The 89,077-nt window shown below is 34.3% G+C and carries 64 protein-coding genes and 1 tRNA gene (1 of these 65 only partly in view); 18 read left to right on the forward strand and 47 right to left on the reverse strand.

Going from position 1 to position 89,077, the window contains the following annotated elements; genetic code table 11:
- The 9 genes from BUA99_RS04010 to aspS all read right to left on the reverse strand — a co-directional run.
- Window positions 1-290, reverse strand: partial view of an NADH-quinone oxidoreductase subunit G gene (locus BUA99_RS04010; protein ID WP_072988537.1) — the 5' end (the start) only. It extends 760 nt beyond the left edge of the window; 290 of the gene's 1,050 nt are visible here — the first part of the coding sequence; it begins with the start codon at window positions 288-290; its stop codon lies beyond the left edge, outside the window.
- 53 nt (window positions 291-343) lie between these two features.
- On the reverse strand, window positions 344-1,711 hold the full coding sequence (gene nuoF, locus BUA99_RS04015; RefSeq protein WP_072988539.1) for an NADH-quinone oxidoreductase subunit NuoF: 1,368 nt from the start codon (window positions 1,709-1,711) through the stop codon (window positions 344-346).
- A gap of 1 nt (window position 1,712) precedes the next feature.
- The gene (locus BUA99_RS04020; protein ID WP_072988541.1) at window positions 1,713-2,243 is read right to left on the reverse strand and encodes a complex I 24 kDa subunit family protein; all 531 of its coding nucleotides are present in this window, start codon (window positions 2,241-2,243) and stop codon (window positions 1,713-1,715) included.
- 116 nt (window positions 2,244-2,359) lie between these two features.
- Window positions 2,360-3,598 (reverse strand): NADH-quinone oxidoreductase subunit D, encoded by a 1,239-nt coding sequence (locus BUA99_RS04025; protein WP_072988544.1) that lies wholly within the window; start codon window positions 3,596-3,598, stop codon window positions 2,360-2,362.
- 35 nt (window positions 3,599-3,633) lie between these two features.
- Window positions 3,634-4,155: an NADH-quinone oxidoreductase subunit C gene (locus BUA99_RS04030; protein ID WP_072988546.1), complete on the reverse strand. Its 522-nt coding sequence runs from the start codon at window positions 4,153-4,155 to the stop codon at window positions 3,634-3,636.
- Window positions 4,156-4,704, reverse strand: a complete 549-nt coding sequence (locus tag BUA99_RS04035) for an NADH-quinone oxidoreductase subunit B (RefSeq protein ID WP_072988550.1) — start codon at window positions 4,702-4,704, stop codon at window positions 4,156-4,158. It abuts the gene before it with no gap.
- Between the two features lie 112 nt (window positions 4,705-4,816).
- On the reverse strand, window positions 4,817-5,182 hold the full coding sequence (locus BUA99_RS04040; protein WP_072988553.1) for an NADH-quinone oxidoreductase subunit A: 366 nt from the start codon (window positions 5,180-5,182) through the stop codon (window positions 4,817-4,819).
- 208 nt (window positions 5,183-5,390) lie between these two features.
- Window positions 5,391-5,585, reverse strand: coding sequence for a cold-shock protein (locus BUA99_RS04045; protein WP_007137066.1), 195 nt, complete (start codon window positions 5,583-5,585; stop codon window positions 5,391-5,393).
- A gap of 131 nt (window positions 5,586-5,716) precedes the next feature.
- Window positions 5,717-7,462 (reverse strand): aspartate--tRNA ligase, encoded by a 1,746-nt coding sequence (gene aspS / locus BUA99_RS04050; protein WP_072988555.1) that lies wholly within the window; start codon window positions 7,460-7,462, stop codon window positions 5,717-5,719.
- Between the two features lie 226 nt (window positions 7,463-7,688).
- Between aspS and BUA99_RS04055 the strand changes: the two genes are divergently transcribed.
- The 4 genes from BUA99_RS04055 (at window position 7,689) to BUA99_RS04070 (ending at window position 21,269) form a co-directional block, all read left to right on the forward strand.
- Window positions 7,689-8,033 (forward strand): toxin-antitoxin system YwqK family antitoxin, encoded by a 345-nt coding sequence (locus BUA99_RS04055; RefSeq protein WP_072988764.1) that lies wholly within the window; start codon window positions 7,689-7,691, stop codon window positions 8,031-8,033.
- Window positions 8,034-9,449: 1,416 nt separating this feature from the next.
- On the forward strand, window positions 9,450-19,457 hold the full coding sequence (locus BUA99_RS04060; RefSeq protein ID WP_072988558.1) for a PKD-like domain-containing protein: 10,008 nt from the start codon (window positions 9,450-9,452) through the stop codon (window positions 19,455-19,457).
- A gap of 5 nt (window positions 19,458-19,462) precedes the next feature.
- Entirely contained in the window at window positions 19,463-20,467 is a 1,005-nt protein-coding gene (locus tag BUA99_RS04065; protein ID WP_072988561.1) for a PorP/SprF family type IX secretion system membrane protein, read from the forward strand.
- Window positions 20,468-21,059: 592 nt separating this feature from the next.
- Window positions 21,060-21,269 carry a hypothetical protein gene (locus BUA99_RS04070; protein WP_072988565.1) on the forward strand — a complete coding sequence of 70 codons (210 nt, stop codon included), beginning with the start codon at window positions 21,060-21,062 and terminating at the stop codon, window positions 21,267-21,269.
- Between the two features lie 457 nt (window positions 21,270-21,726).
- Here BUA99_RS04070 and BUA99_RS04075 read toward each other — a convergent pair.
- A tRNA-Leu gene (locus BUA99_RS04075) sits at window positions 21,727-21,806 on the reverse strand.
- Between the two features lie 287 nt (window positions 21,807-22,093).
- Between BUA99_RS04075 and BUA99_RS04080 the strand changes: the two genes are divergently transcribed.
- From BUA99_RS04080 to bioB, 7 genes are all read left to right on the forward strand, one after another.
- Window positions 22,094-23,035: a ribose-phosphate pyrophosphokinase gene (locus BUA99_RS04080; RefSeq protein ID WP_072988568.1), complete on the forward strand. Its 942-nt coding sequence runs from the start codon at window positions 22,094-22,096 to the stop codon at window positions 23,033-23,035.
- A gap of 125 nt (window positions 23,036-23,160) precedes the next feature.
- Entirely contained in the window at window positions 23,161-23,772 is a 612-nt protein-coding gene (locus BUA99_RS04085) for a 50S ribosomal protein L25/general stress protein Ctc (protein ID WP_072988570.1), read from the forward strand.
- 814 nt (window positions 23,773-24,586) lie between these two features.
- Window positions 24,587-25,258 (forward strand): aminoacyl-tRNA hydrolase, encoded by a 672-nt coding sequence (gene pth, locus BUA99_RS04090; protein WP_072988573.1) that lies wholly within the window; start codon window positions 24,587-24,589, stop codon window positions 25,256-25,258.
- A gap of 125 nt (window positions 25,259-25,383) precedes the next feature.
- Window positions 25,384-27,423 (forward strand): M43 family zinc metalloprotease, encoded by a 2,040-nt coding sequence (locus BUA99_RS04095; protein WP_072988575.1) that lies wholly within the window; start codon window positions 25,384-25,386, stop codon window positions 27,421-27,423.
- A gap of 96 nt (window positions 27,424-27,519) precedes the next feature.
- The gene (locus BUA99_RS04100) at window positions 27,520-28,446 is read left to right on the forward strand and encodes a bifunctional riboflavin kinase/FAD synthetase (protein WP_072988766.1); all 927 of its coding nucleotides are present in this window, start codon (window positions 27,520-27,522) and stop codon (window positions 28,444-28,446) included.
- 97 nt (window positions 28,447-28,543) lie between these two features.
- Window positions 28,544-28,999: a hypothetical protein gene (locus BUA99_RS04105; protein WP_072988578.1), complete on the forward strand. Its 456-nt coding sequence runs from the start codon at window positions 28,544-28,546 to the stop codon at window positions 28,997-28,999.
- 402 nt (window positions 29,000-29,401) lie between these two features.
- Window positions 29,402-30,493 (forward strand): biotin synthase BioB, encoded by a 1,092-nt coding sequence (gene bioB / locus BUA99_RS04110; RefSeq protein ID WP_072988579.1) that lies wholly within the window; start codon window positions 29,402-29,404, stop codon window positions 30,491-30,493.
- Between the two features lie 114 nt (window positions 30,494-30,607).
- On the opposite strand, the gene BUA99_RS04115 is transcribed toward bioB, so the two are convergent.
- Window positions 30,608-34,465 (reverse strand): T9SS sorting signal type C domain-containing protein, encoded by a 3,858-nt coding sequence (locus tag BUA99_RS04115; RefSeq protein WP_234972900.1) that lies wholly within the window; start codon window positions 34,463-34,465, stop codon window positions 30,608-30,610.
- Between the two features lie 206 nt (window positions 34,466-34,671).
- The gene (locus tag BUA99_RS14805; protein ID WP_084673474.1) at window positions 34,672-39,243 is read right to left on the reverse strand and encodes a T9SS sorting signal type C domain-containing protein; all 4,572 of its coding nucleotides are present in this window, start codon (window positions 39,241-39,243) and stop codon (window positions 34,672-34,674) included.
- 299 nt (window positions 39,244-39,542) lie between these two features.
- On the opposite strand from BUA99_RS14805, the gene BUA99_RS04125 reads away from it, so the two are divergent.
- Window positions 39,543-40,013, forward strand: coding sequence for a regulatory protein RecX (locus tag BUA99_RS04125; RefSeq protein ID WP_072988582.1), 471 nt, complete (start codon window positions 39,543-39,545; stop codon window positions 40,011-40,013).
- Window positions 40,014-40,016: 3 nt separating this feature from the next.
- Here the strand turns inward: BUA99_RS04125 and BUA99_RS04130 are convergent, their stop codons facing one another.
- The 16 genes from BUA99_RS04130 to BUA99_RS04200 form a co-directional block, all read right to left on the reverse strand.
- Entirely contained in the window at window positions 40,017-41,189 is a 1,173-nt protein-coding gene (locus tag BUA99_RS04130) for a beta-ketoacyl synthase N-terminal-like domain-containing protein (RefSeq protein WP_072988584.1), read from the reverse strand.
- Window positions 41,190-41,289: 100 nt separating this feature from the next.
- Complete coding sequence (gene bioA / locus BUA99_RS04135; protein WP_072988587.1) at window positions 41,290-42,561, reverse strand: adenosylmethionine--8-amino-7-oxononanoate transaminase; 1,272 nt, start codon at window positions 42,559-42,561, stop codon at window positions 41,290-41,292.
- A gap of 64 nt (window positions 42,562-42,625) precedes the next feature.
- Window positions 42,626-42,985: a Uma2 family endonuclease gene (locus BUA99_RS04140; protein ID WP_234972902.1), complete on the reverse strand. Its 360-nt coding sequence runs from the start codon at window positions 42,983-42,985 to the stop codon at window positions 42,626-42,628.
- 265 nt (window positions 42,986-43,250) lie between these two features.
- A complete protein-coding gene (gene bioD, locus BUA99_RS04145; protein WP_072988589.1) occupies window positions 43,251-43,868 on the reverse strand; it encodes a dethiobiotin synthase in 618 nt (205 codons plus the stop codon).
- 54 nt (window positions 43,869-43,922) lie between these two features.
- The gene (locus tag BUA99_RS04150) at window positions 43,923-44,537 is read right to left on the reverse strand and encodes a hypothetical protein (protein ID WP_072988591.1); all 615 of its coding nucleotides are present in this window, start codon (window positions 44,535-44,537) and stop codon (window positions 43,923-43,925) included.
- The gene (locus BUA99_RS04155; protein WP_072988594.1) at window positions 44,527-45,036 is read right to left on the reverse strand and encodes an RNA polymerase sigma factor; all 510 of its coding nucleotides are present in this window, start codon (window positions 45,034-45,036) and stop codon (window positions 44,527-44,529) included. Before BUA99_RS04155 ends, BUA99_RS04150 begins: the two co-directional genes overlap by 11 nt.
- A gap of 7 nt (window positions 45,037-45,043) precedes the next feature.
- A complete protein-coding gene (locus BUA99_RS04160; RefSeq protein WP_072988596.1) occupies window positions 45,044-45,907 on the reverse strand; it encodes a TraB/GumN family protein in 864 nt (287 codons plus the stop codon).
- Window positions 45,908-45,969: 62 nt separating this feature from the next.
- Window positions 45,970-46,164, reverse strand: a complete 195-nt coding sequence (locus BUA99_RS14920) for a hypothetical protein (protein WP_143151710.1) — start codon at window positions 46,162-46,164, stop codon at window positions 45,970-45,972.
- Window positions 46,165-46,344: 180 nt separating this feature from the next.
- Window positions 46,345-47,484, reverse strand: a complete 1,140-nt coding sequence (locus BUA99_RS04165) for an aminotransferase class I/II-fold pyridoxal phosphate-dependent enzyme (RefSeq protein ID WP_072988599.1) — start codon at window positions 47,482-47,484, stop codon at window positions 46,345-46,347.
- Window positions 47,485-47,746: 262 nt separating this feature from the next.
- Entirely contained in the window at window positions 47,747-48,028 is a 282-nt protein-coding gene (locus BUA99_RS04170; protein WP_072988602.1) for a F0F1 ATP synthase subunit delta/epsilon, read from the reverse strand.
- A gap of 79 nt (window positions 48,029-48,107) precedes the next feature.
- Window positions 48,108-49,619: a F0F1 ATP synthase subunit beta gene (atpD, locus tag BUA99_RS04175; RefSeq protein ID WP_072988604.1), complete on the reverse strand. Its 1,512-nt coding sequence runs from the start codon at window positions 49,617-49,619 to the stop codon at window positions 48,108-48,110.
- Window positions 49,620-49,879: 260 nt separating this feature from the next.
- Window positions 49,880-51,424 carry an SGNH/GDSL hydrolase family protein gene (locus BUA99_RS04180; protein WP_072988607.1) on the reverse strand — a complete coding sequence of 515 codons (1,545 nt, stop codon included), beginning with the start codon at window positions 51,422-51,424 and terminating at the stop codon, window positions 49,880-49,882.
- Window positions 51,425-51,456: 32 nt separating this feature from the next.
- Window positions 51,457-54,297, reverse strand: coding sequence for a TonB-dependent receptor (locus BUA99_RS04185; RefSeq protein ID WP_072988609.1), 2,841 nt, complete (start codon window positions 54,295-54,297; stop codon window positions 51,457-51,459).
- A 603-nt stretch (window positions 54,298-54,900) separates the two neighbouring features.
- Entirely contained in the window at window positions 54,901-56,748 is a 1,848-nt protein-coding gene (gene glmS, locus BUA99_RS04190; RefSeq protein WP_072988611.1) for a glutamine--fructose-6-phosphate transaminase (isomerizing), read from the reverse strand.
- Window positions 56,749-56,757: 9 nt separating this feature from the next.
- A complete protein-coding gene (locus tag BUA99_RS04195; protein ID WP_072988614.1) occupies window positions 56,758-58,419 on the reverse strand; it encodes a BamH family beta-barrel-assembly machinery protein in 1,662 nt (553 codons plus the stop codon).
- A 20-nt stretch (window positions 58,420-58,439) separates the two neighbouring features.
- Entirely contained in the window at window positions 58,440-59,246 is an 807-nt protein-coding gene (locus tag BUA99_RS04200) for a glycogen/starch synthase (protein WP_072988616.1), read from the reverse strand.
- Window positions 59,247-59,354: 108 nt separating this feature from the next.
- Between BUA99_RS04200 and panC the strand changes: the two genes are divergently transcribed.
- The 4 genes from panC (at window position 59,355) to BUA99_RS04220 (ending at window position 64,253) form a co-directional block, all read left to right on the forward strand.
- Window positions 59,355-60,203: a pantoate--beta-alanine ligase gene (panC, locus tag BUA99_RS04205; protein ID WP_072988618.1), complete on the forward strand. Its 849-nt coding sequence runs from the start codon at window positions 59,355-59,357 to the stop codon at window positions 60,201-60,203.
- 14 nt (window positions 60,204-60,217) lie between these two features.
- Window positions 60,218-60,568, forward strand: a complete 351-nt coding sequence (gene panD, locus BUA99_RS04210) for an aspartate 1-decarboxylase (RefSeq protein WP_072988621.1) — start codon at window positions 60,218-60,220, stop codon at window positions 60,566-60,568.
- An 80-nt stretch (window positions 60,569-60,648) separates the two neighbouring features.
- Complete coding sequence (gene radA / locus BUA99_RS04215) at window positions 60,649-62,010, forward strand: DNA repair protein RadA (RefSeq protein ID WP_072988624.1); 1,362 nt, start codon at window positions 60,649-60,651, stop codon at window positions 62,008-62,010.
- Between the two features lie 281 nt (window positions 62,011-62,291).
- The gene (locus BUA99_RS04220; RefSeq protein WP_072988627.1) at window positions 62,292-64,253 is read left to right on the forward strand and encodes a transglycosylase domain-containing protein; all 1,962 of its coding nucleotides are present in this window, start codon (window positions 62,292-62,294) and stop codon (window positions 64,251-64,253) included.
- Between the two features lie 628 nt (window positions 64,254-64,881).
- On the opposite strand, the gene BUA99_RS04225 is transcribed toward BUA99_RS04220, so the two are convergent.
- The 7 genes from BUA99_RS04225 to BUA99_RS04255 form a co-directional block, all read right to left on the reverse strand.
- A complete protein-coding gene (locus tag BUA99_RS04225; RefSeq protein WP_317045028.1) occupies window positions 64,882-65,373 on the reverse strand; it encodes a DUF2237 family protein in 492 nt (163 codons plus the stop codon).
- Between the two features lie 882 nt (window positions 65,374-66,255).
- Window positions 66,256-66,816, reverse strand: a complete 561-nt coding sequence (locus BUA99_RS04230) for an REP-associated tyrosine transposase (protein ID WP_072988629.1) — start codon at window positions 66,814-66,816, stop codon at window positions 66,256-66,258.
- 265 nt (window positions 66,817-67,081) lie between these two features.
- A complete protein-coding gene (locus tag BUA99_RS04235; RefSeq protein WP_072988631.1) occupies window positions 67,082-67,339 on the reverse strand; it encodes an FUSC family protein in 258 nt (85 codons plus the stop codon).
- A 167-nt stretch (window positions 67,340-67,506) separates the two neighbouring features.
- Window positions 67,507-71,262 (reverse strand): class I SAM-dependent DNA methyltransferase, encoded by a 3,756-nt coding sequence (locus BUA99_RS04240; protein WP_072988633.1) that lies wholly within the window; start codon window positions 71,260-71,262, stop codon window positions 67,507-67,509.
- A 1,122-nt stretch (window positions 71,263-72,384) separates the two neighbouring features.
- The gene (locus BUA99_RS04245) at window positions 72,385-73,422 is read right to left on the reverse strand and encodes an aldo/keto reductase (protein WP_072988635.1); all 1,038 of its coding nucleotides are present in this window, start codon (window positions 73,420-73,422) and stop codon (window positions 72,385-72,387) included.
- A 154-nt stretch (window positions 73,423-73,576) separates the two neighbouring features.
- Window positions 73,577-74,518, reverse strand: a complete 942-nt coding sequence (locus tag BUA99_RS04250) for an OmpA family protein (RefSeq protein ID WP_072988776.1) — start codon at window positions 74,516-74,518, stop codon at window positions 73,577-73,579.
- Window positions 74,519-74,659: 141 nt separating this feature from the next.
- Window positions 74,660-75,421, reverse strand: coding sequence for an exodeoxyribonuclease III (locus BUA99_RS04255; RefSeq protein WP_072988638.1), 762 nt, complete (start codon window positions 75,419-75,421; stop codon window positions 74,660-74,662).
- A 113-nt stretch (window positions 75,422-75,534) separates the two neighbouring features.
- Between BUA99_RS04255 and BUA99_RS04260 the strand changes: the two genes are divergently transcribed.
- A complete protein-coding gene (locus BUA99_RS04260; RefSeq protein ID WP_072988640.1) occupies window positions 75,535-77,337 on the forward strand; it encodes a GNAT family N-acyltransferase in 1,803 nt (600 codons plus the stop codon).
- A 52-nt stretch (window positions 77,338-77,389) separates the two neighbouring features.
- Here BUA99_RS04260 and BUA99_RS04265 read toward each other — a convergent pair whose 3' ends face one another.
- Entirely contained in the window at window positions 77,390-77,671 is a 282-nt protein-coding gene (locus BUA99_RS04265) for a TM2 domain-containing protein (RefSeq protein ID WP_072988642.1), read from the reverse strand.
- Window positions 77,672-77,719: 48 nt separating this feature from the next.
- Window positions 77,720-78,670 (reverse strand): 2-hydroxyacid dehydrogenase, encoded by a 951-nt coding sequence (locus BUA99_RS04270; RefSeq protein ID WP_072988644.1) that lies wholly within the window; start codon window positions 78,668-78,670, stop codon window positions 77,720-77,722.
- Between the two features lie 140 nt (window positions 78,671-78,810).
- Between BUA99_RS04270 and nhaA the strand changes: the two genes are divergently transcribed.
- The gene (nhaA, locus tag BUA99_RS04275) at window positions 78,811-79,974 is read left to right on the forward strand and encodes a Na+/H+ antiporter NhaA (protein ID WP_072988646.1); all 1,164 of its coding nucleotides are present in this window, start codon (window positions 78,811-78,813) and stop codon (window positions 79,972-79,974) included.
- 124 nt (window positions 79,975-80,098) lie between these two features.
- On the opposite strand, the gene proC is transcribed toward nhaA, so the two are convergent.
- The 10 genes from proC to BUA99_RS04325 all read right to left on the reverse strand — a co-directional run bounded on the left by proC (window position 80,099) and on the right by BUA99_RS04325 (window position 88,808).
- Window positions 80,099-80,875 (reverse strand): pyrroline-5-carboxylate reductase, encoded by a 777-nt coding sequence (proC, locus tag BUA99_RS04280; RefSeq protein WP_072988648.1) that lies wholly within the window; start codon window positions 80,873-80,875, stop codon window positions 80,099-80,101.
- 247 nt (window positions 80,876-81,122) lie between these two features.
- Window positions 81,123-82,475 (reverse strand): magnesium transporter, encoded by a 1,353-nt coding sequence (mgtE, locus tag BUA99_RS04285; protein ID WP_072988651.1) that lies wholly within the window; start codon window positions 82,473-82,475, stop codon window positions 81,123-81,125.
- Window positions 82,465-83,244 (reverse strand): 16S rRNA (adenine(1518)-N(6)/adenine(1519)-N(6))-dimethyltransferase RsmA, encoded by a 780-nt coding sequence (gene rsmA / locus BUA99_RS04290; protein ID WP_072988654.1) that lies wholly within the window; start codon window positions 83,242-83,244, stop codon window positions 82,465-82,467. The genes mgtE and rsmA overlap by 11 nt, the downstream gene beginning before the upstream one ends.
- A 210-nt stretch (window positions 83,245-83,454) precedes the next feature.
- Window positions 83,455-83,766, reverse strand: a complete 312-nt coding sequence (locus BUA99_RS04295; protein ID WP_072988657.1) for a DUF4286 family protein — start codon at window positions 83,764-83,766, stop codon at window positions 83,455-83,457.
- Window positions 83,767-83,813: 47 nt separating this feature from the next.
- Window positions 83,814-85,592, reverse strand: coding sequence for a tetratricopeptide repeat protein (locus BUA99_RS04300; RefSeq protein ID WP_072988659.1), 1,779 nt, complete (start codon window positions 85,590-85,592; stop codon window positions 83,814-83,816).
- 79 nt (window positions 85,593-85,671) lie between these two features.
- Window positions 85,672-86,943 carry a serine--tRNA ligase gene (gene serS, locus BUA99_RS04305; RefSeq protein ID WP_072988662.1) on the reverse strand — a complete coding sequence of 424 codons (1,272 nt, stop codon included), beginning with the start codon at window positions 86,941-86,943 and terminating at the stop codon, window positions 85,672-85,674.
- A gap of 228 nt (window positions 86,944-87,171) precedes the next feature.
- On the reverse strand, window positions 87,172-87,711 hold the full coding sequence (locus BUA99_RS04310; RefSeq protein ID WP_072988665.1) for a DMP19 family protein: 540 nt from the start codon (window positions 87,709-87,711) through the stop codon (window positions 87,172-87,174).
- Window positions 87,712-87,855: 144 nt separating this feature from the next.
- On the reverse strand, window positions 87,856-88,026 hold the full coding sequence (locus tag BUA99_RS15210; protein WP_200778637.1) for a hypothetical protein: 171 nt from the start codon (window positions 88,024-88,026) through the stop codon (window positions 87,856-87,858).
- 37 nt (window positions 88,027-88,063) lie between these two features.
- The gene (locus BUA99_RS04320; RefSeq protein WP_072988670.1) at window positions 88,064-88,447 is read right to left on the reverse strand and encodes a hypothetical protein; all 384 of its coding nucleotides are present in this window, start codon (window positions 88,445-88,447) and stop codon (window positions 88,064-88,066) included.
- A gap of 43 nt (window positions 88,448-88,490) precedes the next feature.
- Complete coding sequence (locus BUA99_RS04325; protein ID WP_072988673.1) at window positions 88,491-88,808, reverse strand: hypothetical protein; 318 nt, start codon at window positions 88,806-88,808, stop codon at window positions 88,491-88,493.
- Window positions 88,809-89,077 lie beyond the last annotated feature (269 nt).

Below are 89,077 nucleotides of genomic sequence, written 5' to 3' on the forward strand. Positions count from 1 at the left end.
ACTGATTTTCTAGCTTCTTGTACACGTGGCGAAGATTTACTGTTTACTTCCATTCCATCCATACAACCGGTTACACAAGAGGCCATTAATTTTGGCATTGGTCTAGGATCAGCTTCGCTTCCTTTTGCAACTTCTACTAAACAGCAACGGCATTTTCCGCCACTACCTTTTAGTTTAGAATAATAACACATGGCTGGCGGAACTACTTCTCCACCTATCATACGTGCCGCTTGCAGGATTGTGGTTCCTGGTTCTACTTCTATCGACTGACCGTCTATTGTTACTTTCATTATTTACTAATGTTTAACTCCATGGGAGTATCTTAATTCTGAAATCAAAAATCTTACACCAATTCTTTAGCAACTAAGTGCTTTACTTTCTCAAAAGGCTCAGCAACAAAGTGATCTCTATTTTTTATTTTTTCTGGAAAACGAATATGGTACTCGAATTCATCTCTAAAATGACGAATTGCCGCTGCTACTGGCCAAGCTGCTGCATCACCGAGAGGACAAATCGTGTTACCTTCAATTTTACTTTGAATACTCAAAAGCAAATCAATATCCTCTTCACGACCGTAACCATTTTCAATTCTATTTAACACTTTCTCCATCCATCCAGTTCCTTCGCGACAAGGGGAACATTGCCCACAGCTTTCGTGATGATAAAAACGAGAGAAATTCCAGGTGTTGCGAACAATACATGCGGTATCATTGTAAACGATAAATCCACCTGAACCTAACATCGAACCAGTTGCAAAACCTCCATCACTTAGTGATTCATAAGTCATCAAACGATCTTCACCATTTGCAGTTTTAAAAATTAAATGAGCTGGTAAAACAGGAACAGAACTTCCTCCTGGAACAAAGGCCTTCAATGGTCGATCTGAACTCATTCCTCCTAAATACTCATCAGAATTCATAAATTCATACACACTTAAACCCATTTCAATTTCATACACACCTGGATTTTTAATATGTCCAGAAGCAGAAATTAATTTAGTACCAGTTGATCTACCAATACCAATTTTTGCATAGTCAGCACCGGAATTATTTACAATCCATGGTACAGCAGCAATTGTTTCGACATTATTTACAACAGTAGGATTTGACCACAATCCTGAGATTGCAGGAAATGGTGGCTTGATTCTAGGATTACCTCTTTTACCTTCTAGTGATTCAATTAAGGCTGTTTCTTCGCCACAAATGTAAGCGCCTGCACCACAATGAACATATAAATCTAAGTCATAACCTGAACCTAATATATTTTTACCCAAAAATCCAGCTGCTTTGGCTTCATTGATGGCTTTTTCTAATATTTTATAAATCCACATATACTCGCCACGAATGTAAATATAAGATAGATTTGCACCCAATGCATAACTCGATGTTATCATACCCTCGATCAACAAATGCGGGATAAATTCCATTAAATAGCGATCCTTGAAAGTTCCTGGTTCTGACTCATCGGCATTGCACACTAAATGTCTTGGCTTTCCTGATTTTTTATCAATGAAGCTCCATTTCATTCCAGCAGGAAAACCCGCACCACCACGACCACGCAATCCCGAAGTTTTTACTTCTTCAACTACTTCGTCTGGCGTCAAGGTTTTTAATGCTTTCTCAACTGAGGCATATCCACCATTGGCACGGTAAACATCGTACGTTTTTATGCCGGGGATATTAATTTTATCTAATAATATTTTTTGTGACATATTATTTATCGTGTAATATTATAATATCATTTTTACAATCTTCGATCAACTGATCTACTTTTTCTTTAGTTAAATGTTCTTTGTAAAAATCACCTAACTGCATTATAGGAGCATACCCACACGCACCTAAGCATTCTACTCCTCTAACTTCAAAGAGTCCGTCAACTGTTGGTTCACCAACTTTGACACCTAATTTTTCGCAAGTGTAATCCATCAAATCTTCTACCCCATTTAAGCAACAAGGCGAAGTCTGACAAAACTCAAACATATATTTACCTATAGGTCTTTGATTGTACATCGTATAAAACGAAACCACTTCATAAACCTCAATTGGTTTGATCTGAATAATCTCCGCAACTTTATCCATTAATTCAATACTCAACCAATTCTCGTGTGCGTCTTGAACTTCGTGCAAAACAGGCAATAGTGCTGATTTCCTTTTATCTTCAGGATAATAACTGATTAGTTCATTGATTCTATTCATCAACGTTTCAGTTATATTTATTTCTTGTTTGTGATGTGTTCTTTCCATTTTTATTGTTTTTGCCACAAGGGCGCAAAGTCAAAAAGTTTTTATTGTTTTACAGCTATTTTAACCTGAAATTAACCTCGCATAATCGCGATATACTTCTGAAATCTTTCCTCCTTTTAAGCGTCTAATTCTCCTGCAATGACGTTCAAACTTGATAGTATAACAATAGCGTCAGAGAGTAACGCTCCTTCAATCATTTCAGGATAGGCTTGGTAATAAATAAAGCAAGGTCTACGAAAATGCAATCGATACGGAGTACGGCTACCATCAGTTACTAAATAAAAACCTAATTCTCCATTTCCTCCTTCAACAGGATGATAAATTTCAGCAACTGGTATAGGAACTTCTCCCATTACAATTTTAAAGTGGTAGATTAGAGATTCCATATTGGTATACACATCTTCTTTTGGCGGAAGGTAATAATCAGGTACATCAGCATGAAACTCATTGCCCTCTGGCATTTTAGCAAGCGCCTGTCGAATGATACTTAAACTCTCCCAAACCTCAGCATTACGAACACAAAAACGATCATAAGTATCACCGGATTTGCCAACAGGAACAATGAAATCAAAATCCTCATAAGAAGAATAGGGCTGCGCTACTCGAACATCGTAATCAACACCCGTAGCTCTTAAATTTGGACCAGTAAAACCATAATTCATTGCTTTTTCCGCAGTAATCGGACCTACATTTACTGTTCTATCAATAAAAATTCTATTTCGAACAAATAAATTTTCAAATTCTTGCCATGCTGGCGGAAACTCTTCTAAAAAAACATCTAGCTTCCTGAAAGCTTCGGGAGACCAATCTCTTTCAAAACCACCAATTCGACCCATATTTGTAGTCAAACGAGCGCCACAAATTTCCTCGTAAATTTCGTATATTTTCTCTCTGAACTGGAATACATATAAAAAACCCGTGTAAGCTCCAGTATCTACTCCCAAAATTGAATTGCAAATAATATGATCTGTAATTCGAGCGAGTTCCATTACAATGACTCTTAAATATTGTGCCCTTTTAGGAACTTCAATATCTAATAATTTTTCTAAAGTCATCCACCATCCCATATTATTAATAGGTGAAGAACAATAGTTCATTCTATCAGTAAGTGGAGTGATTTGGTAAAAGGGACGATTTTCAGCTATTTTTTCAAAGGCTCTATGAATGTAACCAATAGTTGGTTCCGCCTCTAAAATTCGCTCACCATCCATCAACAAGATATTTTGAAAAATACCATGTGTTGCAGGGTGAGTTGGACCTAAATTTAAGATCGAAAGCTCGCTTCCATCTTCATTTAGCTGCTCTTTTATTCTTTTAGCATAGCGATGCTCTGGTGGTAATAATAGTTCTGACATTTATTTAATGTGAAAAATTATAGATATAAACTTTTTTAATAATTATCAGTTGTTCTTCCAAAGAAACGATCATCTTTATCAGTTCTTCCACTGTCTTCCATTGGGAATTCTTTTCGCATTGGAAATGAAATCATTTCGTCCATATTCAAAATACGTTTTAATTGCGGATGTCCAATAAAATCAATACCATAAAAATCATATGCTTCTCTTTCCATCCAATTTGAACTTCGGAAAATATTTGATATCGTTTTAATTTTTGGATTTTCGCCGTCAATATAAACTTTGATTTTTATTCTTTTATTTTCGTACCAGTTGTGCATATGATATACCACTGCAAACTGCCTGCTAAATTCGTTGTCTGGATAATGGATTGCGCAAAGGTCAGTTAAAAAATGAAATCGTAAATCAGGATCATTTTTCAAAAAAAGTATTAATGCAGTTATTGAATCAGTAGTAGATTCAAATGAAAAAATATCTTTTTCTTGATTGTAATTAAATACATTTATTCCAAATGCTTCATTTACCTTCTCTTGAATTTGTATTGCTTCTAAAGCCATTTATTTAATATTATAAGATGCCAATAGTTCTTGATACTCAGGAGAACTTCTTCTTCTTACAGATTCAGTTCTAACTAATTCTTGTAATTTCATCACTCCGTCTATTATTTGTTCCGGACGGGGTGGACAACCAGGAACGTAAACATCAACAGGAATAACTTTATCAATTCCTTGCAATGTAGAATACGTGTCAAAAATTCCACCAGAACTAGCACAAGCACCAACGGCAATTACCCAGCGAGGCTCAGTCATTTGCTCATAAACCTGACGTAAAATTGGCGCCATCTTTTTTGAAATAGTTCCCATCACCATCAGCATATCTGCTTGACGTGGAGAAAAACTTACTCGTTCAGAACCAAAACGTGCTAAATCGTAATGTGATGCCATTGTTGCCATAAACTCAATTCCGCAACAAGATGTTGCAAAAGGCAATGGCCATAGTGAATTAGCTCTAGCCATACCTACAACATCATTCAGTTTTGTAGCGAAAAAACCTTCACCCACAACACCTTCAGGAGGGGCAACCATATTTATTTTTGAATCGCTCATGATTTTATTAGATTTTAGATAGTTGGATTAAAAATCCAACTATTTTATTTCAGTCTTCTGTTTACGTTTATTGTGTGGAAATGAAATTATTTATAGGAAACTGCACAACGCTTTATTCCCATTCTAACGCTTTCTTTTTGATGATATAGAAAAAACCAATCAAAAGCAATGACATAAAAATTATCATTTTAAACATTCCTTCTATTCCTAACTCTTTGAAATTAACTGCCCAAGGATATAGAAAAATTACTTCAATATCAAATAGAACAAACAAAATTGCAACAAGGAAATACTTAACCGAAAATGGAATTCTAGCATTTCCTACAGATTCAATTCCACATTCAAAGTTTTTACCTTTAGCCTCAGAGATCCGTTTTGGACCCAATTTCCCTGAAACCAAAATAGTTCCAACAACAAACCCGACAGCTAATAGAAACTGCATTAAAATCGGTATGTAATTTAATTGATCAGATTGCATAATGCATGTTTTTTTTTAATTACAATAGTTAGCAAAGATAGGTTTCATGTATTGAAAACACAAGTTTAAAACAATTATAAGTTTGTGCCAAAATACTATTACCAACTAATTTTTAATGATTATAAATAATTCGTTATAATTATAAAAAAAAACGCTTCGATTAAATCGAAACGTTTTTAACATTCTTTAACAAAAATAAATTTTCTGTTTAGATAACCGCTACTTTCGCAGCAACTTTTCCTTTTCTTCCTTCTTCTTCTTCATAGCTTACTCTATCACCTTCGCGCAACTCTTCCGCGTTGATTCCTGATGCATGAACAAAAATGTCTTTTCCTGTTTCTTCGTCTGTAATGAATCCGTAACCTTTAGATTCATTGAAAAATTTAACTGTACCTGTACGCATTGTAATTGTAATAATAATTTATAATGAGGCAAATGTAATATTTAATACAATACGAAATACGAACTTGCGTTTTTATTTTGTAAAATTATTGATATTCAACGTTTTCTAACAAATTTAATCGACCAAAGGACCTAAACTAGTTTGATATGAAGCTCTTTCAATTGTGTATCATCAATTTTAGATGGTGCGTCAATCATAACATCTCTTCCTGAATTGTTTTTAGGGAATGCAATAAAATCACGTATCGTTTCTTGTCCGCCTAATATGGCTACCAATCTATCTAATCCAAAAGCTAATCCACCATGCGGTGGCGCTCCAAACTGAAAAGCATCCATTAAGAAACCAAACTGTTCTTTAGCTTCCTCTGATGTGAAACCTAAATATTTAAACATCAATTGCTGCGTGGCTTTATCGTGAATACGAATGGAACCTCCCCCTATTTCATTACCATTTAAAACCATGTCATAGGCATTTGCACGCACTTTCCCAGGATCTGTCTCAAGCAGTGCCATGTCCTCTGGTTTCGGAGAAGTAAAAGGATGATGCATTGCGTGGTAACGACCGCTTTCTTCGTCTAATTCCAATAAAGGGAAATCTACGACCCATAGTGGTGCAAATTCTCCTGGATTTCTTAGTCCTAAGCGCGCAGCCAATTCCATTCTCAACGCAGAAAGTTGCGTTCTCGTTTTATGAGCTGGACCAGAAACTACAAAGATCATATCACCCACTTTTGCTCCAGTAATTTTTGCCCAATGAGCCAAATCCTGCTGATCGTAAAATTTATCAACAGATGATTTATAAGTACCATCGTCATTGCATTTTACATATACCATCCCGCTGGCTCCAACTTGCGGGCGTTTCATCCAATCTATCAAACCATCAATTTCTTTACGAGTGTAGATTCCTGCACCCGGAACTGCAATTCCAACAACTAATTCTGCTGCGTTAAACACCGGAAAATCTTTATGTTGTGCAAATTCATTCAGTTCACCAAATTCCATCCCAAAACGAATATCCGGCTTATCATTCCCGTATGTTTTCATCGCATAATCATAAGTAATACGCGGGAATTTCTCAACATCTACACCTTTGATCTCTTTTAGTAAATGTCTTGTCAGACCTTCAAAAACATTTAGAATATCTTCTTGTTCAACAAATGCCATTTCACAATCAATTTGTGTAAACTCCGGTTGTCTATCGGCACGTAGATCCTCATCCCTGAAACATTTTACGATTTGGAAATATTTATCCATTCCGCCTACCATCAACAATTGTTTAAAAGTTTGAGGCGATTGTGGCAAAGCATAAAACTGTCCTTCATTCATGCGAGAAGGAACCACAAAATCTCTGGCACCTTCAGGAGTTGACTTAATTAAATACGGAGTTTCAACTTCACAAAAATCTAAATCTGAAAGATACTTACGCACTTCCATTGTCACTTTGTGACGAAATAGCAAATTATTTTTGACTGGATTTCTCCTTATATCAAGGTAACGATACTTCATCCTAATATCTTCTCCCCCATCTGTTTCGTCCTCGATTGTAAATGGAGGCGTGAGCGAGGCATTCAAAATCGTCAATTCGCTTACTAAAATTTCAATATCACCTGTAGTCATATTTTTGTTTTTAGCCTCGCGCTCAATAACAGTTCCCTTTACTTGAATAACATATTCTCGACCCAATGTTTTTGCCAATTCAAAGACTGATTTTTCAGAGCGACCTTCGTCAAAAATCAATTGCGTTACTCCATAACGGTCGCGTAAATCGACCCAATTCATAAATCCTTTATCACGGGATTTTTGGACCCAACCTGCAAGCGTTACTTCTGTATTAATATTTGAGACATTTAACTCACCGCAATTATGACTTCTGTACATTTTATTTATTTTAAATTATTGTCCTATAGAAAACGGTTGCAAATTTAGGACTAATTATCAATAATGACTTGAGAAATGGGAAATTTTAGTATCAGAATCACATTGATCTTTAAAATTCCAATGTTAAATTTTATTCCAATGTTACTAAATTGTTAAGTTAAAGTTTTTTTATTGTAAATTACTTTCTATGTTTGATACGCTAACACAAACTTTAACACCAAAATACATGAAAAAATATATAATTTTAAGCGCTATTCTATTCTCATCAGTATCATTTGCACAAGAAAGCAAGCCACAGTTAGATGCTGTAGGTGAATTAGTAAAAGCAACCTACTATTTTGAAAATGGAAAAATACAGCAAGAAGGTTTCTTTAAAAACGGAAAACTTGACGGAGTATGGACCTCGTATGATAATAAAGGAAATAAACAAGCAGTCGCCACCTACAACGATGGTGAGAAAACTGGAAAATGGTTTTTCTGGAGTGATACCACCATAACAGAAGTAGATTATTCAAATAGTAGAATAGCATCCGTAAAAAAAGGAAAACACGACGCCTTAGTGAACAACTAATAAATTACTTAAATTTTTATAAAGCCTTTGCTAAGCAGAGGCTTTTTTTGTGGCGTGATTTGCCGATGTAAATAAAACAAGAGAATCATATTTTCTCATACCACTACATAAAACAGATCCATTAATCTTTGCATTCAATGTTAAAGGTGCATAGGCTATTTAAAAGGTTCAACGCAGCGCAAATCTTGTTATTACAGTTTATACCACCTCGACTGCTCGATTTGACAATAGGCACGACAGTAAATTTACCAACCAATTTGTGCCAAATAGTTATCACACAAGCAGCTGTTGCAATTTAAAGGATTGTATTTTGAAATACAATGCGCCACTGTGACTTAGCTAAAACCCTAACCGCTTTACAAAATTTCTAACTTTCAGGTATTAATTTCTGCTTGAAACTAATATTGGTGTGTAATTAAACAGAACGTTTGTTTTAAATGTACAAACACAAATTATAAACCTAAATTTTGTTAAAAACGGTCATTCTCAAATACAAAAGTTAAATTTTTCCCTTTTTGATAAAATCCTTTAATATGAAACTATTTTAATTATGCGACTAACAGGTTTTTAAGTACAGCAAAAAATAAGATATATGACATTTCAAACGAGTTGGGAACAATTATTGTACTTTTTTAATAAAATAATTATTGTAAAGACTAAAAACAAATTACTAAAACTAATAATGGATTAATACAACATGGAATATCCATAATCGATTAGAAAGTCTTATCCTTAGAAAAGATTATTCTATTAAGTTCTGAAACAAATTTAGAAAGCGAAGAGGTGCGTAGAGTGTAATTTAAAGACGAAAAATACCCGTTGGTATAATTAGTTTTTGATGGTGATTTTTCATCAGTTCGAGTATTTTTCGATAGAAAAATATATCGAGAACAAGAAAAATTTCATTAAAAACGGTTCTCAATACATTTTTTACTCCGTTTTACTCCACAAAAAACACTCGAACTGACGTTTTGAATAATTACACTTAACGAGTTAAAAATATAAGTTTAGACTAGAAATATAAATCAGGAAAATGTTAACCTTAATTTTTAATTTATTTTTTAATTCAAAAATTTCTCTCTGATTATGCAAACGAAATCCCCACAAAAAGTTAAGCTAAATCACTTAATTGCTAAAGATTTTATATTGATTTGAATTCAAAATAGATCTGAGTAAGTAGCACACATGCCATTCATTTTAGCAAATAACCCATTTCTCTAGCGTGACTAATTTTTTGAATTTGTCAGTTTAAGAACTTATTAACTTGATTAACTACATAAAATATCAAATAAAGTACGTTATTACTGATTAATGTCATAAACTTTTTCGAATGCCAGAAAATAGTGTTAATTTTCATCTTTCTATCTAAAAGGTACTTTTTCATGACGAATTTAAAAGCCTTGAATTATCATTTTCATGAAAAAAAGTTTTTGCTTAACAATACTGATATTTAGTGTCTACTTCCAAAATTTTATTTGTTATTCAAATGAAATAATTAACCCCTTAATTAAAGTAGAAACGGCTGTAGTTTCCAGTTTTTCGACATCTCCCGCGGCAGATAGTAATGGTACCATTACTATCTGCCAAGGACAAAAGGTAACCTATACAAACACATCCGCAGGAAATGGGTCTAGCCTCACTTTTGCTTGGTCTTTTCCGGGAGGTGATACAGATTCAGCCGCTACTGAAGGCCCGCACACGATAACATATAACATTGCGGGAAGCTATACTGCTACTTTAATAGTGAATGGCGCTAGTAGTAGTGTGAATGTGGTAGTTACCAGTCCAACAAGTACGGCAGTAATTGCATTAGTTGAAGGGAACGCTTGGGGAACTTCAACATTTAACGGAAAAACGTACTTTACCTATTGTTCGGGCAACTCAAGTGCTCCTGGAGGTTTATTTTCCTTTGTAACCAATTCTACAAATACATCCGCCCAAACCCAACATTTATTTGATTGGGGAGATCTTCAAAGTGATAGTTACACTGGAAAAAATTTATCAGATCCCTTTCACGATTATGAAACTTCAGGAACGTTTCAATTAACTTATACCCTAGTAAATCCCGGAGGATGTTCCATAACAAAAACCTATGATATTTATATTGGTGCCAGTCCAACAGCGACCATAAACTCAGGTGGAATTCCCGTATTGTGTTCGCCAGGAAGTGTCACTTATAATATTTTTGCAGGGGCTCAAAATAGTCCTAATACACAATATACTATTCAGGTAAACGACGGAAGTAATCCAGTAGTATTTAACCATCCGCCACCTGCAACTTACACACACAACTATACTATAACTTCGTGTGGTGTGAATTCAAACATAAATGGAACATCTTATCCAAATTCGTTTCAGGCTTCTATAACCGCATCCAATCCTTGTGGAACCAGTACTTCTGCTATTGGTCCAATTAATATACAAACTCCACCAGATGCTGATTTTACGAGAACACCAAACAACAATTCCATTTGTATAGGAACTTTAGTAACATTTAATAACACAACAACGGGTGGTTTAAATATTGGACCAGCACCTAATTACACATGTACAAGTACTTATAAAAAATATTGGACAATAACAGGTCCGTCAGGAAATATCGCGGTTACTTCTGATGGATTATTAGTACCAAATTCATTTATATCTGCTGTAAGTAATTTTGGATTCAATACTAATAAACCTAATAATTCAGGAGCATGGACAAATACTGCATCTGATCAATTAAATATTACTTTTAATACTCCAGGAAATTATACAATAACTCTATATACAGGTTCTAACTCATGCGGTATTACGTCTGAGTCGCAAACAATTTGCGTCAATCCTGAGGTAATTGCAGATTTTACATTAGACCCTGCATCCGGTTGCGCACCTGTAACCGTAGTTTTAGATAATTTATCAAGTTTGCCAAGTTGTTCAAATACAAACTCGTACAGATGGCAAATTACTCCTTCTAATCCAGAAAATTGTCCAAGTGCAACAGCACCAGGTTGGAGTTTTACCACAGGGAATTCCACTTCATTTGAGCCAGTTATTGACTTTACTAGTCCGGGTGTTTATACGGTTCAATTGACCACATCGCTTCAAAATGCAGTGGCGGGTTTACTTTGTGAACCCGACGTAAAATCGCAGACTATCACAATAAAAGGAAAACCATCAACCACTTTAACTTCGGAAACAATTTGCGAGGGTACTACTATAACTTTAAACCCAACGGTATTTAATTGCTATGCAACACAAGAAGTAGCTTATACTTGGGATTTTGGAAGTACCCCGCCCACTTCCATTTCTAGTACTACCGCGAGTAACCTCACCGTTACATTTGCAACGGCAGGAACCTATAATTATAGCTTAACTTTAACTAATGAATGTGGAAGTAGTGTGTTTTTAAGCAGCATAACAGTTAATCCTTCGGTACAAATTTCGGCTTCTGGTCCCGTGGCCACTTGTTTAAATACAAGTGTACAATTAACAGGTGCAATTAGTGGTGGCGCAACTACTGGTTTATGGACGGCTTCTGTAACAGGAGGTATTTTTAATCCTAATAATACTGCTTTGTCGCCTACTTATACACCTCCTTTAAATTATACAGGTGCTATACAATTTACGCTTACATCAGCAAAACCCGAAGGTCCTTGCGCATCAAAATCAATTACATTTCCTGTAAATTTTAATGCACAAGCAACTGTTGACGCAGGAAATTATCCTGTGCTTTGCCAAAACGCATCACTTCAGCTAAATGGAATAATTGGTGGGGCTGCTTCATCTGCTACGTGGTCATCTTCGATAGGAGGTACATTTTCAAATATAAATAGTGTAACGAGTACTTTTACACCCCCTGTAGGGTTTACAGGACCAGTAGAGTTAACGCTAACTACTAATAATCCCGATGGCCCATGTAATGCCGAAGTAGACATTGCTACATTTACAGTAATTGAAACCCCAACAATGAACCCTGTAAATGATTTTGTTGTGTGTCATAATACAGCGATACCACAAATTATTTTTACCGGTACTAATAGTACAAATTACTCATGGACAAATAACAATTCACTCACTGGATTAAGCGCTTCAGGAACAAATCCAATTGCTTTTACTCCAACAAATATTGGCTCAACCCCACTAGTTAGTACAATAATAGTCACTCCGTTCAACACTAGTAATGGTGTGTCTTGTGCGGGTATTCCGATTAGTTTTACCATTACAGTAAATCCATTAGGCAATGTAAACCTGCCATCTTCTCAAGTGGTGTGTAATGGCGCGCCTACTACTGCTATTGCTTTCACAACGCCAAACACAGTTGGCACCACTACCTATAATTGGTCAAGTAGCAATCCAAATATCGGATTAACACCTACCACAGGTTCAGGTAATATAGCGTCTTTTAATGCGATCAATAATGGTACAGTACCATTAGTAACTACTATCACAGTAACCCCTACTTTTTCAAATGATGGAAGCAGTTGTCCCGGTGCGACAAAAACATTTACCATTACTGTGAATCCAACCGGGCAAGTAAAACAACCTGTTGATGAAACATTTTGTAACGGCGCTGCGGTAATACCAACGGCTTTTGCTACTTTAAACACGGGCGGAACTACTACCTACGCTTGGACAAACAACACAACAGGTTTTGGTTTAGCGGCTAGTGGGACAGGTAATTTGCCTACTTTTACAGCAATAAACACAACAAACACACCCATAATTGCCACTATCACAGTAACCCCCACTTTTACAAATGGAACTGTATCATGTGCAGGCCTTACTAAAACATTCGCAATTACAATAAACCCTTCCGGAAAACTAGATGCATCTACGCCGCAAGTGGTTTGTAATGGAACAAGCACTGCAGCCATTAACTTTACAACTATAAATACTGTTGGAACCACTAGTTATGCTTGGACAAATAGTGCAACAAGTATTGGTTTAGTTGCTTCTGGTTCTGGAGACATTGCTTCTTTCAACGTTGTAAATACAACCAGCGCACCAGTAATTGCTACAATTACAGTAACGCCTACTTATACAAACAATGGCGTTAGCTGCACGGGTTCACCAATAACTTTTACCATCACGGTAAACCCTACTGGTCAAGTTACTGAACCTTTGGCACAAACATTTTGTAATGGAGCAACTACTCCTTCTATACAGTTAAATACCACTAATACGGGCGGTACTACTACGTATGCTTGGACAAATAACAATACCACTATTGGTTTAGGAACTAGTGGAACAGGTAATATTCCGTCATTTCTTGCTTCAAATACTACCAATGTTCCTATAGTTGCTACTATTACAGTAATACCTACTTATACAAATGGAACTGTATCTTGTGCCGGTCCTTCAAAAACGTTTACCATTACCATCAATCCGTTAGGGCAAGTACAGCCAATCACTTCGCAAGAGGTTTGTAATGGAACACTCATTTCAACGATTAACTTTACTACTACCAACACCGGTGGCACTACTACAACTTATGCTTGGACAAATAGTACCCCAAGTATTGGTTTATCTGCAACAGGTTCAGGAAATATAGCTTCTTTCAACGCCTTAAATACTACCTCTTCGCCCATAATAGCTACTATCACCGTAACGCCAATTTATATCAATAATAGCGTTAGTTGTGCAGGAATAGCAGAAACGTTTACCATTACCGTAAATCCGAGCCCTGTAGTAAGTTTTTCTCCAATAAATCAAGTACTTTGTTCGGGTGACACGTCTGCTTTGGTTACTTTAAGCAGTGCCACAACTGGGTCAACCTTTTCGTGGGTAACAACACAGCCAGCAGGCATATCAGAATCGATTGTGCCTTCAGGAAGTACGACCATCCCCGCGCAAACTTTTACCAACACTACTAAAGCACCGATAACAGTTACTTATGTAGCAACAGCTTCTTCAAGTGGCAGTTCGAATTGTCCAGGTAGTCCCTATAATTACACCATTACAGTAAACCCAAGACCTAGTATTACTGAAAGTTTTACTGATGCTATTTGTAGCGGAGAAAGTTTTTTTATAACTCCAACTGATTCCACTTTAAATAGTATTCCCACAGGTACAACCTACTCCTGGTCGGCTCCAGTGGTTACTGGCAGCATAACTGGCAGTGTTGCAGCAACAGCTCAAACTACAATTACAGGTACTTTAACTAACCCTACCAATACGGTTCAAACGGCAACGTACACGGTAACACCAACAAGTACTGGTTGTGTGGGCGCGTCCTTTACGGTGGTAATCAGTGTGAACCCAAAACCGGTTATACCAGCACAAACAACTGCTATTTGTTCTGAAACGGCATTTACAATAACCCCTACAAATGCAGGCGCTATGATTGTTCCAACGGGTACAACTTATACTTGGACAGTTGCTGCAAACACAAATATTACGGGTCAAAGTGCATCAACGGCAACAGGAATAACCAGCATTAGCCAAACATTGACCAACACTACCAATACGGTTCAAACATTAACATACACAGTAACTCCTACTTCGGGAGCTGCAGGAAATTGTGCAGGAACTCCTTTTACAGTAACGGTAACGGTAAACCCAAAACCTAGAGTTGCAGACTATGCAGTCTCAAGTTGTAGTGGCAGCTTATTTGTAGGAACGCCATCAAGTACTTCGCCAAATAGCATTCCAACAAATACTACTTATAATTGGACAGTTACAAATCCAACAGGAATAACAGGAGCTAGTAATCAATCAACCGGGCTTGCTAGCATTGGACAAACACTAACGAATTTAACAGACACTGCAATAAATGTGGTGTATAATGTAACTGCATCATCGGGAATTGCGCCAAACAATTGTACATCTACTTTTGCGGTTACGGTTACGGTAAATCCTACACCAACGACTTTAAATTTAGCAAACTTAACCTATTGTAATGGCGTTTCAACTTCTGAGATTGTGTTTACAAACAATGTTTTAGGAACTACATATTCGTGGACAAATTCCAATATTGCGATCGGATTAGCCGCTTTAGGAACTGGAAATGTTCCTGTGTTTACCGCTACAAATGCTGGAGCAGCCCCAATAACATCTACTATATCTGTGATTGCTACAGCAAACGGATGTTCAAGAACAGCGGAAACATTTACTATCACTGTAAATCCGAGTCCGATAGTACGTTTTTCTCTACTAAATCAAGTACTTTGTTCGGGTGATACTTCGGCTTTGGTTACTTTAAGTAGTACTACATCGGGGGTTGCTTTCTCATGGACGGCAGTTCAACCTATTGGAATTACAGGAGTTATTACTTCTGGAACAGGAACTATTCCTACGCAAACGCTTGTGAACACAACTAATGCGCCAATAACAGTTACTTATAAAGCAACTGCAGCTACTAGTGGCGCTTCAGCTTGTGTAGGTGTAACTTATAATTATACGATTACTGTAAATCCAAGACCTAGTATTACTGAAAGTTTTACCGATGCTATTTGTAGTGGAACTTCATTTACAGTAACTCCATCAAATTCTACTTTAAATAGTATTCCAACGGGAACTACCTATTCATGGAGTGCTCCAGTTGTGACAGGTGGAGTAACAGGTGGAGCTGCAGCAACAGCTCAAACGACAATTACAGGAGTTTTAAATAATCCAACTAACACAGTTCAAACAGCAACTTATACGGTTACACCAAAATATGGTGATTGTGCTGGAGCTTCTTTTACAGTTTTAATTAACGTAAATCCAAAGCCAATTATAACTAACCAAACTGCAACAATATGTAGTGAAGCTGCTTTTACAATAAACCCTATAAATTCAGGCGCTACGATTGTACCTTCTGGAACGACTTACACCTGGACAGTTGGTTTAAATCCTAATATTACAGGAGCTAGTGCTTCTTCAGATTCTGGTATAACTACTATTAGTCAAACATTAGTAAATGCTACTAATACAGCACAAATTATTGATTATACTGTAACCCCTGTTTCTGGTGATACAGGAAATTGTGCAGGATCTACTTTTACAATTACTATAACAGTAAATCCAAAACCTCTTGTAGTTGATAGTACACCAGCTATTTGTTCAGGAACTTTGTTTTCAGGAACTCCAACAAACGGAGCTGGTTCTATTGTTCCAGCAGGAACAACGTATACTTGGACAACACCTTTAAGTAATCCTTTAGGTGCAATAACGGGAGGCTCTGCTCAAACAACTGGTGTAAGTACTATTGGTCAAATACTTACCAATACAACTACAGCACCCGCTACTTTAGAATATACTGTTACACCTACTTCAGGTACTTGTGCTGGCACGCCGTTTACTATAACAGTAACTGTGAATCCAACACCAACCACTTTAGGTTTAACCAATCAGACCTATTGTAGTGGAGTTGCAACTTCTGAAACCATATTTACAAACAATGTTTTAGGAACTAGTTATTCGTGGACAAACTCCAATACTGCGATCGGATTAGCCGCCTTAGGAACTGGAAATATTTCTGTATTTACCGCTACAAATGCTGGAACAGCCCCGATTACATCTACTATATCTGTGATTGCTAAGGCAAACGGATGTTCTAGAATAGCAGAAACGTTTACCATTACCGTAAATCCAAGTCCTGTAGTTGCTTTTTCACCTGTTGCTCAAATTCTTTGTTCAGGAGACACTTCAGCTTTGGTTACTTTAAGTAGTACTACCGTTGGAGCTACGTTTACTTGGACGGCTTCACAGCCTGTAGGAATTACTGGAGTAATTACCTCAGGAACAGGAACTATTCCTGTGCAAACGCTTGTAAATACGACTAATGCACCAATAACAATTACTTATGTTGCAATTGCAACTACTAGTGGTGCTTCAGCTTGTGCAGGTATTACTTCTAATTATACGATTACTATAAATCCAAGACCTAGTATTGATAATCAACCTGTAATTGTTATATGTAGTGAAGAAAATTTTATAGTGTCCCCACAGAATAGTGTACCAGATAATGGTACATTAGTTCCTGTTGGTACAACTTATAATTGGACTATAAGCAACAATCCAAATATAACAGGAGCAAGTGCTGGGTCTGGGACAGAAATAAGTCAAACTTTAATTAATCCAAGTAATACTATACAAAGTATTATATATACTGTAACACCAATCGCGGGCATTTGTACAGGCGATCCTTTTACAATTACAGTAAATGTTTTTCCAAAACCAGATATTTTATTTAGTATTCCTAATCAAACAATTTGTAACGAATACTCAACTACTCAAGTCGATTTAATGTCTACATTAACTGGAAATATTACATTCACATGGAATGCAACAATTCCTTTAGGAATTTCTGGAGCTACAATTTCTGGAACAGGTGTAATACCATCGCAAATATTAACTAATACAACAAATGCACCTTTAACTATAATGTATTCTGCAATTGCAACATTTAACAACAATGGTTCATCTTGTGTTGGGACAGTTTATTCATATTCAATTACGGTAAATCCTACTTTATCCTCATCCGGTAATTTATCTAATTATAACGGCTATAACATCAGTGTGTTTGGTGCTGCTGATGGGGCAATCAATCTTACTACAATGGGTGGGTCTGGTGTTTATACTTATAGCTGGACAGGTCCAAATGGATATACCTCAGTAAATGAGGACCTATCTGATCTGGTTGCAGGCGCTTATACTGTAACTATTAATGATAGATATTGTGCACCTCTTGTGTTCACTTTTATACTTACACAACCACCTGAATTATTAATCCAAGAAGATTTAAGCTTAACAATAAATTTAGAATGCTATGGAAATTCAAATGGAGCTGTTGGTGTATCAATTACCCAAGAATCTGTTTCTCCTTATGATTTTGAATTATATGATAGTTTAGGAAATCTTGCCGGTTCACTGATCAATTCTACAAATTTAAATCCCCAGTTTACAGGTTTAATTGCTGGAATATATTCTTTAAAAGTGATTGATACTAATGGCGGATTCAAGATTTTAGCTGGATTGAAAGTTTCGCAACCAAGTGAAATTATAATAACTGCCACTACAACTCCTATAACTTGTTATGGCGGAAATGATGCCTCAATAACTTTAATAGTTACGGGCGGCGTAGGCCCTTATTTAGTCACTTGGAATAATTTAGCAACGGGTTTATTTCAAAACAACTTAGCTACAGGAAATTACACTATCACTGTTACAGATCTTAATAGGTGCATCAAAACGATTACCGTAAATATTCCTGAAGCGCCAATTTTTACAATTAACCCTTTAGTTGTCAACGTTTCTTGTTTTGGAGCTAATGATGGAAGTATAAATTTAAATTTAATTGGAGGCATCTCTCCATTAACATTAACTTGGGCAGATGGGAGTACTGCAGGGTTGATACGAAATAATTTACCTCCTGGAACATATGCAGTCACTATTTCAGATGGAACACCTTGTCAAATTAGAAGGAGTTTTATCATTGTTGAGCCACAACTTTTAGCGTTAGATGCAAATGTAACTAATGCTTTAGATTGTAATAATGCTAATAGTGGAGCTATTAATTTATTAGTTTCCGGAGGAACTCCTCCTTTTTCTTACGTTTGGTCTAATGGATCAGTAACAGAGGATTTGATCGCTGTTCCTGCAAGTAATTATGTAGTTACCGTTACAGATGCCAGAAATTGTAAAGCTTCTGGAAACTATTCTATAGTACGTCCATCAGCTATAGTCTTGAAAGTTGAAACAATAACCGACTTTAATTGTGAAACTAAAACTGTTAAGCAATCATTTGTTGCAAAGGCCTCGGGAGGAGTTCCGCCTTTTCAGTACGTGTGGTCAAGTGGTTCTACAAGTGGTTCTAATAATGAAATCATGAATACTTCTCAAAATGGTTTGGTTATACTAAATGCATTAGATTCTCGCGGCTGTAGTTCGACTTATACTTTTGACGTAAAGATCCCTGAGTTAGGCAATCCGTCATTTACAACAAGATCAAAAGGTTATGATACTTATAGCTTTTATTCAATTGAAGATCCAATTCAATTCTCCAATACTGCTAGTGGAGATTTTATAAATGTCGCTTGGGATTTTGGAGATGGGACGTTTTCAAATGAAAAAAATCCAATTCACATTTATAAGAAAGAAGGGACTTATGTTATAACTCAAACAGTCACTTATCCCTTTGGATGTGTATACGTTCATATAATTACCTTAGAACTACAAAAAGGATATATTTTGATCCCTCCAACGGCATTTACTCCCAATAATGATGGTATCAATGACTATTTTGCTCCTGTGTTTTTAGGATTAAATGATATACATTTTGATGTTTATGATACATGGGGCAGTTTAATTTATTCTGAATCAGGGGAAAACATTAGAGGCTGGGATGGTAAAATCAATGATAAAGAAGGTGAAAATGGTAATTACTATTTCATAATCACTGCGAAAACCTTCTATGGAACAACAATTAATGATCGTGGAGCATTAGTACTTATAAATTAAAAAAAATGAAGTTTAAAATTCTATTTACGATACTTTCTTGTCTCTTTATCGGTGAAGTAAAAGCGCAAGACCCGATATTTACACAATATTTCCTCATACCAGAAACGTTAAATCCTGGTTTTTCAGGTTTTTTAGAAACAACTTACGCCGGGATTATTAATCGATCTCAATGGCCAGATTTAGATTTAAAAATCGATACTGATTATGCTTTTTTTAATACTTGGAACGAAAAAATGAATAGTGGTATAGGCTTTAGTGTCTTAAATCATCGAGAAAACAATACCAAATATAGTTTTACTCAATTCAACGTAAATTATGCCTATAAAGTTGCGCTTAATGATGAATGGTATTTTAGACCAGCCATAGAAATTGGTTATGGTACTAAGTCATTTGGCTTTGATAATCTATTATTAGCGGATCAAATTAATATTGGTTCTGGGGCTATTAATCCGGTTAGTGGAGATCCATTAATTTTGAACGACCGCTTTAAGTTTTTTGATTTTACGGCAGGAATGGTAATTAATAATGAAAATTCATGGTTTGGGCTTTCTTTAAGACACATCAATAAACCGAATATTTCGTTAGTTGCAGATAAGAACCTGCCCCTAAATATGTTTTTTTCCGCCAATACAGGATATGAATTTTTAGTTGCGGACTATTTAGACGTGGTTTTATTTCCTTATGAAACTAAATTTCTAGTCACAGCAAATTATATGAATCAAGGGGAATACAACCGATTGGATTTTGGAACTTCAATTATGTTTAAGACCGTCTTTTTCGGTGTTTCTGCTGCTACAAACCCTTGGTCTAAAACAGACAATAGTCGGTTAGTTAATTCAATGAATATTTATGCTGGATTACAATATGAACATTTAAGATTTGGTATTTCTCATGACTTTAGCACATCAAAAATTGGTAAAACTGGTGGGATTTATGAATTGTCATTGACCTATCAATTTGATCTAGATATCAAATGTTTTGGTTGTCCAAATTACACTACAAAATACTAAATGTTAAAGCTCAATAAATAGTAGAGACCATTTGATTTATGAAAATAATCGGATATGCTTAATCAGTCATCGCAAAAACTTAAAGATAAAGTCGTAATGCATGAGCTAAGTAATAAGAACTCTACTATTTGTTAAATCGTTTAGTCAAAGATATTTAATTTCAAAAAATTGTTTTTTAATAAATTTTAATTTCTTTGATAATAGTTTTCTTTTTCTAAAGATTATTTTTTTTGCATTTTTATAAATTTCTTTTTAGCATAACTGTCTGCAATAAAATATGATTATAGTAGCAAATAAGTTCTACATCACCACTGATCTAAATATGGGGATTGTAAGTTTTTCGAAGCAAGCTGCACTAATCCAATTTAGCTTTACCCATAAGAATTATAAGAAAAGAGTTTAATAACTAATTACAGCTCTTAATTTTTATAACGTTGGCAGACCTTATAATGCGCAACAAGAAGAACTATCTCTATTTACTATCGGCTATTTAAAAATGAAAAAGGAAAAGCGTACATTACTACATTTATGGATGTTGAATGAGAAATTCTTTGGCTACTGAACAAATTACGATGACAAGGAAGAAAACTCAGTGGAAACTTGTGACTTTAAATTTGGTAGAAAATTAACCTATAAACTTTACGAATTAGAAACTAACGAATTAGAACAAGAATTAATTAAGGAATTACAAAATGTGGTAGTCAGTTTTGCTTCAGAGTTCGATTTATCTTTAATCAATAAGTCTTCAATTAATGAGATAATGGATTATTACTATAAGAAAAAAAATAGTCCCTTCCCTTAACTTTTAATTTTATCAAACCTATAGCAGTTTATATTTCTAGTTTTACAGTAATAGCGATTTCTATACTTACTGCAAATTCCAGCTATGTTGACCATCCCTTTCCAATTAATAGTGAGCACCTGATTCCAATTCAAAATTTAATAGCGATGTACGAATATTGTAAAAAAATACTCTATCTGTTTAAAAAAAAGTCTGAAATTTTAAACAAAATAAGATATCATAAAAAAACTCATGCTATAAAAAGCTAGAATTCAACATGAAATTACCTAAATATTCTTTTTTTGCGATTAGTATCAATACTAAAAATAGCTTTAAAAACTAAATTTACGATATCAGTATAATATTTAATTCAAATCAAATGAATTATTTAAAAAAGATTAAATAAAAACTTGGTCACCTATTCAGCCACCCTTAGAAAGCAAAAACCTCTTAATCAGTCGATTAAGAGGTTTTTAAGTACCCGGAGCCGGAGTCGAACCGGCACGGTTTCCCACAGGTGTTTGAGACCAGCGCGTCTACCAATTCCGCCATCCGGGCTTAGCAGACAAAGACAGCAACAGCTATCCCAACGCAATAAAGAGATTTCTAGTGGTAGCTAAAAATCTTTTCCTTTAACACGCTGCAAATGTAAAAAATAATATTAAATGTTCAACTAAAAATACTTAATTATTTCCTTTCAGAGTTGAATAAATTTTATAAATTTGCACCTCGTTAAAAACACAACACACAACTAACTACATTCGAGGTAAATACAAACCTATAGTTATTGATCATTGATTTAGCTAAACGGTTTGCAAAGCAGCGAAATAAAAAACAACAACTAAATGTCACACCTAGAACCAGAAGCGAAGATTTTTGCGTGTTCACAAAGTGTCTATCTTGCTGAAAAAATAGCAAAACAATACGGGATTCCTTTGGGAAAAATCACGACATCTCATTATAGCGATGGTGAATTTCAACCTTCTTACGAAGAGTCTATTCGAGGTTTACGAGTATTTATTGTTTGCTCCACTTTTCCATCAGCAGATAATTTAATGGAATTATTGCTAATGATTGATGCTGCAAAACGCGCTTCAGCCAGACATATAACAGCAGTTATTCCTTATTTTGGTTGGGCAAGACAAGATAGAAAGGACAAACCAAGAGTTCCAATAGGAGCTAAATTAGTAGCTAATTTACTAGATGCTGCTGGAGCTACAAGGGTAATGACAATGGATTTGCATGCAGACCAAATTCAAGGTTTCTTTGAAAAACCAGTAGATCATCTTTTTGCATCCACTATATTTTTACCATACGTAAAAAGCTTAGGATTAGAAAATTTGACAATTGCTTCTCCAGATATGGGCGGTTCTAAAAGAGCTTATGCCTACTCTAAATTTTTAGAATCAGATGTGGTAATTTGTTATAAACAAAGAAAAGAAGCTAATATTATCGACACCATGGAATTGATTGGGGATGTAAAAGGTAAAAATGTAGTCTTAGTTGATGACATGATTGATACCGGCGGCACCTTAGCGAAAGCCGCAGATTTAATGATTGAAAAAGGAGCCTTGAGCGTGAGAGCGATTTGCACGCACGCAATTTTATCAGGAGACGCTTACGAAAAAATAGAAAATTCTAAACTATTAGAATTGATTGTTACCGATTCTATTCCTTTGAGGAAAGAATCTAAGAAAATACGAGTATTGAGTTGTGCACCATTATTTGCAGATGTAATGCACATGGTACATCACAATAACTCTATAAGTGGGAAGTTTATAATGTAAATTTGGCGGTTTGCTTTTTGCTTTTAGCTTACAGCATTTCTCGATTTAATTATAATAAACAAGCTTAAAGCCAAGTGCCAAAAGCTAATAGCAAGTATAATATTAATAACTATAATAAATTTACAATGAAATCGATTACAATTAAAGGATCAGAAAGAGAAAGCGTGGGCAAAGTTGCGACTAAAGCCTTACGTAATGCTGGATTGGTTCCTTGCGTATTATACGGAGGAAATCAGGCAGTTCATTTCTCAGCAGAAGTTATGGCATTTAAAAACTTGGTTTACACTCCAAACGCGCACACAGTTGACATCGAACTTGCAAATGGAAAATCATTTCACGCAATTTTGCAAGACATTCAGGTTCACCCAGTGTCTGACAAAATTTTACACATTGACTTCTTCCAATTATTTGACGACAAAGAAATCACTATGGAAGTTCCTGTGAAAATTGTTGGAAAATCAAAAGGAGTTATGGCAGGTGGAGATTTACGTTTGAACACTCGTAAACTTAAAGTAAAAGCGTTACCGAAAAATCTTCCTGATTTTATCGAAGCTGATATTACTCCATTAGACATGGGTAATAAACTATATGTTACTAAAGTTGCTTCGCCTGATTACAAAATCATGCACCCAGACAACACAGTAATTGCTCAAGTTAAGATATCTCGTGCCGCTATGAAGGCAGCGCAAGAAGCTGCAAAAGCAGCAAAAGCTCCAGTAAAAGGAAAGAAAAAATAATATTTTTTCAAGCATATTCAAAAGCATCAGTTCTACAACTGATGCTTTTTTTATTTCTTGTTTTTTAGGAGCAGTTGATTTGTTTTCATAACACCATTTCTCCCGCTTTCCATTGCAATCTTTTTATTCGCTAAAAGGCTCATAAAAAGGATTTCCACTACAATCGCGGCTAGTTTAGACGTCTTAACTTTTAATGATTATGCTATCACTTTGTCATTCCCAGGAACAAGGAATCTCTGCCATACGTCATTATAGCTACTATAAAGTTCTGATTACACACAAGTTATTACCAACATCCCCCACATTGTCATTCCGAGGAACGAGGAATATCTACAATATTTGCCTATTTTTTGTTAGTTAGTAGTTATGGGAATAGATTTTATTGCCAAAACAATTTAAATTATAAATAGCTATTTATATCGAATCAGGAGCAGTTGATTTGTTTTCATAACACCATTTCTCCCGCTTTCCATTGCAATCTTTTTATTCGCTAAAAGGCTCATAAAAAGGATTTCCACTACAATCGCGGCTAGTTTAAACGTCTAAACTTTTAATGATTATGCCATCACTTTGTCATTCCCAGGAACAAGGAATCTCTGCCATACGTCACTATAGCTACTATAAAGTTATTATTAAACGAAAGTTATTACAAACATCCCCTATATTGTCATTCCGAGGAACTAGGAATCTCTACAATATTTGCCTATCAGTTTTACATTAACTACAAAAATTTTACTATTTCCAAGATAACACTACAACTGAAAATATCTAAATATCTACGCTACAGAATTATGAATTAGTTTACTTTTGCAAGATGATAAAATGGATTCAAAAACTATTTTCACCTGTAAAAACAGAAGATAATATACCAAATATAAAACCGGAGATTCAAGAAAACCAAAATAATATAGCAAGCGTGAGTAAGAAATTTTTAATAGTAGGACTTGGTAACATTGGAGCTGAATATGTAAATACAAGACACAATATTGGTTTTAAAATTGTCGATTTTTTAGCTAGAAAGGAAGGAATTTCGTTTGAAACTGTAAAACTTGGTGCGCTAGCCGAATATAAATTTAAAGGCAGAACCTTTCTACTTCTCAAACCCAATACCTATATGAACTTAAGCGGCAAAGCAGTTCAATACTGGATGGAAAAAGAAAAAATTCCATTAGAAAATATTTTTGTGATTACTGATGATTTAAATCTTTCTTTTGGCAGTATCCGCATTAGACTTAAAGGAAGTGACGGTGGACACAACGGCTTAAAAAACATTAATCTAGTACTGAACACTCAAACTTATGCACGGTTTCGTTTTGGTATAAGTGATGAATTTAAAAAAGGAAAACAAGTAAATTACGTACTTGGCGATTGGGACGATAATGAAAAAGCAGCGCTTCCAGAACGTTTAGAAACAGCATCAGAAATTATAAAATCCTTTGGAACAGCAGGTTTAGAAAATACCATGACTTCGTTTAATGGGAAATAGACAATTAAGCACTTTCATCACTGAAACAGCCTATTATCTTAAATCTTTTGTTTAATTCTAAAAATTCAACTTACGCTAAATTCACTACATTTGAGAAATTTCTTGACTTTAAAAATGACGCTTTTATGAAAATCGCTACTTTAATTTTTTTTTTCACAGTTCTTCTTACCTATAGTCAGCAAAGCATGTCCTTAAAAAGCAGTGAAATAAACCCGAAAAATGGTTATTCTAGATGCTCTACTAAAGAGTATGAGGACTATTTACTTAAAAAAAATCCAAAAAGATTAAGCGCTGTTCAATTTGAAAATTGGATTGCACCAATTATAGCGACTGAAAAACAAAAGAATAAAAACAACAAAACGAAGCAAACTCAAGTTGTATATAACATTCCTGTGGTGATTCATGTTATCCATAATGGCGCTCCAATTAACACAATAGCATCGCATACATCAGAAAACATTTCTTACGCACAAGCGTTATCTCAAGTTACAGTAATGAATCAAGATTTTAGGAGAATGGCTGGTACTCCCGGAAATGGTTCAACAGGTTATAATTTAGGAGTAGATTGCGAGATAAACTTTGTATTAGCAAAACAAGATCCAAATGGATTACTAACCAATGGTGTTGATCGCGTAAACATGGGGCAAACCGCTTGGTCAATTGAGAATGTAGATGACATAGTAAAACCTCAAACACAATGGGATCCTACAAAATATTTGAATATGTGGGTTGTAAATTTAGTTGATAAAACTATCCTTGGTTATGCTCAATTTCCATCAGGTTCAACTTTACCTGGCATAGGATCTAACGGAGGACAGGCAAAAACTGATGGTGTAGTCGCTAGTTACGATGCCTTTGGGACTACTACGGTTAATGACGGATCGTTTACCCTAAATTCGAATTATAATTTAGGGCGTACCATGACCCATGAGGTAGGACATTGGCTGGGATTAAGGCATATATGGGGCGACGACGATGAATGCACGCCTGCTAACAGCACAACTGGTGATTATGTTGCGGACACACCTGATTCAAACATAGCGAATTATGATTGTGTAACTATTTCGCATTGTACTGGAAATGATATGATCGAAAATTATATGGACTATACTAATGATGCTTGTATGAATACGTTTACCGCGGGACAAAAAGCACGTATGATTGCCGTAATGACAAATTCCGAAAGAAGAAAAGAATTATCTAGCTCTAATGGCAGCACACCCGGAGTCGTATATGCTCTCGACGCAAAAATTACAAACGTTGCGATTTCTGTTGATGGTTGTAATAAAACATTTCTCCCATTCATAACGATTGAAAACAGAGGAACAACAACTTTAACTACTGTTTCAATAAATTACAAGCTTGACAACGAGTCTGCAAAAACCTATTTATGGACAGGTAATTTATCCCAATACGCAACAACAGATATACATTTATCCTCGATAGTGTCAACGGACGGACCACATAATTTCACTGCATCAATTAACACTATAAATAGTCTAAACGACTTGAATACAACTAATAATACTTTCTCTAAGGAATTTATACAGGCTTTAAAATATGACGTGGCAACTACAACAGTGAGTTTGGCACTACAATGTGATAGGGACGGCTCAGAAACTACCTATGAACTAAAAGACAGCAGAGGAAATATAATTTACAATGGAGGCCCGTTCACTGACATTACATCATCAACATCCCTAAATCCTGTAATTAATGATACTTTCAAATTAATAGATGGTGAATGCTACACCTTTACCATCTATGATTCATACGGCGACGGAATAGCAACTAATGGCGGAAAAGGGAGTTATACATTAAAAGATGAAAATAACATAATTATAACATCTGGAGGCGTATTCACAGATACTGAATCTAGATCATTAGTGATTACTACAATAGCCTTACAAAACTTTGAAGACACGAAGGGAATAAATGCTTATCCCAATCCAGCTACAGAAGTTTTGAATCTAAAAGTTTCGAAAAGTTTCGGATTACCAAATAGCGTTACGATCATCGATATATTAGGAAAAATAGTCTCTACAAAAATTATTTCAACTCCAGCAGACTTGTCTATAAACACTTCTTTCTTAACAAATGGAATTTACTTCATCACAATTCAGAAAGAAAACGAAAAGAAAACACTTCGATTTATTAAAAAATAAAATTATAACATAAGTAAAAAAGGATTGATATTTTCAATCCTTTTTTACTTATGTCAAATGGTTATCTTAAATTTGCGTCACCATAAAACAATTGCTTTGAAGATTTTTCATTCTATTACCGATTTTCGTTCGACAAAAAAAACAATTATCACATTAGGCACATTTGATGGAGTTCACATTGGACATAAAAAAATACTTGATAAAGTACTACAAAATGCTAGTGGTGGAGAATATGAAAGTTTAGTTCTTACTTTTTTCCCGCATCCTCGAATGGTGCTGCAAGGCGACTCTGATATTAAATTACTGAATACAATAGATGAAAAAATCGAATTACTTGAAAAAATTGGTCTTGACAATTTAGTAATACACCCTTTCGATCAAGTATTTTCAAGATTAACCGCCGAAGAATTTGTTGATAATATCCTTGTAAAACGCCTTCATGTTCACAAAATTATAATTGGTTACGATCACCGCTTTGGTCGAAACCGCACTGCGAATATTGATGATCTTATCGCTTTTGGAAAACAATATAATTTTGAGGTCGAACAAATATCAGTTCAGGAAATAAATGAAATTTCTGTTAGCTCTACAAAAATTAGAAACGCGCTACTTGAAGGAAATATGACATTGGCAAATGACTATTTAGGATATAGTTACTTTTTAACTGGAACTGTAGTTCAGGGAAAACAATTAGGTAGAACAATTGGTTTTCCTACTGCTAATTTACAAATTAAAGAAAATTATAAATTAATTCCGCTTAACGGAGTTTATATAGTATCCAGTATTTTTGGCAAAAAAAAGTTTTTCGGAATGATGAATATTGGATTTAATCCAACAGTTTCTGGACAAGAAAAATCGATTGAGATTAATTATTTTGATTTTGACGCTGATTTATACAACCAAAAAATAAGTGTAAACATTTTACATAGACTTCGCTGCGAACAAAAATTTGAATCAGTTGATTTACTAAAAGAGCAACTTCAAAAAGATAAAATTGAAACATTGCGCTACTTAAAGCTCTAAACACCTCTTTTTTATTAGATATTTTCAATTTTTTTTGTACATTCACTTTAAGTACGTTGCGAATCAAAAATTATTTTGACTCTTAAAAAAAATTAACATGAAAATACCCAAAGAATTAATAAATGGATTCATCATCTTTCTTGGAATAGGAGCTTTTTTCTTAGTGATTAATGGACTAGGTTTAGCAGGTAATTATCTTTTGCGATTTTTTAATATAACTTTTATATTTTATGGAACACTGAGAACATTACGTTACAATTTACGTGAAGGTAATAACTCATTACCATCAAATGCAGCTTCTGCGATATTAACTTCGTTTTCAGGCGTAATTTTGAGTGTTATCGGTTTAATAATTTACATCAGCATTCAGGGTGGCGACGCATATATAGAATCGCTATCAAGAAACTTCCTTTTTGGTGGAACTCCATCAGTAATAAGGTATGCATTTTCATTATTATTGGAAGGCTTTGTGTCAGCTGGACTTGTTTCGTTTTTATTGATATTATATTGGGAAACAAAATATAAATCAGACAAACATGGTGCTAAAAAATAAAAATCTATCATTATAGACAGCAAGTGTAGCTCGTGAGTTTTAATAATAATTTCAAAATTAAAATAATAACAATCCCACATTTATTGTCTTTTTTGTTTTGGTTTAATCTCTATATCGCGCAAAAGTTTAACAGCTAGCGAAATATGCCACACTATTTCTTCTTTCACAAAATAGTGTGGCTATAAAAAATTAATTAAAATTTTTACTTAGTTAATGGTTTTTGTTTTAATCAACAATTCATCATTTCTATGATAAATGACATTCACAGCATCACTCCAAAGCTTAAATTTAATTAGTCGAAAATTAAGTTGAAAAAATAAATAATAAAATTCCAATTTGCTTACCGTCTTACTACTATTTTGGAACTAATTAATTACTTTTACGGCTCATAAATTTACATAAATGAGTATTACAAAACATAACTGGACAAAGGAAGAGATCATCGAAATATATAATAAACCTATGATGGATTTGCTATACGAAGCAGCTTCAATACATAGAGAACATCATGATCCGAATGTGGTGCAAGTTTCTACTTTACTTTCGATAAAAACAGGTGGTTGTCCGGAAGATTGTGGATATTGTCCGCAGGCTGCAAGATATCACACTGAAATAGAAGGGAATGATTTAATGTCAGTAAGTCAAGTAAAAGCGCAAGCATTACGAGCGAAATCAACTGGTTCATCACGTGTGTGTATGGGTGCAGCTTGGAGAAATGTAAAAGACGGACCCGAATTTGACCAAGTTTTAGAAATGGTACGCACCATCAACAAACTGGATATGGAAGTGTGCTGTACTCTTGGCATGATTACTGAAAATCAAGCGCATCGTCTAGCTGAAGCAGGCTTATACGCTTACAATCACAATCTAGATACCTCTGAAGAATATTATAAGGAAGTTATTTCTACACGTGGATTTGAAGATCGTTTACAAACTATCGAGAATGTTCGTAAAACGAATGTAACTGTTTGTAGTGGTGGCATTATAGGAATGGGCGAAAGTATTGAAGATCGAGCAGGAATGTTAGTTGCTTTGTCTACTTTGAACCCACAACCAGAATCTGTTCCTATAAATGCTCTTGTGGCTGTTGAAGGAACACCGCTTGAGGAAGAAAAACCAGTTGAAATTTGGGAAATGATCAGAATGGTTGCGACTACAAGAATCATTATGCCTGAAACGCAAGTTAGATTATCTGCTGGAAGAATGAATATGAGCCGTGAAGGTCAGGCGATGTGCTTTTTTGCAGGTGCCAATTCTATTTTTGCTGGAGATAAGTTACTAACTACACCAAACCCAGATGTAAACGAAGACATGAAAATGTTTGAAATGTTAGGTTTAAATCCTCAGAAACCTTTTACAAAAGTTTCACAGCCTGCAACCGTAGAAGCAGCTGATTCTCAATTTTCTCCACTAGGTGAAAAACCCAAATGGACTAGACCAGAACATAAAATTGAAAGAAATTTAGAAGCTTCTACAAAAAACAAATCATTGTAATTTCATTTTTTAGTCTCTAATTTAGCTTTAAATCTAATTTATATCGCTCCTAGTATAATCGCTAGGAGCTTTTTTTTAGACTCTAACTTATAAATTTTAAATGACTATCCTATTTTACTGCACTACAACTTTCTTTACAATACTTTCTCCGTTTACTAGAACAATTGTAATTATTAAAACTTCATTACTTCTAAATGATCTAGCTACTCGAAATTCAGTATTTCCAATTTTAGTTTTATTGTAAAGCTTTTTACCGGATATACTAAAGATTTGAACTTTCTCAATACTTAAATTAGTTGAATTTATCTTTACTTGGTTGTCATTAGCAACTACAAAAATACTATTATCAATAGTATTAAAATCAGTCATATTTAAGTTTTTAGCAGAATAACGCAATACAAAACGGTCATTAAAAATTCCAATTTTTGTATTAAAAGTGTAATTTGAATTCTTTAGATTTATAGTAATTTTTTCTAATTTATCCTCAAGAAATACAGACTGATTTGAAAGTATACCATCAACTTGATCAATAGCGATGGTGAAAATTCCCGCGATAGCACTAGAATACCCCAATGGAATTGTGTCATTATTATCAAAAGGAAATGCTCTCCCTTGAATTATTAAACGCCTTTCTTGAAGAATACTGTAAAAATCTATAAATTTATTTCCGTTGAAACTATCGCCATCAAAAGCTGAGTCATAATCATCTGTGGCATTTTTAGTATACCCTATCAATATTTGTTTAAAAGCTCCTTCTTCATTGGATAAATTCAACCAAATCCTATGCTTTTCAACGGCTCTGCTTTTTAAATTTAGTTTTGATGAAGTTCTAAAAAAAGACGAATTTTGACTAATAATTCGCATACTGTTATTAAATATAATGGACCCAGTGTTACTCTTACTAGATGTAAAAAATGCTTGACCAGATGCAATATTTCCATTTGGTTTGTTTATATTCACTCCTGAACTTATGGCTGCACTTGTACCAACACCTCCTAAAAGGTTATACACTGCATAATCATCAGAGGTATAAACATTGTTTGTAATTGGCGTATTATGTGTCCAAAAATAAATTGTGCCGTGTAAGACTCCAGCATTTGCTTGTAAGAACACATCTGCATTAATCGCTGACGGATAAGGATTACCAACAAGATTCGATGTTCCATTTCCCGCCTTTGGAACTATTATCTCTCCGTTATATGGGATACCTTCAAAACTTACCTCGTATATTGAAGAAGTTGTATTTGAAAAATTTTGAGGCCCTCGAATAATATATCCCTTTCCTATTTGCATTTTGTTAGTGGGGGTTTCTCCCGTCCAAAAATTATTCACAGCATTAAAAGAATAGAATTTATCAAAAGGAGTATCGGGAGATAGGTCAATCAATCGTTGATTTAAAACTGGCGAAGACCAATAACTGTAATCTGTTTGAATTATTGGTGTTGTTTTTCTTTTTGCAATTACAACTCCTGTATTAATAACGGAATCATCTTGTTGATAAAGGGAAGCGTTATTTTGAAGAACAATTGCGCCGTTTCCTGCATATTCCATATCTAAATCTAAGGTAAAGCCATCTTTTACAGTTACTTTTTTTCCTGTCGCTATAGTACAAGAACATGATTTAGTATTAGTCTCTATTGTGTAATCCTCATTGAAAATAAGTGATTTTCCTAAATCTGGAAATCCATTACTCCACTGAACTCCATTCCATAAAGAGCTACTTGTACAAATTTTCAATCTTGCAATACGATGCTTTGTAACCCCTAAAACTGAATTAAAAGTTCCGCCTATAATTAATTTAGCATCGGGAGTAAAACACATGGTAAATAATGTACCATTTAAGCCCGCTGAAAAGGTTATATCTCTATTCCCATCAGGCATTAGTCGCAAAAAACGTTGTGCTATGGCTCCTTTATAGGTTCCAGAGAATGTCCCTCCAATTAGTAAGCGGTTGTCTGGTTGCACTAAAATTGTTCGAACCTCACCATTACTAAAGCCAGTACCAGCATTAAAACTAGTATCAATATTTCCTACGGAATCAATTCTGATAATTCTTTTATTGGCACTACCCTTAAAATTTAAAAAATTCCCACCCACAATGATACTATTATCGGACTGAAGTGCCAAGGCGTACACATTTTTATCAAAACCTATTCCTGTTGAAAAAGTAACATCTAAACTACCATCAGGATTTAAGCGAACTATTTTATTATAAAGCGTTCCATTAAAGTTTGAGAAACGACCTCCTATTAGAATTTTGCCATCATTTTGAACTAAAACAGTTTCAACAGTTCCATCGAAACCACTGCCGGTATTGAAACTGGAATCAATCAAACCTGTAGCAAGCAATCGCACAATTCTATTGACTACAGTACCATTAAAAGTGATAAAACTACCGCCAGCAATTAGCTTTCCATCGGATTGAAGTGCGAGAGTATTCACAGTACCGCTCAATCCAATGCTGTTTATAAAACTGGAATCCAAAGCACCATTAGGCATAATCCGGCAAATGCGATTAGCAGCTACACCGTTATACGTAGAAAAACTGCCACCAATAATAATTCTGCCATCTGCTTGCACAACCGCAGTCCGTATGGTGGCACTAGCTCCAGAACCTGCTACATTAAATGTAGTGTCAGATGAGCCATCGTTTAAAAGTCGCGCGATCCTCGTAGCATTAGATCCATTGAACTTAGCAAAATTTCCAAAAGCCATTATCTTATTATTTGGCACAACTATCACTTTTAAAACGGAATTGTCAAAGCCAACACCTGATGTGAGATATCCAACATCTAATGTGCCTTCCTGATCAATTCTAGCGAGCTTCCCTTTGGTTTGAGAATCAAAAGCTACAAAAGAACCACCAATATACCATAGATTATCATCGGACAATGATGCTGTGATGACCGTTGACGATGGCCCTGCGCCAATATCAAACTCAGGAATGAAAAGTCCATTACTATTTAATAAAAATAAGCGGGTAACCTTATCAACATTATAAGTCCCTGTAAAAGAACCTCCCACTAAAATTTCTCTATTTCCACTAATTTTGATAACCGAGACATAGCCGTTGCTTAATCCAATGCCTGTTATAAAACTATTGTCAATATTTCCATTATCGTCGAGCCTAATTATACGATTTGCAACAGCTCCTTTATAATTTAAAAAATCTCCGCCAACGAGAATTTTACCATCATCCTGAAGAGCAATCGTTCTAACATCGTCATCAAATCCAGTTCCAATACTAAATGTCGTATCTATGCCACCATTCGTATTTAACCGAGCAATACGGTTTTGAGAACTTCCATTATAATTCGTAAATGTTCCACCAATGATTACTTTTCCATCAGCTTGCGTTTGAACGTTGTTTATAAAACCACTAGATATTACAGCAGTAATAAACGAAGAGTCTAAACTCCCGTTTGGTAAAATTCTAGCAATTCTATTTACAGGCATTCCATTATACATTGTAAAACTACCGGCAATGATCGTTTTTCCATCGCTTTGAACTACTATCGAATAGATAACTCCATTCGTAGCAGCAACTGTTGTATTAAAAGTCGTATCTCGAGTGCCATCTTGATTTAAACGAATCAATCGTCCCACTGGAGTTGAATTATACGAGGTAATAGATCCTCCAAGAACTATCTTACCATCGGCTTGAATAAAAGAGGAATACACATTACCTATAAAACCTAATCCTACTACAAAAGAAGTATCTAAAGAACCATCTGGCATTAACCTACATATTTTAGGAGCTGCAATACCGTTAAAAGTCATAAAATCACCAGCTACAATTAGCTTTCCGTCTATTTGTAAGGAAGCGGTCCGAACATCGCCGTTAAAACCATCTCCTAAGGTTCCATCATCAAAAGTATTGAAGGTTTCATCAACAAATCCTTGTTGAGAATATGCAGGATTAATTGATAAAGAGCTAAATGCAATTATGAAATAAAGTATTTTTGTGTTCAAGTCTATATAGTGTAAGAATTAATACTAATAACTTAATTATCAGCGGGCTAATAATTTTTACTAAAAATAAAAACATATTACAATTTACACAATACCCACATTTAGTGATATTTACATAAAAAATTAAAATTTTATGAAGATAAAAAAATCCCATTCTGCTATTGAACAGAATGAGATTTTATGTCTTTGAAATTTTCTTTTTAATCTTAAAAAGCAACCTTTTTAGACATCACCTGACCAGAAGTTAATGTAACCTTTACTATTCCCACTTGTTTAAATAAACTAATAGTTGAAGAGCGAAACTCTAAATCATTAATATTAGACTTATCAAATACTTTCTTCCCTTGTAAATCAAAAATAGTGATGCGTTTAATTACTTCAACTGCTGACTTTATTTTTAATTCATTTCTATCTTTAGCAATAATAAGTGCTGCCTCAATCTTATCAAAATCAGTTGTGGCAAGCGTAGCAGTTGTGTAACGCAGTACAAAACGATCATTGAAAGTTCCTGTAACTGTTGAAAAAGTATAAGGCGCTACTTTTAGATCATGAATAATATTTAAGATTTTGTCTTCTATAAATATATCTTTAGATTTTAAATCTCCATCCACTTCATCAATACTTATAGAAAATTCACCTATTAATGATGAAACATAACCTAGAGGTACTGTATCATTTTCATTAAATGGTAGCGCTCTTCCTTGAATAGTAAGTGCGTTGTTATCTAGTACACTGTAAAAATTAATATATTGATTTGCGCTAAAAGTGTAACCATCGTAGGACGAATCATATTCATTAGTAGCTCCTGTAATATATCCCACTAACAATTGCTTGAATGCTCCACCAGAATTAGTCAAGTTTAACCAAATCCTATTTTTTTCTATTCCAGATGTGCTTTTAGAATTTGATTTTGAAGTTCTAAAAAACTGAGAATTATTTAGTTTTGTATCATTGAGGCCAATTCGCATTTGATTATTAAAAATAATATTAGTTCCACTTGGAATCCCTTGTAGACTAGTTGCAAAAAATCCTTGACCCGCAGCAATTTCACCACTTGGGCGAGTTCCGTTTACCTGATTACTAAGTGCGCGCGTTCCTACTCCTGTTCCCACACCACCCGTTAAATTATAAGTAGCGTAATCATCAGATGAATAAGCAAAGGTTCCAGATCCAGGATTAGATACGCTAGTTCCTATTTCTGTTTTACGGGTCCAGAAATATAATGTGCCAAATAGCGCCGTTTTATTATCAACTAAAAACTTATCAGCATAAATTGCAGATGGATACGGATTTCCTACTAGATACGATCTATTGCCAACGATTCCGCTTGCAGCTGTTATATTTCCATTGTTAGGAACGCCTTCAAATTTTGCTACTAGTGTTCCTGGTGTAGGTGGTATTCCGCTAATAGGACCTCTGATGATGTAACCTTTACCAAGCTCCATTACCGTTGACGCTGATGCTGATTGCCAAAATGAAGACGTAGTATTATTTGTAAAAGAATAAAAAATACTACCTGCAAGACTGGAAGGTTGATATGAAATTCCCCCGCTCCCTGCAAGCTTTATTGGTGCTACGGGAGTAGACCAATAAGTATAGTCTGATACCCGTACAGTGGGTGCAGTTTCTCTTATATAAATGATATTACCTGAATTAACAACATTGTTATTTTGAACTAAGCTTGCGTTATTTTCAAAGGTCAAAGTACCATTTACCATTAGTCTATCTAACAGTTTAAGCGTAATTCCCGTAGCAACGCTTGCATTTACTCCTGTATTTACGGTACAATTACAAAGTTCCACATCGGCGGTAATAGGAGTATTTGAACTAATAAGACCCAACTTATCGAGCGTTGGTGGTGATGACCACGTAGATCCATTCCACGTTGTACTGATAACAGGATTTAGTACAACGTTAGCTGATGCTGACGAAGTACAGGTGCCATTAGAAACTGTAAATGTATAGGTTGTTCCCGCTGTCAAACCTCCAATAGTGGTGGTTACTGCAGTGCCTGTTAATCCTGTTAGTCCAGCAGTATTTGGACTAGCAGTAATGATCCAATTTTCCGTAGGTAAACCACTTAAATTTACGCTTCCAGTTGCAGTAACGCAGTTGGGTTGTATGGTTGCAGTTACAGTGGGCATAGGAATAGCTGCATTTACTTTAACCAAAACTACATACGACGTATTGCTACTATTACATGAAGTAACAACTCGTCTAAACCACGTGTCCTGGGTTATAGCTCCAGTCGTATAATCACGACTAGTACTTGTTCCAGATGCATTTACAAAGCCCGTAGTTGCGCTTGTAGTGCTGCTTTGCCATTGATAAATGTAAATGTCAGTCCCTCCAGCAGGTGTAGAACCATTAATAGTGACAGTCGCACCGCTGCAAATAGCTTGAACATAACTTGCTAAAATATACAATCTCTTACCTGTTCCAATGCATGGATCTCCAAAAACTGCGTTTGTTGCTGGAATTGTTGCTGTACTATTCCCTAAAAAAGCTGTTTCAGCTACAGTTTGGCTTGTGGCTGCATGGCAAGTACCCAATGTAAAATTTGGCGCAGTCCCATCTGGAGTTCCATAACTGGCAAAATTTACTGTTGCAAAATAAGTCCCCGCAGGTGCGCTTAATGTAGCGTTACCATTTTCATTAACTGTGGCACTTCTTGGCCCCGAAGCTCCATTAGTATAAGATAAATTATTGTTGATGATTGAACTATTTACTGTAACGGTTGCTGAAACACATGCTGTTGTATTACAAGCTCCTTCATATCTCACAAAATAAGTTGTTGTGGTGCCCGGAGAAACGGTAATTGTATTTCCTGAGGCAATTAATGTACCACCGCAGGATGCGGTAAACCATCTTGCTGTTGCTCCTATTCCTAAACTTCCCCCACTAACTGTTAGTGATGTCGAGCCACCAGCACATATAGTGGTTGTTCCTGTTACGGATGTAGGAGCAGTTGAAGGTGAGTTAACGGTTACTGTCGCACTACCCGTTATATTTGTTAAGCAAGTGGGAAAATCTGTTTCATTACCCACACTTATTAAATTATATACAAAAACACCAGGCGCGTTAGTAGAAGCTTTAATATAATTTATTGATGCATTTGCGCCTACAAATACAACTAAATTACTTCCACCGTTGATGTTGTACGTAACTCTAACTCCGTAATTTTGGGGATTGATAAAGGTAATGGGAACTTCTGCTGGTCCGACGCAAACAGAAGTAGTCCCAGAAATAGATGCAGAGGTGGGTAACGGTCTAACTTGTACGTTAACTGATGAATTACTAAAACTCTGTCCACAACCATTAGCGGCGAATACAATAAGATTACCAGAAGTAGCGGTCGCACTAAACGCAATAGAAACGGATAATCCATTAGAACTTTGTGTAATTGTCCAGCCAGTTCCTGTGGTACTCCAATTATAGTTGACAGCGTTTGGAACAGCTGCAATACTAAAACCAGCTGTAGTATTTGTACATTGAGTAGAGGAACCTATTATAGAGGAAGGTGCATTAGGTCTTGCACCACTAGTTGTTACCGTTACCGCACTAGTAAAAAACTCGCAAGTGCCGGCTGTTAGCGTGCTTGGTTTAAAAACTCTCCTGAAATACCGCACATTATTTGGATTTCCAGCCACGACAGTTACTGCTGGAACATTATAATTTTGTACTGTGGCACCTGAGATATCTGTGAAGTTAATGTTATCGGTTGAAGATTGCCATTGATAAACCGTAGTAGGATTAGGATTACAGCTAATTAAATTTGAACCAATCAAAGTAGTGGCAGTATTCGAGCAAACAGTCACATTTTGAGGACTACTAATATTGTTTCCCGTGCCATCGAATGGCAGTAAACTAAAGCCTAAAACATTCTGCCCTGCATTCTCATAATAATCTAAAACAATCTCACTATTTGCATTTAAATTTACTAAATTGTTACAATACGTTGTATTGCTTTGCTCCACCCAACGGTCAAAAACCCTAACACCGTCTATATATACTCGTACTCCGTCATCGCCGTTTACGTTCATGACATAGCAACCTGCAGGCCTAGTGGACCTCATTCGATAACGAACTGCAAAAGTTTGTGTGTTAATTTCAGCACGATTAACTCCATTACTTAAAACAGGAAAACAAGTATTATCTCCTCCAAAGTTTTCATTAATCGATTCGGTTGCAACATTATAATAACCAACGTAATTAGCAGAACTAAAAGGATTGCTGGTGGCAAGTGCTGTTGGCGAAGCGCCTCCTGGAGGAGCGGTTCCAGTCCAATTGTAAACGTGTCCGACCCAATTACCAGTTCCAAAAGTGGTTTGATCATCTTGAGTATTACCGATCGTATTTAATTTTAAAGTGATAGGGCCAGTGTTACCCCCAGAGTTAATGCACGGACTACTTCTTGAAAATAAAATTTTAATTTGTCCACTAAATGTAGCAGTATACGTTATTGAAGCTGAGTTAGAACCAGAGTTGAAGCCTCCTAATAAAAAAGCATCTGTCGCAGCGTTGAATAAAGTTAAATTTTCTATTTCCCCGCCATTATTGATATTGCCAACAGAAAAAGTATAATTAAAACCACTGACAACGTTTACTAAAGCGTATTGACCAGCCCCTACATTTGCCGAATTAAGTGTGGTTGTTGAGCCGTCAATACAAAAAGTATATGTACCAACCGATTTTGCAGTTGATGGATAATCACACTGTGCAAAAGACAAAAAAAAAGTAAAAAATAGAACAAGTAGGAAAAGTAATTTTTTATTCATTGGGGCGAATTTTATATATTGTAATCTTAAATATTTTTAACCTGAAAAGATTGAAATATAGAAAACTGTGCAATATAGTTTAGCGTTTTAAATGAAATAAAATCTATCCGATTAAAAGCATAAAAAGTCGTTAAAATACATCGTTGTGTCTACTCATTTTTTTATAATCTGGTTAAATAATTATTTGATTTCAATCAACATTCACAGTGTAAGAAAGCTATTAGAAAATCGGGATAAAAGCGCTATCATTTTGTGGTTACAAAATTTTTCTTTTCTTTGTTTATAAATTAATCTCAAGCATGAAAGAAGTATTTTCAGTTAAGGAAGCAGTTCATAAAATAGAACATTATTGTGCGTATCAAGAACGCTGTCATGAGGAGGTCGTTCAAAAGTTGCGCAGTATGAAAATGGATGCAGATGAAATTGACGTGATTATAGTTAAGCTTTTAAGCGATAATTTCCTTAATGAGGAGCGTTTCGCCTGCAGTTTTGCAAGAGGAAAACACCGAATGAAGCAATGGGGAAAAATCAGAATTATTAATGAACTAAAATTCAAGAAAATAAATCAAAGATTAATAACTACCGCACTACAAGAAATTAGCGAAGAAGAATATTTATTAACTTTTCATACGCTGGCTGAGCGAAATTGGGAATCTATAAGAGAAACTAATACGCTAAAAAAAAGGAAGAAATTTTGCGATTATTTGCTGCGAAAAGGTTTCGAAAGTAATTTGGTTTACGAAAAAGTAAAGGAATTAGAATCAAAATAGATCTTAAAGAGATAACAAAATACTCACGGCATTCCCTCCAAAACCAACTGCATTAATCAATACTTTTTGAATAGGTTTAGTTTGGATTTGCGCTACTGCAAAAGGAACGCTGATAAAAGTATTATTTTGCATCATCATAATTGCAAGTTCCATACTCAACATTCCTGATGCACCAAAAGTATGTCCTATCTTCCACTTATTTGTGGTCAACAAGGGAAGGCTTTCGCCGAAAATTTTTTGGATTGCTTTGTACTCTGATAAATCGCCTTTTACCGTTCCTGGGGCGTGCATCACTATTGCATCAACTTCAGATAAATTAGTATTTTGTAATGCCATATTCATTGATTTTTGGAAGCAGGTCGCCTCTGCAGAAATAGAAATATTGTGTTCTAAAATTTCAGTTGCATAGCCTATTCCCTCAATGTACGCTAGAGCATTTTCCCTTTTCCCAATTTCTAAACAACAAACACTCGCGCCTTCACCCAGGATCATAGTTGATTGCTTTTTTTCTAGATCAAATGCTCGATTTGGCCATTCTATACTTTGGACTCCATTGTTTTCTGCATTAGCATAAATTTTCAAAGCTCGCATTTGGGCAATTGTAAAATCAGTAAGTGGCGCTTCGCTGCCACCAACTAAAAATTTATCAGCCATGCCGGCCTTTAACCAAGCCACTCCGTTTAAAACAGCATGTAAAGCAGTAGAACAAGTTATAGAATGTGATATTTCAGGTCCTGAACTTTGTAAATCGTGGGCAACCCACGAGGAAATATTTCCTAGCGTAGTTGTAGGTGAAGCAAGGGTTTGTGCTTTTCCAGTTTCTAAATACTCTTTGTGATGTTTTTCAAAAAGATCAGTAGCTCCGCGAGAAGAACCTATGTTTATTCCAAAAATAGCATTAGGATTCCAACCGGCAGTTTCTACTGCTTTTCGAGCAGCTGCCATTGCATACAAAACGGAAATATCCAGTGATTTATATTTGTTATCTGATTCACGTAAATTAACAATAACCTGCTTTGAATCATTGTCTAATGTCGCGACAAAGGTGTCTTTATGATCAAAACGTTGATTTGAAAAACAATGGTTGCCACTTAAGTAATTTTTCCAAATAATTTCTGGAGAATTACCTAGAGGTGAAATGGAGGAAATGGCAGTAATCGAAATAATTTTTGACAAGGAACTATTTTTTAAATACAAATTTTGCTAATTGTAGCACATTCTAACTTTTAGAATAAAAAAAAGAATTCAATTAGTAGATTTTAATTTTTTTACAAATTTAAACTTTTTCTAAAGCATCCTCAATCACATCATATATTTTATGCAATTGTTCATTTGTGATAATGTAAGGAGGCAAAATATAAACAATATTTCCCACGGGACGCAGAATGACACCATTAGCAATAAAAAAATTATAGAGTTTATTGCGCAAAGTTCCGTAGTAACTTTCGTTACTTTCGGTCTTAATCTCTAATGCAAAAATAACTCCCAATACTCTTGTTGTTGTCACTCGCGAATGATTTTCAATCTTTTTTTGGAATGCTAAGTGTTTTTCATTCACTCGAGTAAGGTTCTCTTGCATTTCATTTGTTTGCAATAATTCTAAACTCGCTAACGCAGCTGCGCAACCTGTAGGATTTGCTGTAAATGTATGTCCGTGAAATAGTGCCTTATTAATATCATCATCATAAAAAGCATCAAATAAATCCTGAGTAAAAGTGGTAATTGCCATAGGAATTGTTCCACCAGTTAACGCTTTTGATAAACACATCATATCTGGTTTTTGAACTAAATAATCTGTTGCAAAAGTTTTTCCAGTTTTCCCAAAGCCCGTCATCACTTCATCAGCAATGGTAAGAATATTGTTTTCTTTACATATTAGCATCAAAATATCCAGCGTTTCTGGCTCGTACATTACCATTCCTGCAGCTCCTTGTACTAAAGGTTCGTATATAAATGCTGCACAAGGATTACTTTTGATGACCACTTTTAATGCAGTATAGCTCTCTTCTTCATGACCTTTTGTAGGAACTGGAATCCGCACCACATCAATGAACATTCCCTCAAAGGCTTGGGTGTAAAATGAAATTCCACTTGCTGCCATTGCCGCAAATGTATCGCCATGGAAAGCATTTTCAAAAGCAATTATAGTTGTTCTCTTCTCGCCTTTATTAAAAAAATATTGTAAACCAACTTTAATAGCTACTTCAACCGCCGTAGATCCATTATCTGAAAAAAATAATTTTTGTTGGTTTTTTGGCAAGATCTCCATCAGCTTTTCAGCCAAAACAATTGCTGGTTCATGAGTGAATCCACCAAATAAAACGTGTTCTAAAGTCGTCAACTGTTTGTAAATTGCATCAGCAATAAATACATTTGAATGTCCAAAAGGATTTACCCACCAAGAGGCAATTGCGTCAATATATTCTTTATTATTTTCATCCCAGAGTAAAGCATCTTTCCCTTTTTTGATGGCAATGGGCAAAGCGGCTGTTTTATGTTGGGTATATGGATGCCAAAGATATTGGCGGTCTCTTTCAATTAAATTCATTAAGCAAAGATAAGAAAAGAAGTTCGAGCTATAAACTTCGTATTGAAAGAAGGAACAAGAAAATTTAATTGAAAATGTCCTCTAATTTAAAATCAAGTTGAGTAAAAAGTGGACTCTCCATTCTATCATCTTCAATTAAAGGATGTTGACCCACAAAAACTCCCTCTTTTAAAAAATAAATAAATATCGCTTTGTTTTCTGGATTTACGATCCAATATTCTAAAACGCCAGCTATCTGTTCCAAATCGTATTTATAATGCATTTCCTTTTTAGAATTTCCGGGCAAAAGTAGTCCAATCATCAGTTCAGGAGCACTAATTGCACCTTGCGCATCTAACTTAGTTTCATCGCAAATCACGTACAAGTGGGGTTGAACAACTGTGTTAATATCAGCATCGTTTTTTAGATTTTTTGTGTTTACCAAGCGCACATCGAAAGGTGCTGCAAAAACAGTACAAGGTTGGTTTTTGAATTTATTCTATAAAATTCCATGTATGTTGCCTACAACTTTTTGGTGTTACATACTCAGAGCTGGACTCATTTTGAATATTTTACCTTTAAAAAGTTCCAATAGTTCTTGAAACATCCAAATTAAATAATCAACGTAAGAATATTTTTTCGATAAATCTAATTGACTGATATTGGTAATAAAAAATGCTTTTTTACAAATTTAACGAAAATAACTATTGTTACAACTTCAACAACTTTTCTTGAAATAATGCCGCATATTCGGAAACTACATTCTTATCAAAATAAGGTTCGTCTTCAATACGACCAATAAAATTGATTCCCGTTTTAGAAAGAATAATAGACTCCGTTGCTTTATTCTCATTTCCATTAAAAACAATTCCAGCAATTTTAATATTTCGATTTTGTAACGCTTCAATAGTTAGCAATGTATGGTTGATACTTCCCAAATAATGTCTGGAAACCACAATTACTTTATAATCTGGTTGGATTAAATCAATTACACAATCCTCAGCATTTAGTGGGACAAAAAGTCCTCCAGCACCTTCAACAACTAAATGGTTTTGTGTTACCGGTTCTACAATCTTTTTTAAATCAACAACAATATTATCTATTGTTGCAGCATAATGTGGACTGGCCGGAGTCTTTAACGCATAACTATTTTTAAAAAACATTGATTTATTATTAGACACATAGCGTTTTACTTTATGTGTATCTGAATTATCCAAATCCCCAGCCTGAATTGGTTTCCAATAATCAGCTTTTAAAGATTCGGTAATAATTGCTGAAGCAATAGTTTTTCCTACATCAGTTCCAATTCCCGTTATAAATAGTTTCATAATTTTTTATTAGAACACAAAAATAAAAAACCCATCGTTAAGATGGGTCGTTTATTATTCTTCTTTTAATTCATCTAGCAATTTGCGTATTTGTTTAGCATATTTCCCATAAAATTTATTTACCCACACTTCAAGTATAATTCCCATAAAAATCATACTAAAAAATACAATTGAGAAAACTGCCACTAATTGATAATTAGTTATTTCAGTAAACTGAAATCCGGGAACGTTCGATAGTGTGTAATACAAGAAACCTATTAACGACAAAATTAAAAAAGGAGTTAAAGCAAACCCGAATGTTTTATATAATTCCATGTTCAATCTAATATCAAAATAGGTTTCATACAAACTATCTTTTGTTTTTAAAGTTACGTTGTTCAACCTCTTATAAAATAAATATAATTTCACTAGGTAATAAACGCTTATTGCTACAAAAAGGCTAAAAAAGAGATAAAATAAGACGATAAATTTTTGCGGAAAATCATATAATAAAGGAATAAATCCAGCAAAAACGATTCCAATAATTTGATAAAAAAACTCCTTTTTTAAATTTTTCTTGATTTTGTCCAAAGGCGTATTAGCCTCTTGTATTTTTTGGACATTAGTAGGAAGAGTGATTTCATCTGTCCTCTCATTATTCCATTGATTTTGTATATCGTTAAAATCCATATCCTTGATTTTTTATAATTTCTTTTAATTTTTCTTTCGCTCTGTTTAATTTCACTCTTGCATTCCCTTCAGAGATCCCAAGATTCTCCCCTATTTCTTTATGAGAGAATCCCTCCAATTGATAAATGATTACTGCCTTCTCAATTTTGCCTAATTTTTGAACGGCTTTGTAAAAATGATCTAATTGGCTCTCTTTAATGTGGGAATCGCACTCTTCCTCTTTAATGTTTTCTGAAGGGATTTCATACTTGTCAACTTTCCGTTTCTCTTTCTTTAGATAAACAATAGCAGTATTAATTGCTACTCGGTACATCCATGTTGAAAACTGACTTTCGTTACGGAAGGAATCATACGATTTCCACAGCTGACAGATAATCTCCTGAAACAAATCTTGTTGATCGTCAGGATTATCCATATACATTTTAGAAACTTTATATAAAATCCCTTTGTGCTTTTCAGTCCGATTTAAAAATTCTTTTTCTTTTTCTTTTTCTTTCAAAACAAAACTATTTCATTACTGGATTTACACTATATCCTGCTTTCCTTAGTAAATTTATTACTCCAAATTCACCAGCTAAATGTGCCGCACCAACCGCTATAAATGAAGATTCATTTAAAAGCATTTCAGGTAAGGCTTTGACCCAATTTATATTTCTATTATCAAGCATTTCTGCTCTAGTTTTTACACTCATTAATTTTTCAGTAGTGCTGTTTTTATAAAGCGTTTCAATATTTTCATTCTTGTATTCGTTTACTAATGCCTTGTTTAATTCACTGTTAGATTCAGCTAATGAAGCAATCATCTCGTCTGTTGTGTAAGCATTCTCAATAATAGAAAATTGATTTTTAACTGTTTCAAGACCGGAGACTTCCATCTTTCGTTCTTTTGCTTTAGCGATAAACTCCATTTCATAAAATTTAAGTTCATTACAATTAAAGCTTTTTATGGAAATTAAACTCATAACCGTTGTCAACCTATAACCATTCACTTGCTGTACTGTCATCCCAGTATTCTTTTTCAAAATTTCATCTAACTTTGATAATTGTGAGCTATTTAATGTTTTATCTAAGGTTAGCTTTCCCATAGCCAAATCTTGCATACTAGCTATTTCGTTTGGATCAGCCATATTAATTTCTAAAATTAATTTATTTGAATTTTCTAAAGCTTTTTTAACTTTCTCTGTTAAAAAAAAGTCAGACGCGCAGATCACATGTACAGTTCCGTAGAGGTATGACTTATTAGCTAAACCATTTCCCGATATTTCCCATAATAATGAATTTTTAAGTGGAGCTTGAATTTCTTGAGCTTGAATGGATACGCTAAATAAGGCGATAACTACTAATAATACTAATTTGAAAAAATTTTTCATGATTTTGTTTGATTAACTTGTTGATTGATTTTTGATTTTAGATGATTGAAACTTCGCTAGGATTATTTTATTACTCTTTTTCGTAGCCAGGAAGCAACAGAAGCAATAAATAAACACGCCATGATGACTACTAATGTGAAATCTGTTTTGCCAAAGATAAAATGATTGACTAATGAAAAGCTTAGACCTAATGAGGTCAGAAAAATAAAAACATAATTAAAGATGTTTTCTTTTGATGCAGGGGATTGTGGTTTCATAATGATTTAATTTATTTGATTACCTCTCGTAAGTAAGAAAAGAATTAAAACGTTACAAATAAATTTGAATTATTTATTAAAAGCTGATAAAGAGTCAGTTTAGTACTCTGTATATTTAAAGAAAGAATGTAATAGTAAGAATCTATAAGGTTTTTGAAAGCTTGTATTTATAACAAAAATCTAAAAAACTGAATTTGCTAACAATCGTAAAATCTGGTTAATCTCTTCTTTTGAATTAAAACTATGCAAGCAAAAACGTAAACGCTCTTGACCTTCTGGTACTGTAGGAGAAAGTATAGCTTTAACATCAAAACCGTTATTTTGTAACTCACTAGCAATTGCTTTTACCTTATGATTTCCGGGAATAATTGCACTTTGTATTGCTGATTTACTGCGGACAAATAGTTGTTTTAATCCTAATAAAGTAAGTTGCTGATTGAAGTGAATGATGTTTTGTTTTAATTCATCAATACTATTTAAATCTTTTTCTAAATATTGATAAGCAATTAAAATTGTAGCAACAGCATGTGGTGAAAGTCCAGTAGTATAAATAAAACTTCTTGCAAAATTAATAAGATAGGTTTTTAATTCTTCCGAGCCTAAAATTGCAGCACCATGACAACCTAATCCTTTACCGAAAGTCATGATTCGAGCAAAAACGTGATCTTGCAAACCTAACATCTGAACCAATCCTTCGCCTTTAGATCCAAAAACTCCTAAAGCATGCGCTTCATCAACAATTAAATAGCAATTGTATTTTTCTGATAATTGTACTAATTCTTCCATGTTAGGACAATCACCATCCATAGAAAAAACAGACTCCGTTACGATGTAAATCACAGAATTATCATTTCGTAAAATAAATTTCTCTAAATCTTCAAAATCATTATGTACAAACTTAAATGATTTTGCATTTGACATCTTTATTCCGTCACGGATAGAAGCGTGACACAATTCGTCATATAAAATAACATCGTTCCGTTGCGGTACCGAACTGAAAAATCCAATATTGGCATCATAACCAGAATTAAAAATTAAAGCTGCTTCTGAATGATGAAATTGAGCAATATAGTCCTCTGTGATTTTATAGAGAGGATGGTTTCCTGAGAGTAATCGCGAACCAGTTGCACCGTTATTTTTGGCATCTGTTTCAACTAAGTACTGATGTGTATTGGTGAAAATAATTTCCGACTTTGATAAACCAAGATAATCATTGGAAGAAAAATCTATGTGCTTGTTCGGTAGAGATAATTTTCGCAGTGAATTAGATGCTCTGCGTTGCAGCAACTTATCAGATAATGATTGGGGAAATAGTCTCATAGATTACAAAAATACTAAAGTTATAGAGAACGGATTGTATAATAATGTAAAGTAGTTTTTCGTGAACCAATATTCGTGGGAAATCAATGAGATAAAAATAGACTAAATAATATGACTTAAGTATTTCAGTATTAAAGATAAAATCCAGCACAGACTTCGGGCAACCCTCCGCCGTAAGATATTATAAATAATCTTTAATAAAATTAAGTAAAAAAAAGCCTAACGTTTCCGCTAGGCTTATCATTTTTATTTAATAAATTATTTAGTCAACTAAAACGATTACCTTATTATCTTTCATTTCAATTGTTCCTGAATTGATAGATAACGTATAATTCTGGTCATTTATCTTTGTAAATTTTCCAGCTACTTCTTTTGCGAAAGCGAAACTATCAGCAGTAATTTTAACCTCTCCTTTTTCTAAGATGGAAACAATAGGTGCGTGATTATTCAAAATTTGAAAACTACCGTTGATTCCAGGCAACGTCACCGAAGTTACTGCAGCTGAAAATAATTTTGCTTCTGGAGATACTATTTCTAAAATCATAATTTTTTGAGTTATGAATTATAAATTATGAATTATAAGTTTATTGAAAAACTCATAACTCATAACTCATAACTTATTATTAAGCTTCTGCTAACATTTTTTCTCCAGCTTCAATAGCTTCTTCAATGGTACCTTTTAGGTTAAAAGCTGATTCTGGCAAGTGATCTAATTCACCATCAATAATCATATTAAATCCTTTGATAGTATCCTTAATATCAACTAATACTCCTTTTAATCCTGTAAATTGCTCAGCAACGTGGAAAGGTTGTGATAAGAAACGTTGTACACGACGTGCTCTTGAAACTGCTAATTTATCTTCTTCAGATAATTCTTCCATACCAAGAATCGCAATAATATCTTGAAGTTGCTTGTATTTTTGTAAAATTTCTTTCACTCTTTGTGCACAATCATAGTGTTCATCACCCAAAATTTGCGGAGTAAGAATTCTTGAAGTTGAATCTAATGGATCAACTGCAGGATAAATACCTAATTCAGCAATTTTACGAGACAATACAGTTGTTGCATCAAGGTGAGCAAAAGTTGTTGCTGGTGCTGGATCCGTTAAATCATCTGCAGGAACGTAAACCGCTTGTACAGATGTAATAGATCCTTTATTTGTTGATGTGATACGCTCTTGCATCGCACCCATTTCTGTTGCTAATGTTGGCTGGTAACCTACTGCAGATGGCATACGACCTAAAAGTGCCGAAACCTCAGAACCTGCTTGTGTAAAACGGAAAATATTATCAACAAAAAACAATACATCTTTCCCTTGATCAGTTCCAGCTCCATCACGGAAATACTCCGCAATAGACAACCCAGAAAGTGCTACACGAGCACGAGCTCCTGGTGGCTCATTCATTTGACCGAAAACGAAAGTAGCTTTAGACTCTCTCATTCCTAGTAAATCTACTTTAGACAAATCCCATCCTCCATTTTCCATAGAGTGCATGAACTCATCACCGTATTTTATAATTCCTGACTCTAACATCTCACGAAGTAAGTCATTCCCTTCACGTGTTCTTTCTCCTACTCCTGCGAATACTGAAAGTCCACCGTGACCTTTTGCTATATTGTTAATCAACTCTTGAATTAATACTGTTTTACCCACACCAGCACCACCAAATAAACCAATTTTACCCCCTTTAGAGTAAGGCTCAATTAAATCGATTACTTTTATTCCAGTAAAAAGCACTTCAGATGAAGTCGATAAATCTTCAAATCTTGGAGCTTGACGGTGAATTGACATACCGTTTACGCCTGTTTTAGGCAATTCTGGCAAGCCATCAATTGCATCACCAATAACGTTGAATAAACGTCCGTATACATCAGCACCAATTGGCATTTGAATTGGATTTCCAGTTCCTACTACTTCATAACCTCTACTCAAACCATCTGTTGAGTCCATCGAAATGGTACGAACGGTGTTTTCACCAATATGAGATTGTACTTCAAGTACTAATAAAGTACCATCTTTTTTTGTGATTTCTAATGAATCATAAATTTTTGGAAGTTCAACATCTTTACCGTTGAAAACTACATCAACTACTGGACCAATGATTTGGGCAACTTTTCCTATTACTTTTGACATTACTTATGTGTTTATTAAATAGCTAATTAGGCTTATGAATGAGTACAAACCGAAACATATCGATTTGGTACTTTTTTCAAAGCGCAAAGATAATTTTTTAAAATAAAAAATCAACATCTTTTAGCATAAAAAAAATGAAAAATATAATTGATTAGTAAAAGTAAATACAATTCAGTAATCCTTATCAAATGCCGTAAATAAAAAAACCACCTCGTTTTAAAAACTGGTGGTTTTGTTTGATTATTTATTTTTGAACTACCCTACAATACAGGTGTAAATAAAATTCTATATTTAGATAAGTCTACTGCTTTTAAGTTTGAACCATACGTTGTATTAATTGCGGCAAGAAATTGATTAGCAATCAAAGCGTAACCTCTAGGACTTGGATGAACTCCATCCATAGAAAACCCACCTCCCGATACATACGTTGAACTTACAGTATAGCCATTAGCTGTTATTCCTCCACTAGCAACCTGCGTTAAAACAGCATTTGCATCAACAAAAGCTAATCCCTTTGCAGTGGCAATTGAACGAATTGCCGCATTATAAGCATCTGTAGCGATTTTAACTTCTGCTGTTTCAGAAGCTGTTAGCGTTGTACTATCTTGCATTGGAAAAGAAACACCAATAGTATTAAAAGGCGCAGTAGCACCAATTTGAGGTGTTCCAATAACAGTTCTAGCTGGAAGAACTATATAATCCCTAGTAGCAACTGAATTACTCGCATGTCTTGCTTGACCGTATAGATTGCCTAAAATCCCTGCAGTTGCCGCACCAAAAGAGGGTGTAAGCGCCGCTGTTATTGCGCCAGAAATATTTATTAAACTTTCATCTTTTATTAATAAAGCATTGGTTTCAATTGTCGCTGAATTGCCATCATCTGCCACAAGCGTAACAAATCGAGCAGGAAGAGAGCTGGCTGCCAAAGCCGCATTTATTCCACCAAACAATTGGTTCAACTGAGCCGCACTAGCTGGAGGTAATCCAGGAACAGCATTGGTTGGCACTGTTGTAAAGTAAGGTACAGAGGTTACGTAAGGTAAATTGGCAACAACTCCCTTAGCACCTTTAGCTGTTAATGCAGTAATTAATGAATTATAAACCGAAGCAAAAACACCAGGATCTGTAATATCATTTGAACCATAAGTGGCAGGATTTGTATTTCCTGTTTGATTAGCACCTACACCGCCTGAAGTTGCATAACCTAAAACGTCATTATTTCCAATCCACAATGAAAAGAAAGTTGCGTTTTGGGCTACTGCGTCTACTATTATTGATGTTGCTGGTGAAGATGCAAATCTAACAAAGTAAGGATTAGCTTGACCAGTCGCTAGACCAGCAATATTACCATAACCCGCTGCAACCAGATGAAAACTTTTTGCACCCGGAACACCTAAATTATTAAACCCTCCTGTCAACACTGTGGCTGCATTTGTAGATGGTGTGCCTGGAACTGGAGCAGGTCCAGCACCATTGAAAAATAATCTTGGTCCAAAACCTGGAATCCCCACAAAGCCACCAATGTTATCAGCCATAAATGGCGTTTTAAATTGTCCGCCACCCACTAGTGCAAATTGTTGAGACAAAATATTTGGATAGGATCCTTTTTGACCCTCAATAAATAAAGCACTATCACTATATCCTGCTGTTAGCGAGTTACCTAAAGCGATGAATTTTGTAAAATCTGCAGTACCAGCAGTTAGTACTTTTCCATCTGACGAGTTTGAAATCACTTCTACCTCATCATTATTACAGGCTACAAAGGTCAATGAAACCAAAAATAACCACTTGAAATTTTTTATCATAATATCTAAATTATATTTTTATTAATAACTAATTAAGGAGTAATTGTCCATGAAACGAAATACTGTTGACCTATTAAGCCAGCACCTATTACTTGTCCATATTCTTTACCGCCAAGATTAGTAGCACCTATTTTTAATATGGATTTCAATGATGTAAAGTTATAATTTGCTTGTAAATCAATTACAGTAGCCTCAGAAATCATTCCATCAGCAAAAGTTGATTCCCATAAATATGCACTATTCCATCTACCACTGATTGTCATTCCTAAATTTCCAATAATTTTATCGTTACTAATAGTAGCTTTTACTCTATGCTTTGGCGTATTAAAACTTGCCTCAAAATCTGGATCTTTCTCTTTGTCAAAATCGAATTGAGAATAATTATAATTACCGCTTAACTCAAAATCTTCATATATTTTTTTAGAAATTCCTAATCCTGCTCCTAAAGATTTTACTGTTAAATCAGTATTTGTGTAAATTTGATATGTTCTAAAATCTCTATTTGCAAGGGCATTACCTGATTGATTAGTTGTATTATTAGGATTAGTAGCCGCTTGTCCGTAATAAGGAGTTATAACATTATAACCACCTATGAAGTCATTGTAAACATTATAATACCCATTAACATCTAATGCAAAACCTTTAAAAATTCCTCTGTAGCCTAAATCAAACGCTTTAACTGATTCTGGTTTTACTAAACTCACATCAGCTTTCACTAATAATTGAGTTGCAGTATTTAACCCAGATGGAGGTCCAGATCTGTAAGCAGAATCAAATGCTAAAAATGATCTTTCCGTAAACGAATTACTATAAGCATCAACACCTGTAAGAGTCTTAGTATTTGCTCCAAGAACACCTATTCCATAATTAGAAATAACTCCGCTACCGTTGATATTATTTCCTCTTACTTCACTAAATCTATTTAAGTTGTCAGGTGCAGATCCAATTAACACTCTATTACCAATGTCGAAACCAATATATTGATCTTGAGTAGATGGATTACGGAAACCTGTTTGAAAAGAACCTCTCAAATTATGATTTTTTTGTTCGTCGATACCATAAACAAATGACACTCTAGGAGAAAAGTTTCCATCAAAATTTTTGGCTTTGTCATATCGAAGTGACCCGGTTAACTTTAATTTATCTTCCATTAATTTTTTCTGAACCTGAGTATAAACTCCATATTCATTATAATTAATTCCACTTAAAGCATCAGTATAAATACGTCCTTGAGAATTTAATTGATAAACTCTATAGGAACCTCCAACCTGAATCTCCGCTGGTGTAAATAAATCCTTAAAATTATAGTTAGCATCAGAATGATAAATTCTAGAATTATCTACTAACTTAGATCCAGTTAACACATTAGGATCTGCTATAACTTTATTAAATGCATTTTTAAAAGCAGCAGTTCCAGGAATCAAACGTCCAGTGTCAGCCGTTTTTCTTGCAAAAGCATGCATGTCCTGTGTATTAGTAATTCCAGGTACTTGTCCAGTTGCAGCAGCTCCAAAAGCAGCTCCATATTCTTGAAACCATTGTTGATCTGATTTCCAAATTCGGTTAATATTTAAGGCTGTAAAAGTCATGTCATATGATTGACCACCATCTTCAGTAGTTGTATAACCTCTTACAAAGAAATTCTTTCCTTTAAATTCTAATTTATGCTGTTGCATAAAGAAGTTATTTAAATTATATCTACTTGCACCTTGATAAATAGAATTACCGAAACCAAATTTCGATTGCCAAATAACCTCTAATCTTTCATCACCAAAGGGGCGAAAATGCATTGAGAAATCGATTTTAATATTTTTAACTTTGCTTTCTGTTAAATCAGTTTCGTTATATCCAGTTCTAGTAATATCCTCGTTTGGTAAAATATTATAAGCACTTGAGCCAAATGGATTTCTATTTTTTAAATTTAAAACTGCTTCGTCTCCGTAAACATTAATCCCGTTATAACTGTGGTGGTCTCTTGTTCTTCCTGCTACTTTTAAGTCATCGTAATTTGTAGCGTACCAATCCGTTCCGTTTAAAAGAGAAAAATTTACTTTACCAGCAAAATGAGGGTCAAAAACTTTCGCCATTCTAACTCCGTAATCGTAGTATTCATTGGCTCCAGCGGCTTTTTGATTTGTTTGACCATATTTTGCATAAGCAGTAATCCCTTGACTATCAAAAGGACTTTTACTAGTCATGAATAAAACACCGTTAAAAGCATTAGCACCGTATAAAGCAGAAGATGCTCCAGGTAACAATTCAACACTTTGAACATCAATTTCAGATATACCTATTAGATTTCCTAACACAAAGTTTAACAATGGTGATGAATTATCCATACCGTCCACTAATTGCATAAATCGAGTATTAGCGACCGTGGCAAATCCACGTGTATTGATTGATTTAAAAGACATACTTGAAGTATTCATTTGAACTTCCTTCAAATTTTCTAGACCATCATAGAATGTTGGCGAAGCCGTTCTCTTGATATCTTTTATTGTCATTCTCTCAATCGTTACGGGAGACTCTCTAATCCTTTCTGGAGTTCGCGATGCAGAAACAACGATCTCATCAAGCTCTGTATCTTGAGAAACTAATACAATAGATATTTTTTGACTAGCTGAAGTTACTGTTATTTTTTGTGTAGCAAAGCCAACACTAGAGACGTTTAAAACGTAAGGTGGTTTTTTATTTGATTTTAAGTTAAATGAACCATCAGCAGCCGATGATGTACTTGCTGATTCACCAATGATCATGATGTTGGCTCCAGGGATAGGTTGGTCATTACCATCAGTAACAACGCCTGAAATTGTGCTTTGAGCAAAACTTATGCTACAAAAAAACAAGGATAAATAAAGTAAATATACTCTCATTAGGTTAAAAATTTATTGGTTTATGAAGCCAAAGTACAAATATTTTTGATATTAATAAAAAAGAGTAAAAAAAATTTACTTTTTAACAGTTATATAACCTATTTTCTAAATAATTCGCATAATCAATTAGATTTGATTTGTTAAATTTTATGATAAAAAATCAATAAATCATTATGCACGCATATAATAATTAAAAATAACACAAAATTAATATTAAATTCTAGCGATTCGATAAAAATCATAAGTTTGCTTAATTAAGTAGAAAAATCAGCAAAACAGTATTAAACTCTTACTATAAATGCTTGAAATTAAGTGTTAGATTTTCTTCTACATTCTTGAAATTGTACATAAATTTATAAAATATTTTTTGCCATGATATTAAATAGAATTAAGCCTAAAAACTTATTAGATTTTTGAACTCTGCATTTACAATAGTTATTCCATAAAACTAAAAATAAGAGTGTCATGAAAAAAAGTTGCCGAAAAATATTTAATTTAAATTTCTGACTTACATAATAAAAGTTAAAATTTAACGCTCAAGAATAGAGCTAATAAAAAAGCCTCAATAAATTTGAGGCTCTTAAATAATAATTCTACTATAATCTATTCTACTGTAACAGATTTTGCTAAATTCCGAGGTTGGTCAACGTTACAGCCTCGCATCACGGCAATATGATACGATAATAATTGCAAAGGTATAGTTGTGATTAATGGGGATAAAGCATCAGATGTTTCAGGGATTTCAATGATGTAATCAGCTAATTCTCTGACCTGTGTATCTCCTTTAGTTACCACGGCAATAATCTTACCGCTTCTTGATTTTATTTCTTGAATATTACTAACTATTTTATCATAATGCCCTTGTTTAGGTGCAATTACAATTACAGGCATGTGTTCATCAATCAACGCTATTGGACCATGCTTCATTTCTGCTGCCGGATAGCCTTCAGCGTGAATATATGAAATCTCTTTTAATTTCAAAGCGCCTTCTAATGCTACTGGAAAATTATATCCTCTTCCTAAATACAAGCAGTTAGGTGCATCTTTAAAAATTGCAGCAATTTCTTTTGCTCTATCATTGGTCTCTAAAGCTTCTTTTACTTTCTCAGGAATAATTTCTAACTCTTGTAAATAAGCATGAAACACAGAATGAGAAAGAGTTCCTTTGGCCTTAGCCAAACGTAAAGCAATCATAGTCAAAACTGTAATTTGAGTTGTAAAAGCTTTAGTTGACGCAACGCCTATTTCTGGTCCAGCATGAGTGTACGCTCCTGCATGTGTTTCCCTAGAAATTGAAGATCCTACAACATTACAAACTCCAAAAACGAACGCACCATTTTCTTTAGCTAACTTAATTGCTGCCATTGTATCAGCTGTTTCACCCGATTGCGAAATAGCTATAACTACGTCAGTCCTGTTAATAATTGGATTTCTATATCTGAATTCCGAGGCGTATTCAACCTCTACAGGAATTCTAGCAAACTCTTCAAAAATGTATTCTGCAACTAATCCAGCATGCCATGATGTACCACATGCAACAATTATTATACGTTCAGCATTAAGAAATTTTTCTAAATTATCTTCAATTCCAGCCATTTGGATTAAACCATCATTTGCATGAAGCCTACCTCTATAGGTATCTTTGATAACACTTGGTTGCTCATAGATTTCTTTTAACATAAAGTGATCGTATCCCCCTTTTTCAATTTGCTCCAAGTTCATTTGAAGCTCTTGAATGGTAGGATTTACTAGTGAATCATCTTTAATTTTACGAACTTTCATTGATTTGTGCAATCTAATATTTGCCATTTCGCCATCTTCTAGATAAACTGCGTTTGCAGTATATTCTATAAACGGGGAAGCATCAGATGCTATAAAATACTCACCTTCACCAATGCCTATTGCAAGTGGACTACCTAAACGTGCTGCAACAATTTCGTTTGGATTTTTTTTATCAAAAACAGCAATAGCATAAGCACCTACAACTTGATTAAGCGCTACTTGAACAGCTTTTCCGAGCTTTAGATTATCTTTTTTCTGAACTTCTTCAATAAGATTAATTAAAACTTCAGTATCAGTATCTGAGTGAAATACATAACCTCTATTTATTAATTCTGCTTTTAACGGGGCATAATTTTCAATAATACCATTATGTATTATTGCTAAATCCCCCGAATTTGATATATGCGGATGAGAGTTTACATCATTTGGCACACCATGTGTTGCCCAACGAGTATGACCCATACCAATGGAACCATTTATTGTGATTTCTTGTAACGCCCTTTCTTCTAAATCAGAAACTTTTCCTTTTGCTTTTGCAACTTTCATAGCTTCACCATCATATAACATTACTCCGGCGCTATCGTAACCTCTATATTCTAGTCTTTTTAATCCTTTAATAACAATAGGATAAGCTTCTCTATATCCAATATATCCAACGATTCCACACATAAGTTTGGCTTAATTAGGTTTTGTAAAATAAATTTCTAACTTCAATCTTTTTTCCAATGGTACAGTAGAACTTCCACCATATAAAATTGTTCCTAAAGGATTCATCACTGAAGCTTTTGGAGCTGAGTTGATATCGGCATTTGGTGTTCGTACTTTGTACGAGTTGATTCGGAAGATATCTTCAATAACAGCAAGACCTAATTTTACATTCGTGGAATCCTTGTTATTTATAAGATTTCGTATTTGATTTGTTATCCTTATTTTATAAGTCGTTCCTCTTTTACTTGTTACACCTTTTTCAATAATTCCACCAAATAATAATTTTGATTTTTTTGGGTCAATATTATTAGCAGAAGGATCAGAATAATCTACGACAGGACGACTATTTTTAAAATCATATAAATAAACTCTTTGTGGCTCAATACTATTAGCCATCGTTGCTGCATCAATATGAAACACTAAATTAGCCTCATTAATTAATATTTTTTTACCGTCAGCTGGATTTCGTAAATCATCTAACTCATCAGATATGCCATTTGCACCTGAAGTTAAATTACCTTGTCCGTCATATCCCTTAATATCAGTTTTATCAAATAAATCTAGTACCGCTATAGATCCTTCACCACCTTTAAGATACACTTTTTCATCCCCAGCAGCAGCATTGCCTTTTATAGGTAAACTATTATAAGTAGTACCCGCCGAGCTAAAATCATTGTTTAAAAGACTAACACTATTTCCGGACAAATCTAAAATTAATGTTTTCTTTTCTCTTGTAGGAGCACCTCCGGTAGGACTCGCTACATCTTGTTTATATACAATTGTTATTTGACCCTTTTTAAAGTCAAGCATTGCCATATTTCCAGTACTACCTGCAATTTTTTCTGTTTTGAAATAAAGACCTCTAAAATAGTTTTTAAAAACATTGTTAGACGCCAATTTTCCTTCATTGGCTGCATCTAAAATTCTAGTTTTAAAATATTCCTTGTTTAAATTCAGCTTCATTCCAGGAACAATATACTTAGTACTTTTCGCACCTGTAATTGAATCCGTAACTGGAACAGCTTCCTCAGTTGAACTAAAGAAGAACTCATCATTTTGCGATTTGTCTGAACTATCATTTAAACGATCCACAATTTTGTTGCTATCAAATAATGTGTTTTGATCCGTAAAAAACTGCTGTTGTTGCTGAAAACCCGTAAGCGGATCTGCATCTCTCATAAAATAACCAGACTCATAAACACTTAATTTTATTTTAGCATTAGCTGCGCCATAGATTGAATCTAAAACATACGTACGACTGCCATCAGCATTTACTTTAGTTTTAAAATCATCTTTAAAATATGGAATTGTCAAAATAACACTTTCTATAAAAGGTCTGGCACCAACACTAGTTACAGCTGCTTGTAATGATACCTGTGTATTAAAATTGGCATTAGTTTCCCCAAAGTTACTATCACTATAAATTCCTAATGGATTTACTTCAAGATTATTTGACTGGATTGCACCTGTTTTTTGGGTATAAGCTTGTACACTAAAAGACGCTTTGTTGAAATCAAAATTATTTCCGCCTATTAAATCGCCGCCTATTTCATTATAATCTTTATCACACGACGCAAAAAAAACAACAATTACAACAAGTAGCGCTTTCTTAAGAAAAGAAGTAGTATTCATATTTAATTTAAAAGTTTAATTTAAAGAACGTCATTTCGGTAAAAATTAGTGTATGCTTCCGCAAATGCGTCTTTCGGGGCGAAAGGTAAAAAAGGTTTTCCTGAAGATTCTATAAATTTTGTTAAACTTGGGGAGAGGTTTTCTGAGGCGATTATTATTGCATCGGAGTGATTTATCGTCGCTTTAATTATGTTTTCGTAATTCGGTGTTTCCAAGTCAGCCACAGCATCAGCGGGAATTCCGTCAAATTTTACCTTATTAATCATGCCTTTATTTAATGTCCCATCAAAAGATTGACCATAAACAGAAGTTACAATTTTTGTTTCAGAAAACAAAGCCTCATTTTTATAATAATGCTTCATATATATTGGCAACATTGCCGCCATCCATCCATGAACGTGAATAATATCAGGCACCCAATTTAGTTTTTTTACCGTCTCAACAACTCCTTTTGCAAAGAAAATGGCGCGTTCGTCATTATCAGGATACATGACACCTTCTTCATCTGTAAATGTTGCTTTCCTTTTAAAATACTCGTCATTATCAATAAAATAGACTTGAATTCTCTCTTTTGGGATTGATGCAACTTTTATAATAAGTGGCATATCTAAATCATTTACAACTAAATTCATCCCCGAAAGTCTAATTACTTCGTGCAATTGATGTCTTCTCTCGTTAATATTTCCATACCTTGGCATAAAAATTCTTATCTGTCCTCCTTGATCATTAATCATTTTCGGAACGTCATAAGACATTAGAGAGACCTCGTTTTCAGCGAGATACGGCACCACTTCAGATGATACATATAATATCCTCTTATCTTTCATATTGTGATTTACTTAATTTATTGGCAATAAAAACCACGCAAAATTACAAAAATTTATGCAGTTATTAACTAAAATAGTAAGTTTGCATTTAATTTTAATAATACCACCATGCCTATTTTCTACGGAAAAGCATCTTTAATGGACTATTTGAAATCAAAAAAAACAGTAGATTCCACCATTGGGTTCGTTCCAACTATGGGTGCTTTACATCAGGGACATATTGCTTTGATGAGGAAATCCCTTTTAGAAAATGAAAATACAGTAGTTAGTATTTTTGTAAATCCCACACAATTTAACAATCCTGAGGACCTAGCAAAATATCCTAGAACGCTTGACGAAGATGTGAAAAAATTAGATGATTTAGATCCTAAAATTATTTTATACGCTCCATCAGTAAATGATATTTATGAAGGGAATGTTTCCTCTCAGCACTTCGATTTTGATGGATTGGAAAACCAAATGGAAGGAAAATTTAGACCGGGACATTTTGATGGAGTTGGTACAATTGTGAAAAGACTTTTTGAGATTGTTGCACCTACAAAAGCTTATTTTGGTGAAAAAGACTTTCAACAATTACAAATCGTTAGAAGAATGGTCATTAAAGATAACCTGCCAGTCACAATAGTTGGCTGCCCCATACATAGGGAAAAAAACGAGCTTGCAATGAGTTCTAGAAATGAGAGATTATCTGATCTAGAGCGAGACGAAGCAGCCATTATCTATAAGACACTAACTACTGCAAAAGAGAAGTTTGTGAAACAAAGTTCGAAAAAAATCACACAATGGGTTAAAAAATTTATCGAAAAAAATCCCCGTTTTAAACTAGAATATTTTACCATTGCTGATGAAACAACTCTGGTGCCTTGTACCAGAAAAAACAAGAATAAAAAATACCGCGCTTTTATTGCGGTAATAGTCAACAATATTCGTTTGATTGATACCGTTTCGCTAAATTAATTTACATTTGTAACATGCAAATACAAGTTTTAAAATCAAAGATTCACCGTGTTAAAGTAACAGGTGCCGACTTAAATTATATCGGAAGTATTACTATTGACGAATCTCTACTCGAGGCGTCAAATATTATTGAAGGTGAAAAAGTGGCTATTGTAAATATCAACAACGGGGAACGCTTTGAAACTTATGCCATCAAAGGAGAAAGAAATTCTGGAACAATAACGCTAAATGGTCCAGCCGCGAGAAAAGTTCAAAAAGATGATATTATTATTATCATATCTTACGCGACATTGGAATTTGAAGAAGCTAAAACCTTTAAACCATGGGTTATATTTCCAAATGAAAACGACAATTCATTGACGTAAGTAATAAATTTTAATTACTATTATCAAAGTATTATAGCCTTTTTGAGGCATGAAAAGTTAAAATTTATTCCAAAAAAATAATGTCTAAAGTAAAAACAACTTTTTTTTGTCAAAATTGTGGCGCACAATACGCCAAGTGGCAAGGACAATGTAACTCCTGCAAAGAATGGAATACCATTGCTGAAGAAATTATTCAAAAACAAGAAAAAACCGCTTGGAAAAGCGAAACTACTTCAAGCAATAAGGCTCCAAAACCACTGCGAATTGACGAAATTGATTCTACTCAAGAGATCAGAATGGACACAACTGATGCAGAGTTGAATAGAGTTTTAGGCGGCGGAATCGTACCCGGTTCTCTAATACTTCTTGGCGGTGAGCCTGGAATTGGTAAAAGTACACTTTTACTTCAAATCTCACTAAAACTACCCTACAAAACCCTTTATGTTTCAGGCGAAGAAAGCCAGAAACAAATAAAAATGCGTGCAGAAAGAATTACACCTAGTAGTGACAATTGCTATATTCTAACCGAAACGAAAACCCAAAATATATTTAAGCAAATTGAAGCTATTGAACCCGAGATTGTAATCATTGATTCCATTCAAACCCTTCATACGGATTATATAGAATCTACTGCGGGAAGTATTTCTCAAATTAGAGAAACAACCGCTGAGTTGATCAAATTTGCTAAAGAAACAAATATTCCGGTGATACTAATTGGCCACATCACCAAGGACGGAAATATTGCCGGTCCAAAAATTTTAGAACACATGGTTGATACCGTTCTACAATTTGAAGGCGATCGAAATCATGTATACAGAATTTTGCGCTCGTTAAAAAACCGTTTTGGCTCCACGGCCGAAATAGGAATTTATGAAATGTTAGGAAGCGGTTTACGCGAAGTTTCTAATCCTTCAGAAATTTTAATTTCCCATAAAGACGAGGAATTATCAGGAACGGCAATTGCGTCAACCTTGGAAGGCATGCGACCACTAATGATTGAAATTCAAGCCCTAGTGAGTACAGCAGTTTACGGAACACCACAGCGCAGCACAACAGGTTATAATGCTAAAAGATTAAATATGATTTTAGCGGTTCTAGAAAAACGAGCAGGCTTTAGGCTTGGCGCCAAAGATGTTTTCCTGAACGTAACCGGAGGAATTTCAGTTGATGATCCTGCTATTGATTTAGCCGTTGTTGCAGCTATTTTATCCTCTAATGAAGATATTGCAGTCAATAAAGATTTTTGCTTTGCGGGCGAAGTTGGACTTTCGGGCGAAATCCGACCTGTAAACCGTGTCGATCAGCGCATTCAAGAAGCAGAGAAACTTGGATTTTCGACCATTTTTGTATCAAAATATAACAAAATTGCCATTAAAAATAGTGGAATAAATATTAGATTGGTGGCTAAAATCGAGGATGTTGCAGGGGAATTGTTTGGGTAAAAAAATTTCTTCTATAATTTCATAAAATGTAATTGTTGTTTGTAATTTAAATTGTGTTGCATATTATTTATGCGTACCATTTTACATCAAAAATCATAGACACATTCTTATAATTCAAAACTTTCGGGAATGACTATCGATTTCAAGTTTTATAAATGTACGTTTTCACTTAGATATTAAGCTGACGTTAAAACTAGATTATTGCTATAATAAAAATAATGCTTTGCATTTATTTCCTTATCTTGAAAAACTAATTCGACAAAATAAACGTTTGCATGGTAATGAAAACCACAAAACAAAAAAGCATACTGTTTTTAAAAATTCTCATCGTCTTTTTTATAGTAATTATAACATCGCTTTATTTCTTGAGAGATACTATTTTAAATGAGGCTATTGCGAATTTAAAATCCAAAATGGAACTCGACTACAATAGCAATTTTACAGTCAAAAAGGCAAATTTTGAAGGCTTTACTGATTTAAGTTTAACCGAAATTACACTTACTCCAAGAAATGCAGATACTTTATTCAGCATACAAAAATTAAGAACTAGCATTAATATTTGGAAATTATTGACTGGAGAAATTCAACTAGGAACACTTGAAGTTCAGAATGGATTTGTCCAACTCGTGAAAAAAGGAAACGTGAAAAACTTTGCTGCTTTCCTTAAAAAAGACAATCAAGAATCAATTAAGAGTAGTAAAAAAGATTATGCTGAAATCGCGTATCGTATTATTTCAAAAGTGCTAAATCTTGTTCCTACAGATATGAAGGTGGAAAATTTAGTTTTTAAATTGGACGACAATGCTAAAAGAGCAACCATTAAAATTGATAAACTGATACTTCAGAACAAAAATTTAGAAACTTCCTTACATATAAAAACCAATTCTTTTTCACAACGGTGGAAAATCAAAGGATATGCTGATCCAAGAGGTAAAAGAGCTGATATTCGATTTTTCAATCTTGATACTGGCGCCATCAAAGTTCCCTATTTAGATGAGCGTTACAATCTCATTTCCAGCTTTGACTCCATTCGTTTAAAAATTGAGAATATAAACAAAAGTGGTAACGAATTGCACATTGATGGATTTACTTCAATTGCCAATTTAAAAATAAATCACCCCAGAATTTCCCGAAAAGACGTTATTGTTAAAAATGCAAGATTTGATTATCGTTTTTTATTGGGCGCTGATTTCATTTCAATTGATAGTAGCTCGACGGTACAACTCAATAAAATTAAACTTCATCCTTACTTGGCATACGAAACCATAGAAGACACGGTTTATAAACTTAAAATAGCGCTTCCAAAAACCAAAGCTCAAGATTTTATCACTTCACTTCCGGACGGACTATTCACAAATTTTCAGGGCATGGAAGCTGATGGAGCTTTTAATTATTCATTGAATTTTCAATACAATATCAACAAACCAAAAGAATTAGTTTTTGACAGCAAACTCAAAAAAGAGAACTTGAAAATAACAAAATACGGTACAGCCAATCTAAACAAACTCAATAGTGAGTTTATTTACCGTGCCATAATCAAAGATGTGCTGCAACGCCCTATTTTAGTTGGCACAACCAATCCAAATTTCACTCCATTAGACCAGATCTCACCTTACTTACAAAAAAGTGTTTTAACCACTGAAGATCCTTCCTTTTTCAATCATCGTGGTTTTATCAATGAAGCGTTCAAACAATCTATTATAAAAAATATAAAAACTAAGAAATTCGCGCGCGGTGCGAGTACGATCAGTATGCAACTAGTCAAAAATGTGTTTTTGACACGCGAGAAAACGTTATCCCGAAAACTAGAGGAAATACTGCTCGTATACATTTTAGAAAACAACCGAATAGCAAGCAAAGAAAGAATGCTGGAGATCTATTTTAATGTCATTGAATGGGGTCCAAATATTTATGGAATTGGCGAAGCGAGTCGATTTTATTTCGATAAAAATCCATCTGATCTGGATTTAAAAGAGTGTTTATTCCTTGCCCGAATTATTCCAAGTCCTAAAAAATTCATGTATCAATTTAATGATGAGGGATTACTAAGAGAATTTGCTGTTAAACAAGAATCTTTTTTAACTAACATTATGACTCGTAGGGGTCTTTTAAGTCTTGAAGATACTATCTACAAACAACAAACCTTGAACATAACTGGCGCGGCTAAATCCTATTTGAGATTAAAAGTGAAGGATTCTACGGCAATTGATTCGATACCGACATTTGATGAATTCTCGCTTTAAAATAGGTTTAAAAATTCTATTATTTATAAGTTGCTGCTGATCTGCGAAAATTCTTTTTTTTAAGTGTAAAAGATCTGTGGAAATTTAATGACATCAACGTAAGATTCACAAACATATCCGTAAAGTTTTAAACTTTGCAGGACTTGTCAGTTACGAAATGAGAGGTGCAAGATACTAAAGACGAGGTATTAAGTGCAAAATATGAGGGATAAGGGATAGAATACTAGTCACTAATTTCCAATCTCCAGTCACGAGTTACGAATCACGAGTTTTTACTGCTCCAGATTTGTCATTCTGACGAAGGAAGAATCTCAGTTTGTTGCTCTACGCCGTTGAGCTTGCTTCGCCTTTTTCAGATCAACCCTCAAGTCCTACTGGATCGGAATGATATCGATAGCAACTTATTTGAGTAGTACTTTTATCGTAAGTAACATCAGTTTAAAACTGAAAACACATTCTCAGCGTTGGAAATTTTGCGGAGCACGGTTCTAAAACTAAATTGCATAATCATCAATGTTAGTGGGCACGGATTGCATATCCGCTAGCGGGTCCAAAGCGCAAAACATGAGGTATCAGCGACAAAATACTAATCACTAATTCCCAGTCACGAATCACGAATCACGAGCTTTTACTTTACAACGTGTAACTTTAAATCATCTAATGAAATAATGCCCAACGCTTTTTCATTGGTTGCTTTTAAAATTACAGGTGGAGCAACGCCAGCTTTTAAAGCTTCTTTCCATCGGTTAGCACACAAACACCAAACATCGCCTGATTTTAATCCTGGAAAATTATATTCTAAATTGGGCGTAACTAAATCATTGCCTTTTGATTTAGAATAGTTTAAAAATTCAGTCGTTAATACCGCTGCAACAACGTGAATTCCTGTATCAGCATCACCAGTGGAACAAAAACCATCTCTATAAAATCCTGTTATAGGTTCTAAACTTGCCATTTCTAAAGCTGTTCCAAGTACATTTTTTTCTTGCTTTCTCATCTTGTTTTTATTTAATGTAGATATAGTAGTTTCTTTAGTAATTAAACAATTTTTTTGCACTTCTTCATTTTGTCCCAATGTTATAGTTAACACAAATAAAAAGAATAAGATTTCTTTTTTCATAATCTTCATTTCTAAAAATTTTGCGCTTTGATCATTTATTTTCTATTTTCAAAATGTAAATATGAAAAGAAATTCTGGTAGATCAATAATCGTCATCTGATAATGCAAAGTTATTACCAAAGTTATTGAAACAAAACTGCTTTATCGAGGTCACCAATCAGCAATCTCCAATCAAAATTCTCCGATAGCGCGGATTTGTAATCCGTGCCCACTTACTTTCAGAACAACTCTAATAAAATAATCCGATAGCGCGGATTTGTAATCCGTGCCCACTTACTTTGAGAACAACTCTAATAAAACAACCTCAATTTCATGCTCTAACCCGATAGCGCGGATTTGTAATCCGTGCCCACTTACTTTGAGAACAACTCTAATAAAATAATCCGATAGCGCGGATTTGTAATCCGTGCCCACTTACTTTGAGAACAACTCTAATAAAATAACCTCAATTCCCGATAGCGCGGATTTGTAATCCGTGCCCACTTACTTTGCGAACAACTCTAATAAAACAACCTCAATTTCATGCTCTAATCCCGATAGCGCGGATTTGTAATCCGTGCCCACTTACTTTGCGAACAACTCTAATAAAACAATCCGATAGCGCGGATTTGTAATCCGTGCCCACTTACTTTCAAAACAACTCTAATAAAATAACCTCAATTTCATGCTCTAATCCCGATAGCGCGGATTTGTAATCCGTGCCCACTTACTTTGCGAACAACTCTAATAAAATAATCCGATAGCGCGAATTTGTAATCCGTGCCCACTTACTTTCAAAACAACTCTAATAAAATAACCTCAATCCGATAGCGCGGATTTGTAATCCGTGCCCACTTACTTTCAAAACAACTCCGATAGCGCGGATTTGTAATCCGTGCCCACTTACTTTGAGAACAACTCTAATAAAACAACCTCAATTTCATGTTCTAAACCCGCATAATTTCGGGCAGAACTGAAGTAGTAATCTTCAGGCAAAGTGACCCATTTATCTTTTACAGGATTGTCATGAATATAGGTTATTTTCTCCTTTATAAATGAATTACTATATATGTGTATAGCGTGATACCCATCCTGCCACACTTTAAACTGTTGCTCTCTTTTTAAATGTTCGCACGCTTTACTGAAATGGTCCAATAACCATTCTCTTCTACTTTCTGGCTCTTCTATTATGGTTTTTATAATTTTCTTGGAAGTAAATTTTTTAAAATCCCGAATCACATCAGATAATATAAAACCATTGACCGCCTTACAAAGCAGATGTAAATGACTACTCATTATAACGTAGGCATAAATTTCTAAACCTTTATGCTCTTGGCAATGACGCAGAGCATTTGTCAAAATATATTTCTGATTTAGTCGCGTAAAAATGTCTACCCAACCTACCGTAGTTATCGTGATAAAATAGGCTTCTTCTGTAGTATTGGCTTTGTATTTTGTGGACATAATACATGATTTATTAGAAATAATTTAGGCGGTAAGTTTTGGTTTTATGGGATTGGGCACGGATTGCAAATCCGCGCTAGCGGGAATACTTGAAGCGGTTAAAGTTGTTTTTTTGTGATGGGCACGGATTGAAAATCCGCGCTAGCGGGTTGGGATTGGGCACGGATTGCAAATTCGCGCTATCAGATGAGTTGTTTTTATATGATTGGGCACGGATTGCAAATCCGCGCTATCGGGTTTGAACAGTTAAAACAATTCTCAGTTGTTACCATTTTAAATTTCGTTCTTTAAATAAACTTTGTAATTCTTTAACCTTTTTGTTTTTTGGGTCGTTGACCAACTTGTATAGGAAGTATAAAGGGATTAAAGTTAGGATTCCCCAACTATTTTTAACAACACTGTAAAATATAACTCCTACTAATAATCCAATTAAAAAAGCATTTGTAAATGAAAAAGACTTCATTTTTTTTGCTTCATTTAATAATTCTTCGTCTGTCATTTGTATATATTCTATTTGTTCCATTTATTTAAATCTTCTTATTTGTTCAATTTTTGAGGTGTCGGTTTTGAGATTTCTACTAACTAATAAATATAAGCAAGTATATATAACTTTTTTTAATTTTCAATTATTCTAAACCTTTAATATCCGAAAGCATTTTTTAATTTCCCCAACCTCAACACCCTAACTCCCTAACTCCCCTCAACAACCGCAATTTCCTCCGCACTCAAACCATATAATTCATACACCATCAAATCAATCTCTCGTTCTAAAACCGATGTATCAGCCAAAGCATCGGCTTGCTTTAGGGTTAGGATTTGGTCTACTTTTTCGATGAAAGGTTGTCGTGCGTCAAGTGTAATATTCGGAATTGGAATATTGTTTACATAAATAGATTTCCATCTTAAATAACCTCCCCGAATTTCGGAAGCAATTTTTTTTTGATAAAATAATACTACTCTAGAATTTAATATTCCTAGTAAATAATTATCATGCAATGGAATTGAAAAAGCTGTGTCATTTATAAATGATCCAGATTTATCAATTGTAAATTGTGAACCTAAACTTATGTCAGGGTAAATAATTTTAGGAAGTGTAAATCTATCAATATTTTTGGGACTTGCTTGCAATTCGTACCAAGCAGCGGCGCCAGCTTTTGCTTTAAGTTGTAACTCGAATTTCTTTAAGTGATTATAAATTGCAGAATAATTTTCAATATTTATACCTCGATTGGAAAAAACCAGGTATTTTTTACTTGTAGGTGTAATAAACCTTCTAATATCTCTGCCTGCAAAAAGTGGTTTTATAATATCAATACTATTTGGATTTTCTTTTATCAATAATGCTCTTGTAATTTCATCAATTACAAAAGCTTCATTAAAACCGGTCTTAATTCCATAAAAGATATTTCCGTTTGTGTATTGTGAAAGGGAAATGCCAACATCTTTAATTTTTAATAATAAATTTTGTTCAATGAAATTTGTTAAGGTCCAGCCTTCATCATTTAACTGTGATATATTAATTTCATTTTTATTTTGTTCAATATAACTAGCTAATCCATCAGCAAATGACAATGAGCCTATATTTGAACTATAAAACATATGTTTCGACTTATCTTTTGTTATGCTTAAAATGCAAGGATAAGTCGTCGCCTCCTCAAAAACTTGTAAATCACCGAAATTAACAATTTCAGTAATTTGATAAGTTTTAAGAAAAGCTCTAATCTGCTTGCCATATCCAGAACGCATCCATTTATTTGGAATAATAAAAGAGAAGTGTCCATTTTCCTTTAAATTTTTCACACCTAATTCTACAAAGTAAACAAAGAGATCAGCTGAACCATTATGAGTTTCGAAGTTTTTAATTAGATGATTTTTAATATCAACAAATTCTTCTTGTCTAATATAAGGCGGATTCCCAATCACCACATCAAAACCCACAAAATCACCGGCATCATTCAAGACTTCGGGAAACTCAAAGCGCCATTCAAAAGCATTTTCATAAATGGCGTTACTCTTGATTTCCTCAATATCTGTTTCTAGTTTTTTAACATCGCACGCTAGCGTGTTCACCGCTTTATTCCATGCGGTTTGCTCTTTCTTGCTGCGGTCAAAAAGGCCTACTTGCTGAGTATAATTAAAGAGTTCGCCTTTCTTTTTTTCTAAACTTAATTTCTTTGGGTCGCTAATCCCTATTTCACTTCTAAAGTTACCTTTGATATCCGCAATCAAGCGTTCCATGTCTTTTTTCTGTTCCTTGCTTTCGGCATTTCTATAGGTGTCCACGGCAAGTTTATAACTTTCAATGTTCCATTTGCTTTGCTTCAACGCTTTCTTTAAATCAGCATCTAGCCCAAAACGCGCTATTAAGGAATTCCCACATTTAATGTTAATATCAATGTTAGGTAAGGTTTCAAGCTCTCTATATGCTATATTCTTTTCTCTACTTTCTTTGTAATACGCATTTTTCAACAGTTCAATCCACAACCTTAATCTACATATTTTGACGGAATTCGGGTTAATGTCCACACCAAACAAGCAGTTTTCTATAATGGTTTGCTTTTCGTGAAACAGGGTTTCTTGTACCCGCTGGCTTTCGGTACTTTTGGGATTATAGGTAAAAGGAACGCCATCGTCATCAGTAATAATCAACTCATCGTTTACAATATCCATTTGGTATTCCTTTAAACGCTTGCCTTTTCTATCCAGCAAAATACCCAAATCCTGCTTGATGCTGATAATTTCATTCAATGCCGAAACCAGAAAGTGTCCGGAACCCACGGCGGGATCGCATATTTTTAAGCTGTTGATGATGTCGTTTGCTCCTTGCAAGTCGGTTATGCTATTGTACAAGTCGTTGAACGTTTCAATTGTAGAGAAGTTTTCGCCCGCTTTAGTTGGGTTAGGTGCCGATTTGAACTTTTGCACCACGGCACGCCTAATGGTTTCTTTACACATGTACATCGTAATGAAACTGGGTGTGTAAAACGAACCGTCTTTATAACCGTTGATTTTTTCAAATATCAATCCTAGCACTGAGGCGTTAATCAAGGTTTTATTGTCCTCCTGAATTTCCTCGCTTCCTTCACTGGCAAAATCGTAGGCGTCTAAAAAATCAAAAAAGTAGTCCAAGGCATTGATTTCGCCTTTTTGTTTCTTTCCGCTGCCGTCTTTAATCACCGTTCCCGATATAAAAGGAAGCGGAATGGTATCTTCTAAACCGGCAATAAATAAGGTATCGTGTTCTAAATCGGTAGGTTCAAAAAGCGAACTGTTCAGGTACGGCACTTTGGCAAACACCTCCTTGACCCGATCGTTTCTATCTTCGGGTTTCTTGGCAAGCACCATAAAAAACAGCGCATTGAGGTTGTCATAATCGTGCAACACTTCTTTGTGCAAAAACGCATAACTCCGGTCGCCTTTGTGGTAACTGATGAGTTGTGCCTCCAAGAGTTTTATAAACAAGATGCGGTTGACCCACGTAATGCAAAGTTCTAAACCCACGGTAAAAAGGCGTTCTTCATAAGTAGCGCCATACTGTTTTGGGTTAGGAAGTCGGGATATTTTATCCAAACTGTCCAACTGATTGATGGCATTTTCGAGTAAAGAACCGCTGTTTCGTTCACCTACTTTGGGACGCTGAATGAGTTTTTTGCCGCCTTCTTTGGTTTCGGTCAAGCCAATGAGATGCAGGAGTTCATTATAGAAATTCTTGTCCAAGGAATTGCTGTCATTAGCAAAAGACAATTTCAAAAGATGTTCCGGCGAAAGTAATTTGTACAAAACAATCAACTTGGCGTCGTCTTCTTTATCGGTATTCCGTAAAATCGTATCGTAAGTGGCCAAATCAAAATAGGTATATTCTATTTTATCAATAATCGAAGTGATGTGAGGTTTGGCAATCTCTCTATAGAAAAAATCAGTGGTATTGCCCGATAATTTTCCTTCTTCAAAGTCTTGAAATTGCTTGACAAACGATTTGTTTTGTGCAAAAAGCTTATCAAAAATTTGTGCGTCAAAAAGAAACCATTCATTGAGGTTGGTTGCCACAAGATGTTTGATTTCAAGGTTTTTGAGCGTGATGCGTTCCCGCAAAAAGTACAAAACCAATTCTTGCAAGGCTTTATTATTTAAGTTTTTATCCGAAATCATTTCGGCTTTGTTGGTCGGACTTTTGGCTTCAATGATAACGCCCACATTACTTTTAGCTTCTGAACTGGTGTGAATCACCAAATCATTTCGGCCTTTGGTATTGATAAAATAATTAGGCGAATAATAGGTGTTTTTCAGAAAATCGGAAATCAAATTCTTGTGAAACTCTTCAGATTCATTGGCTTTGCTGGAATCTAAAAGCAGAATAAGCTTTGATTTAAACAATTCGATGCCATTGCGGTCCGGTCTAATTTTAAGAAAGGCTTTATTGAGCGCTTTACGAGGTTTGATGAGCATAGAACTGTGGGTGTTGAGAATAACCAAACGTACCAAAAATAAACGAATTGGACAAGATAGATTTTCAGGTTATACTTTTATTTTGTAATTAAATTCAGCACGAATTACCACTTACGGATTACCAATCATCAATCATTAATCACCATTCACAAAACACACCCTACAATATTGTCATTCTAACGAAGGAAGAATCTCAGTTTGTTGCTCTACGCCGTTGCGCTTGATTCGCCTATTTAGATAAACCCTCGAGTGCTCCTAAGTGGGAATGATAAGGATAGCAACTTCATTTGATTATTAACTTTTACCGCATGTAACGTAAGTTTAAAAATTAAAAACAAATCCTCAGAGCTGGTAATTTTGTGGGGCACGGTTGAAAAACGGAAAGAAATAATCATAAATGTTAGTGGGCACGGATTGCAAATCCGCGCTAGCGGGTTTCGACTCCGCTCAACCAGACAAAAATCAATAATGTTTTACGGCATATTCATAATTGAACTGGCATTATCCTTAACCTAATGTTAGGACATAAGATTTATAAAATACGAGTTACAAATTTCAACCTCCGAATTAAGAGCTTTACGCTTTAAGGTCAAAACAATCAAGTTATGCTTTTAGTTCTCCAACTTTGTCATTCTGACGAAGGAAGAATCTCAGTTTGTTGCTCTACGCCGTTGCGCTTGATTCGCCTATTTAGATAAACCCTCGAGTGCTCCTAAGTGGGAATGATAAGGATAGCAACTTCATTTGATTATTAACTTTTACCGCATGTAACATCAGTTTAAAAATTAAAAACAAATCCTCAGAGCGGGTAATTTTGTGGAGCACGGTTGTAAAACGGAAAGGCATAATTATAAATATTAGTGGGCACGGATTGCAAATCCGCGCTAGCGGGTAATTTTGTGGAGCACGGTTGTAAAACTGAAAGGCATAATTATGAATGTTAGTGGGCACGGATTGCAAATCCGCGCTAGTGGGTCCTTAGGTTATATCGTAAGTAACATCAGTTTAAAACTGAAAACACATCCTGAGAGTTGGTAACTTTTAATAGCGAAAACCACTTTATCACAAAAATTAAAAAGCCGATTTTTACTAGAAAAATCGGCCTTACAATTTATTTTTTAATTATGGTGCAGGATCAGGAATGATTGCTTGCACAGCATTAATATCAGCTATTATTTCAGGAGAAAGTGTCACCGTAATGGTGTCAATATTTTCCTTTAATTGTGCAATACTTGTTGCCCCTATGATTGTACTGGTGACAAAGGCTTGTTGCTCGATGAATGCTAATGATAGTTCCGTTAGAGTTAAACCGTTTTTCTTTGCAATATCGTTGTACATTATAGTTGCATTTGTGCATTGCTCGCTATTGTATCTAGAATAATTAGGGAACAATTTAATTCTAGCTTTTGGATGTTCTTCACCAGTTAAAAACTTGCCGCTTAAGATACCAAAGGCCATTGGCGAATACGCTAACAATCCTACATTTTCATGCATACAAATCTCTGAGGATCCTACTTCAAAAAGTCGGTTCAAGAGCGAATAGGGATTTTGAATCGTTTTAATTCTAGGTAAATTATTGTATTTACTTTCCTCTAGAAATCGCATGATTCCCCAAGGCGTTTCATTAGAAAGTCCGACATGTTTAATTTTTCCCTCTTTTACAAATCCGTCTAAAGTCTGTAAAACTTCTTGGATGTTATCCTCCCAAGCATCATCCTGAATTTTAAATCCACGTTGTCCAAAACAATTGTTTTTTCGTTCTGGCCAGTGCAATTGATATACGTCCAGGTAATCCGTTTGTAAGCGTTGTAAGCTTTGGTCTAATGCAAACTTGATACTAGCTGGCGAAAAATCTAACGTGTCTCTCATGTAACCAAAATTAGGATTGGGTCCAGCAATTTTAGATGCTAAAACTACTTCTTCTCTTTTCCCTGATTTTTTGAACCACGATCCAATAATTTTCTCCGTACTTCCGTACGTTTCTTGACGCCCCGGAATTGAATACATCTCAGCAGTATCAAAGAAGTTAACTCCGTTTTCAACTGCATAATCCATTTGGGCGTGCCCTTCAGCTTCAGTGTTTTGCTCCCCAAACGTCATTGTGCCAAGGCATATTTTGCTCACTTTTATGTCCGTATCTGGTAAGGTCGTATATTTCATTTTTTTGTAATTCTAATTTGTATGTAAAAGTAGATTTTCTAAAACTTTTAATTTTCTGTTTACACTATTTTTTTAAGAAACGTTTAAAAATAGGTACTAAAAAAGGCTCAAAGAATACTCTTTAAACCTTTTTTGCTATTCTAGATCTTTTGATTTAATTGATTTCTTTCAGCATTTCAGCAATTTCGTCTAACCTTGGAGTCAAAATAATTTCTATTCTTCTGTTTTTAGCTTTTCCATCAGCAGTTGCGTTGCTCCCTAAAGGCGCGTACTCACTTCTACCTGCTGCAGTAAGATTTTGCTTGTTGATGTTTTTATTTTCACTTAAAATCGCTACAATTGCCGTTGCTCTTTTAGTAGATAAATCCCAGTTATCAGCAATTGGACCTGAACCAGCGTAAGAATCATCATCTGTATGACCTTCAATAAGAACGGCTATTTCTGGGTTGTCACCAAGAACTTTACCCACTTCAATGACCGCTTTTTTACCTTCAGAACCTACAGCGTAACTACCTGAATTAAATAATAATTTATTTTCCATAGAGACATAAACTTTTCCGTTTTTTTGCTCAACGGTCAATCCTTTTCCTTCAAAACCATTTAAGGCATTTAATAATGTTTCTTTTAATTTTTTCATGCTTGCTTCTTTAGCAGCAATTAAATTTTCAAGTTCTTGCAAGCGTTGCGCATTTTTGCTCAATCGTTCTTGTTCCAGTGCAAGTGCTTTTCCTTTTTCATCTAATTGCTCTAGCAAGTCGCGATTTTTTTTCATGTTGCTTTGCAAAGCATCACTACTGTTTTTTTCTAAAGCAGCATAGGAATCCTCCAGTACTTTTAACTTATTTTGAGCAGCAGCATAATCTGCTTTTAACTTACTAAGTTCGGCATTGGCTTTGCCAAGATCTGTTTTTAGACCGTCGCGATCTAATTCCAACTGATTTTTGGATTTTAATAAATCAGCATTTTCATCAGCAATAGTTCTATTTTCTCTTTTTAAATCGGTAAATTTATTTTCTAGATCGTTGTATATCTTTTTAGATACACACGAAGTTGAAAGTGCTACTACAAGTAAACCGACAGCAATTTTTTTTATCATTTTATTTCTATTTTTTAATATTTTTTTGAAATTATTCTTTACACCGAAATGCCCTAGCCCTGATAGCAGTGAAAATCCTTGTTGCTTTTTCAAGAAAGCAACAAGATTGTAGCGGATAGCAGGATTAAGCTCCTAGAAAAATTATTCAATTTCCACTAGAATGGGGCAGTGATCAGAGTGAACAGCGTCAGATAAAATAACGGCTCTTTTCAATTTATGTTTTAAAGAATCACTAACTAAATTGTAATCGATACGCCAACCTTTATTATTTCCCCTTGCTCCAGCGCGATAACTCCACCAGGAATATTGATGTGGCTCACTATTAAAATGACGAAAACTATCTACAAAACCAGACTTCATAAATGTATCTAACCATGCTCTTTCCTGAGGTAAAAATCCAGAAACGTTTTTATTGCGCACAGGATCGTGAATGTCTATTGCTTCGTGACAAATATTATAATCACCGCAAATAACAAGATTGGGAATTTCTTTTTTCAAGTCATTGATGTAATTTTGAAAATCATCCATAAACATGAATTTATGGTCTAATCGATCTATGTTTGTTCCTGATGGCAAGTACAAACTCATGATAGACACATCATCAAAGTCAGCTCTAAGATTCCTTCCTTCAAAATCCATGTGAGCGATACCCGTTCCATGAACTACATTATTAGGCTTAATTTTTGAGAGAATAGCAACGCCACTATACCCTTTTTTTGTTGCCGAATAATAGTATTGATAAGGATAACCCGCAGCTGTTATTAGATCTACTGGAATTTGGTCTTCGGTTGCTTTAATTTCCTGAAGGCAAATAACATCTGGGTTTGCTTGTTGCAACCAATCGATAAATCCTTTTGTAATCGCTGCTCTGATTCCGTTGACATTATATGAAATAATTTTCATTATAGATTTTTTAGAGTTTCAAAAGTAATAAAAAAGTAGAAGTTTGATTCAGAAAAATAGAGAAAATGGACTTTTTTGCTATCTTTGTTTCTTGCTCTAAAAATAAAAAATAAATGGGTTTAGTTACCGCCAAAGAAGTTGCAAAAGCTATAAATGTTGACAAATACGGATTTATTGGAACTTTTTCCGGGTGGATATTAATGAAAGTGCTTAAAATTTCTACCTTGAACAAAGTTTATGATAGAAGTAGACATTTAAAAGATGTTGCTTTTTTAAACGGAATTTTAGACGATTTGCAAATAAAATTTGAAATTCCAGAAGAAGATTTAAAGCGGTTACCTAAAGATGGAGCTTATATTACTATTTCAAATCATCCTCTTGGTGGAATAGACGGTGTTTTATTGCTAAAATTAATGTTAGAAATAGAACCAAATTTCAAAATTATTGCTAATTTCTTATTGCACCGCATTGAACCTCTTAAGAAATATATAATGCCCGTAAATCCTTTTGAAAATCATAAGGATGCGAAATCTAGCGTGGTAGGAATAAAAGAAACACTGCGTCATTTAAGTGATGGCAAACCATTAGGAATGTTTCCAGCAGGAGAAGTTTCTACCTACAAAGATGGAAAGTTAATGGTGGATAAACCTTGGGAAGAAGGTGCTATAAAAGTAATCAGAAAAGCACAAGTTCCAGTAATTCCTATTTATTTTCATGCTAAAAACAGCCGGTTGTTTTATCTACTTTCTAAGATCAGTAGCACCTTTAGAACGGCAAAATTACCATCGGAAGTCTTTAGTCAAAAAAACCGTGTGATAAAAGTTCGTGTTGGAAAGCCAATTTCAGTTACGGAACAAAATGAATACAAATCGATTGAAGAATACTCTGAGTTTTTGCGTAAAAAAACCTATATGCTGGCAAATCCTTTCGAGAAAGAAAGCCATTTTTTACCTACTTCATCATTGAAAATTCCTAAAAGTCCTAAGAAAATTGTAACCGGAGCCAATCAAGAGAAAATGATTGCCGAAGTCGAAATAGCTAGAAATACGGACTGTCGTCTTTTACAAAGTAAAAACTACGAAGTATTTTTTACTGAAGCTTCAAAGATTCCAAACATTTTACATGAAATAGGACGACTGCGAGAAGTAACCTTTCGGGAAGTAGGAGAAGGCACAAACGAAAGTATCGATTTAGACAAACATGATAAGTATTACCATCATTTATTTTTATGGGATAATGAAACTAATAAAATTGCGGGTGCTTACAGAATGGGATTAGGTTCAAAAATATATCCTAAATATGGTATTAATGGTTTTTACCTAAACGATTTATTTCGTTTTGAACCAGAGTTGCATGATATGATGCATAAATCTATTGAAATGGGTCGCGCTTTTATCATTAAAGAATACCAACAAAAGCCAATGCCCCTATTCCTGCTTTGGAAAGGAATTATGCATACTACATTGCGTTATCCAGAACATAAATTTTTGCTAGGAGGCGTAAGCATCAGTAACCAATTCTCTGATTTTTCAAAGTCATTGATGATTGAATTTATGAAATCTAATTATTACGATCCTTACATAGCGCAGTATATTCATCCTAAGAAAGAATACAAAGTAAAACTGAAAGATGCGGATAAGGATTTCATATTCAACGAAACAGAAGCTGATTTAAATAAGTTTGATAAAATTATTGACGAACTTGAACCTGGAAGCTTACGTTTGCCTGTACTGATTAAAAAATACATCAAACAAAATGCAAAAGTGGTTGCTTTCAATGTCGATCCGCTTTTTAACAATGCAGTAGACGGATTAATGTACATTAGAATTTCAGATATTCCAGATAGCACCATGAAACCTGTAATGGAGGAGTTTCAGAAAGAACTTGAACGTAAATTGAGCGAAAAAGAAGATTAGAAATAATAGTTAAAAAGCCCGTTGATAAATAATCAACGGGCTTTTTCGTGCTTTAAAACCATCCTTTTTTGTTGACTTGATACGTTTGATAGAATTCTTCATCAGATTTTGTCAAGTAAATAATTCCTTCGATAAGACCTAATAAGGTTGTTACAGTTCCACAAGTGCAAATACTAATCACTAACCAAATTATTCCCTCAGTTGTATAGCCTAGCAGGAATTTGTGTATTCCTAATGATCCTAAAAGTATAGCTAATAAGCCAGCTGGTAATTTTTTATTATCCTGCCTAACTGGCTGAGGATTATTCCATTGCTCTTGTTTTGAATTTTCCATTTTTTATAGTTATTTATTTGGTTCAGCTAATTTAATATTATTATTGAATTATGAACGATGGTACTTCATTTTTATCTTATCAACTATTACTTGTGCTAATCGCTCATGACTTTCAAAAGTCCAGCCCGCAATATGGGGTGTTAACAGCACATTTTGAGCTTTTAGTAAATATTGGAAAGCTTCAGGTGTATGTTTATCACTGAATAATGTTTCGAAAGATAATTTTTCGTATTCTAATACATCCAGCCCAGCGCCTAGAATTTTTCCAGATTGCAATGCTGCGACTAAATCAGCCGTAACGATATTTTTCCCTCTTGAGGTATTGATGATCCAAAAAGGTTTTTCAAATTCATTGATAAATTTTAAATTAATCATTTTATCTGTTTCTGGAGTCCAAGGAATATGAAGACTTAGCACATCTGCCCTCTGTTTCAGTTCAGCAAGTGAGACTTGTTTTGCGCTGGCATCAGCCACATTATCTAAAATATCATAGCATAAAACTTCAACATCAAAACCTTGTAGTTTTTTGGCGAAGGCCTTTCCCATATTTCCGTACCCTATTATACCTACCGTTTTACCTTCTAATTCATGACCGCGATTGCTTTCTCGATTCCACGTTCCTGATTTAATTTCAGCATTCGCTTGGTTTAAATTGTTAAAAAGCGATAAGATCATTCCTAAGCTATGTTCTGCAACTGCATTTCGATTGCCTTCTGGAGCGGCAATAAGAGCAATGTTTTTTGAAATGGCATAATCGCAATCGATACTTTCTAAACCCGCTCCCACTCTAGCAATAAACTGTAAATTTCTAGCTTTATCTAGGAACTCTTTGTCAATTTTAAAACGGCTCCGGATTACAATTCCTTGATAATCTTGAATTTTATTTTCAATCTCTTCCTTTGACGATGTAAAATCACTGTGGTTTATAAATCCCACTTTATTTAACTGATCCCAAAGCAATGGATGATTGCTATCTATGTGGAGGATTTTCATGTCCATAATTTTGATTTTTAAACTCCCAAAATAACAAAAAAAATACGGTTTATGATTTTAAAAGGAATAATTAAAGTCGAAATTCATAAATTTGCGTTTTTAATTTTTATTACAAATACTTAAATTGTAATAAATAAAACACAACAATGAAATTAACAAAAACATTTAATGCTTTTTTTGAAAGCGAAAAATCTGGTGGTATTTTACTTCTTTTTGCAACAATTATATCTCTTTTATTAGCGAATTCGATCATTCAAACAGAATACATTGCGTTCTGGGAAACAAAACTAGGAAGCCACACCATTACAGAATGGATTAATGACGGCCTGATGGCTATTTTCTTTCTTTTAATAGGTTTAGAATTAGAGCGCGAGATGTACCAAGGGGAATTGTCTAGTATTAAAAATGCGGCTTTACCTATTTTTGGTGCACTTGGCGGAATAATGATTCCTGCTGGTATTTTCTTATTATTAAATTACGGTACAATAACGCAAAACGGCGCTGGAATCCCTATGGCTACGGATATTGCTTTTGCAATAGGGATACTTTCACTTCTAGGAAGTCGAGTGCCTACTTCGCTTAAAGTATTTTTAACTGCTCTAGCCGTAATCGATGATATTGGAGCAATTTTAGTTATTGCCATTTTTTACTCTGATGGGATTGCTTTTATGAACTTATTCACTTCTTTTGCAATCATGGGTGGATTATTTATTTTAAATAGAAGAAAAGTTCACAATCTTATTCCGTATTTAATTGGTGGAGTAGGAATGTGGTATTTTATGCTAAACTCAGGTGTTCACGCAACAATAACTGGAGTTTTGTTAGCATTTGTAATTCCGTTTGGTAATGGTAGCAAAAAGACTTCTTCTTATAAATTACAGCATTTCTTGCATAAACCGGTAGCTTTTTTCATTCTTCCTTTATTTGCAATTGCTAACACTGGAATTGCGATAGGTTCAGACTGGCATGAAGGTTTAAATCATCCAAACACAATTGGGATTATCTTAGGACTAGTCGTTGGAAAACCGCTTGGAATTTGGCTATTTTCCTTCCTTGCCGTTACTTTAGGAATATGTACATTACCTAAAGATCTAAAATGGAAAAACATTGTAGGTGCGGGAATGCTTGGCGGAATTGGCTTTACCATGTCTATTTTTATAACCTTACTTGCTTTTAAAAATGACGGTGCAGAAGTAATTAATTATTCAAAAATTGCAATTTTAATTGCTTCTTTTATAGCTGGAACAATGGGTTATTTATTTTTAAAATATACTTTGAAACCTGAAAAAAAAGCAAAGAAACATAAATAGCAATTAGTGTTTTAAAATTATTAAAAAAACCTCGTGTAAAATTGTTTTAAACGAGGCTTTTTTATGTCTTGAATTATTTCCTAAAGTACTTCTTTTATAGTTCCAATCTTGTTAACCATAAAACTTAACCTTTAATTTGTTTCAAAGAAGTTTTAATTCCTCTGATTAAAGAGGAACTGAATCCATGCATTTCCATCTCGTTTAATCCAGCTATGGTGCAACCTTGAGGAGTTGTAACGCGGTCAATAAGTTGTTCAGGATGCACCTTTTCTTCTAAAAGCATTTCAGCAGCACCTTTTACAGTTTGTGCTGAGATTGATAAAGCGGTTTGCCAGTCAAACCCTATTTCGATTCCCGCTTGCATTGATGCTCGTATATATCGCAATGCAAAAGCAGTTCCGCTGGCCGCTAAAACCGTTGCGGCATCCATTAATTTTTCATCAATTATAGGAGCAGTTCCTAATGTTTGAAAAAGTGATACTACGACTTGTGCTTTATCTTTGTTTTGTTCCTGAAATGCAATACAAGTTGCCGATGCGCCAAACTGCGCTGCAATGTTCGGCATGATTCTAACCGCAGTATTTGAATCACCAATTTTGCTTTGCAGGTTTTCAATCGATAATCCACTCACTGCAGATGCAATAACTTTGTTTGAGAACGCTGGTACTATTTCGCTAAGTACCGTATCCACTTGATAGGGCTTAATAGTTAAAATAATAATATCAGCCTCTTGTATCAAATGCGTATTATTTGTGGAAACAGTAGTACCTAATTTTTCAAGATAAAGAATGCTTGAAGTGTTTCTTCGAGTTATTGTTATTTGATTTTCTGTTGTGAACTTAGATAATCCTAATGCGATTGAAACACCTAGGTTTCCACCGCCAATAATGTGTACTTTCATGAGCTGCTTGTGGTTTTTTCATCTCTGATCTACCGTAAAATAAAGGAGATCGAAATTTAAAAATATTAGTTAATTATGAGATTCTTATTCATAAAAATAGTTTGAACGATAGTAAATAAATGCCAACCATTTTAAGTCTAAGAATATAACTGACAAAGTACATAATTTAACGCAAACTAATTTGTTGAAATTTGTGATAAAAACTTGTAAAGCTCTGGTTTAAGTAAAACTCGGGAAATCACAGCATTTAGAAACCTAAAATAATTTTAGCAATTGAAAAATAAATAAGAATTCCGCAAATATCGTTGCTAGTTGTTATAAATGGACCAGTGGCTAGTGCAGGATCAATGCCAAATTTATCCAATAACAAAGGAATAAAAGTCCCAATAAGTGAAGCAATAATAATTACTGAAATTAGCGCTGTTGTAACAATTACGCCTATAATTACCTCTACATTTAATAAAAAATGACTTCCTAAAAATAATATTGTGGCCAGAATTACGCCATTTAATAAACTCAATGAAACCTCTTTAACTAATCTACTAAATAACGAGCCGCTTAGTGTATTATTTGCTAATCCTTGAACAATAATTGCCGACGATTGTACGCCAACATTTCCTGCCATTGCCGCAATAAGCGGTGTAAAAAAGAATAAGTTTCCATGCTCTAACATTGCACCTTCAAACAAACCTAAAACTTTAACTGAAATAAACCCGCCTAATAATGCCAAAACCAACCAGGGAAGTCGCGCTTTTGTGTGTTCAAAAATACTATCATCAGCTTCAATATCCTTCGAGATACCCGCCGCTAACTGGTAATCTTCATCAGCTTCGTCTTTTATTACATCTACAATGTCATCAATGGTGATTCGTCCTACCAATCTACCTAATTCATCCACTACAGGAATTGCCTCTAAATCGTATCGTTGCATAATCCTTGCTACTTCAACGTCTTCAGTGTCTACTTTTACAAAATTTAATTTTGTAATATAAACATCATTAATAGGGGTTCTTGAAGAAGTAGTTAGTAAATCTTTCAATGACAACCTACCTTTTAAGCGGTCCTCGTCATCCACGACATAAATAGAATGTACTCTAGATATATTTTCAGCTTGAATTCGCATTTCCTTTACACAAGTGAGCACATTCCAATTTTCATTAACTTTCACTAATTCCTTGTGCATCAATCCACCAGCCGTATCTTCGTCATAACGAAGTAAGTCAACAATATCCTTTGCGTGTTCAACGTCCTGCAGTTCTGATATTACCTCGGCTTTCAGGTCTTGCGAAAGTTCAGCAATAATATCTGCCGCATCATTTGTTTCTAGTTCGTCAAGCTCTTCCGCAATTTCTTTTGGAGAAAGCCTACTTAATATGTTTTCACGCAGATCATCCTCTAGTTCAAGAAGAATTTCGGCTGTTTTTTCACTGTCTAAAACTTTAAAAATATAGGTTGCTTCATTAAAATCAAGCTCATCAAGAATTTCAGCAATGTCAGCATGATGCAAGTCATTCAATAAAAGTTCCAACTGCTGGTCGTTTTTATTTTGAATAAGTAGCTCTAATTCCTGAATTAATCCTTTGCTGATTTTAAATTCCATCGGCTTCTATTTTTTGAGTAAGTTCTATAAACTGTTCTACATTTAATTGCTCTGGTCGAAGATTAAACACTTCATCTTCTCTTAAAGCATCTGACAAATTTAAGGTTTTTAAACTATTTCTAAGTGTTTTTCGACGCTGTTGAAAGGCAGTTTTAACAACTGTGAAAAATAATTTTTCTCCACAAGGCAAACTGTAATCCTGTTTTCGGCGCAAGCGTAAAACTCCTGATTTCACCTTTGGTGGCGGAATAAATACATTTTCATCCACTGTAAATAAATATTCTGCATCATAAAAAGCCTGTACTAAAACGGATAAAATCCCGTAAGCTTTCGTTCCCTTTTTTTCACAAATACGTTGCGCAACCTCTTTTTGAAACATTCCTGCAAATTCAGGAATTTGATGGCGATACTCTAATGTTCGAAAAACGATTTGAGTTGAGATATTGTAAGGAAAATTTCCAATTATTGCAAATTGCTTTCCTTCAAAAATCTCGTTGATATTGTACTTCAAGAAATCTTTAGAAATGATTCGATCTTTCAATTTGGGATAATTTTGATCTAAATAAGTCACTGATTCTGTATCTATTTCAATAACATACGTATTTACAGGCTTATCCAATAAATACTTAGTTAGTACACCCATTCCTGGCCCAATTTCTAAGACATCATCGTATCCTTCTAAATTTAAAGTATCAGCAATGTCTTTTGCGATGCTTTCATCTTTTAAAAAATGCTGTCCGAGATGTTTTTTAGCTGTTACTTTTTCCATTATATTTTTTAGTAACTCAACGTCACAAAGTATTTATATTTTATTTGCTAGATTCAAAGTCGATTACTCAACTTTAAAAGTTGTATTTATTGCTAATGTTTTAGTTGTGAGCCGTTAAGGAACGATATCTTTCATCTATCAATTAGCGTAAAAAAAGTATTAAGTATCTATTTTTCACTACTCCTATAAAAATTGTAGCACCATCCTTACTTAGAAATCAGCGATTAATTCTAGCTCTGTTCTAAAAGCGAGCATTTTATCTCCAAATAATTTTAATCCCTCTTCTCTAAAACCTGGTGCATCTTCTTGATAATATTTTTCTAAAGTTTCTTTATTATCCGTTGTGTATTGCGCTGAATAGGTAACACCACCCATTTCCTCCTCGATTAAAACGCGCACTAGTCGAGCCGATGAAAATTTACCTGTTGCTAAAATTTCTGGAATGTGCTTGTATTGCATCCAAATCATCCACTGATCGTGTACACTTTCATGTATGTTTGTAGTAACGTTGTATATGATCATTTTTTTAGTTGATTAGTTGTTTAATCGGTTAACCAATTAAACTTTTATTATAAATTTGTATCACCTCTTAATTGTCTGAATTTTTTTCTCGCTTCTATAAAATGAATACTGTCTTGGTGATTAAAGATGATTTTTTCGTACAATGGCTTTGCTTTTTCTGGATCCTGCAATTGTTTATTGTAAATCTCAGCTGAAAAATATAAAGCTTCATCAATGTAAATTCCGTCACTATACTGCTCGATGATTTTCTGGTATTGGCTTAAAGCCAAATTAAAATCGGACAATTTTTCATAAATCTTACCCAATCGCAATAGCGTTATTGCCTCTATTTCATCTCCTTTAAATGCATTCAAAATCGATTGAAATTGAGTTATAGCTTCTTGATTTCGATTTTGATAAAGTAAATAATCTCCTTTTGCAAACAGCTTTAAAGCTGTTTGTGTTGAATCAGCAACCGTATTATCATTTATTAGAAGAAAATATTCTAGTGCATCATTAGCAATTAACTGCGTATTTGCTGATTTTAACTCTTTGAATTGTTTCAATGCATATTCAAAATCAGTTTTAAAATAACTTGTTTTAGCCGCTTTTAAGGTTGCTTCATGCGCTAAAACATCGTTTTTTAAGTCCACTTCAATTTGAGAGTAATATAGTAATGCTTGATTGAATTTTTCTTCGTAGAGTAATATATCTGCTAGTTCCATTTTGGCTGTAGCCAAATCAAAATCGTCCATTTTCATTTCTAACGCTCTTTTGACAATTACCTTTCCTTCCTCAGGTTTTTTTAAATTAAAAGCGACAAAATGAGCCTGAATCAATTGCAAAGATAAAGTAAAAGGGCTAATCTCAAATTCTTTTAAAATCGCATTTAACTCTTCATTTATGGCGTTGAACTCTTTTTCAGGCGCTTTTTGAATTTTGATTTCCATTAAATAGGAATTTGCTTGAATCAGCAGTTGCAAATCCTTACTATTTTCTACTATGAAACCTAGAATTTCCTTAGCCGCTTCTTGATTTTCCTCTTGAATTGCTAATTGAGCTAAATTTAAAATAGCAGAAAACGATTCGGGATTGCGTTTATAAATTGCTTTCTCTTGAATAAAAGCTTTCTCGAACTCTTTTTGTTGCACATAAAACCAACTCAAAAAACGATTCCAATAAATGTCTTGATTTTTTTGAGTTCTTAAAATTAATGCTTTGCGTAATTGATCATTGAAATTAGCATCGCCATCGTCAACCATAAAGCGAACTAATTGATTTTGTATCATCACTGAATTTTGAGGATTCTGGATTGATTCATCTAAAAAGGTCGTAATCATCATTTCAATATTACCTAGTTGTCCATAAAGCAACGCCATTTGGTAATTAAAATTAAAATTAGGTTCTATTTCAATTGCTTTTTGATATGATTTTAAAGCATAATCTAAAAGCACTTTTTTTTCAAAAGAACTCGCGATTGCGTAAACCTCATTTGGATTTTTCTTAATTCGTTCTAAAGCTTGGTCGTATAGACTTTTAGCTTGAATATCGTTTTTTTGAAGTTGTAAATTATAGCCTAGCTCTACAAGTAGATTACCTTGTTTGTATTTATCAAATCGCTGTTGGATCGCTTTTTCAGCAATATCAAATTGCTGTAACTGCTGGTAACAGTCTATCGTTCTCAAAAAATATTGTGTGTTTTGTGGTATGCTTTTTAGTAATTCTTCAAAACCTACTTTCGCTTTTTCAAAATCACCTTTCTCATAATAATATTGCGCTAATTGTTCGTTTTGTGAGAAACAAATTGAGGAGAAAAATAGTGCGATATAGACAACAAGGTACTTCATATTAAATGCATTCCATATTCAGTTATGTAAAAGATGTTTCATGCTAAAAACAAACTAAATACTAATCATTGAAAACTATTTAATCAATAATATCAAAACCACAATAGGAACGTAAAACTTCAGGAATTACAATTCCTTCTGCTGTTTGATAATTTTCAAGAATTCCAGCTAGTACTCTTGGCAATGCTAATGAACTTCCGTTTAGTGTATGTGCTAATTGGTTTTTTCCATCTTTATCTTTAAATCGCAACTTTAAACGATTGGCTTGAAAAGTTTCAAAATTAGATACTGAACTTATTTCTAACCATCGATCTTGGGCAGTTGAAAACACCTCAAAATCATAAGTTAAAGAGGCTGTAAATCCCATATCACCGCCACAGAGTCGCAAAATTCTATAAGGTAATTTCAGCTCTTGAAGAATAGATTTTACGTGTTCAACCATTCCATCTAATGCCTCATAAGATTTGTCTGGATGCTCTACTCTAACAATTTCAACTTTATCAAATTGATGCAAACGGTTCAATCCTCGCACATGCGCACCATAAGAACCAGCTTCGCGACGAAAGCATGGCGTGTAAGCCGTTGTTAAAATAGGCAATTGATTTTCGCTCAAAATCACATCACGAAATAAATTTGTCACAGGAACTTCTGCGGTAGGAATTAAGTATAAATCATCTGTTTTATCATGGTACATTTGACCTTCTTTATCTGGCAATTGTCCCGTTCCATAAGCCGAAGCTTCATTGACCATGTGTGGAACTTGCACTTCATTGTATCCAGCCGCCGTATTTTTATCGAGGAAATAATTGATTAAGGCGCGTTGTAATTTGGCTCCTTTTCCTTTGTAAACCGGAAAACCTGCTCCAGTGATTTTAACCCCCAATTCAAAATCGATGATATCGTATTTTTTTACTAATTCCCAGTGTGGTTGTGCACCTTCGTGCAAAACTGGTATATCGCCTTCTTGAAAAACATTTAAATTTTCTTCAGGTGTTTTTCCCTCTGGAACAATAGCAGCGGGAAGATTGGGCAACATATATAATTTGTCTAAAAGTTCAGCAGCAAGTGCCTCTGCAGTTTCAGCTAACTTCTTACTTTTCTCTTTATTTATAACAGTTTTTTCTTTTAGAATCGCGGCTTTTGATTTCTCGCCATTTTTCATTAATTCGCCTATATCTTTGGATAATTTATTAGATTCAGATAAAATTCCATCTAATTCTACCTGCGTAGCGCGACGTTTTTCATCTAGTTGTACCACTTCTTCAACAATACTTTTAGCATCCATATTCCTTTTTGCCAAAGCATTGATTACTTTCTCCTGATTCTCTCTAATAAATGCAATTTGTAACATAGTTTGATTTTTATACCTATTAAATTTCTAGTAATGGAAGCAAATTTAAGGAAATGTTTGATAGAAATTGGACAAAAAATTAGTCGAAGGTCAAAAGTAATAAAGTCCTATATTACTGTTATGATTTAAATGCCCACTACTTAAGATAGATTCAAAACAAAACTTTAAAAAACAGTAATCAAAAACACGCCTTTTAAAGCTTTATAAGCTTCAAAATTTGACATAAAACTACTCTCTTTTGATCTCGTGCCCGATAAATTCCTCTAAGGTTGCGAACATATCGTCAACTGAAAGTATCGTTGTGTCAGGGTGTGATTTCAAGAATGCAGCATTCAGTTGTACTAAATTTTCTTCAATTTCAAAAAAAACATCATTATTTAGCAAATCTCGAATTGGGTTTACACCTTCTAGTTTTCCTTTGAAGAACTTTTCTCTTTTTACACTACTAATCAAGCTCACTTTTTTGGATTGTTGTTGAAACAACTCCAAGTGCTTTTCGGCACCTAATAATTGTAGGCCTTCTTCAATGAGTTCGTTCAGTTCTTTGTTCCATTTAGAATTGTATACAAATTGTGCAAAATTCCCTTCGGTGTATTGTGAAGTATAATAATCAAGATAGTAGCTCATTAAAGCATCTTCGTGAATAAGATCATCATCTATTTTTTCTTCACGCATCAAGTTAATTACCGAAATATTAGAATTTATCACATCTTGTGGGTTTACACTATTTGCTGCTGTTTCTGAAATTATAATTCTACCAAATTCCATGAGGTATGTTTTTAAGGAGTTGACGGCAAATTTCGTTTTTTTTGCTACAGATTTCACGAATTAAAACGAATTTTTTAAGTCGTGTTTTACGGGAATATTTTTTTAACCGCAAATTGCACAAATTAGCGCAGATTCTTTTCAAATTTATCCGGCATCAGATTCGTCACTATTCTTTTGCTGATTTATTTTAGTCACCAAAACCTTCAATCGTAAAAATTTTTCTTTCTTCTCTTCTTGAAGTTTATTCTTTTTTCGATTGAGAAATTTAGTGTGTAAAGCCTTATTTTTAGTATTTTTTTCAGGTCCTTTTGCCATTATAAAAATCTTAATTAGTTGTTTATTAAAACGAATGTTATAACGATTCAATTTTATCCTCTTCATTAATAATCTTCCTTTTTGTACGTCCAACAAAAAAGAATGCTATTCCACCCACAAAATAGAGTATTACATCAATCCAATCTCCTGTGTACCTTAGATTTATTTTAGGGAGATAATATTCGAAGTAAAAAGAATAAGAGCACGATAGAAAAATTACAAATCCAAGTGGTAATGTAAAAGAAGCATCTTTTTTTAATCTTCGAATTATAAATTCAATCGCTCCAAGTACTAGCGGAAGGTATAGCAAATCATTTGTGTAATTGTTAACCAAAGCAGGCAATGGAATTTTTAACCGTTGCATCACATATATGGTCAGCACCAGAATAAAAAGTGTAAAATATAGCACTTTTCTAAACATAGAAAACTTAGTTGAGGAAGTTAAGATTACAAGATTTGAATTTTCAACCAGCAGCTGCGGCAGTAACTGCAGCAATAATTCCTCCAATAACTACTGCAAAGAAAAGCCAAATAGAATAAATAGCTTGAAAAAAATATCTGATAAGAATATTTGAGTGCTCCAATCCTTTATTGAAATAAATCTCAAATATACTGGCTGGCTTTTTTGTCTTTTCTTGCTCATCAATTTTAAATTGAATCTTTTTTTCTGTTTCAATTTGGCGCTTGAGAACTAAATCTAATAATGCGCCACAGTTGCTACAAAACTCATTATTCAAATTAACTGTATTACACTCAGGACACTTTATATACGATTTATTCATTATGCTATTGCTTGAACCGAATTAATTTTGGCAAAGTTATAAAAAATGCGTGACATGCTGGATGCGAATCCTCCTTAGTCAGAATGACAAATAGTATGGGAATTCTAAATCCCCTAGCCCTGATAGAAGTGGAAATCCTTTTAGTCCCGATTTTTATCGGGGCTAAAAGATTGCAGCGGATAGGTACTATCTTAAAATCCTAATAATTTTCTTTTAATTTTTATATATTTGTTAAACTATAGAAAGCGTTTCATTTTCAAAAATGATTT

The organism is Flavobacterium segetis, from assembly GCF_900129575.1.
GTDB lineage: Bacteria > Bacteroidota > Bacteroidia > Flavobacteriales > Flavobacteriaceae > Flavobacterium > Flavobacterium segetis.

Bases quoted from the DNA above. Each gene is read 5' to 3' on its own strand.
- nuoF (WP_072988539.1), bottom strand. From the start codon at position 1,711: ATGTCACAAAAAATATTATTAGATAAAATTAATATCCCCGGCATAAAA.
- BUA99_RS04020 (WP_072988541.1), bottom strand. From the start codon at position 2,243: ATGGAAAGAACACATCACAAACAAGAAATAAATATAACTGAAACGTTG.
- BUA99_RS04025 (WP_072988544.1), bottom strand. From the start codon at position 3,598: ATGTCAGAACTATTATTACCACCAGAGCATCGCTATGCTAAAAGAATA.
- BUA99_RS04030 (WP_072988546.1), bottom strand. From the start codon at position 4,155: ATGGCTTTAGAAGCAATACAAATTCAAGAGAAGGTAAATGAAGCATTT.
- BUA99_RS04035 (WP_072988550.1), bottom strand. From the start codon at position 4,704: ATGAGCGATTCAAAAATAAATATGGTTGCCCCTCCTGAAGGTGTTGTG.
- BUA99_RS04040 (WP_072988553.1), bottom strand. From the start codon at position 5,182: ATGCAATCTGATCAATTAAATTACATACCGATTTTAATGCAGTTTCTA.
- BUA99_RS04045 (WP_007137066.1), bottom strand. From the start codon at position 5,585: ATGCGTACAGGTACAGTTAAATTTTTCAATGAATCTAAAGGTTACGGA.
- aspS (WP_072988555.1), bottom strand. From the start codon at position 7,462: ATGTACAGAAGTCATAATTGCGGTGAGTTAAATGTCTCAAATATTAAT.
- BUA99_RS04055 (WP_072988764.1), top strand. From the start codon at position 7,689: ATGAAAAAATATATAATTTTAAGCGCTATTCTATTCTCATCAGTATCA.
- BUA99_RS04060 (WP_072988558.1), top strand. From the start codon at position 9,450: ATGAAAAAAAGTTTTTGCTTAACAATACTGATATTTAGTGTCTACTTC.
- BUA99_RS04065 (WP_072988561.1), top strand. From the start codon at position 19,463: ATGAAGTTTAAAATTCTATTTACGATACTTTCTTGTCTCTTTATCGGT.
- BUA99_RS04080 (WP_072988568.1), top strand. From the start codon at position 22,094: ATGTCACACCTAGAACCAGAAGCGAAGATTTTTGCGTGTTCACAAAGT.
- BUA99_RS04085 (WP_072988570.1), top strand. From the start codon at position 23,161: ATGAAATCGATTACAATTAAAGGATCAGAAAGAGAAAGCGTGGGCAAA.
- pth (WP_072988573.1), top strand. From the start codon at position 24,587: ATGATAAAATGGATTCAAAAACTATTTTCACCTGTAAAAACAGAAGAT.
- BUA99_RS04095 (WP_072988575.1), top strand. From the start codon at position 25,384: ATGAAAATCGCTACTTTAATTTTTTTTTTCACAGTTCTTCTTACCTAT.
- BUA99_RS04105 (WP_072988578.1), top strand. From the start codon at position 28,544: ATGAAAATACCCAAAGAATTAATAAATGGATTCATCATCTTTCTTGGA.
- bioB (WP_072988579.1), top strand. From the start codon at position 29,402: ATGAGTATTACAAAACATAACTGGACAAAGGAAGAGATCATCGAAATA.
- BUA99_RS14805 (WP_084673474.1), bottom strand. From the start codon at position 39,243: ATGAATAAAAAATTACTTTTCCTACTTGTTCTATTTTTTACTTTTTTT.
- BUA99_RS04125 (WP_072988582.1), top strand. From the start codon at position 39,543: ATGAAAGAAGTATTTTCAGTTAAGGAAGCAGTTCATAAAATAGAACAT.
- bioA (WP_072988587.1), bottom strand. From the start codon at position 42,561: ATGAATTTAATTGAAAGAGACCGCCAATATCTTTGGCATCCATATACC.
- bioD (WP_072988589.1), bottom strand. From the start codon at position 43,868: ATGAAACTATTTATAACGGGAATTGGAACTGATGTAGGAAAAACTATT.
- BUA99_RS04150 (WP_072988591.1), bottom strand. From the start codon at position 44,537: ATGGATTTTAACGATATACAAAATCAATGGAATAATGAGAGGACAGAT.
- BUA99_RS04160 (WP_072988596.1), bottom strand. From the start codon at position 45,907: ATGAAAAATTTTTTCAAATTAGTATTATTAGTAGTTATCGCCTTATTT.
- BUA99_RS14920 (WP_143151710.1), bottom strand. From the start codon at position 46,164: ATGAAACCACAATCCCCTGCATCAAAAGAAAACATCTTTAATTATGTT.
- BUA99_RS04165 (WP_072988599.1), bottom strand. From the start codon at position 47,484: ATGAGACTATTTCCCCAATCATTATCTGATAAGTTGCTGCAACGCAGA.
- BUA99_RS04170 (WP_072988602.1), bottom strand. From the start codon at position 48,028: ATGATTTTAGAAATAGTATCTCCAGAAGCAAAATTATTTTCAGCTGCA.
- atpD (WP_072988604.1), bottom strand. From the start codon at position 49,619: ATGTCAAAAGTAATAGGAAAAGTTGCCCAAATCATTGGTCCAGTAGTT.
- BUA99_RS04180 (WP_072988607.1), bottom strand. From the start codon at position 51,424: ATGATAAAAAATTTCAAGTGGTTATTTTTGGTTTCATTGACCTTTGTA.
- BUA99_RS04185 (WP_072988609.1), bottom strand. From the start codon at position 54,297: ATGAGAGTATATTTACTTTATTTATCCTTGTTTTTTTGTAGCATAAGT.
- glmS (WP_072988611.1), bottom strand. From the start codon at position 56,748: ATGTGTGGAATCGTTGGATATATTGGATATAGAGAAGCTTATCCTATT.
- BUA99_RS04195 (WP_072988614.1), bottom strand. From the start codon at position 58,419: ATGAATACTACTTCTTTTCTTAAGAAAGCGCTACTTGTTGTAATTGTT.
- BUA99_RS04200 (WP_072988616.1), bottom strand. From the start codon at position 59,246: ATGAAAGATAAGAGGATATTATATGTATCATCTGAAGTGGTGCCGTAT.
- panC (WP_072988618.1), top strand. From the start codon at position 59,355: ATGCCTATTTTCTACGGAAAAGCATCTTTAATGGACTATTTGAAATCA.
- panD (WP_072988621.1), top strand. From the start codon at position 60,218: ATGCAAATACAAGTTTTAAAATCAAAGATTCACCGTGTTAAAGTAACA.
- radA (WP_072988624.1), top strand. From the start codon at position 60,649: ATGTCTAAAGTAAAAACAACTTTTTTTTGTCAAAATTGTGGCGCACAA.
- BUA99_RS04220 (WP_072988627.1), top strand. From the start codon at position 62,292: ATGAAAACCACAAAACAAAAAAGCATACTGTTTTTAAAAATTCTCATC.
- BUA99_RS04225 (WP_317045028.1), bottom strand. From the start codon at position 65,373: ATGAAAAAAGAAATCTTATTCTTTTTATTTGTGTTAACTATAACATTG.
- BUA99_RS04230 (WP_072988629.1), bottom strand. From the start codon at position 66,816: ATGTCCACAAAATACAAAGCCAATACTACAGAAGAAGCCTATTTTATC.
- BUA99_RS04235 (WP_072988631.1), bottom strand. From the start codon at position 67,339: ATGGAACAAATAGAATATATACAAATGACAGACGAAGAATTATTAAAT.
- BUA99_RS04240 (WP_072988633.1), bottom strand. From the start codon at position 71,262: ATGCTCATCAAACCTCGTAAAGCGCTCAATAAAGCCTTTCTTAAAATT.
- BUA99_RS04245 (WP_072988635.1), bottom strand. From the start codon at position 73,422: ATGAAATATACGACCTTACCAGATACGGACATAAAAGTGAGCAAAATA.
- BUA99_RS04250 (WP_072988776.1), bottom strand. From the start codon at position 74,518: ATGATAAAAAAAATTGCTGTCGGTTTACTTGTAGTAGCACTTTCAACT.
- BUA99_RS04255 (WP_072988638.1), bottom strand. From the start codon at position 75,421: ATGAAAATTATTTCATATAATGTCAACGGAATCAGAGCAGCGATTACA.
- BUA99_RS04260 (WP_072988640.1), top strand. From the start codon at position 75,535: ATGGGTTTAGTTACCGCCAAAGAAGTTGCAAAAGCTATAAATGTTGAC.
- BUA99_RS04265 (WP_072988642.1), bottom strand. From the start codon at position 77,671: ATGGAAAATTCAAAACAAGAGCAATGGAATAATCCTCAGCCAGTTAGG.
- BUA99_RS04270 (WP_072988644.1), bottom strand. From the start codon at position 78,670: ATGGACATGAAAATCCTCCACATAGATAGCAATCATCCATTGCTTTGG.
- nhaA (WP_072988646.1), top strand. From the start codon at position 78,811: ATGAAATTAACAAAAACATTTAATGCTTTTTTTGAAAGCGAAAAATCT.
- proC (WP_072988648.1), bottom strand. From the start codon at position 80,875: ATGAAAGTACACATTATTGGCGGTGGAAACCTAGGTGTTTCAATCGCA.
- mgtE (WP_072988651.1), bottom strand. From the start codon at position 82,475: ATGGAATTTAAAATCAGCAAAGGATTAATTCAGGAATTAGAGCTACTT.
- rsmA (WP_072988654.1), bottom strand. From the start codon at position 83,244: ATGGAAAAAGTAACAGCTAAAAAACATCTCGGACAGCATTTTTTAAAA.
- BUA99_RS04295 (WP_072988657.1), bottom strand. From the start codon at position 83,766: ATGATCATATACAACGTTACTACAAACATACATGAAAGTGTACACGAT.
- BUA99_RS04300 (WP_072988659.1), bottom strand. From the start codon at position 85,592: ATGAAGTACCTTGTTGTCTATATCGCACTATTTTTCTCCTCAATTTGT.
- serS (WP_072988662.1), bottom strand. From the start codon at position 86,943: ATGTTACAAATTGCATTTATTAGAGAGAATCAGGAGAAAGTAATCAAT.
- BUA99_RS04310 (WP_072988665.1), bottom strand. From the start codon at position 87,711: ATGGAATTTGGTAGAATTATAATTTCAGAAACAGCAGCAAATAGTGTA.
- BUA99_RS15210 (WP_200778637.1), bottom strand. From the start codon at position 88,026: ATGGCAAAAGGACCTGAAAAAAATACTAAAAATAAGGCTTTACACACT.
- BUA99_RS04320 (WP_072988670.1), bottom strand. From the start codon at position 88,447: ATGTTTAGAAAAGTGCTATATTTTACACTTTTTATTCTGGTGCTGACC.
- BUA99_RS04325 (WP_072988673.1), bottom strand. From the start codon at position 88,808: ATGAATAAATCGTATATAAAGTGTCCTGAGTGTAATACAGTTAATTTG.